Source organism: Paenibacillus sp. 7523-1, assembly GCF_002276415.1.
Taxonomy (GTDB): Bacteria; Bacillota; Bacilli; order Paenibacillales; family Paenibacillaceae; genus Paenibacillus; species Paenibacillus illinoisensis_A.
Genome location: NZ_NPBR01000010.1, coordinates 1 through 115,343 on the forward strand (window position 1 = coordinate 1; position 115,343 = coordinate 115,343).

Annotated in this window: 115 protein-coding genes, 4 tRNA genes and 1 other annotated feature (1 of these 120 running past the window's edge); of the genes, 16 read left to right on the forward strand and 103 right to left on the reverse strand. The window is 47.1% G+C overall.

Annotation, left to right across the window (positions count from 1 at the left end; genetic code table 11):
- From CHH60_RS12045 to CHH60_RS12055, 3 genes are all read right to left on the reverse strand, one after another.
- Nucleotides 1-619: NAD(P)-binding domain-containing protein (locus tag CHH60_RS12045; protein WP_176476044.1), on the reverse strand; the 619-nt coding region annotated here is incomplete at its 3' end.
- Nucleotides 620-790: 171 nt separating this feature from the next.
- On the reverse strand, nucleotides 791-1,390 hold the full coding sequence (locus tag CHH60_RS12050; protein WP_095359401.1) for a hypothetical protein: 600 nt from the start codon (nucleotides 1,388-1,390) through the stop codon (nucleotides 791-793).
- A gap of 396 nt (nucleotides 1,391-1,786) precedes the next feature.
- The gene (locus CHH60_RS12055; protein ID WP_095359402.1) at nucleotides 1,787-3,082 is read right to left on the reverse strand and encodes an MFS transporter; all 1,296 of its coding nucleotides are present in this window, start codon (nucleotides 3,080-3,082) and stop codon (nucleotides 1,787-1,789) included.
- 177 nt (nucleotides 3,083-3,259) lie between these two features.
- On the opposite strand from CHH60_RS12055, the gene CHH60_RS12060 reads away from it, so the two are divergent.
- Nucleotides 3,260-4,735 (forward strand): aminotransferase class I/II-fold pyridoxal phosphate-dependent enzyme, encoded by a 1,476-nt coding sequence (locus CHH60_RS12060; RefSeq protein ID WP_095290184.1) that lies wholly within the window; start codon nucleotides 3,260-3,262, stop codon nucleotides 4,733-4,735.
- 149 nt (nucleotides 4,736-4,884) lie between these two features.
- On the opposite strand, the gene CHH60_RS12065 is transcribed toward CHH60_RS12060, so the two are convergent.
- Both CHH60_RS12065 and CHH60_RS12070 read right to left on the reverse strand, forming a co-directional pair.
- A complete protein-coding gene (locus CHH60_RS12065; RefSeq protein WP_095290091.1) occupies nucleotides 4,885-5,202 on the reverse strand; it encodes a DUF1292 domain-containing protein in 318 nt (105 codons plus the stop codon).
- Nucleotides 5,203-5,300: 98 nt separating this feature from the next.
- On the reverse strand, nucleotides 5,301-5,855 hold the full coding sequence (locus CHH60_RS12070; protein WP_095359403.1) for a copper amine oxidase: 555 nt from the start codon (nucleotides 5,853-5,855) through the stop codon (nucleotides 5,301-5,303).
- Between the two features lie 252 nt (nucleotides 5,856-6,107).
- On the opposite strand from CHH60_RS12070, the gene CHH60_RS30515 reads away from it, so the two are divergent.
- A complete protein-coding gene (locus CHH60_RS30515; RefSeq protein ID WP_176476045.1) occupies nucleotides 6,108-6,380 on the forward strand; it encodes a hypothetical protein in 273 nt (90 codons plus the stop codon).
- Nucleotides 6,381-6,382: 2 nt separating this feature from the next.
- Here the strand turns inward: CHH60_RS30515 and CHH60_RS12080 are convergent, their stop codons facing one another.
- The 6 genes from CHH60_RS12080 to CHH60_RS12105 form a co-directional block, all read right to left on the reverse strand.
- Nucleotides 6,383-7,123 carry an SDR family oxidoreductase gene (locus tag CHH60_RS12080; protein WP_095359405.1) on the reverse strand — a complete coding sequence of 247 codons (741 nt, stop codon included), beginning with the start codon at nucleotides 7,121-7,123 and terminating at the stop codon, nucleotides 6,383-6,385.
- Between the two features lie 4 nt (nucleotides 7,124-7,127).
- The gene (locus CHH60_RS12085) at nucleotides 7,128-7,742 is read right to left on the reverse strand and encodes a TetR/AcrR family transcriptional regulator (protein WP_095359813.1); all 615 of its coding nucleotides are present in this window, start codon (nucleotides 7,740-7,742) and stop codon (nucleotides 7,128-7,130) included.
- 179 nt (nucleotides 7,743-7,921) lie between these two features.
- A complete protein-coding gene (locus tag CHH60_RS12090; RefSeq protein WP_141236703.1) occupies nucleotides 7,922-8,101 on the reverse strand; it encodes a hypothetical protein in 180 nt (59 codons plus the stop codon).
- Between the two features lie 104 nt (nucleotides 8,102-8,205).
- The gene (locus tag CHH60_RS12095) at nucleotides 8,206-8,781 is read right to left on the reverse strand and encodes a YdhK family protein (RefSeq protein ID WP_095359406.1); all 576 of its coding nucleotides are present in this window, start codon (nucleotides 8,779-8,781) and stop codon (nucleotides 8,206-8,208) included.
- 232 nt (nucleotides 8,782-9,013) lie between these two features.
- Nucleotides 9,014-9,433, reverse strand: coding sequence for an organic hydroperoxide resistance protein (locus CHH60_RS12100; protein ID WP_095290080.1), 420 nt, complete (start codon nucleotides 9,431-9,433; stop codon nucleotides 9,014-9,016).
- 250 nt (nucleotides 9,434-9,683) lie between these two features.
- Nucleotides 9,684-9,756: transfer RNA gene (locus CHH60_RS12105), tRNA-Val, on the reverse strand.
- 140 nt (nucleotides 9,757-9,896) lie between these two features.
- Here CHH60_RS12105 and CHH60_RS12110 point away from each other — a divergent pair.
- The 3 genes from CHH60_RS12110 to CHH60_RS12120 all read left to right on the forward strand — a co-directional run bounded on the left by CHH60_RS12110 (nucleotide 9,897) and on the right by CHH60_RS12120 (nucleotide 11,192).
- Complete coding sequence (locus tag CHH60_RS12110) at nucleotides 9,897-10,142, forward strand: hypothetical protein (RefSeq protein ID WP_095359407.1); 246 nt, start codon at nucleotides 9,897-9,899, stop codon at nucleotides 10,140-10,142.
- Between the two features lie 243 nt (nucleotides 10,143-10,385).
- On the forward strand, nucleotides 10,386-10,829 hold the full coding sequence (locus tag CHH60_RS12115; protein ID WP_095359814.1) for a GNAT family N-acetyltransferase: 444 nt from the start codon (nucleotides 10,386-10,388) through the stop codon (nucleotides 10,827-10,829).
- A 126-nt stretch (nucleotides 10,830-10,955) separates the two neighbouring features.
- Entirely contained in the window at nucleotides 10,956-11,192 is a 237-nt protein-coding gene (locus CHH60_RS12120; RefSeq protein WP_095359408.1) for a DUF3892 domain-containing protein, read from the forward strand.
- Nucleotides 11,193-11,273: 81 nt separating this feature from the next.
- Here CHH60_RS12120 and CHH60_RS12125 read toward each other — a convergent pair whose 3' ends face one another.
- The 4 genes from CHH60_RS12125 to CHH60_RS12140 all read right to left on the reverse strand — a co-directional run bounded on the left by CHH60_RS12125 (nucleotide 11,274) and on the right by CHH60_RS12140 (nucleotide 12,575).
- The gene (locus tag CHH60_RS12125) at nucleotides 11,274-11,555 is read right to left on the reverse strand and encodes a hypothetical protein (protein WP_176476046.1); all 282 of its coding nucleotides are present in this window, start codon (nucleotides 11,553-11,555) and stop codon (nucleotides 11,274-11,276) included.
- Entirely contained in the window at nucleotides 11,549-11,761 is a 213-nt protein-coding gene (locus CHH60_RS12130) for a hypothetical protein (protein WP_095290075.1), read from the reverse strand. Before CHH60_RS12130 ends, CHH60_RS12125 begins: the two co-directional genes overlap by 7 nt.
- Nucleotides 11,762-11,907: 146 nt before the next feature.
- Entirely contained in the window at nucleotides 11,908-12,228 is a 321-nt protein-coding gene (locus CHH60_RS12135; protein ID WP_095359409.1) for a DUF3889 domain-containing protein, read from the reverse strand.
- Nucleotides 12,229-12,281: 53 nt separating this feature from the next.
- Nucleotides 12,282-12,575, reverse strand: a complete 294-nt coding sequence (locus CHH60_RS12140; RefSeq protein WP_095359410.1) for a hypothetical protein — start codon at nucleotides 12,573-12,575, stop codon at nucleotides 12,282-12,284.
- Between the two features lie 220 nt (nucleotides 12,576-12,795).
- On the opposite strand from CHH60_RS12140, the gene CHH60_RS12145 reads away from it, so the two are divergent.
- A complete protein-coding gene (locus CHH60_RS12145; protein ID WP_095359411.1) occupies nucleotides 12,796-13,698 on the forward strand; it encodes a manganese catalase family protein in 903 nt (300 codons plus the stop codon).
- 89 nt (nucleotides 13,699-13,787) lie between these two features.
- Here the strand turns inward: CHH60_RS12145 and CHH60_RS12150 are convergent, their stop codons facing one another.
- The 5 genes from CHH60_RS12150 to CHH60_RS12170 form a co-directional block, all read right to left on the reverse strand.
- Nucleotides 13,788-14,372, reverse strand: a complete 585-nt coding sequence (locus tag CHH60_RS12150) for a DUF3221 domain-containing protein (RefSeq protein WP_095359412.1) — start codon at nucleotides 14,370-14,372, stop codon at nucleotides 13,788-13,790.
- 98 nt (nucleotides 14,373-14,470) lie between these two features.
- Nucleotides 14,471-14,785, reverse strand: coding sequence for a hypothetical protein (locus CHH60_RS12155; protein WP_095359413.1), 315 nt, complete (start codon nucleotides 14,783-14,785; stop codon nucleotides 14,471-14,473).
- A 181-nt stretch (nucleotides 14,786-14,966) separates the two neighbouring features.
- Nucleotides 14,967-15,998: a FecCD family ABC transporter permease gene (locus CHH60_RS12160; protein WP_095359414.1), complete on the reverse strand. Its 1,032-nt coding sequence runs from the start codon at nucleotides 15,996-15,998 to the stop codon at nucleotides 14,967-14,969.
- A 2-nt stretch (nucleotides 15,999-16,000) separates the two neighbouring features.
- Complete coding sequence (locus CHH60_RS12165) at nucleotides 16,001-17,056, reverse strand: FecCD family ABC transporter permease (RefSeq protein ID WP_095359415.1); 1,056 nt, start codon at nucleotides 17,054-17,056, stop codon at nucleotides 16,001-16,003.
- Between the two features lie 234 nt (nucleotides 17,057-17,290).
- The gene (locus CHH60_RS12170) at nucleotides 17,291-18,025 is read right to left on the reverse strand and encodes a glycerophosphodiester phosphodiesterase (protein WP_095359416.1); all 735 of its coding nucleotides are present in this window, start codon (nucleotides 18,023-18,025) and stop codon (nucleotides 17,291-17,293) included.
- Between the two features lie 238 nt (nucleotides 18,026-18,263).
- Between CHH60_RS12170 and CHH60_RS12175 the strand changes: the two genes are divergently transcribed.
- Nucleotides 18,264-18,536, forward strand: a complete 273-nt coding sequence (locus CHH60_RS12175) for a hypothetical protein (RefSeq protein WP_095359417.1) — start codon at nucleotides 18,264-18,266, stop codon at nucleotides 18,534-18,536.
- Nucleotides 18,537-18,769: 233 nt separating this feature from the next.
- On the opposite strand, the gene CHH60_RS30075 is transcribed toward CHH60_RS12175, so the two are convergent.
- The 7 genes from CHH60_RS30075 to CHH60_RS12205 form a co-directional block, all read right to left on the reverse strand.
- Nucleotides 18,770-18,901 (reverse strand): YjcZ family sporulation protein, encoded by a 132-nt coding sequence (locus CHH60_RS30075; protein WP_217506391.1) that lies wholly within the window; start codon nucleotides 18,899-18,901, stop codon nucleotides 18,770-18,772.
- A 113-nt stretch (nucleotides 18,902-19,014) separates the two neighbouring features.
- Entirely contained in the window at nucleotides 19,015-19,602 is a 588-nt protein-coding gene (locus CHH60_RS12180; RefSeq protein ID WP_095359418.1) for a TIGR00730 family Rossman fold protein, read from the reverse strand.
- Between the two features lie 228 nt (nucleotides 19,603-19,830).
- Nucleotides 19,831-20,250 carry a hypothetical protein gene (locus CHH60_RS12185; RefSeq protein ID WP_095290057.1) on the reverse strand — a complete coding sequence of 140 codons (420 nt, stop codon included), beginning with the start codon at nucleotides 20,248-20,250 and terminating at the stop codon, nucleotides 19,831-19,833.
- 19 nt (nucleotides 20,251-20,269) lie between these two features.
- The gene (gene ung / locus CHH60_RS12190; RefSeq protein WP_095359419.1) at nucleotides 20,270-20,938 is read right to left on the reverse strand and encodes a uracil-DNA glycosylase; all 669 of its coding nucleotides are present in this window, start codon (nucleotides 20,936-20,938) and stop codon (nucleotides 20,270-20,272) included.
- Nucleotides 20,939-21,245: 307 nt separating this feature from the next.
- A complete protein-coding gene (locus CHH60_RS12195; RefSeq protein ID WP_095359420.1) occupies nucleotides 21,246-24,167 on the reverse strand; it encodes an insulinase family protein in 2,922 nt (973 codons plus the stop codon).
- A 273-nt stretch (nucleotides 24,168-24,440) separates the two neighbouring features.
- Nucleotides 24,441-24,526 (reverse strand) — tRNA-Leu (locus CHH60_RS12200).
- 285 nt (nucleotides 24,527-24,811) lie between these two features.
- Nucleotides 24,812-25,270: a general stress protein gene (locus CHH60_RS12205; RefSeq protein ID WP_095359421.1), complete on the reverse strand. Its 459-nt coding sequence runs from the start codon at nucleotides 25,268-25,270 to the stop codon at nucleotides 24,812-24,814.
- A 229-nt stretch (nucleotides 25,271-25,499) separates the two neighbouring features.
- Between CHH60_RS12205 and CHH60_RS12210 the strand changes: the two genes are divergently transcribed.
- Complete coding sequence (locus CHH60_RS12210) at nucleotides 25,500-25,736, forward strand: hypothetical protein (RefSeq protein ID WP_095359422.1); 237 nt, start codon at nucleotides 25,500-25,502, stop codon at nucleotides 25,734-25,736.
- Between the two features lie 79 nt (nucleotides 25,737-25,815).
- Here the strand turns inward: CHH60_RS12210 and CHH60_RS12215 are convergent, their stop codons facing one another.
- Both CHH60_RS12215 and CHH60_RS12220 read right to left on the reverse strand, forming a co-directional pair.
- Nucleotides 25,816-26,301: a NucA/NucB deoxyribonuclease domain-containing protein gene (locus CHH60_RS12215; RefSeq protein ID WP_095359815.1), complete on the reverse strand. Its 486-nt coding sequence runs from the start codon at nucleotides 26,299-26,301 to the stop codon at nucleotides 25,816-25,818.
- A 119-nt stretch (nucleotides 26,302-26,420) separates the two neighbouring features.
- Entirely contained in the window at nucleotides 26,421-27,575 is a 1,155-nt protein-coding gene (locus tag CHH60_RS12220) for a sensor histidine kinase (protein ID WP_095359423.1), read from the reverse strand.
- Between the two features lie 291 nt (nucleotides 27,576-27,866).
- Between CHH60_RS12220 and CHH60_RS30520 the strand changes: the two genes are divergently transcribed.
- Together CHH60_RS30520 and CHH60_RS12230 are read left to right on the forward strand one after the other, a co-directional pair.
- The gene (locus tag CHH60_RS30520) at nucleotides 27,867-28,055 is read left to right on the forward strand and encodes a DUF6199 family natural product biosynthesis protein (RefSeq protein WP_095290179.1); all 189 of its coding nucleotides are present in this window, start codon (nucleotides 27,867-27,869) and stop codon (nucleotides 28,053-28,055) included.
- Between the two features lie 169 nt (nucleotides 28,056-28,224).
- Nucleotides 28,225-29,025, forward strand: coding sequence for a hypothetical protein (locus CHH60_RS12230; RefSeq protein ID WP_095359424.1), 801 nt, complete (start codon nucleotides 28,225-28,227; stop codon nucleotides 29,023-29,025).
- A gap of 111 nt (nucleotides 29,026-29,136) precedes the next feature.
- Here CHH60_RS12230 and CHH60_RS12235 read toward each other — a convergent pair whose 3' ends face one another.
- From CHH60_RS12235 to CHH60_RS12255, 5 genes are all read right to left on the reverse strand, one after another.
- Nucleotides 29,137-29,466 carry a DUF1904 family protein gene (locus tag CHH60_RS12235; RefSeq protein ID WP_095359425.1) on the reverse strand — a complete coding sequence of 110 codons (330 nt, stop codon included), beginning with the start codon at nucleotides 29,464-29,466 and terminating at the stop codon, nucleotides 29,137-29,139.
- Nucleotides 29,467-29,640: 174 nt separating this feature from the next.
- Nucleotides 29,641-29,766, reverse strand: coding sequence for a sporulation protein YjcZ (locus CHH60_RS12240; protein WP_095359426.1), 126 nt, complete (start codon nucleotides 29,764-29,766; stop codon nucleotides 29,641-29,643).
- A gap of 101 nt (nucleotides 29,767-29,867) precedes the next feature.
- Nucleotides 29,868-30,533: a hypothetical protein gene (locus CHH60_RS12245; RefSeq protein ID WP_176476047.1), complete on the reverse strand. Its 666-nt coding sequence runs from the start codon at nucleotides 30,531-30,533 to the stop codon at nucleotides 29,868-29,870.
- A gap of 37 nt (nucleotides 30,534-30,570) precedes the next feature.
- Nucleotides 30,571-32,124, reverse strand: coding sequence for a tetratricopeptide repeat protein (locus CHH60_RS12250; RefSeq protein WP_095359816.1), 1,554 nt, complete (start codon nucleotides 32,122-32,124; stop codon nucleotides 30,571-30,573).
- 198 nt (nucleotides 32,125-32,322) lie between these two features.
- A complete protein-coding gene (locus tag CHH60_RS12255; protein WP_095359427.1) occupies nucleotides 32,323-32,748 on the reverse strand; it encodes a hypothetical protein in 426 nt (141 codons plus the stop codon).
- Between the two features lie 268 nt (nucleotides 32,749-33,016).
- Between CHH60_RS12255 and CHH60_RS12260 the strand changes: the two genes are divergently transcribed.
- Complete coding sequence (locus CHH60_RS12260; protein ID WP_095359428.1) at nucleotides 33,017-33,688, forward strand: SOS response-associated peptidase; 672 nt, start codon at nucleotides 33,017-33,019, stop codon at nucleotides 33,686-33,688.
- Between the two features lie 99 nt (nucleotides 33,689-33,787).
- Here CHH60_RS12260 and CHH60_RS12265 read toward each other — a convergent pair.
- The 15 genes from CHH60_RS12265 to pyrR form a co-directional block, all read right to left on the reverse strand.
- Nucleotides 33,788-33,861, reverse strand: a tRNA-Ile gene (locus CHH60_RS12265).
- A gap of 56 nt (nucleotides 33,862-33,917) precedes the next feature.
- Nucleotides 33,918-33,991, reverse strand: a tRNA-Met gene (locus tag CHH60_RS12270).
- Between the two features lie 69 nt (nucleotides 33,992-34,060).
- Nucleotides 34,061-34,225 carry a hypothetical protein gene (locus tag CHH60_RS29780; RefSeq protein WP_164764226.1) on the reverse strand — a complete coding sequence of 55 codons (165 nt, stop codon included), beginning with the start codon at nucleotides 34,223-34,225 and terminating at the stop codon, nucleotides 34,061-34,063.
- 146 nt (nucleotides 34,226-34,371) lie between these two features.
- Nucleotides 34,372-35,820, reverse strand: coding sequence for an ABC transporter substrate-binding protein (locus tag CHH60_RS12275; RefSeq protein WP_095359429.1), 1,449 nt, complete (start codon nucleotides 35,818-35,820; stop codon nucleotides 34,372-34,374).
- A gap of 20 nt (nucleotides 35,821-35,840) precedes the next feature.
- Nucleotides 35,841-36,704, reverse strand: coding sequence for an ABC transporter ATP-binding protein (locus CHH60_RS12280; RefSeq protein WP_095359430.1), 864 nt, complete (start codon nucleotides 36,702-36,704; stop codon nucleotides 35,841-35,843).
- A gap of 2 nt (nucleotides 36,705-36,706) precedes the next feature.
- A complete protein-coding gene (locus CHH60_RS12285) occupies nucleotides 36,707-39,631 on the reverse strand; it encodes an ABC transporter permease (RefSeq protein ID WP_095359431.1) in 2,925 nt (974 codons plus the stop codon).
- Nucleotides 39,631-40,746: an efflux RND transporter periplasmic adaptor subunit gene (locus tag CHH60_RS12290; protein WP_095359432.1), complete on the reverse strand. Its 1,116-nt coding sequence runs from the start codon at nucleotides 40,744-40,746 to the stop codon at nucleotides 39,631-39,633. Before CHH60_RS12290 ends, CHH60_RS12285 begins: the two co-directional genes overlap by 1 nt.
- On the reverse strand, nucleotides 40,709-41,470 hold the full coding sequence (locus tag CHH60_RS12295) for an ABC transporter ATP-binding protein (RefSeq protein ID WP_095359817.1): 762 nt from the start codon (nucleotides 41,468-41,470) through the stop codon (nucleotides 40,709-40,711). Before CHH60_RS12295 ends, CHH60_RS12290 begins: the two co-directional genes overlap by 38 nt.
- A 452-nt stretch (nucleotides 41,471-41,922) precedes the next feature.
- Entirely contained in the window at nucleotides 41,923-42,564 is a 642-nt protein-coding gene (pyrE, locus tag CHH60_RS12300) for an orotate phosphoribosyltransferase (RefSeq protein WP_095359433.1), read from the reverse strand.
- Nucleotides 42,561-43,301 carry an orotidine-5'-phosphate decarboxylase gene (gene pyrF / locus CHH60_RS12305; protein ID WP_095359434.1) on the reverse strand — a complete coding sequence of 247 codons (741 nt, stop codon included), beginning with the start codon at nucleotides 43,299-43,301 and terminating at the stop codon, nucleotides 42,561-42,563. Before pyrF ends, pyrE begins: the two co-directional genes overlap by 4 nt.
- 102 nt (nucleotides 43,302-43,403) lie before the next feature.
- Entirely contained in the window at nucleotides 43,404-46,622 is a 3,219-nt protein-coding gene (carB, locus tag CHH60_RS12310; RefSeq protein ID WP_095359435.1) for a carbamoyl-phosphate synthase large subunit, read from the reverse strand.
- A 1-nt stretch (nucleotide 46,623) separates the two neighbouring features.
- A complete protein-coding gene (gene carA / locus CHH60_RS12315; protein ID WP_095359436.1) occupies nucleotides 46,624-47,766 on the reverse strand; it encodes a glutamine-hydrolyzing carbamoyl-phosphate synthase small subunit in 1,143 nt (380 codons plus the stop codon).
- A 335-nt stretch (nucleotides 47,767-48,101) separates the two neighbouring features.
- On the reverse strand, nucleotides 48,102-49,406 hold the full coding sequence (locus CHH60_RS12320; RefSeq protein WP_095359437.1) for a dihydroorotase: 1,305 nt from the start codon (nucleotides 49,404-49,406) through the stop codon (nucleotides 48,102-48,104).
- A gap of 124 nt (nucleotides 49,407-49,530) precedes the next feature.
- Nucleotides 49,531-50,442, reverse strand: coding sequence for an aspartate carbamoyltransferase catalytic subunit (locus tag CHH60_RS12325; protein WP_375335121.1), 912 nt, complete (start codon nucleotides 50,440-50,442; stop codon nucleotides 49,531-49,533).
- Nucleotides 50,442-51,005: a bifunctional pyr operon transcriptional regulator/uracil phosphoribosyltransferase PyrR gene (gene pyrR, locus CHH60_RS12330; protein ID WP_095290017.1), complete on the reverse strand. Its 564-nt coding sequence runs from the start codon at nucleotides 51,003-51,005 to the stop codon at nucleotides 50,442-50,444. Before pyrR ends, CHH60_RS12325 begins: the two co-directional genes overlap by 1 nt.
- A 663-nt stretch (nucleotides 51,006-51,668) precedes the next feature.
- Between pyrR and CHH60_RS12335 the strand changes: the two genes are divergently transcribed.
- Complete coding sequence (locus CHH60_RS12335) at nucleotides 51,669-54,344, forward strand: YhgE/Pip domain-containing protein (RefSeq protein WP_095359439.1); 2,676 nt, start codon at nucleotides 51,669-51,671, stop codon at nucleotides 54,342-54,344.
- A 150-nt stretch (nucleotides 54,345-54,494) separates the two neighbouring features.
- Here CHH60_RS12335 and CHH60_RS12340 read toward each other — a convergent pair whose 3' ends face one another.
- The 8 genes from CHH60_RS12340 to lspA form a co-directional block, all read right to left on the reverse strand.
- Complete coding sequence (locus CHH60_RS12340; protein ID WP_095359440.1) at nucleotides 54,495-55,796, reverse strand: DUF6080 domain-containing protein; 1,302 nt, start codon at nucleotides 55,794-55,796, stop codon at nucleotides 54,495-54,497.
- Nucleotides 55,797-55,851: 55 nt separating this feature from the next.
- Nucleotides 55,852-56,172 (reverse strand): permease, encoded by a 321-nt coding sequence (locus CHH60_RS12345; protein WP_255247905.1) that lies wholly within the window; start codon nucleotides 56,170-56,172, stop codon nucleotides 55,852-55,854.
- Nucleotides 56,159-56,479: an EamA family transporter gene (locus tag CHH60_RS12350; protein WP_095359818.1), complete on the reverse strand. Its 321-nt coding sequence runs from the start codon at nucleotides 56,477-56,479 to the stop codon at nucleotides 56,159-56,161. Before CHH60_RS12350 ends, CHH60_RS12345 begins: the two co-directional genes overlap by 14 nt.
- Nucleotides 56,476-57,108, reverse strand: a complete 633-nt coding sequence (locus CHH60_RS12355; protein WP_095359441.1) for an HAD family hydrolase — start codon at nucleotides 57,106-57,108, stop codon at nucleotides 56,476-56,478. Before CHH60_RS12355 ends, CHH60_RS12350 begins: the two co-directional genes overlap by 4 nt.
- A gap of 36 nt (nucleotides 57,109-57,144) precedes the next feature.
- A complete protein-coding gene (locus CHH60_RS12360) occupies nucleotides 57,145-58,056 on the reverse strand; it encodes a decaprenyl-phosphate phosphoribosyltransferase (RefSeq protein ID WP_441339391.1) in 912 nt (303 codons plus the stop codon).
- A gap of 185 nt (nucleotides 58,057-58,241) precedes the next feature.
- Nucleotides 58,242-59,495 carry an LL-diaminopimelate aminotransferase gene (locus CHH60_RS12365; RefSeq protein WP_095359443.1) on the reverse strand — a complete coding sequence of 418 codons (1,254 nt, stop codon included), beginning with the start codon at nucleotides 59,493-59,495 and terminating at the stop codon, nucleotides 58,242-58,244.
- 109 nt (nucleotides 59,496-59,604) lie between these two features.
- Complete coding sequence (locus CHH60_RS12370; protein ID WP_375335122.1) at nucleotides 59,605-60,525, reverse strand: RluA family pseudouridine synthase; 921 nt, start codon at nucleotides 60,523-60,525, stop codon at nucleotides 59,605-59,607.
- 55 nt (nucleotides 60,526-60,580) lie between these two features.
- Nucleotides 60,581-61,075, reverse strand: coding sequence for a signal peptidase II (gene lspA, locus CHH60_RS12375; protein ID WP_095359445.1), 495 nt, complete (start codon nucleotides 61,073-61,075; stop codon nucleotides 60,581-60,583).
- Between the two features lie 219 nt (nucleotides 61,076-61,294).
- Between lspA and CHH60_RS12380 the strand changes: the two genes are divergently transcribed.
- Nucleotides 61,295-62,038, forward strand: coding sequence for a TraR/DksA C4-type zinc finger protein (locus CHH60_RS12380; RefSeq protein WP_095359446.1), 744 nt, complete (start codon nucleotides 61,295-61,297; stop codon nucleotides 62,036-62,038).
- A 13-nt stretch (nucleotides 62,039-62,051) separates the two neighbouring features.
- Here CHH60_RS12380 and CHH60_RS12385 read toward each other — a convergent pair whose 3' ends face one another.
- The 38 genes from CHH60_RS12385 to CHH60_RS12565 all read right to left on the reverse strand — a co-directional run bounded on the left by CHH60_RS12385 (nucleotide 62,052) and on the right by CHH60_RS12565 (nucleotide 104,447).
- Nucleotides 62,052-62,429, reverse strand: coding sequence for a DUF5665 domain-containing protein (locus tag CHH60_RS12385; protein WP_375335115.1), 378 nt, complete (start codon nucleotides 62,427-62,429; stop codon nucleotides 62,052-62,054).
- Between the two features lie 200 nt (nucleotides 62,430-62,629).
- A complete protein-coding gene (ileS, locus tag CHH60_RS12390; RefSeq protein WP_095359448.1) occupies nucleotides 62,630-65,728 on the reverse strand; it encodes an isoleucine--tRNA ligase in 3,099 nt (1,032 codons plus the stop codon).
- 77 nt (nucleotides 65,729-65,805) lie between these two features.
- Nucleotides 65,806-66,095: a binding site (T-box leader), on the reverse strand.
- A gap of 58 nt (nucleotides 66,096-66,153) precedes the next feature.
- Nucleotides 66,154-66,663: a DivIVA domain-containing protein gene (locus tag CHH60_RS12395; protein ID WP_056696170.1), complete on the reverse strand. Its 510-nt coding sequence runs from the start codon at nucleotides 66,661-66,663 to the stop codon at nucleotides 66,154-66,156.
- Nucleotides 66,664-66,908: 245 nt separating this feature from the next.
- The gene (locus tag CHH60_RS12400; protein ID WP_095359449.1) at nucleotides 66,909-67,691 is read right to left on the reverse strand and encodes a YlmH family RNA-binding protein; all 783 of its coding nucleotides are present in this window, start codon (nucleotides 67,689-67,691) and stop codon (nucleotides 66,909-66,911) included.
- Nucleotides 67,692-67,710: 19 nt separating this feature from the next.
- On the reverse strand, nucleotides 67,711-67,974 hold the full coding sequence (locus CHH60_RS12405) for a YggT family protein (protein ID WP_227779725.1): 264 nt from the start codon (nucleotides 67,972-67,974) through the stop codon (nucleotides 67,711-67,713).
- 7 nt (nucleotides 67,975-67,981) lie between these two features.
- The gene (locus tag CHH60_RS12410) at nucleotides 67,982-68,449 is read right to left on the reverse strand and encodes a cell division protein SepF (RefSeq protein ID WP_095289991.1); all 468 of its coding nucleotides are present in this window, start codon (nucleotides 68,447-68,449) and stop codon (nucleotides 67,982-67,984) included.
- Nucleotides 68,440-69,141, reverse strand: a complete 702-nt coding sequence (locus CHH60_RS12415) for a YggS family pyridoxal phosphate-dependent enzyme (RefSeq protein WP_095359450.1) — start codon at nucleotides 69,139-69,141, stop codon at nucleotides 68,440-68,442. Before CHH60_RS12415 ends, CHH60_RS12410 begins: the two co-directional genes overlap by 10 nt.
- 6 nt (nucleotides 69,142-69,147) lie before the next feature.
- Entirely contained in the window at nucleotides 69,148-70,047 is a 900-nt protein-coding gene (pgeF, locus tag CHH60_RS12420) for a peptidoglycan editing factor PgeF (protein ID WP_095359451.1), read from the reverse strand.
- A 51-nt stretch (nucleotides 70,048-70,098) separates the two neighbouring features.
- The gene (locus CHH60_RS12425) at nucleotides 70,099-70,491 is read right to left on the reverse strand and encodes a YlmC/YmxH family sporulation protein (RefSeq protein ID WP_176476048.1); all 393 of its coding nucleotides are present in this window, start codon (nucleotides 70,489-70,491) and stop codon (nucleotides 70,099-70,101) included.
- Nucleotides 70,492-70,743: 252 nt separating this feature from the next.
- Nucleotides 70,744-71,526: an RNA polymerase sporulation sigma factor SigG gene (sigG, locus tag CHH60_RS12430; RefSeq protein ID WP_095289985.1), complete on the reverse strand. Its 783-nt coding sequence runs from the start codon at nucleotides 71,524-71,526 to the stop codon at nucleotides 70,744-70,746.
- Nucleotides 71,527-71,637: 111 nt separating this feature from the next.
- Nucleotides 71,638-72,360 (reverse strand): RNA polymerase sporulation sigma factor SigE, encoded by a 723-nt coding sequence (sigE, locus tag CHH60_RS12435; RefSeq protein ID WP_095289983.1) that lies wholly within the window; start codon nucleotides 72,358-72,360, stop codon nucleotides 71,638-71,640.
- 11 nt (nucleotides 72,361-72,371) lie between these two features.
- On the reverse strand, nucleotides 72,372-73,352 hold the full coding sequence (gene spoIIGA / locus CHH60_RS12440; protein WP_095359821.1) for a sigma-E processing peptidase SpoIIGA: 981 nt from the start codon (nucleotides 73,350-73,352) through the stop codon (nucleotides 72,372-72,374).
- A gap of 255 nt (nucleotides 73,353-73,607) precedes the next feature.
- On the reverse strand, nucleotides 73,608-74,720 hold the full coding sequence (gene ftsZ, locus CHH60_RS12445; protein ID WP_095359452.1) for a cell division protein FtsZ: 1,113 nt from the start codon (nucleotides 74,718-74,720) through the stop codon (nucleotides 73,608-73,610).
- A gap of 148 nt (nucleotides 74,721-74,868) precedes the next feature.
- Nucleotides 74,869-76,149 carry a cell division protein FtsA gene (gene ftsA, locus CHH60_RS12450; RefSeq protein ID WP_095359453.1) on the reverse strand — a complete coding sequence of 427 codons (1,281 nt, stop codon included), beginning with the start codon at nucleotides 76,147-76,149 and terminating at the stop codon, nucleotides 74,869-74,871.
- 295 nt (nucleotides 76,150-76,444) lie between these two features.
- Nucleotides 76,445-77,212, reverse strand: coding sequence for a cell division protein FtsQ/DivIB (locus CHH60_RS12455; RefSeq protein ID WP_095289978.1), 768 nt, complete (start codon nucleotides 77,210-77,212; stop codon nucleotides 76,445-76,447).
- A gap of 66 nt (nucleotides 77,213-77,278) precedes the next feature.
- Nucleotides 77,279-78,562, reverse strand: coding sequence for a UDP-N-acetylglucosamine 1-carboxyvinyltransferase (murA, locus tag CHH60_RS12460; protein WP_095359454.1), 1,284 nt, complete (start codon nucleotides 78,560-78,562; stop codon nucleotides 77,279-77,281).
- Nucleotides 78,563-78,579: 17 nt separating this feature from the next.
- Nucleotides 78,580-78,924 (reverse strand): hypothetical protein, encoded by a 345-nt coding sequence (locus CHH60_RS12465; protein WP_095359455.1) that lies wholly within the window; start codon nucleotides 78,922-78,924, stop codon nucleotides 78,580-78,582.
- 12 nt (nucleotides 78,925-78,936) lie between these two features.
- Nucleotides 78,937-79,122, reverse strand: a complete 186-nt coding sequence (locus CHH60_RS29785) for a hypothetical protein (protein ID WP_176476049.1) — start codon at nucleotides 79,120-79,122, stop codon at nucleotides 78,937-78,939.
- A 181-nt stretch (nucleotides 79,123-79,303) separates the two neighbouring features.
- Entirely contained in the window at nucleotides 79,304-80,413 is a 1,110-nt protein-coding gene (gene murG, locus CHH60_RS12470; RefSeq protein WP_095289972.1) for an undecaprenyldiphospho-muramoylpentapeptide beta-N-acetylglucosaminyltransferase, read from the reverse strand.
- 7 nt (nucleotides 80,414-80,420) lie between these two features.
- The gene (gene spoVE / locus CHH60_RS12475) at nucleotides 80,421-81,518 is read right to left on the reverse strand and encodes a stage V sporulation protein E (protein WP_095359456.1); all 1,098 of its coding nucleotides are present in this window, start codon (nucleotides 81,516-81,518) and stop codon (nucleotides 80,421-80,423) included.
- A 48-nt stretch (nucleotides 81,519-81,566) separates the two neighbouring features.
- The gene (murD, locus tag CHH60_RS12480; protein WP_095359457.1) at nucleotides 81,567-82,988 is read right to left on the reverse strand and encodes a UDP-N-acetylmuramoyl-L-alanine--D-glutamate ligase; all 1,422 of its coding nucleotides are present in this window, start codon (nucleotides 82,986-82,988) and stop codon (nucleotides 81,567-81,569) included.
- A gap of 2 nt (nucleotides 82,989-82,990) precedes the next feature.
- A complete protein-coding gene (gene mraY, locus CHH60_RS12485) occupies nucleotides 82,991-83,959 on the reverse strand; it encodes a phospho-N-acetylmuramoyl-pentapeptide-transferase (RefSeq protein WP_095289967.1) in 969 nt (322 codons plus the stop codon).
- 21 nt (nucleotides 83,960-83,980) lie between these two features.
- Nucleotides 83,981-85,387 (reverse strand): UDP-N-acetylmuramoyl-tripeptide--D-alanyl-D-alanine ligase, encoded by a 1,407-nt coding sequence (locus CHH60_RS12490; protein ID WP_095359822.1) that lies wholly within the window; start codon nucleotides 85,385-85,387, stop codon nucleotides 83,981-83,983.
- Entirely contained in the window at nucleotides 85,387-86,874 is a 1,488-nt protein-coding gene (locus CHH60_RS12495) for a UDP-N-acetylmuramoyl-L-alanyl-D-glutamate--2,6-diaminopimelate ligase (protein ID WP_095359458.1), read from the reverse strand. The genes CHH60_RS12490 and CHH60_RS12495 overlap by 1 nt, the downstream gene beginning before the upstream one ends.
- 124 nt (nucleotides 86,875-86,998) lie before the next feature.
- Nucleotides 86,999-88,963 carry a stage V sporulation protein D gene (locus CHH60_RS12500; protein WP_095359459.1) on the reverse strand — a complete coding sequence of 655 codons (1,965 nt, stop codon included), beginning with the start codon at nucleotides 88,961-88,963 and terminating at the stop codon, nucleotides 86,999-87,001.
- Between the two features lie 94 nt (nucleotides 88,964-89,057).
- Nucleotides 89,058-91,370 (reverse strand): penicillin-binding transpeptidase domain-containing protein, encoded by a 2,313-nt coding sequence (locus tag CHH60_RS12505; protein WP_095359460.1) that lies wholly within the window; start codon nucleotides 91,368-91,370, stop codon nucleotides 89,058-89,060.
- A 12-nt stretch (nucleotides 91,371-91,382) separates the two neighbouring features.
- Nucleotides 91,383-91,811: a hypothetical protein gene (locus CHH60_RS12510; protein ID WP_095359461.1), complete on the reverse strand. Its 429-nt coding sequence runs from the start codon at nucleotides 91,809-91,811 to the stop codon at nucleotides 91,383-91,385.
- 27 nt (nucleotides 91,812-91,838) lie between these two features.
- Nucleotides 91,839-92,789, reverse strand: a complete 951-nt coding sequence (gene rsmH, locus CHH60_RS12515) for a 16S rRNA (cytosine(1402)-N(4))-methyltransferase RsmH (RefSeq protein ID WP_095359462.1) — start codon at nucleotides 92,787-92,789, stop codon at nucleotides 91,839-91,841.
- A gap of 18 nt (nucleotides 92,790-92,807) precedes the next feature.
- Nucleotides 92,808-93,245 (reverse strand): division/cell wall cluster transcriptional repressor MraZ, encoded by a 438-nt coding sequence (gene mraZ, locus CHH60_RS12520; protein WP_017687291.1) that lies wholly within the window; start codon nucleotides 93,243-93,245, stop codon nucleotides 92,808-92,810.
- Between the two features lie 273 nt (nucleotides 93,246-93,518).
- Nucleotides 93,519-94,784, reverse strand: a complete 1,266-nt coding sequence (locus CHH60_RS12525; RefSeq protein WP_095289956.1) for an adenosylhomocysteinase — start codon at nucleotides 94,782-94,784, stop codon at nucleotides 93,519-93,521.
- 59 nt (nucleotides 94,785-94,843) lie between these two features.
- Nucleotides 94,844-96,475, reverse strand: a complete 1,632-nt coding sequence (gene bshC, locus CHH60_RS12530) for a bacillithiol biosynthesis cysteine-adding enzyme BshC (protein ID WP_095359463.1) — start codon at nucleotides 96,473-96,475, stop codon at nucleotides 94,844-94,846.
- 152 nt (nucleotides 96,476-96,627) lie between these two features.
- Nucleotides 96,628-98,397 carry an ABC transporter ATP-binding protein gene (locus CHH60_RS30475; RefSeq protein WP_095359464.1) on the reverse strand — a complete coding sequence of 590 codons (1,770 nt, stop codon included), beginning with the start codon at nucleotides 98,395-98,397 and terminating at the stop codon, nucleotides 96,628-96,630.
- Between the two features lie 17 nt (nucleotides 98,398-98,414).
- Nucleotides 98,415-99,296, reverse strand: coding sequence for an ABC transporter permease (locus tag CHH60_RS12540; protein ID WP_371859956.1), 882 nt, complete (start codon nucleotides 99,294-99,296; stop codon nucleotides 98,415-98,417).
- A 47-nt stretch (nucleotides 99,297-99,343) separates the two neighbouring features.
- Nucleotides 99,344-100,276: an ABC transporter permease gene (locus CHH60_RS12545; RefSeq protein ID WP_095289949.1), complete on the reverse strand. Its 933-nt coding sequence runs from the start codon at nucleotides 100,274-100,276 to the stop codon at nucleotides 99,344-99,346.
- 189 nt (nucleotides 100,277-100,465) lie between these two features.
- Nucleotides 100,466-102,166, reverse strand: coding sequence for a peptide ABC transporter substrate-binding protein (locus CHH60_RS12550; protein WP_095359466.1), 1,701 nt, complete (start codon nucleotides 102,164-102,166; stop codon nucleotides 100,466-100,468).
- A 151-nt stretch (nucleotides 102,167-102,317) separates the two neighbouring features.
- Nucleotides 102,318-102,692, reverse strand: a complete 375-nt coding sequence (locus CHH60_RS12555) for a DUF3397 domain-containing protein (protein ID WP_095359467.1) — start codon at nucleotides 102,690-102,692, stop codon at nucleotides 102,318-102,320.
- Nucleotides 102,692-103,654 carry a ketopantoate reductase family protein gene (locus tag CHH60_RS12560; protein ID WP_095359468.1) on the reverse strand — a complete coding sequence of 321 codons (963 nt, stop codon included), beginning with the start codon at nucleotides 103,652-103,654 and terminating at the stop codon, nucleotides 102,692-102,694. The genes CHH60_RS12555 and CHH60_RS12560 overlap by 1 nt, the downstream gene beginning before the upstream one ends.
- A gap of 142 nt (nucleotides 103,655-103,796) precedes the next feature.
- Nucleotides 103,797-104,447, reverse strand: coding sequence for an RsfA family transcriptional regulator (locus tag CHH60_RS12565; RefSeq protein ID WP_095359469.1), 651 nt, complete (start codon nucleotides 104,445-104,447; stop codon nucleotides 103,797-103,799).
- Nucleotides 104,448-104,761: 314 nt separating this feature from the next.
- Here CHH60_RS12565 and CHH60_RS12570 point away from each other — a divergent pair, with 314 nt between their 5' ends.
- Both CHH60_RS12570 and CHH60_RS12575 read left to right on the forward strand, forming a co-directional pair.
- On the forward strand, nucleotides 104,762-104,998 hold the full coding sequence (locus tag CHH60_RS12570) for a DUF2626 domain-containing protein (protein ID WP_095289941.1): 237 nt from the start codon (nucleotides 104,762-104,764) through the stop codon (nucleotides 104,996-104,998).
- Between the two features lie 196 nt (nucleotides 104,999-105,194).
- The gene (locus CHH60_RS12575; protein WP_255247906.1) at nucleotides 105,195-106,274 is read left to right on the forward strand and encodes a coiled-coil domain-containing protein; all 1,080 of its coding nucleotides are present in this window, start codon (nucleotides 105,195-105,197) and stop codon (nucleotides 106,272-106,274) included.
- Here the strand turns inward: CHH60_RS12575 and CHH60_RS12580 are convergent.
- Together CHH60_RS12580 and CHH60_RS12585 are read right to left on the reverse strand one after the other, a co-directional pair.
- Nucleotides 106,266-107,549, reverse strand: a complete 1,284-nt coding sequence (locus CHH60_RS12580; protein WP_095359471.1) for an extracellular solute-binding protein — start codon at nucleotides 107,547-107,549, stop codon at nucleotides 106,266-106,268. The genes CHH60_RS12575 and CHH60_RS12580 overlap by 9 nt on opposite strands.
- A gap of 223 nt (nucleotides 107,550-107,772) precedes the next feature.
- Nucleotides 107,773-109,107: a PhoH family protein gene (locus tag CHH60_RS12585; RefSeq protein WP_095289936.1), complete on the reverse strand. Its 1,335-nt coding sequence runs from the start codon at nucleotides 109,105-109,107 to the stop codon at nucleotides 107,773-107,775.
- Between the two features lie 239 nt (nucleotides 109,108-109,346).
- On the opposite strand from CHH60_RS12585, the gene CHH60_RS12590 reads away from it, so the two are divergent.
- On the forward strand, nucleotides 109,347-110,042 hold the full coding sequence (locus CHH60_RS12590) for a YhcN/YlaJ family sporulation lipoprotein (protein ID WP_095359472.1): 696 nt from the start codon (nucleotides 109,347-109,349) through the stop codon (nucleotides 110,040-110,042).
- A gap of 7 nt (nucleotides 110,043-110,049) precedes the next feature.
- Here CHH60_RS12590 and CHH60_RS12595 read toward each other — a convergent pair whose 3' ends face one another.
- The 6 genes from CHH60_RS12595 to CHH60_RS12620 form a co-directional block, all read right to left on the reverse strand.
- Complete coding sequence (locus CHH60_RS12595; RefSeq protein WP_095359473.1) at nucleotides 110,050-110,502, reverse strand: pyridoxamine 5'-phosphate oxidase family protein; 453 nt, start codon at nucleotides 110,500-110,502, stop codon at nucleotides 110,050-110,052.
- 92 nt (nucleotides 110,503-110,594) lie between these two features.
- Nucleotides 110,595-111,656 carry an LCP family protein gene (locus CHH60_RS12600; protein ID WP_095359474.1) on the reverse strand — a complete coding sequence of 354 codons (1,062 nt, stop codon included), beginning with the start codon at nucleotides 111,654-111,656 and terminating at the stop codon, nucleotides 110,595-110,597.
- A gap of 91 nt (nucleotides 111,657-111,747) precedes the next feature.
- Nucleotides 111,748-112,044, reverse strand: coding sequence for a YlaH-like family protein (locus tag CHH60_RS12605; protein ID WP_095359475.1), 297 nt, complete (start codon nucleotides 112,042-112,044; stop codon nucleotides 111,748-111,750).
- Between the two features lie 295 nt (nucleotides 112,045-112,339).
- Entirely contained in the window at nucleotides 112,340-114,187 is a 1,848-nt protein-coding gene (gene typA, locus CHH60_RS12610; RefSeq protein ID WP_095289927.1) for a translational GTPase TypA, read from the reverse strand.
- 178 nt (nucleotides 114,188-114,365) lie between these two features.
- Nucleotides 114,366-114,860 carry a LiaF transmembrane domain-containing protein gene (locus CHH60_RS12615; protein ID WP_095359476.1) on the reverse strand — a complete coding sequence of 165 codons (495 nt, stop codon included), beginning with the start codon at nucleotides 114,858-114,860 and terminating at the stop codon, nucleotides 114,366-114,368.
- Nucleotides 114,861-115,155: 295 nt separating this feature from the next.
- Nucleotides 115,156-115,343, reverse strand: partial view of a TerC family protein gene (locus tag CHH60_RS12620; RefSeq protein ID WP_095359477.1) — the final stretch only. 472 nt of this gene lie beyond the right edge of the window; only the last 188 of its 660 coding nucleotides appear in the window; its start codon lies off the right edge, out of view; it ends in the stop codon at nucleotides 115,156-115,158.

The following is a 115,343-nucleotide window of genomic DNA, read 5'->3' on the forward strand; positions in this document are numbered from 1 at the left end:
GAACGGATTTGAGCAGGTGGTATGCTTCACCAATCAGCTGCATATCTCCGTATTCAATACCGTTGTGTACCATTTTAACGTAGTGTCCGGCACCATCCGGTCCGATATATGTACAACAAGGATCGTCTCCAACCTTGGCGGAGATGGCTGTCAGAATCGGTTCAACCAGCTTGTACGCACTTTCCTGTCCGCCCGGCATAATGGAAGGGCCTTTCAACGCGCCTTCTTCACCGCCGGATACACCTGTACCGATGAAACGAATGCCTTTTTCCTCAAGCTCTTTGCTGCGGCGCTGGGTATCAGGGAAGTAGGCATTCCCTCCGTCAATAATGATGTCGCCCTCATCCAGGTGAGGCAGTAATTGTTCAATGGTTGCATCCGTCGCTTTACCGGCTTGTACCATGATCAAAATTTTGCGCGGGGATTCCAGGGATGCCACGAACTCTTCAATGGAGAACGTGCCTGTGAGGTTTTTGCCTTCAGCTTCTTTCAGAAGATCATTGGTTTTCTCCGGGGAACGGTTAAATACCGACACCGTGAAGCCTCTGCTTTCAATGTTAAGGGCCAAATTTTTGCCCATTACTGCAAGTCCAATGACACCGATCTGTTGTTTTGCCATCTGGGTCCTCATCCTTTGCTCCAATTAATTTTATTGAAATTGACTCTCAACAATACCCCCATTTTAACGGTTTTACGCATGGAAGTGAACCCCGTACCTCTGCTTCGCAACGAGAAAACACCCCAAATATCTGAGGTGTTCATCGTATTTTCATAAATACGGTCTTCGTGCTCAACCTTCGAGCATCAGCATGTGTCCGGATAGACGCTTTAATGTCTCTCGGCAGATGTCTGCTTTCTCTGTATTATCCATTTGAATGGCAGCGTACAGGCGCTCCAGTTCATCATCAATTTCCATCCGCAGGAGCATGAGCCGCTCCTCCCCTTCTCGCGATAGAAACATCTCTTCCATTTCCTCCGCCGTCGGCGCGGGTTCCTTTTGAAAAATGACACGCTGTTTGAATCCGGAAACTTCCACAAGACGTATAACCTCACCAAACAAAATGTTTTCCACCGTCATCTGCTGATCCTTGAAACGTTTAACGACAGCATGCCCGCGTGTATCCCCTATCAGCTTCTCGAGCCATTCTGCCAGCTTGGCGTCCTTAATGATGTAGTCACCAGTCATCTTGTAGTTCCCGCTGCGTGTCTGTTGAAAACGGAGCTTTACCAGCTTGCGCCCGGTGCGGACAGACAGAATAAAATAGGATTCATCCTCGCTCCAATATAGTGAATACCCTTCACGAATAAGGTCTTTGATCAAATTTTGGATATGCCGACGGTTGAACCGCAGCTCCAGATTGCAATATTCAACTTCATAACTCTTATTCACGGCACTCCCCTCCATTTGTACCGGATGTGTTTCCGGTCCTCTTCTTCCAGTGCTTTTTTCATTGCTTCTTCCGTAACGGCTTACCCTATTTTATACTTCATTTTATGTAAGGGTACTTGGTTATTTGACTATTTTTCATCGAATCCTACAGGGGAATCGATGTTTCCGCAGATGCACAGGGGCAAGCCCCCGATTTTCATGATTTAATGGACGCGAAATGGAGGAATACAGACGTATTTCTCGGGTTTTAACGCCAACGATTTTGATGTAATTCAAGTTCCCGCGTTGGAGCCGAACATTTATAAACAGTAACCATGTTCTGAATGTTGTGGCTTGCATAAAGCAAAAGGAGTTCCAACACCGGATTCAACCCGGTATAGGAACTCCTTTTTATGTTTATTTGGCAGGGGCTGTGCGATACGGTCTTCGCGATAACACAAAATGCACAACCGCAAGCCCGGCCATAACAACAGCACTTCCGATAAATGGAGCCGGGTGGCTGATGTGGTCCCATAACAACCCCGAAACGATGGGGCCCACAACCATGCCGGACCCCTGAAGAGTGAGGAAGAATCCCCAGATGGCCCCTCGCTCCCCCTTCGGTATGAGAGTAGCCACGAAGGTATTCCAGGCAGGTAAAATCATGGCATAACTAACCCCTACCATCATAACGATCCCGAAAACAATCGGAATGGACGTAATGGATGCAAAAGCAAACAGACTTGCAGAGGCGAGTAAAAAGCCCATATGCAGAAATATCGAAGTCCCGAATCGATCCACCATTTTACCCACAGGAAGCAGGGCAATCACTGTTATTCCGCCGCCTGCGATTAACAGCAGACTATACAGGTTTGGTGAAATATGAAGGTCTGTTCGGGTATACAACGTAATAACCGGACTGAGGAGGCCTATAACAAAGGACTGCATAAACAGGGCGGGATATACCAGCGGATTGACATTAAGCGTGCTGCGCACCCGCTTCAGGGTCCCCTGTACACTGTTTTTGAGCCTGATTAACGGTGTAAGCAGATGAGGTTTCGGCGGGTATTTGACCGCTTTTTCGGTCGTTTCCCCTCCTGTATGCTGTTGTTCTTCCAACACCACCCGTCCAGGTAGTATCATGGCGACCAAAATAACGAGAACGGCACAGCCAAGAAGGACAAGAAATACGGTACGATAATCATGGTCGGTACGCTCAAGCAGCCAGTTCATGCCGATCGGTCCAAGTCCCGTTCCACCCAGAGCGGCCATTTCCAGCGCCCCCATCGCTGTTCCGTTTTTGTTTTGAGGTCCTGACAGGGCAGTCACCCCCGTCATGGCACAAGGCCAGAGCGGTGATGTCCCCACACCAAGAATCAGACAGGCCAGAGCCAGTCCAAATGCACTTTTGAAAAAGATAATCATGAGTACCGCAATCAATGTACAGATCAGGGCCGTCACCATCGTTGCACGAAAACCGATGCGTTCTGCCGCCCAGCCCGATGGCGCCCTGAACAGATTGTCACCCAGGTATTGAAGGGCAAAGGCTACACCAATCACCCCTGCGGACAATCCTAAAATATTATCCATATACACTGGCAGGACAGCCACCAGCAATGCTCCTTTAATCACTTCAACCAAGAAAAGCGTTAACCACATCGCGATGAAAAATGGTGATCGCAAAATTTTGACTGGTTTGATGTCTGTCTGCATTTCTTATTCCCCTTTCGGTGTTCACCGGCCCATCTCCTATCCATACTGTAACCGTCAGGGATACGCCCAAATCTTAGCAATTTGAAAATTTGTCAAGCCTACCGCTTGCATTCGGTTCCTAATTTGCTATACTCATCTTTGTTTGACATTTTATCAGGAAAGGTTGTGACAGCACTGATGGATCACCGCCGTACGCCGCTGTTTACCGCTTTAAAAAACCACGCGGCACTCAATCCGGTGCAATTTCATATCCCGGGACATAAAAAAGGATTGGGAACGGATACCGAATTTCGTGAATTTATCGGCGATAACGCCCTCTCCATAGATTTGATCAACATCGCTCCGCTGGATGATCTTCATCAGCCAACCGGTGTCATTGAGGAAGCGCAGATTCTGGCAGCCGATGCATTCGGAGCCGATCATACCTATTTTAGTGTGCAAGGCACAAGCAGTGCAATCATGACGATGATTCTGTCGGTATGCGAACCGGGTGACAAAATTATTGTGCCCCGCAACGTTCATAAATCGGTCATGTCTGCCATTATTTTCTCAGGAGCGAAGCCTGTATTCGTATCTCCCGCACAGGATGCCAACCTCGGTATCGATCACGGCGTGACTACAGGTGCTGTACGACGCGCGCTTGAGCGTCATCCGGACGCCAAGGCATTGCTGGTCATTAATCCAACGTACTTCGGTGTATGTACAGACCTAAAAGAGATTGTCGAACTCGCACATAGCTATCAGGTGCCTGTACTTGTGGATGAAGCACATGGCGTACTCATTCATTTCCATGAGGAACTGCCGCTGTCTGCAATGGCTGCCGGAGCGGATATGGCTGCAACAAGTGTACACAAACTTGGCGGTTCCATGACACAGAGTTCCGTGCTGAATCTGAACACCAAAAACGGATTCGTGAATCCACAGCGTGTACAGACCATTCTCAGTATGCTGACTTCTACGTCTACTTCGTATATCTTGCTTGCTTCACTTGATACGTCAAGACGCAATCTGGCGCTGCACGGTCACGAAATGGCGCAAAAGGCCATTGATCTGGCCCAGTTCGCGAGACGTACCATCAACGATATTGACGGTTTGTACTGCTTCGGCAAAGAGCTGCTCGGTACGGAGGCAACCTTTAACTATGATCCAACCAAAGTAACCATTCATGTTCGTCATCTTGGCATCACAGGCTATGAGACCGAGAACTGGCTGCGTGAACATTACAATATTGAGGTCGAGCTCAGTGATATGTATAATATTCTGTGCCTGATCACTCCTGGCGATACGGATGAATCGGTGGACATCTTGCTGAACGCACTGCAGGATCTGTCCCGTACGTATTATCAGGTTAACCCTGCACATGAACTTGTGGTTAAGGTTCCTGACGTTCCACAATTGATGCTCACGCCGCGTGATGCATTCTACGGGGATACGGAGGTCATTCCTTTTAAAGAATCTGCAGGACGTATTATCTCTGAATTCATCTACGTATACCCGCCTGGAATTCCGATTCTGCTGCCGGGTGAGGTTATTACGCAAGAAAATATTGATTACATTATCGACCATGTAGAGGTTGGATTGCCTGTAAAAGGCCCCGAAGACCGCAGTGTCACCAATGTCAAAGTCATTGTGGAAGCAGATGCGATTTTCTAAGGGATTACTCTAATGATCCTACCCCATGGGTAATGATATCGAAGGACCAAGCTCCGGCTTGGCCCTTTTTTGTTGCTTTTTAGAGCGAGAAAACAAACAAAAGACCCCTTGAGATCAAGGAGCCCCGTTGTTCTAGTGCATAAGAAAAATTACTCTTGTCCTGCGACGAGCTCGTTGTATGCCGCTTCAACGCGGTTCCACTCGGCTTCGTCTTCAATATTGTAGAGCACCATTTCCTCGTCTTCTTCTTCCATACGCAGAATGATGCCGTCAGCTTCAGGATTGTTACGTTCCAGCAGGAGCGCATAAACATGGTTTTCCACGTCAAACGTCTCCACCAAAACCATCTCCACGTCATTTCCGTTCTCGTCTGTCAGAGTCAGAAGAACTTCTTCATGCTCGTGGTCGTGGTCATGGTCGTGACCGCAGCCGCAGGCATCGCCGTGTTCATGTGTGTGATCGCTCATTGATATACCTCGCTTTGTAAATAGAAATTGTGTAACCTTGCATATCGTAACATGTTCGCAAGGCTAGGTCAATTTACTCAGCAACGTTATTTTTCGCCTCATTCGTTTAGTGCGGTAATGATTTTCTCTGCCACCAGAACGTAGTTGCTGTTTGCATTTTCTTTAATATGAAAACCAACCTGGTATTTGCCAGCACGACTGAAATCATACGTAAAATCGTACGTCCGGAACCAGAAATTATCTTTCTGGGTTTTGAGCTCCTGGGATTGAATATCCTTCACCTGGCCACTCGGATTGGTAATTGTCACCTTCACTGCAGCCACATCCGTTGTTAAGCTGTCCACTTGAGAAAACACATTGAATTTCAATTTGCCAACATTCACGTTGCCAAATACCGTGTCTCCCTTAAACAGAAAAATATGTACATTCGGCTTAATCACCGTTACTCGCTTGTTGCTGTTATCCCATTTGGCGATCCCACCTGCTTCTCTCACAGGTACATAGGTCGTTCCATCGATCAGGTAACCTCCGTCAGCTGCTTCCTTGCCGTTAATGAGCACCCGAACCTTTTCGTTTACGGAATCCGCAAACAATAAAGACCCGCCGAGCAAGGAGAATACCGTGACACACAGCAATATTCTTTTCCATTTCATTCCGTCAATATTCCCTCCCCTGCTGCAAGCTGTTGTACATTTATACTGCAGGTTCAGCTACAAAGTTGCGCTGTTTTTCATCATTTTTCATTTTTTATCCAGAAAATTTCCCATCCCATGGAACAATCAAAAAGAGGCCCTTCTCCTTCGAGAACGCCTCTGTAGTATGGTTATTGTAAATGCGAGCTTATACGAATCATTCTGGGAAACTTCAGCCTGAAAAGAGACTATGAAGTCGTGTGCCGAGTCAGGATGCAAGGAACGCCTTTCCCTACAGCTCCTGCTGTCCGCATTCGTGCAGCGTATTCCATGCCTCGTGTACAGGGTGTCTTGCACCGCTCGCACACATCTGAAGTGACCAATTTCATGGACACACGGAGTTTGTCACTCTTCAACGCTGGTGCTTTTTTACCTTTTGCCTTTGCCATCCCGGATTCCCCATTTCCGCAAGTGCTTACTAATGTAGTGCATCATATGGGGATTCGCCCGGTTTGGTGTCAAAGCTGTACAACTATTCCTACATAAAGTTAGATAAAGCCACCATTTACGCGCAATGTCTGTCCGGTGACCCACTGCGACTCAGGGCTGACAAGAAAAGAGATGACACTTGCGATGTCCTCCGGTTCGCCCAAGCGACCGAATGCATTCATTTTACGCAATCCTTCCAGCTGCTGCTCCGTCTTACCAACGGCAAACAGTTCTGTATTGACAGGCCCAGGCGCCACTGCATTAATCGTTATCTGTTTGGAACCGAATTCCTTCGCGAGCTGACGGGTAAATTGCTCCACTGCCCCCTTGGTACCCGCGTATACGCTATATCCGGGAAACATCTGGCCAACTACAGAGGTGGAAAAGTTCACGATTCGTCCGGCGCTCTCCATGATTTTCAGGGCTTGCTGGCAGGCAAAGAATGTCCCCTTCACATTAATTGCAAATTGCTGGTCAAACTCCTCCTCGGTAACGTCCGCCAAAGGTGTTGTTTTCATCACTCCTGCGTTGTTGATCAGAATATCCACTTTGCCCAGCTGCTTCACCGTTTCTGCAAATAAGTGCTCCACGTGAACCTTCTGTGCCAAATCTGCCTGTATGGTGATGGCGCGAACACCTTTTTGCCGAACAAGCTCTGCCACTTCTTCTGCCTTGTCTGGACTGCTCGCATAGTTGATGACGACATCTGCGCCAAGATCGGCGAGCTGCAGTGCTATAGCCCGTCCAATTCCGCGTGATGAACCAGTAACGATGGCAACTTTACCTGATAAATTTGTCATGAGATTACTTCCTCCCTGAATTCAGATGAAATACACCTTGCTCAACCAGCAACCAAACCTGCTCGAATTCCTCATCAATGGTCTCACGATGCCATTCATACGCATGTGCGGGATGATGAAAGCGAGCTGTTGCGTGTAAAATTCCTGCAGCAACCTTGTTCGGTTTCGGGAAACGAAGCTGCTGGTCCTGCTGTATAATCTCGGCGAGATGCTGTGTTAACTGCTCCACATGTCTGTAAATGAGTTCTGCCGATTCCTGTGTAACCTTGGCATACATATCAAATAACTCTGTGTCTGATTCTGCATAGTGCCGTTTAAGGTGATTTAAGGTTTCGATATATTTTTTGAGATGTTGTATTCCTTCTCCAGATCCGGTCTGTACGCTTACGACTTTCGCGAGTGGAGCGATAATCTCATCTTCCAACCACTGTGCCGTTACACCTTCGAGTAATTCCTTCTTGCTGGTATAATGCCTGTAAATGGTTCCATGGCTGACTCCAAGCAATTTGGCTACATCTGTAACGGAGGTTTTGGCAGCACCAAACCGCCTGATGGTTTCCTGCGTGGCTGTAATAATCTGCTCTTTGGTTAGAAATTCAGAAATTTTATCTTTGGTCATATCTTTAAGATGGTTAAGACGAACCACCCAATGTTCACCTCCGTCGTAAAGTTAGAATAGCACAGACTATAACAAATGACAAATATTGATTTTTGTCATTTGTCACTCTAATGATATGTACTTTTTTCACACAGCAAAAAGAGCCCAGCAATGGACTCTTCATCTCATCCTCTATTTATTCAGAAAACATACTTGAACAGTAAGAATAGGACAACCAGAATTCCTCCAAGAATCAGCCAGTTGCTGATTTCCCACCAAATGCCTTTACCTCCACCAGATATAAGCTGTTGTTCGCGCTCTTGATGACGCTGGCTGTGTGTTTCTGTCTCTGAGGCATGCGGTGGTTTGCTAAAATCCATCATATACATTCCCCTTTCGAGCAGCTATTTTCCGCCTTCAAGTTCCATTATAACCCAGAATTGAGTTAAAGAATGAAAGATTCTCTCATCGTGGATAGTGTCATCTATTCAGCTGATAACTCATTCTCTGTAACCCACTTGTGATTTTTCACCGGATCTCCTCCGATTGTCGGCGTGTAATCCACCATATACACTGTTGTCTGTTCAGCGGAATCAATGGTAGCTGTTGCCCCTTTCATACCGGTCATGTGGTCGGCGTTCAATACAACTTCTTCACCAGCTTTATAGGGCTCTTTATTGTGCTCCTTTATTTCCTCGTGGATCACCCACTTGTGATTCTTCACTGGCTCTCCCCCCGTTGTCGGTGTATACGTAACAGCATAAACGGTCGTTTCATAGGCTCCAACAATCGTGGCGGTTGCCCCTTTCATACCGGACATATGGTCAGCACTCATGATAACCTGGCTGCCAATCGGATATGTAGGATCCACCTTTTCCATAAGCCCTTGTGGCAGCTCTCCTGAATCCGAATGGTGCATTTCTCCTGTAGTGGCTGTATGACTGTTATTGCTGTTATGGCTGTTATTGCTGCTATTCTGTTCCGTATTTTTACCGCAACCACTTACTACCAGACTTCCTGCGATCAGTAGAGATACCATCATCATTACGTACTTTTTCATGTTAACTCTCCTTTGAAATACGAATCTAGATACCTATAATATACCCCATGTGGGTATATTTCAACCTTCAACCTCCAAGGTTTACTCTCCGGCGCCCATAATAAAAAACACCTTCAACTCTGTCCTATCCCATTTACAATGGCAATGGGACAGACATTTGAAGGTGTTCTCAGTCTTTATCTTAATCAAGCCTATTTTAGAAACATCACAAATCCAAATTCGTTATTGATTGTTACGCCATCTCCAGAGTTACATTTACATTGCCTCTGATTCCTTTGGAGTATGGGCAATAGTCATGAGCAAGTTTGACAAATTTCTGTGCGGTCTCTTCATCCAAACCCTCGATTTTCACTTCCAGCTCGACTTCCAACTTCACTCCGTTGTCCGAAGGATCTGTAACAAGCATAACAGTTGCAGATACGGTGCTTCGCTCAATTTCCACATTGTGTTTCTTCAATTGAAACTCCAAAGCAGAGTTAAAACATGCACTGTATCCTGCTGCAAACAGCTGCTCCGGATTCGTAGCCGTAGTCACTTTACCACCAAGTTCCGGCGGTGCAGCTACATCCAGCATAAATACGTTATCTGGTGATTGCACGATCCCTTGACGTCCACCTGTATTGATTACTGTCGTTTCATATAGAGTTTTCATTGTAATTTCTCCTCTTCATCATTGAATTTTATTTGATAAGTTAAACTCGTTTAATTATTGTTTACAATTAGATTGTACACAACTTAATTGCGTTTGTAAACAATTATTTTGTTATAAAAAAAGAAGCCGCCATTTTGGCAACTTCTTAACTTTGTTTTCTGTTTTATTACATCGGAGTCTGATCCACGTTTTTAGCGAATCTTCAAAACAAACAAGAAAAAAGCCCTTGCTACGCAAGGACTTTTCGTTATGATCTGTAGTGGGCTCGAACCACTGACCCCTACCCTGTCAAGATAGTGCTCTCCCAGCTGAGCTAACAGATCATGATAACCTATTCTGTTCGAATGAAGTAACAGTATCATACCAAGTAAACGCGTACAATGTCAATGGTTTAATGGTTATATTTTGTTGAGAATGGAGCACACTAAGGAATGATTACCATTTCATTAAAGAGGTGACTTCGATGCCACACGCAAACTCCCATAAATCCCGGGCCTATAGCAAAAAATGGGGCTTCATTCTTCCCCTCACCATACTTATTCTCGTGATCTCCGGCTGCAGCCTGGAACGGGATGAGCATACCGTGCGGTTCCAACAACTACAGCAACCGAATGTAACGGATGATCTTCCTGTTTGGCTCGATGTCTACTCGAAATCTGTCCATGAAGAGGTCTATTCGCCTCAGGGAAACAGTGAACTTTTGCCCTGACACTGACACTCTTGCTTGTTATCACTCATCCTCATCCCACTTTCTGGAGTAGGCTTTCTTCGTTACGTAATATAATAAAGCGATCATTCCGGCAGACATCAAGAGTGTAATGGTCATAATTCCTGCCACGCCCATCCTCTTCACCCCTCTCCCAATATGTTCCAGACTCAACTATACAGGAAAAGCGATTTTTTGTATAATGCAGTCTGATATGTCGCTCAAGAGCAGAAAGAAGGAATGGAATTGGCAGCAGAAATTAGTTATGTAACGACAGATGAACAGCTCCAGCAAGCATTGGGCATCCGCCATGACGTTTTTGTCATCGAGCAGCAGGTGCCTGCCGAGATTGAAATCGATCAATTTGATGTCATCAGTCCTGATGTACATCATGTTTTATTAAGTACGGACGGACAGGCTGTAGCTACAGGACGACTTATCTATTACAGCAAGGATACAGCCAAAATGCAGCGAATTGCTGTGCTTCAATCCCATCGTTCATTCGGTTATGGACGTGTACTCCTGCTAGCCATGGAAGAGCGGGCACGAGAGCTTGGCTTGACTTATTCTTTACTGGATGCGCAATGTCAGGCCCAGAAATTTTATGAGAAGCTCGGATACGAAGTGATCTCGGAAGAACCTTTTTATGATGCCGACATTCTGCACGTACGCATGAGAAAGAGTCTGTAAAACCCTATCCTTCGGTGAATCAACGTGTCTACAAGTGTTCTAGGATGTCATGCATACTTTTCTTCGATTCGGACAGGCTAAAGGGGAACTCAAATTCTCATTTCCTCAGATAAGGAGTGTGACATTATGAATCAGACGACACGTGAGAGCTTCACAGCAGTACAAAAAAATGGTGACGGTGATCTGACTGGCTTTCAAACCTCTTCTGGACGCATACTGGATTATCAGCAAGCACTGGCAGAAGTACAGGCAGGAGCGATAGCGGGTGTGAATGTGTTTAAAGGCAAGGACGGGGAAATGTACATTCGCGGTGATGCGGACGGCGACCCGACCAACAATCTGGATCAACTCCCCACTTTCTAAATATATGAACGATGTGTAATAACGAAGCAAGCGCCAGTCCGGCATCCCGGATTGGCGTTTTTATTTCGCAATAAAGTTTCCCTAGTATTCCAAAAAATACTTAACAGCATCTCCGGCAGGCTGACTCTTACGAATCGGCTGCGGTTCCTGTTCCCATGCCTGCAAGATTTGTATTCCTTCCAGCGTGGACTTATTGGCCCAGTTAATATGCTGTCTGCGCTCCAGTTCAAGCAATGATTCGCGAATGAGATCCCGGCTTCGCCCTGTCTTGTTCTCCAGCTCATCCATTCGGGGCATACGTCGTCGCTGCCCAGCATAATTAACGATAATTCGTAAAATCTTCCGTTCAAAATCGTTTAACATATGCCCGCCTCCCCGTCCTTATGAAGGATAGGACGCCATGCCAGAATACCTTGCTCCAGAAATGTCCGGGGCGATCCATCTGCTCCTGCGGATGCTCGGATTCTCCCACCTCGCACACTGTTAATACGAATCTGACGCTGCGTAATATGTCCTGCACGATCCATGTACACGAGTTCCACCATCTGGCCAATATATTTTCCCAACATAACCATCCCTCCAATAAGAACGTTTGTTTGTATTACCTATTATATGAGAACATAAGTTCTTTATTCAATAACTAAAAAAAGGATTTTATATAGCAAAAAACCAGGCTTGTCCCTGTTATCAGAGATGCCTGGCTTTTTTTTATTTTTTAGTGTCGATCCGATTCACTGAACTGCACCTTTTTTAACTGCTGCGTAGACGGATTAAAATCTACATTGACATACACAGCAAACTCTTTGCCGTCCTTGCCCCGCACCCATAACTTAAACTGCTCCCGGGATTGGTTGGCTGTCAGCGATGTACGTCCAATATGCTTGTAATCCAGTATGTCCACATTATATTTGGTCTGCGTTTCTTTTACGGCGATGATTCCCCACTTCGCATAATCCGGAATGGGAGCCGCTGAACTGGTGGCTAGTCCCGACAAACTCAGCATAATCGTCATCAGTGTAACGATAAGTAATCTCATATCAATCACTCCTTGGGGCTTGTTTCCGTTAGCCTGCCCATGGGAGGATTATTTTACACGATCAGTCGAATGATTAATGTTACAGGTTGCTGAACCCAGCGAACAATCTGAAGAATCGTTTGATGCCGATCCAGTGGAGGATTGAAACTTATCCCCCAGTCACCTGACAATAAATGATTCGTGGGGTCCGGATTGGACGGTGCATCCAGCCCGTACTTTTTCTCCAAGGCTTCCCTCGTTTCTTGATCCACTTCGACTTGATGATGAACATAAGCAGAGACATGCTCTACATGAAGAAGTAAAAGTATACCTATAGTAAATACAGTGATAAGCCAACGTTTAAGCAAAACTTGTCCTCCTTTTCATTGCCCTTAGCCAAAATCCCCAATTACTCTAATTGTAACCCTAATACATCCCCATTGGAAAATTGATCCTGAATAGGATATATACGTCTTTAGCCCCAAATATGCTGACTGCGGTTTGATTCTCCCATTCTATGTGTAATAGGCCTTGATAGACTGAACTGAATTATGATCTGAACACCCATTTCGAGGAGGTTATATTTGAATGTTCAAACGAATGGATGAAATCTTGATTGAAATCCCCAATGTCGAGAAGCCCGATCCCAATGCAGCCGCATCCATACAGGAACTGCTAGGCGGCAAATTCGGAGAAATGTCAACGTTGAACAATTACCTCTACCAGTCGTTTAATTTTCGCTCCAAGGAAAAATTGAAGCCCTTCTACGACCTCGTCATGAGTATTACAGCCGAAGAATTGGGTCACGTGGAGCTGGTATCTCACGGGATAAACCAATGCCTCAGAGGTTCGACCGCTTACAAGGAACCCGATGATACACCACTTGGTTCCGTGAAGGATGCACGTCTATCCTATCATTACCTGGCGGGGGCCCAAGGTGCCATGCCTTTTGATTCTATGGGCAACCCGTGGACCGGTGCAAATGTGTTCAACAGTGGTAATCTTGTCGAGGATCTGCTGCATAACTTTTTCCTCGAATGCGGCGCACGTACACATAAAATGAAAGTATACGAAATGACAGACCACCCTGCTGCCCGGGAAGTGGTTGGGTTCCTGCTAGTACGCGGCGGTGTACACGTCGTTGCCTACGCCAAAGCGCTGGAAATTGCAACAGGCGTGAATGTGACCAAGCTGGTTCCTATTCCTTCATTGGAAAACAAGGCATTCACCGAGACCCGAAAATACGAAGAAAAAGGCGTACACACCAAGCTGTACACGTATAGCGATAAAGACTTTAATGCCATCGGCCAAATCTGGAAAGGAACACACCCTGAAGATGGACAACCACTTGAAGTCATTCAAGGTGTTCCAGAAGGCTTTCCGATTCCGGAAGCCCCTGCGGTGGAAGAAGAATTCGCCCCAGGCATTTCACATGAGGACTTCGCGGAAATTGCACGTCGTCTGAAAATGGCGGGGAATATTGCTGATTGATACAGCATGATCATGATGATGTCATAATATATAAAGCCCTCGTTTGCTAGATAAGCATATCTGAGGGCTTTTGTTTTTTTATGCTTCATTCACTTTTTTTGTTCTTGCACCGATTCCACTGGCTCCACATCCTGAACTTCGAGTTCAATCTGCGCCTGATTATCATCCGTTGACATGGCATCCTTCATGCGAACCGCCCAGATTCCTGTATCGGCATGAAACTCCACGTCTTCAATGACCGGCAAACTTATCTCCTCACCATCGGATAAATAAATTCCGCCGCGAATTGCGTCCGCCTCACTGATCTTCGCGCCATCGGGAGTTGCCGCAGCATACTCTGCAATGGACTCTGCTCTTGCACGACCTGGATAAGGCTCTTCCTCCGGACTTCCATCCGTCCAGACTTCAACATACGTACCAATCTGAGAATCAGGTACATTGGAGAACCATTTTGCCGGATAATACTTACTCGTTTCTCCATTCGTTCCGATTTCCTTATGTTCGGGATTCACAACAAGGATGGAATTCTCTTTGCGATCCACCACATAGCCGGTAAACCCTTTCTCTCTTGGAGCATCTGTTCGCGGCGGTTCTACTTCCTTCTGAACCTGTAACGAACAGCCTGTAAGAATTAAAATGATGAGCATCATAAGAACGATCATACGACTGGACACTTCCATTCCCCCTCTATAGGCAACATGTAGTGCAATCTATTTCTCTTATAGACGGCTTCCCACTACCCGATGTTACAAAAGAAGAGCATGATTATCGATCAATTTCTTTGGGATCTTTTGTACGCAACCCTTCCCCAAATGATCAAACCTGCGCAACACAGCAGAACACAGTATCCCCAAGCAAAAAGCATGGCGATTCCCAGGCCGATATTGGCATCCAGACGTTCATCGGTTAACTCGGTATAAAAAGCAAAGCCCAAGGGCACAGCCCCCACGATAAATAATACGGCCATCAAACCACCCCAGCGTCTGAACACCGGCGTTTGATTCGATTGCGACAGTTTTTTAATGCCCCGATACAGGATGAACAGAAGCAAAATGAATATCAGCCATGTGCCAAGAATTTGCGCCATCTTGTCCGCCTCCTTCGAATATAATCCCAACTTATCATTGTAGAAGAATCATTTCCTGCTTATCCATTATATTTCGCCCTTCTCCGGTACATTAATCACATCCATATCAATTAAAACAAACACGCCTTCACCCGGCCCTATGCGAGCCCAATGAAGACGTTCTGTTACCATGTGAATTGCTCTATCTGGTTCTGCTCAAGAGATAGAGGAAGTATGGCGCACCGAGGATCGCAACCAGAATTCCCGCGGGAATCTCGGAAGGCTGCAGAATGACACGGCCCAGCGTATCCGCAATGAGAACAAGAAGAGAACCGACCAAAGCGGATGCAGGCAAAAGAAACTGATGTTTCGGACCCACAAGGCGTCTGGCCAGATGCGGTCCGATCAAACCTACAAAACCAATTCCGCCACTGACTGATACACAGGACCCGGCAAGACCTACGGCAGCAGCAAGCAGGATGAGTCTCTCACGATTAACCGATGCACCAAGTCCACTGGCGGTCTGGTCCCCGAGGTTCAGGACATTCAGCACACGCGCCTTATATAGAACGACCGGAATAAGAATAATTAAAAATGGAAGCAATGCCGATACGAACTTCCAGTTTGATCCCCAGATGCTGCCTGCCATCCATGTCGCCACAAACTGGTACTTCTCCGGACTGAGCCGAAGTGTAAGTACAATCATAGCAGAGCTGATTCCGGCAGCTACCCCAATTCCTGTAAGAAGCATACGTGTAGGCATGATGCCCTCTCCCTTTTTATACGAAAGCACATAGATGAGAAAGGCGGCAAAACTGGATCCAATTAAAGCAAGAATCGGCAGCAGAAATACAGGGGCCGCCGTTGTTGTAGGAAAAAAGGATACAAATAGCATTACGACGAGCCCCGCACTTGCATTGATCCCAAGTATCCCCGGGTCTGCCAGCGCGTTACGGGACACGCCTTGCAAAATACATCCAGACAAGGCAAGCCCGGCACCAACCATGATTGAAATTACAATCCGGGGCAAACGGAACTCAAACAGGATTAGCTCCTGCTTCGGTGTTCCCCCACCGAATAACGTACGCAGCACTTCAAAAGGGCTCAGCTTCGTGAACCCCGTATTCATGCTGATCATAAATGCTGCAATAATTAATGCACCAAGAACAATCATAACAATGGTGCTTTTCGTTCTCTTTTTGCGCTCAGCACCAGTGAGAGTTGAGGATCCCATAATTACAGAGACCTCCTTTCTTTACGGGCCAGATAGAGGAAGAACGGTACCCCGATCAAGGCAACCAGAGCACCGATTGGTGTCTCGTATGGCGGATTAATCATGCGTGCTGCCAGATCGGCGAACACCAGCAGCAAGCTGCCCATGACAGCTGAACATGGAATGATCCAGCGATAATCAACCCCGACGATTTTACGTGTAAGGTGGGGGATGATTAGTCCAACGAAACCTACAGCACCAACCACGGATACGGCCGTACCCGCAAGAATAAGCACTACGATAAGACCAACTAGCTTAATCAAGCCGGTACGCTGTCCCAGTCCGACGGCAATCTCTTCACCGAGACTAAGGAGCGTGATAGAACGAGAAATAATCAAGCCTACAATGAGTGCAGCCAGGACCCAGGGGAACATGACCTCCAGTTGAGACCATTTTGTGCCGGCAACACCGCCCGCTGTCCAGAAGGCCAGATCCTGTCCAATTTTGAAATACAATGCGATCCCTTCACTCAGTGCGGACAACATGGCGGATACCGCTGCTCCCGCGAGCACCAGTCTAAGAGGCGTAAGGCCCGATCTGGACGCTGCTCCGAACCCGTATACAAGCAGTACGCCAAGCCCTGCCCCCATAAAGGAATACATTATGATATACATATACGGCATGCCAGGGAAAAAAGCGAAACACACAGCCAAGGCAAATCCCGCCCCGGAATTCAGCCCAAGCAAGCCCGAATCGGCGAGTGGATTGCGTGTCATACCCTGCATGATTGCACCAGCTACAGCGAAGCAGGCACCAACCATCGCCCCACCAAGAATGCGCGGCAATCGAATTTCCCAGATGATCTGATGCGGGGTAAGATCCGGGTTGAAGTTAAAGATGGCTTGCCAGACTACACCGAGTTTAATATCTGCGGCACCAAAAGAAATGGACAAAGCCATACCCAGGGCGAGAAGTACGAGACCACCAGTCAGGATCAAGGTAGCAGCCCAGGGACGAGTATGTATTTTGGCTGTCGGTGATTCCGTATTATGACTTGTCGATGAAGCCTTCGAACTCATATGTGCCCACCCTTGTTATGAGTGGAGTAGACCAATCCTATGTACATAACAATCACCTCTCTGTTATTGCCGTTCTTTTAATGATATTGATTCTCATTCCCATACATCATTGTATGTCAACAATCTCTTGCTGGCAATGGATAAATGGGACAAGTTTATTGCATTAAACATTTTTTTGATTCAAAAAAGGCTGCACCGAGCATAAGGGCTCAGGTGCAGCTTATTTTTTTGATGTTAACGGCTATGTAATCCAATCAATGCGGCCAGTACATCGGGAACATCCGTAATGATCGCTTCCACACCCATCTGGATCAATGCTTGCATCTCTGCAGGATCGTTTATGGTAAACGGATGTGTCGAAATTCCCTGAGCCTGCGCAGCAGCTACTTCCTCTTGTGTTACAGCCAGCTTATATGGATGCAGTGCCGAGGCCTCCAGTTTGGCTGCATAGTCGTAAGGACGATAGAGTTTTTCCATGTATAGAAGTGCCGTCCGAATCTCGGGAGCGATCCGTTTACACTTCACCAAAGATGCATGATTGAAACTCGAAAGGATCACTTGCTGTTCCAAATCCCAGTTTCGAATGGCTTGCACAATCTTTTCCTCCATGCCCTTGTAACCAACAATTCCATTTTTCAGTTCCAGATTAAGCAGAATCCTTTTTCCCTGTACGAGATCAAACAGCTCTTCCAGTGAAGGGATGCGCTCTTGGGTAAAGTCGGCATGGAACCAGCTACCTGCGTCAAGTGTGCGCAATTTTTCATATGTTGTATCCTTAACCCAGCCGGATGCACCTGCAGTCCGGTTCAATGTCTCATCATGAATCAATACCAATCTGCCATCACTGGACATCTGAACATCTGTCTCAATACCCGTGGCTCCGAGCTGCAGACAACGTTCGAACGCAACCATTGTATTCTCAGGGCAGACGGCGGAAGCTCCCCTATGCGCAATAATTTCAATCGCCATTCCTCAGCACCTCCTGTATTCGCACATCAACTCTAGCATTTCCACTATACGACCGGTTTGTCATAACCGTATTAACGGAACGTTTAATGCGTGTTCGATTCCATACTGGACGAAGATGGCTTGGGAAAATGTCCAGTCAGACTGGGGATTCACTCATTTTTGCGAACTCAATCTGCAAATCGACATAACATAGTATGAGCGATAGAAGTTCCGTACTCCGCCATAAGGAGGTTGACTATTGAAGCCCTTAAGGAACAAGACCCTTCCCCAGCGTTCTCGCATCTCCCAGTCACAGTCGGCTTCCAGGCATTCCAGTCCCTCTGTGCACATTAAAAACCAGTCTAGCAAAAAAACAGCGTCGAATCAGCGGAACACGAATTATATCTCTTCCAGAACCTTGGATCAGCTGGCTGTTGTCGCTGCCATTCTCTCCTTGATTGCAGCTGCCATTGGGCTATATATCGCCTGGAAATCACTGAGTATACCAGACGAGACCGCTGTTGTGGTATAGACCAGTGCAGCTTGTAGAACAGCTCTGCGTGCCAGACGGTTGACCCTGCACCTAATTGTCATGCGGGAGCAGGGTTTGTTTATTTTAAGTAAGTTCTAACCATTTCCTCGCAGGAAAAACAAAAAAACCGTTCCCCTGAAACGCCGACAGCTGCCGGCGTTTCTTCGGAAAGGCTTATTCCTCATTCGGTGCGCTTCAGATAGAGCCTTCCCATCCGGGAATGGCTGACCGAATTACAGAATGAAGGTGCGGGAGATGATAACCAGCAGAATGAACAGTACCAGAATCGCGCCTGTAGATGTCCATGCTCCGCCGCCGAAGCCTCCGTATCCATACCCGTAACCTGTGCCTTTGATTTCGCTCATGAGTGACACTCCCCTCTTAAGAAAGTACACTATAGACTATGTCTCGGGCCGCAATTTGCTTGGGCAGAACGGAAAGTTTTCCGCAGATGCCGATGGTTAACCCCTATCTTGATTTACTTTTGTTCATTAAGCTGAGTCCATTTCTGAGTCAACTGTGAGGGAACGTAAGCCGACATCTTCGCAAGCAGTTCGGCAGGTTCTGATTCAAGACTCCACAGACTGAGATGAGAAGTATTCGAAAATCCTTCATGGACACTATGCTCCACCAGTTTCATCAAGGGTTCGTAATAACCGTTCACATTCAATAAACCAACTGGTTTGCGATGAATACCGATTTGAGCCCAGCACAGCACTTCAAACAATTCCTCAAAGGTACCCATGCCACCAGGAAGGGCGATAAATGCATCCGACAGTTCCGCCATTGTTGCCTTCCGCTCGTGCATTGTCCCCACTTCAATCAGCTGTGTAAGGCCTCCATGCACAATTTCTCCACGAAACAATCCGGTTGGCATAACGCCAATGACTTCTCCGCCATTCTCCAGTGCTGCATCGGCCACCGCACCCATTAATCCCATGCACGACCCGCCATATACTAGGGAGAAACCGTTATCTGCAATTTGCTTGCCCAAGTTAATTGCCTGCTGTGTATAGTCCGGATGATTCCCGGGGTTGGAACCTGCAAAAACACATATACGTTTCAAAGGGCTTCACTCCTTCTTGTTGTCTATCTCATTAGTATATAACAAGAATGTCATTGCTATGTTACCCCTTTATATTGTCTGGAGACAAAAAAACCCGACCGTTTGCAGCCGGCCAGGTTCCCATGTTATTACACATCATTTAGAAGGGGTTGTTACATTTAATATAAAGGCCGAAGATTAAATCTATATGATCTTTACATGAAATGAATATTAAATATACAAGTCATATTAGCGTATGCCCCGTCTGGAACGCACCACAAACATATGCTTGTCCTTGCGAAGCAACCGCCCATCTGCAAGCTCGACCTGATCTTCATCATGACGAAGAATCGTGGTGGACAGGGCTACAATTTTGGCCCGCCGCCATATCATGACCTGTGACTTAAAATAGATGGCATTGTCAAACTGAATGGCCTTTTTCATCACATATCCGACCTTATGCACCTCAGAACGTGCTTTCTTCAGAGGAAGGCTCTCTTCAGGGAGAGGTCTAATCATTGCGATATTGTCGAACGACACCTTGATCCGTTTCGGTCCGATTCGTACACAATCTGCTTCTTCATCCCACTCTACCAGGGTCCCCTTCAGTGGCTCCCGTATTCCCGTTGCCCGATATACTGCTACTTTTCGTCCAACCCAATGCCGCAATGTCCTCACCTCCGCTTATCTAGTTTTCCGGTATAGTCCAATCAATCGGTTGAATACCTTTGGAGGTCAGGAAGTCGTTGGCTTTGGAGAATGGCCGACTGCCCAGAAAACCACGATGGGCGGCAAGTGGACTGGGATGTGTTGATTCCAGCACCAGATGTTTATCCCGGTTAATAAAGGCTCCTTTTTTCTGTGCATGACTGCCCCACAGCATGAACACCATCGGTTCCGAGCGTTCATTCAATGCACGAATCACCGCATCAGTGAACTTTTGCCAACCCAGCCCCTGATGAGAATTCGGCTGGCCCTCGCGTACCGTAAGTACATTGTTAAGCAGCAATACACCTTGTTCCGCCCAGTGAACCAAGTACCCGTGTCTCGGAATTGGCAATTCCAGATCTGCATGAAGTTCCTTATATATATTTAGCAGTGAAGGCGGAATGCGTACACCTGGCATGACCGAAAAACTTAATCCATGGGCCTGTCCAGCTCCGTGATATGGATCCTGACCCAGAATGACCGCTTTGACCTGATGATAGGGGGTCAGTTTGAGTGCGGAGAACAGATTTTCTTTGGATGGATATACCGTTTGTGTTTTGTATTCTCCCGCTAATGCATAACGTATATCGTTAAAATACTCCGATTCAATCTCTTCTCTAAGAACTGTGTCCCAATCGTTTTCAAACATATGTATGGGCTCCTTTCGCTGATGAAAACATACCCGTGCTGCCAGAAACCTCTGGCTGCCCCTGTGTTGAGCCTGATTCAAGGCTCTTAGACTATCCATCATTTTAACATACCTCCGGGCGGCAGGCCAGAAATGTGCTATAGGGTCATGTCTGCTCAGGCTCTGACTGGTATCCTCTGATTATTCTTTAAGCCATTTTCATGAGCTATAAACTAAAAAAAACGAGCCCCCAGATGGCTAAACCAACCGGGGACCCGTTTTATGTTCATGCATCCATTTTGCGAAAACCTATGCACTACTTCTGCATTTAGTACTTAATCAGATCCAGCGTTTCGTCGAACAGGAAGCCTTGCTCTTCGATCTTGCTTTCATTGCCGACAACGCAGCGATTTCCTTGTTCCAGGATTGCAGATACGAGGGCAGCCGAATCAACGATATGAGCTTCCGTTGTGCCCAGCACTTCATCACGCTCCTGTTGAAGATCTGCTTCGGTAACGTTGGACAAGTAGCACTCCAGTGAGAAGTTCCCTTCCGAATACGGTGTTCTCGGGGTATCCAGATCCTGGATGGCACCGATAATATACCGCGTCATTTCACGTTCATCCGCTCTGAAATTTCGCAAATACTGCGGAATGTCTTCATACACTTTGTACGTTTTCTCAAGGTTAGGGTCTCTGTACGAGGCCAGATAGCTGTCTCCATTCCGTCGGAAACCGCTCATGCAGCCGTAGGCACCACCCTTGGCCCGGATATTCGTCCACAGATAATCAAGAGACAGGATCCCCTGAAGAACCCGCAGCGAGCCTGTATACTGGAAGCCCTTGGTGAGGAAGTTGCCTGTCTGAACAACATATTGCACTTCCGAAGGTGACTTGAAGCCCTCATTATGATGAACCTCTTGGAATTCAGCATGCTCCTTCGCCACATCATGTGTATACAGCTTGGATTTCAGGTCAGACACCTGCTGCTCCAATCCTTCATACCCTTTCTCATCTGCGGTATAGCTGACAAGCAGCAGTTCAGGTCTGAAAATCATGCCTGTCAATTCTTGAAGACGAGTAGCAAGCTCTTCTTTTCTCTCATCATAGCTCGCCTGAAGCTCTTCAAGCCATTGGTAAAAGGCGATTCCGCTCACAGCTTCCCGGAAGGCAGCCACAGCTGAATGTTTGGCAGAGGATCTGCCCATCGCTGCCGAATGTCCACTGTTGATCAAGCTGCGCTGCAATTGTCCCTTCAGTTGGGAAATGATCTCATACAGGCGCTTCGAGTCGTCGAACCGGGAAGTCAGAATGATCTCTTGGATCATGTCAAACGCAAATCCCAGCTTGCTGTACAGAACTTTCGCTCCGAATTCGAAGTGAGCCCGGTACGCATTATACTGTTTTGCATCAGCACTCGCACCTACGCTTGCACTGATTCCGCCTGAGTGGATATGGATTTCATTGGATAACTCGTTGAACGAGAAATTCTTCGTATCCACATAACCGAGTACACTTTTCAGCAGACCGGCATAAGGCAGCAGATGCTGCGGTATCTCTTTGACATCAAATAATAGCTTCAGATAACCAATCCCGTTGGTGTATAGATTGTGATGCAGGATCGTTGTGCCTTCTACCGTCTTCAGGGTTTGGTACAGGGTGGATGCCTTGGGTTCGATATCTTCAATCGACAAGGTCGGAATAACCTGCTGTTGTTCTTTGGTCGAAGGCTCATTTTGATAATCCGCAAGCTCTTTCGTTTTTTGCACCAACTCTGCGATTTCGGTCTCATTCAGACTGGACTGATAGGATTTCAACCGGGTACGCAGCGCCTCTTCCTTCCGCTGATTCAGCCCTTTATCCGGAGTCACGGCAACAAATGAGGTATGTGTATTTTGCAGCAAATACTGCTCAATCAACTGCTCGAAGTATCCTTCATTCATTTTGGTTCGCAGCGTCGCAAATACGTCATTGGCCTCCAGGTGTGCAAATGGCGCCTGATCATCATAGAGCCAGCTCTGAAGGGTATAGAAGCCATAGATGAGCCCTTTCGGCATTCTTCCAAAATCGGCTTCACGATGGTTGAATTCATAGGAGTTAATTCCCGCAAGCAGCGCCTTGGGATCAATTCCTTCCTTCACCACACGCTGGAGCACTTCCTGCACTGTATCCAAAAATACCTGCTTGCTCTCCAGGTTACTCTTCTTCAAACCGATGGTCAGTACAGGCTGATACAAGCTGTCGTCATACGAGCCATAGACTTCTTTGGCAATCCCTTTATCCAGCAGCGCCTGCTTCAGAACAGCTCCCGGTGCACTCAAAAGTGCATACTGCAAAATCTGAAAAGCAATGTTCAGCTCCTGATCGTGTGTGGTTCCAATGACGGCATTATACGTCAGAAAGCTGTTATCCACTTCCGACTCGGTACTTCCCGCGGAATAGGTTTTGACCACATCAACCCGCTCGCTGAAGGCTTCCTGTACCCCAATCTCCGAGTCAGTCTCGATACGATCGTACTGGTTCAGATAGGTTTCATCCAGCCATTTCAACTTCTCTTCCATATCCATATCACCGTACAGGTATATGTAGCTGTTCGAAGGATGATAGTATTTCGTGTGGAAATCGAGCAAGCCCTGGTAGGTCAGATCTGTGATCTCATCCGGAATGCCCCCAGACTCGCAGGAATAGGTTGTATCCGGGAAAAGTGAATTCAGGACGGCTCTGCGTACAACTCGCTCCGGTGAGGAAAAGGCCCCCTTCATCTCGTTGTACACCACACCGTTATATGTCAATTCATCCTCGGGAGAGGCCAGATTGTAGTTCCAGCCCTCTTGCAGGAATATTTTCTCGTTCTCATAAATATTGGTGTTCAGTACCGCATCCAGATAAATATCCATCAAGTTGTGGAAGTCATGATCATTGCGGCTTGCGATCGGGTAGATTGTTTTGTCCGGGTACGTCATCGCATTCAGGAAGGTATTCAGTGAACCCTTCAACAGTTCCACAAAGGAATCCTTTGCAGGAAACTTTTTGGACCCGCACAGCACGGAATGCTCTAAAATATGAGGCACGCCCGTATTGTCACTTGGAGGTGTTCTGAAACCGATACTGAATACTTTATTGTCATCCTCGTTGGATAAAACGACGATTCGGGCACCTGATTTTTTGTGTTCAAGCAGGTAGCCATCTGATTTCAGTTCCTCCATCCTGCGTTCCTGTAAAACCTGGTAAGGCTGAAGTTGTTTCAACATATGCTGATCCTCCATCAAAAGAAATTTATTTTGCTTCCTTGAGTTCCGCAAGATAAAGGTAATTTATGCCTATGGATAGTATACACCATCGTTACATGTCTTCCTAACTTACAGGCTGAGGCAACTAGACGTCTTCTGATATGTATTATGTACAATTTCGGTTTATGAACCCGAAAGGCCCTGAAATTCAATTCCATGAGCTCAAAATGGGTATAAAAAAAGATCGCATCGACAGCTTGTTCAACAAGCGTCATGCGATCTTCTTCATAAGGATGCCGAGGACCGGGATCGAACCGGTACGGTAGTCACCTACCGCAGGATTTTAAGTCCTGTGCGTCTGCCAATTCCGCCACCCCGGCATATGTATGTATTACTTTATTACTTGAGGCGACAAGAAATATCTTACCATAGGATTGAACATTATGCAACATATAATTTATTTTTTTGTAAAAATACAACTACCATAAAAAAGTGAAAAGGCACTACCAGCATCAGCTGGCAGTGCCTAGAAAGTCCGAGTTGCGGTCCCGGACTTTCTATAAACCATCTATATTAAGGGAGGTGTGAGATCATAATACCGCCCCAACATTAAAGAAACCTAAAATCAGGCTTAAATTAAACTAAAAAGTTGCAAGAATCCTGTTCTATATATCTTCCCCCTTCACAATCGGTGCAATGTGGGCAGCATCTTCCTCACTGCATTCCACCACGATAAGAAAGTAATCCTGAAGAAGCCACTGCTCATAATACTGAGCATCCTCTTCAGCAATACCTGCTTCTGCCAGAGTAAGAACGAGATCATCCGTTTCTCCTCCAATTTCATTGCCAGCCAGTCGGCGAACCGCTTTGCCTGCAGAGATCGTCTGGTCCATACGTTTTCCCAATGCTGCGAGTACACCCTTGAAGACGCCGAATGCACCATCTGTACCAGCACCCTTCAACGGTTTGTCCAGACCTGCTTTTTCGCTGATCAAATCAAGATCCAAATGCTCCTTCGCCACAACTCCCATCGCTTCCGCTTCCAATCCTGCTTCCCTGAGCTTGTTAAGCATGATAATTGCTTCGTTCTCCGTTTGAACCAGTCCAACCAATAATTGTGTCATTCCGTTCCCTCCCTAATAGGACATGTTATAACCCAAAACGTTAATCCGTCCTGGCATCAAGGCTTTAAACAAAACTTATATTCCATAAGTCAATTCACCTAAACCTGAAGGATTTATTTCTTTTCTGGAAATCCATACCTAGTTCTGATAGACTAGATAAAGAAGCCAAATTAACCATTGAAATTATTGACATATTAAGCAACCATCTCATAACCAGGAGCAATGTCTTATGAAAAAAGAGGTAGAAATTGCCATTCGTCGTAATCAACAAATTGTAGTTCGCAACACCAGCGGTCAAACGGTGACCGGATTTCCCGAGCGTTCTGCTGACTCATCCATTCTTACCCTGCGTACGGTCCAGGGAAACCTTTGGATTCCTTTTGATGAGGTTGAGCAGATTACCCGCCTACTGAGTATCCGTTCCCATCATATGAAGGGCCTGCAGTTGAGTATTGCAGATCTATAGCTCTATAGCTGAATAAAACCAAAAACCAGACCCTCACGGGTCTGGTTTTTGGTTTGTTCTATGAGTTTGAATGTTCAAGCTACTTTACAACAAACTTCACCCTTGTTCCATCCGGATATGTACTCAGCTGATTACCAACCCATGAACCCGCTCCGCGGTTGTCCTTGGGCGTAATGTACTCGATATCTGCATTTAACCCGCCTTCAGCACACATGGCCATGGGCCACTCATCCCGATCCTTCCCTTTCTTCACGGGTACACCCTTGAGTGACAGGTCGCGATTGGCGTCTGCGCCCTCACGATCAATCGTGCATACATCCGAGTGCCCTGCCTTGATGGCGTCCTTGATATGCTTCGCCGTCTCCGGATACCGATCAGAGGGAAAGGTGATAGTGTGATCCACGCCCTGACTGCTCCCATTAAACGGGGATGGCAGATCCAGCGGCAATTCTCCCTCGAACCAGGCAAAGACAGCCAGAACCACCAGCGTTACCAGTGTAATAAACGATTTCTTAAGATTGCTCCAACCTTTGTTTTTCTTCTTCCTTGTGCGCTTCCTCTTCATGCTGTCTCCCCCGTTCCATCTTGCATTATACCAGAACGTTCGTTCGTGAAACAATACCAAAAAGACAGTCCGCATCACCCCGAACTGTCTTCTTCCCGTTTATTCTTATGAACCGCTTGTTATCCCACATGTGGGATAACAAGCTCCCGTAATAGTGGTAATGTCACATGGAAGTGCGTTCCCTGCCCTGGTACGCTCTCCACAGCAATGTCCCCGTGCATCAATTCAAGCAGTTCCTTACAGATGGTTAATCCCAGTCCACTGCCACCAAATCTGCGGGCATAAGATACATCTGTCTGGGTAAAAGCCTCAAATAACTGATGTAACTTCTCTTCAGGAATACCGATTCCCGTATCACTTACGGAGAACAACAAGGTAACGGAGTCCCCGTGTTGTTCCTTCACATCAAGCTGCAGTAACACTTCACCTTGCTCCGTGAACTTAATCGCATTGCTCAGCAGGTTATCCAGTACCTGACGTAGACGCAACGGATCTCCGACCAAAACGTCCGGTACCTGCATGTCGGCCTGGCAGCGCAATTGAACCTTCTTCTGTTCAGCCGCAGGCTCGTGCGTCCTAACGATCTGTTGAATGAGCTTAAGAGGCTGGAATTCAACCTGCTCCACTTGCATCTTACCGCGCCCCAGCTTCGCCATGTCGAGGCTGTTGTTCACAATATTCAGCAAAGCTTCACCAGACTGACGAGCAAGGTCCAAATATTCTTTTTGCTCCTCACTGATTTCACCCATGCTCGTTAACTCGATCATGCCCATAATTCCATTGAGCGGTGTGCGCAGTTCATGATTTAGTTTCCCGATAAACTCCAGGTGTCCCCTGCTGTTCATCTCCGCCATCCTGGCCGCCCTGCGAAGCTGTTCCTCGGCATATTTCCGTTCAGAAATGTCATATTGGATGCCAACAAAGAAGAGACACTGTCCTTCATCATCAAAAATGGGATCAATGTTCAATTCATTCCAGAATTGTTGACCACTTTTGGTGTAATTTAAAATATCAATTTTAATGGACTCCTGCCGATTAAGCGCCTTACGAATTTTGCTTATAGTTTCGGGATTCGTGTCCCTGCCCTGAAGGAATCGGCAGTTCTGTCCAACCACTTCTTCGGAGGTATATCCTGTTAGAGCAGTGAACTGTTCATTGACATATATCAATGGTTGCTCTGGTAAAGTTGCATCGACCACAGTTACGGAAGATTTAAGCTTGGATATTAAAAACTCCCACTGAATGGGTATGGAGTGCTTATTTTGGATGCTCATGCTTCCCCTCCTGTTTTCTTGTGATCCGTTGCATCAAATGAATATATAATTAAAATGATAACAATTGGGTCTTGGATCAACCGAAATCAATATATTTAATTGTAACACAGTTATTCAAATGATGTGGTTTGTGGGTAAAATACGCTTAACTCACACCAATCCGTCAGGAGGAAAACATCATGAAATTTCTGTTGATTGTTATTATTGTTATTCTGGTATTGTATTTCTTCACAAGACGCAGACGTCGTTAATTCCATTTCGGGTCATGCAAACAAGGAAGGAAGATTGGGCATGAGAACCCTCTTTTTTATTTTCATGACACTTTGCATTATCAATCTCTGTTTTCCCAAATTCGGATGGTATCTCCGTTATGGATGGATTTCCAGAGGAGAGTCCGAACCCAGTAAGCCTTATATGACGTTCACCCGCTTGACCAGTTTGGTGATGCTGATTATTGCTTTTACACTTGCATCAGCATGAAGAGCATATACTTATGAAGCAGTTGTCCATCTGGATCACTGCTTTTTGGGCTATCAATGAACAAAAAATGATAATTTTATTTGTGGTGCATTGCCCTCCGTCCCTTTACTATTAGTATTGTTATTCAGCGAGTACTGAATATATATGAACCTAGAAAGGGCATCTATGCATGAACATCATTTTCTACCCATACTGGGCTGCGAAGACACTCCTATCCTTTATTCATGTATTATATATCATGGTTATCACTTTACTGGTCTATGAACAGACCGGATCGGTGCTCTATGCCGCCCTATTTCCTTTCATTCAGATGACAGCACGAATTGCAGCCGCCTTAAGTTCTTCCTGGCTTGTGGGACGTTTCTCTGTGGCCAAACTGCTTATCGGCATTCCCGCAGCAAAGACGCTAACACTCACCGGCATTGCCATATCACTTACTTACCTGACTTTACATATCCCTGTCTTACTGGCCGTTATCACCGTTCTTTCCTTTCTGGAGGGCTGGGAGTCGCTGGTGCTTGACACCATCATCCCCCGCCTTGCTGTACAAGACGAAGAACTCGTAAAAACAAAACGCCTGCTATCCTTCTCCAGCCAGACCGCAACCATTGTTGGATATGCGATAGCCGGTTTGGTTGTCAGTCACTGGGGAGCTTCAACGACATTCTGGGCGGCTTCAGCCATGTTATGGGCCAGCTTGACGCTTATGATCGCCATCAGTTTACTCTTGGATGACACTGCCAAAAAAGATGACCTCAGACATCTTGAACGTCCTAATCGAAATGTCCTCCGGGAAGGTCTGCTATTGACTGGAGCCTTCGGTGTGTCTGCCCTCTTGTTTGGATGGGTTGCGGATGAGTCGGGAATCTGGCTGGTCTATCTCATCGGAGGAGCCGTGCTAATTCTTTCATCTATGTTTTCTTCCGGATTCATTCAAGCACGCCGGCAGCACAGCTCGATCCGAGCATAGGCATTTTTGAATAAAATAAAAGACGAGCAGATCCCTGCTCGTCCCAGGCTGTTCCGAACATTGGTGGAACAGCCTATTTTTAAAAAAACATATGCATGGTCGAATCATTATCTAATCTAATGGGTAATCGGTTAGCGGCTTGCCTTGCTTATAATATAAAGTCGGTGACAGGATGTTGAAGAAAATATGAGCATCAGAAAGGCCTTCGTCTGCCAGAATACCATGGATGGAAGATGCAATGCGATTGTGAATTTCCTGATCACGCTGGAACATCAGGATTTCAATCGAAGCGGGAGATGGGGTGAGAGCTTGTACATCATAACGCTCTGCCTTCAGTCTTTCTCGTGGAATATTACAAATGAGAGCCATCTGCTCCGTAATCCGGGGGACAGTTTCCTCCAATTGGTGACCTGTGAATCCTCTAAAGCGAATAAACGGCATTACGATCCCTTCAATCTTTAAATTTAGTCTCTTATGTGATTTTAAGCACATTGTTTTCGCTTGTCAAATGCAAGGCACGCTGATATTGCTAACTTCTCTTATCACAGAGGAAAGGCCCCGCTGAGATCTCAGCAGAGCCCTGAATGATCCTTCCGTTCCGTTAACAGGTACGAATTAACACCAGAACGATTTCGTGATGATAACGAGCAGAATGAAGAGTACCAGAATCGCCGCAGTAGAAGTACACATTCCGTATCCTACTCCACCAACATTGTTACAACCGTATCCAACTTGACTCATTTGATTGGCCTCCTTTGAATTTCAAGGTATGCCATAACATATGCCATATCAGCTCGATTGACCGGGCATATCCCCAATCTGCTACGCCCAATCCAAATTAACTATTCCAGGCAAAATACACTGATATTCAAGTCAGCTGCCATCCAGTCCTGCCCTGTCCCCACTGACTTCAGGTCAATGATTCGGGTCCGGGTATCGTTTCTCGATTCGAGCAAAATATCGCCACTTGGAGCGATGCAGTAGGCAATTGGAATACTGATGTCTGAGTCCCTATAAGCTCCATCAGCATGGCTTGTCCCCATGATCACACACTTCTCCGCAATCGCAATCAGCCTTGCCTCCTCGAGCCATTCCGCATATTGCTCCTCACTGAACATCCCAACACCGATAGAATGCATGACCAGATGAATCTGCCCATCAAATTCCTTACAAAAACCCTGCCGTACCAATTCGTCACACAACAAAGTACTGATTAACCAGCCAGCTTCCTCAACCGTAGTGGCAGGTGTATATTTAGCCTTTTCTAGCACGATGTCTCCAGCCTTATTCATGATGATGGCTCGATCCTTGGGTTTCTCATCCAATCTGCGGTGCCCGGACACAATCATCGTTTCATACTTCGCAGCCAACCTTCGTGCCTCTTCTACATTCTGATTCAGATAACCCTCTGGATACAGCACAATATCCACATCAGGGTTGGATCTAAGTTCCCTTTCCAATTGGTTAAGGGATGGCTCCAGTTTCGGTTGTCCAATCAGGATTTTCATTTCATGTGTCCCCCATTCATGAATAAGAGAATAACGATCAACCTTCCAAACTTTGAAGCAGCGAACGTGCTTCTTCATGATCAGGTTCCATCACAAGTACTTCTCGGGTGTAACTCAAGGCTTCGTTTTCGAGCTCCAGCTCATAACAGCACACGGCCAAATCGTATAATACTGCCGAACTGCGCTTCACTCCATCTGCTTCCAGAGCAAGTTCAAGAAAATGTTTGGCGTCCTCATACAACCCCATTTCATTCAATAATTGCCCTGCTAGAAATGCAATATCCCCCATCTGGTCCATTGTGTAATAGGAGGACCACATGCTCTGAATTCCATGCTGGATATCCAACATCTCTTCGTCACTTGCTTCAGGAAGGAGATCAGATATTCTCTGGGCACTATGTATCAAAAATTCGGCATCATACCTGCCCAAACGCCAAAAGGGCAACAGCTGCTTAAGTTCCATTCTGCTTAGCTGATGGTCGAACCATTCTTTTATACTGAAGAAGTCGTCTGGTCCAAAACGCTCAATCTCTCGCAGATAGGCCAGTCTTATATTTACGTAGCTTATTGGCTCTTCTACCATCAGCATACATCCGATATTCAGATCTTTGTAATGATGTGATGTAAAACGAACATAAGCTCCGCGCTGCTCAAAAACATGTTGAATTGCATGATAGTTCGCAGTTAATGAAAAGCTGCCATGAAGAACAAACTCTGGCGGCTCTGCAAACTTCCAATGATCCAGTCGATGATCCCCTTTATCAGCTGTAATAAGCACAAACCCGGATTGAGATAAAGTCTCCAGCCGTTCCAGGCAAGCGAGTCCAGCGGCCGGGAACAAAATATGGGAGTCTTCCAGTTCTTCCTGGTATAGTGATATGAGATCGCGATACGGAAAGTCCGGTTTACTGTACTCCGGTGCCGGACGATACGCATAACTCAGCTCCATGTTTTTCAACATTTCATTAGGCTGAAGGTTCGTGGAAACGTCGGCATTCGATATCGTAACATCACATTCAAAGATCTGCCCTTCACCAACATATATCAATTCTTGGGGAATACTATCAAAGAAGTAGTTGGCAATAATCAGTATTGGCTGACCCAGCTCACCCGGGCGAATAACCGTACCCGCTTCCGTCAAATTTAATTCCGTGTCCTGCATGGCATCAAATTGCGCAAAATCAAGCAAACCCTGTTGGATCAGTGGTTGCATGGACGGATGATTCCTCCACCCCGTAACATTGTCAGCAGCAAGATCAGTCATTACATAACGAAAGGATGGCAGCGTTATTGCAGCATAGTCCCTGAGCTCGCATAGTTTGGTCACAATTTGAAAAGCCAAGCGTCCTACGCCAGCACCTAACTCCAGAATGGTTACCGTCTCTGATGTCTGTCCCTTGGCAGCCAAGTCTTGAAGGAAGCCAAAGATCATTTCCGCGTATGCAGTCGCAATCATGGGATTGCTTGTAATGTATTGCGGAACCTGATTATCCGTCCAGGCCTGCAGCCCTTGCTGCTCATAATACGCTCGCTGCCATTCCCATACCGGAGCCTCACTGAAACGGAAGCGCTGTCCATCATTTTCAATCATGTCATCTAAAACCCGCTTTCTGTCCATAAATTCATTGATTTTCATTATATCATAAGCCTGACACAACCCAAGAATTTCAGTACTCCCCCAATGATAAAAAAAGCCTACCTTATTAGGCAGGCAGTGATGACCCCAAGCTTCTTCAGTCTCAGTCATCGTATAAAAGCTCTATTGAACTTCAAGCAAGCAGGTACGCGATTAGTCGGAGTACAACGCTCCATCAAAGTTCTCAGGACCTACACGAATGGTACCCAGCAAGTTCGAGCTGATAAAAGCGGTGTACGTCAGTTGCGGAAGAACTGGCGGGTTGTAATCATCCGCGGAGAACGTAATAACCTGAGGTGCCAAAACGCTCAAGTTGAACGTGGACGTTGCGGAGTAAACAATCGGATCCGTTGGAGCGGTACCGCGTACAACCGTAATCGTGATTCCGACGAGTGCCAATGGAAGCTGTATGGATACCGTCCCTTTCATCTGCACACGCGGATTCGCTCCCATGCCAGCCGTCGTTATCAAACCAATCTGTCCAAACAATTGCGGCGTATTTACCACAAGAATAGGAACAGCAATGGAGTTAGCCAAGCTGGCATTCTGCGAGGTTCTCGCATCAATAAATTGACTCATGAAATCTACCTCCTATGGTTGGAATAGGATAGTATATGCGAGATGCTAGAGATGGCATGGACAGACAAGGATACCCGAAAAAAAAGGCACCTCATCATGTACTGCTTCCAACTGGATTAGACCCGCATTTGAAACTGTTCAGGAGGATCTTCCATGATCGTTTTGAGCGAGGATCAGACAGCCGTCCGGCTCATCTAATTTTTACCGTGTTTAATCCCTCAATAGTATGATTAAATATGGTAATGACAGTTTAGGAGGTGACTCGAGTATGTGCGGCAGATTTACCATAACGGACCCTTTAGAGGAATTAATGGACAGGTACATGGCTTCCATAAGTGATGACTACGAATATCAACCCAATTATAATGCTGCACCCATGCAGCATATCCCAGCCATCATTGGAAGCACCCAAGGAAACCGTTTGGGTTCCCTCCGCTGGGGCCTTGTACCTACGTGGGCCAAAGATGACAAGATTGGAAATAAGATGATCAACGCACGGGCAGAGACATTGGACACGAAGCCCTCATTTAAACGCCTCATCAGCTCCAAACGCTGTATTATTCCTACGAATGGCTTTTATGAGTGGAAGAAGGAAGGGACCCATAATCAGCCTCTCCGTATTCTGCTGAAGGACGAACAGATCTTCTCGCTCGCTGGATTATACGACACTTGGGCAGATTCCGAAGGAAACAAATTGAGTACATGCACCATTATTACTACTGAACCAAACGAACTGATGGCAGACATACACAATCGGATGCCGGTTATTTTGCGTCCACAGGATGAAGAAGAATGGCTGGATCGAAACCTTAACGACGTTCCTTCCCTGCTCGCGCTTCTGAAACCGTATAAGGCTTCTGAAATGAGGGCCTATAAGGTGTCCAGAGATGTGGGGAATGTCAAAAACAATTCGGAAGAACTGTTGAAGGAAGTTGACTAGCAATAGCCACCCTTTTCTATAAGTTAATCGCCACATGAAAAACAATACTTGCAAAACAGGACAGAAAAAAACCCTTGCTGCGCAAGGGTTTTAAGAGAATGGGCCCTGAGGGACTCGAACCCCCGACCAATCGGTTATGAGCCGACCGCTCTAACCAACTGAGCTAAGGGCCCTAGACATAATGTATAACGTGCAGATGATGGCTGTGAATCATCCAAGCGAAACTAAATTGCGGGGGCAGGATTTGAACCTGCGGCCTTCGGGTTATGAGCCCGACGAGCTACCGGGCTGCTCCACCCCGCGTCAGTAAAATATTAAAACAGCGACTTAATTAATATACACTATCCCACCCTAATAAGTCAAGGGGTAATGTCAGGGAATAAACCGAACGCCATATCTTCCTCTTTTTGAACGATATACTTCCACTTCTGCTGGCTCATTATGACCGTAAATCCACCCGTCCTGCTCCATGCGTTTGGCAAGACACCCTGCCTGAAATTTAGTTGCATATAGCTTGCTGAAATATACCCAGCGCATCCTTCTCTTCCTTTCCGGAGTTATAATTCATCTCTGCTGGTTGTAGAATACCCCATTTCCCAAAAAAATAGCCGCCAGAGGTTAAAAACTCCAGCGACTATTTTGTACTATGCCAGTATTAAACCCCTCTACTTCCTTGTAAAGGCTTAAAACGTGGCCTTGGGATCCTTTTTTAATTTCTCTAACATTTCATTACCTTTGGCTGCCCACTCACCAAGTGCTTCTTTTGGTGTCTTCTTGTTCTCAAGCACCTGAGTGAAGTATTCCATGCCTTTCTCGCTCACTTGCCAGAGGCTCGGCATTTTTTGGTACAGATTATCCAAATTGGTATTGGTAGGAGGCACAGGCTTCAACGTATAGAACGCCTGGATATTGTAATCCAAACCGTCCTTCGGTTTAATGAAGCTTTTGCGGGATACCATCTCGTAGCTGCTGCGTGCCTTAATCTTAGCCCAATCTTCACTGTTCATATATTTGATCAGTTCCCAGGCATCATCCGGATTTTGAGCTGAACTATTAATTGCCATCAGGCTGCTGAGATAGATATTACCTCCAATTTCAGGTGCTTCCGGATGCACCGGAGGTGTTACCACGTCCCAGTCCACCTTGGTGAAGCCTTCCATTTTATCTGCATTTTTGTTTGCGTCAATTAATTGGTTGATGTAGCTGTAATCCCCAATAACCATAGCAGCCTTGCTGCTCAGGAACAGATCACCTTGAAGCGGGTTATAACGTCCGTTCGGATCCTGATCCTGAGGTTCGTCTCCTTTAGGGATCACTTTATCGATAGCAAGCTTGCTGATCGTACTCCATACTTTCTCCCATTGCGGCGAATCTACGGTCATTTTCTCTGCTTTGTCATCAAAGATCTTCAATTGCAGAGCATTGTAATATTGCTGCATGGTGTAGTACGGCGAACCACCTTGGTACGTAGAGAATGAAAACCCGAATTCGTGATCTTTTCCTTCACCTTTGGTCAGACGTGTTGCCAGGTTGAAAATATCATCCCACGTCATGTTATCAGTAGGTGGCTCTACGCCTGCTTTTTGGAACATTGCCTTGTTATAAAACAGCGCGGAGGAGGAGAAGGTCGGTGTCAGCGCATAGATGCTCTGATCTCCCAGATCCTTGATGCCTTCAATAACACTTGGTACAATATCGCTGGTATCGAATTTATCCTCCTGGATCAGTGGGTCCAGCTGTTTCACCATATTCTCCTGGATGAGTGATTTAATCGTAGCCGTGTCAGCCACAACGACATCCACTGGATTATCGCCAGTCATGATTTTCTTCATGTTTTCCAGGCTATCCGGCATTTCCTGCTGTTCTTCCTGAGTACCATAGCCATACATGCTGCCCTGATCTACTGCAGCCACCACTTCAATCGTTACATTCGGATGTGTCAGTTCAAATGCATCTGTAAACTGCTGACGGAAATAGCTGTCATCCTGGCTCCCCCATAATGTAGCAACACGCAATACACGCTGCTCTGTATCCTTGGCCTCACTAGCTGTACAACCCGCAATCAGCGGCAATGCCAGACTGGCTGTAGCCAGCACAGCAAGCACTCGTTTTCCCCAAAACCTGTTCTTCATCTCCCAATTCCCCCTCAATTTTATCTTGGTGGTGTAATCACAATACGCTCACCGTCAAATTCCAATGTTGCCCTGTTGTCAATGGCCAAGGCCTCCAAATACTCTTTGGGTACCTGAAGGCGTCCCGCCCGGTCAATGATGACAAAGGCTTCATGAATATCCGGTGCTCCCGATTCCGATAATCCATGTTCATCATCCAGGTTCGGATTCCGTTTCACAAACTCGGTGCTCGTCAAGCCATCACGTATCGCTACAATACGGTCCACCTTGCCGGCAAGCGTCAGATCATGGGTAACAATAACGATCGTGACGCCCAGTTCCTTGTTCATTTTGCGAAAAATGTTCATGATCGTATCACAAGTCTCGGAATCGACCGAGCCTGTTGGTTCATCGGCAAGCAGAATCTTGGGACGATTGGAGAGCGAGATGGCTATAGCCACCCGCTGCTGCTCCCCTCCGGATAATTGATGCAGCTTGTTGTGCATCCGATCCTTCAGACCAACCCATTCCAGCAGCTGCATCGCGTATGCGCGATCCCGCTTGCCGCCAAGAATCATGGGTGTTTCCACATTCTCCAGTGCCGTTAGGTAAGGCAGCAGGTTACGTCCATTGTTTTGCCAGATGAAACCTACGGTATGTCGTTTGTATTCTACTAGCTGGGCGTCTGTCATTTTCAGCAAATCCCAGTCTCCAACAACCGCAGTACCAGCCGTTGGACGGTCCAATCCACCCAGAATGTTGAGTAATGTGGATTTACCGCTGCCGCTGTTGCCGATGATCGCCATCATTTCACCTTGATTGACAGTCAGGTTGAGACCTTGAAGGGCAACGACTTCCACATCGCTGGATTTAAAAATTTTCACGAGTCCTTCGCATTGGATCACGTTTACCTCTCCTCTCCCATTTTGACCGCTTGGTGAACCCGCAATCTGCGAATCTGCCACAGCAGCATCGTTGCTCCCACAATCAGCATGACCACAGTTACGCCGTACAGCTGCAGCATATCTTGTTGTTCAAATACAATGCGGAACGGGGGTACCTGTGCAGATACATTATCTGTCGTTTGCAAGAATGGCAGGAACAGACGACTGGATACCTGACCGATTCCGATGCCGAGCAGAATGGAAAGACCTGCCGTGAAAACTTGTTCCAGGAGCAGCATTCCGCTCAGCTGTGCACGTGATAATCCCATGGCTCTTAATACACCGAACTGGACAACACGGCCTGACAGGTTAAAGAACCAATACAGGATGTACCCAATCAGGGATATGATGACCGAGACCAGGAAGCCCAGACTCAGGATCCCGAACACACCGCCACGTGACGGATGTTTGCCCTGGGATACTAATTCTGTACGTACATCGCGTACGGAGGACAGCTCAATACCCTCTGCTGCCAGCTTCTCCATTAATGGAGCCACCTTGGCATCAGGTTCCATTTTCAGCCAGACCTCGTACGGAATCAGCGGCACCTGATCATAGATATAGTCCAGATTGGCCACGAAGAATGGCGTCTGGTCCGGATACTGTGCAGGCCAGTATGGGATAATGCCGAAAACCACGAATTCAATGGCCTGGCCCTGAACGCCAATAGAGAGCAGATCTCCAGTTTTGAGCTTGAACTTATCCGCAAATTTGGATGAGATCAACACAGCCCCTTCATACTTGCCTAACAGATCAAGATACTTATATGGATGTGCCGGGAACAGGTCGTTACGGAACCAAGCCACCTGAGCAAAGTCCACATTATCAATCCCGACCAGCATGCCCTGGCCGCCGGATTTGCCGGATACAATGATATTCCCTTTCGTCTGCAGCACTCTCGCTGCATGTTCCACACCGTCCAGTCTGCGGAATACTTCAAATGGAGGTTCGGAGTAAATGACTTTGGATGGTTGTGAGTTTCCACCGCCCCCACCTGGAGCACCTCCACCGCCATTGCCGCCTCCGGCAGCACCACCGCCGCCAGAACCTCCGCCACCGTTTCCACCACCTTGCTGACCTCCGCCTGAACCACCGTTCTGACCGGAACCGCCAGGCTTAACCTCAGGTGTTCCTTCCCATACCGTTTGCATAATGACGTCAGAACCGTATCGGTATAATGTACGCTCAGTGGAGTTCAGATCAATGGTCCGAGCTGCAGCCGAGTTGTACACACCAAGCCCGAGTGTCAAAACCAGCAGGATCATCAACGGGTAATAAGACGATGATGACCGCGATAGCTGTGTCAGGGTCAAGTAAAGTGGAACCGGCAGGAACTTGCGCCCAATCCACTGAATGAGCTTCAGAATCCATGGGAACAACCTCAGGAAGAACAGACCCAAGGCAAAGATCGCAAGCGCAGGTACAAAGAATAGAAACGGCTGTACCTGCAGCTGATCTGTCGTCATCCCTGTCTGGAACGTCAGCATCTGACGTTCATAGAACAGGTAGTATCCATATCCCGCAAGACCCAGCAGCAGGATATCGAGGAACCAACGCTGCCATATGGGAGCACGATCTGTACGTGCCTGGCGTCGCTTGGCCGAAACAATCGTCGCTCGTGCATAGGTTATTGCCGGAATAAGTGAAGCAATAATGGCTACGAGTACGGCGACAAGGCCCAGCAGGATAGCTTCCTTGGACACACCGATTGGAATCGACTTGCGATCCACGAACGACAGGAACCCACTGGCTGATCCGATGCTTTTTGCCATAAACCAGCCAAGCATTGGACCAATCACGAGCGCGATTGCCCCCAGAAAGATACCCTCCAGCAGGTATAGGGAGAAAATCTGCCGTGCTGAAGCGCCGCGGCTTCGCAGTACCGCAATGTCACTTTCCTGCTTCTGCAGGGACTGTCTGGCATTCATTGCAATAAAATAAAAAACCATCGCAATCATCGGTGCTGCCAGTGTAAACAGCATTGTCTGCAGCTGCAGACTCTGACTGCGGAATTGCTTCAACAGATCACCAAAGGTGATATCCACCTTCGTATCCTTGAGCCGCTGGTACAGATCAATATCCAAACGTTCCAGCATGGATGTCAGACCCGGCAGCTGACTGGTTTGGATTTCCTTCAGATCAAACGCATAATACCAGCGCGAATTCTGAAGAGGAATTCCTTTTTCCTTCAGCAGTACATCATTGAGCACGGACTCATCCACATACAGTCCATTCATCATGCCATCGAATCCCTGAACCCAATACGGACTATTCAGATCATCCGCCTTGAAGGAACCTGTGATTTTGACACGCAAGGTGATATCAAGCCCGCTGTACACGGGGTATTCCAGAATATCACCGACGTGCAGATCGTTCCGGTACATGCCTTCCTCCAGCATAACCGCTTCAACAATGTCGTCCTTCACTTGATTGCCTGGCTTCACGCCGGCAGTATAATTCACCTCTGCATCCAGCCCGCTCATCGTTCCGAGCGTCATGCTCCGTACCCGGCTGGCATCCACCTTGGTGGGATCCTCCGGATTCACCTCGGTGCTCCGAATGGATCTGGAATTTACATACGTATGAAATGGAAAACCAATATCGCGAGGCACATCCTCCCGAATATAGCGATCCACTTCTTCTAATCCGCGCGTGTCTGTCTTAACCCCGCCTGGAGCCTGATAACTCATAAGCAACGAACCTGCAGGCAGCCCCTCACTGTTATCCTGCAGGGTCTGTGCCACCACCCGTTTCAGTGCACCGTCGGCATACATCGGTATACTGACAGTGAATGCTACCGCCACAATCAGTCCGATCAGTGTACTGAATGTCATCCAGCGGGTGTTCCACATTTTCCGGAACAACAGTCTGAGCAATGGCAGCCCCATTAGCGGCCCACCACTTTCTGTCCAACCGTCAGACCCTTCAGAATTTCAACATCCGTGGATGTCTGCTGCCCCACTTCAACGTCCACTTCGCGCTTGCTGCCATCACTTTCAACGACCTGCACGTATGTTCTTGAACCGATGGAGCGCAGCGCCGATACAGGAATGACTATGGCATCCTCCGTACGCTGGGTCACAATGGATACTGTCAGAGGGGTTCCGCGTTCCACACCCTTGGGCATTTTCGTCAGGGAGACGATAACATACTGGTCGAGGGTTTCTTTGACTGGCGGGGTGCCACCTTCGCCTGAACCTCCACCGTTTCCACTTCCACTTCCAGCAGCCTCAGCAACAGGCATCACTTTAACTCTGCCGGCTACCTTACCCGCTCCATTGATGTCGACATCCGCCTTCATGCCAGCCGAGAATTTCTCCAGATCTTCCTTGGCAAATGTAGCTGCGACAACCAGATTTGACGTATCCGCAATCGTTGCAATCGGATCATAGGCTTTGACTGCTGCACCTTTCTCCACCTGAACCGCAATAATCGTTCCTCCGAACGGAGCGGTCAGCGTTGCTTTACCTAACTGCTCCTCCAGATCAGCCAGCTCCTGGCGCAGTTCTTCAAATGCAATGGTTGCCTCTTCGAACTCCACCGGATCCATCTCATCTCGTTTACGAAGCGTTTCCTTCATTTGTACTTCCGATTTGCGAATCTGCAGCTTTTTGGCCCGAATTTCCTTCTCAACACTCTCCACGTCGAGCTCTGCGAGGAGCTGGCCTTTCTTCACTTTATCCCCCGGTTTCACGTTCAGTTCCTTGATGTGCATACCGTCCAGCGTGAAATACACCTTCTCTTCCCGCTGACTCATCATTTTACCGCTGCCGCTAACCTTTTTTTCCAACGTTTCTGTCCGGACTTCATATTCCGGCTTTTTGGAAATCGTAGGCGGCGTGATTGGTGGAAGCACTTCTTCCTCTGTTTCTGCCGGCAGCAAAGAGCAGCCTGACATCGTTGCAGCTATGATTGCACCAATTACAATCAGCGCTGCACGTTTCCCCCTTTTCGGAGCGGCCTCTTTACTTGATAAATCTGCCGTCCGCCATTTCATAAACATGGTCCGCAACCTCCAAAATCGTAGGATCGTGTGTAGTCATACATATGGTTACTTGTTCTACTTCAATAATATTGCGAAATACGGACATAACCTGTGCTCCCATCTTGGAATCCAGCTCAGCTGTCGGCTCATCCGCAAGCAGCAATCTGGGTCTATGCGCAATGGCCTTGGCGATCGCGACCCGCTGCTGCTCCCCCCCGGACATTTCGAACGGTCGGTGCTTCACCCGTTTGGACAGTCCGACCAGATCCAGACAATGGCCAACCCGGTCCTTCCATTCCGAGCGAGGTATATCTGCCATCCGCAATGACAGCTCTACATTTTCCCATGCCGACAGCAAGGGCATCAGTGCATAAGCCTGAAAAATAAAACCGATTTCCTTACGCCGCAGAGAGGTCCGCTTCCGGTCACCCCAATCCTGCAAAGGCTGTCCGGAAAATAAAATGTCCCCACTGGAAGGCTGATCCAGTCCGCCCAGCATATTGAGCAGTGTCGTTTTGCCCGAGCCTGATCGTCCTTTCAGCATAACCAGCTGCTGCGGGTTGACTTCCATGTCGATGCCCTTGAGTACATGGATAATCCGGCTGCCTGTCTGAAAGCTCCGATGTACATTACGAACTTCCAGCACAGGTCCGTCGTACGGAGGCAGCAAACTGGCTTTTGCCTTGGGCTGGGACTTCGCTTCAGGTTCGGCAGCGGCAACGGCTACCTCATCCTGGTTCATTCCATCACTTATGGATTGCGAGTCGATGGAAGGACTATCGGGGTCACTTATGTATGCCGAGGCTTCCTGCACGGCGGTGTTCTGCTGCTCCGTGTGCCCTTTTGCATGCTTCTCGCCTGACTGGCTTTTGGCAGATTTCATCCTGGAAAATAATTTCTTCATGCCAGCAATCACGCTCATCCTTTCTTAACATCCCAATCATTTCATTAAGGGTACTAAAATTAGAAATCTATTCCATACTACACTGCATTATAAACGACCGATCCCAACTAAAAGTTACAAGCTTTTTACAACGTAGCCGGGAAAAAGTTAATATTTTGATGAACAAACGAAAAAAGCACCCCTGAGTGCGGGATGCTTCTTGCCAAATCTATGAATTTGCCTCTATAGCGCCAATCATTACAATTTTGATACTGTTCGTAAGTCAAACAGCACAAGATGCACAGATGATATTATTTACCAAATGAAGAAGGATCTTCACGCCAGGATTTGAGCAGCTCGAAATCACTCTCCTGGATGGTTCCCTGAGCCAAAGCCACGTCCATTAGGGCCGTATAGTTGGAGAGGGTTTGCAGCTGAATGCCGGCTTCTTCAAATGCTTTTACCCCTTTATCCAGCTGATAGCTGAAAATCGCCAGCACGGCGAGAGGTGTTGCCCCTGCTGCACGCACTGCTTCTGCTGCTTTGATTGAACTACCTCCGGTAGAAATCAGGTCCTCGATTACAACTACCTTTTGGCCTTCGGTAATGATGCCTTCAATCAGGTTTTCCTTACCATGTCCTTTCGCTTTGTCACGAATGTAGGCCATTGGCAGATTCAGCTTCTGAGCTACCCATGCTGCATGCGGAATACCTGCGGTTGCTGTACCTGCAATGACTTCTGCATCCGGGTACTGTTCATGAATAATGGCAGCGAAGGCTTCGGCAATGTCATTGCGGATCTCTGGATAGGACATCGTCAGACGGTTGTCACAATAGATCGGGGACTTGATCCCCGACGTCCAGGTAAAAGGCTGCTGCGGGCGCAGTGCCACGGCGTTAATCTTCAGAAGTTGGGAAGCAATATGGTTAGGAATCTCATTCAGTGCGATCATGCGTTCAACATCTCCTTCAAAATGGTTTCTGCTGCTTCACGTGGATTGGGCGCGCCTGTAATCGGTCTACCTACAACAATGTAATGGCTGCCTCTAGCGATGGCTTCCCCTGGCGTGAGGACACGTGTCTGGTCACCAAGACCACTGCCTGCCGGCCGAATTCCCGGGGTAACGGTGTGAAAATCACTGCCGCATGCTGCCCGGATTGCCGGCACCTCAAGTGGAGAAGCCACAACGCCATCCAGGCCTGCTTCATGAGCCAGTCCAGCATAACGAACCACTGCCGCTTCCACACTTCCCTCAATGCCAATTTCGCTGTTCATTGTTTCCTGACTTGTACTGGTAAGCTGGGTAACTGCGATGATTTCCGGCCTTCTCAGAGAAGAATCTGCAGCCAGCGCTGCTTCCGCTCCTTCGCGTGCAGCACGCATCATGCTTGTACCGCCTGCTGCATGTACGTTGAACATGTCTACACCAAGGCGGGTGATACTCTCGGCACCACCACGAACGGTATTGGGGATATCGTGCATCTTCACATCGAGAAACACCGAGTACCCTTTCGCTTTCAGCTCCCGGATAAAGTCCGGACCTGCTGCGTAGAACAGCTGCATTCCTACCTTCAAATAACATGGAATGCCTTCAAGTGCCTGTACCAGTGCTTGCGCTTGTTCCGCATCAGGATAATCGAGTGCGACCATTAAACGGCCAGCCATTTCGTTGAAATTAGGGTGATTCATCCAGTCCGCTCCTTCCACATGCTTGTTTTTTCCGTTTTTTGCCCGATATAAAGGACATCCCGTCAGCCCAAGGGCTGACTGATGTCCTTCATCAGAGATTACTTATTCAACAAAGGCCGGCATGGCTTCGGAGGAGAAATTGATCGTTTCCAGCATTCTCAGCAGGGCACGAATCGTATCCAGTGAAGTCATACATACAATGCCATTCTCTACCGCTTCACGACGAATCCGGAACCCGTCACGCTGCGGCGTTTTACCTTTGGTCAGTGTGTTGAAAACGAAGTTCGCTTCCCCGCTGCGGATCATATCAAGGATATTTGGCGAACCTTCGCTCAGTTTTTTCACCGTCGTTACCGGAATGTTTGCCGCCTCAAGCGCAGCTGCCGTACCTCCGGTAGCCATGATTTTGTAACCAAGTCGGTAGAATCCTTCAAGCAATGGTACCGCTTCGTCCTTGTCTTTATCGGCAACAGTAACCACGATCGCTCCGGTAGCCGGAATTTTCATGCCTGCTCCGATGAGACCTTTGAACAATGCTTTGGCGTAATTCGGGTCACGTCCCATAACTTCGCCTGTGGATTTCATCTCTGGTCCAAGGGTCGGCTCTACACGGCGCAGCTTCGCGAAGGAGAATACCGGTACCTTAACCGAAACATGATCCGACTCAGGCCACAGACCGTCCACATAACCCAGGTCTTTCAGCTTCACACCCAATATGGCCTGTGTTGCCAGATTTGCCATTGGAATGTTCGTTACTTTGCTCAGGAAAGGTACTGTACGGGATGAACGCGGGTTCACCTCGATGACATACACTTGGCCATCATGGATAACGAACTGGATGTTGACGAGACCAATCGTTTTGAGTTCTTTTGCAATTTTGATTGTGATTTCGACGATTTTTTCTTTCAAATCCTGGGACAGGTGCTGTGGCGGATATACCGCGATGGAATCACCAGAGTGGACCCCTGCGCGTTCGATATGCTCCATGATGCCAGGAACCAGTACCGTTTCACCATCACAGATGGCGTCTACCTCAACCTCTTTACCCAGCATGTAACGGTCGATCAGTACCGGGTGCTCCGGATTGATTTTAACCGCCTGTTCCATATATGTCAGCAATTCCGCATCGGAGTAGACAATCTCCATGGCGCGACCGCCGAGTACATAGGAAGGACGAACCAGTACAGGGTAACCCAGGCTTTGTGCCGTCTCTACCGCATCATCTACGGATATGACTGTTTTGCCTTTCGGCTGTGCTATTTCCAAACGAGACAGAAGGCGTTCGAATTTCTTCCGATCCTCTGCCTCATCGATGCTCTCCAGATCCGTTCCGAGTATCGTTACACCTGCATTACGCAGCGGTGCTGCCAAGTTGATGGCTGTTTGACCACCGAACTGTACGATAACCCCTACCGGCTGCTCCTGCTCAATCACGTTCATGACATCTTCGAAGAACAGAGGCTCGAAGTACAGACGATCAGATGTATTGAAGTCCGTGGATACTGTTTCAGGGTTATTGTTAATAATAACCGCTTCGTAGCCTGCCTTTTGCAAGGCCCATACCGCGTGTACTGTTGAGTAGTCGAACTCAATCCCTTGACCGATCCGGATTGGACCCGAACCCAGCACTACGACTTTTTTCTTGTCCGAAGGGATAACTTCATTCTCCGTTTCGTACGTCGAGTAGTAGTATGGTGTTGTCGCTTCAAACTCTGCTGCACATGTATCAACCATTTTGTATACCGGACGAAGGTTTTCCTGCTCACGACGAGCTCTAACCTCTGCTTCCGTTGTCAGCGTGCTTCCAGGTTGACCTTGAGCGCGCAGCTCAGCAATCGCACGGTCCGTGAATCCAAGGCGCTTCGCTTGATACAGCGTTTCGGATGACAGCTCGGATTCCTCACGGATACGATCTTCGAAGCCGACCAGACCTTCAATTTTGTCCAGGAACCACCAGTCAATCTTCGTCAGATCCTGCAGTTGTTGTAATGTATAGCCTCTGCGGAATGCTTCAGCCACCAGGAACATGCGCTCATCATCGGCTTTGATTAGACGTTCGTTGAGCGTAGCTTCGTCCAATGTTTCTGCCTCTTTCAAGTATAGACGGTGAACACCGATCTCCAGAGAGCGAACTGCTTTGTGAATCGACTCTTCAAAGGTACGGCCGATAGCCATAACCTCGCCTGTTGCTTTCATCTGTGTACCCAGCTTGCGGTTCGCGGAAGTAAACTTGTCGAACGGCCAGCGAGGGATTTTGCTCACGATATAATCCAGTGTTGGCTCAAAGCAAGCATAGGTTTGGCCTGTTACCGGGTTGACAATCTCATCAAGCGTATAACCCATGGCGATTTTGGCAGCCATTTTTGCAATCGGATAACCGGTTGCTTTGGAAGCCAGTGCCGAGGAGCGGCTTACCCGCGGATTCACTTCGATAACATAGTACTGGAAGCTGTGTGGATCCAGGGCGAACTGTACGTTACATCCACCTTCAATGTTAAGGGCACGAATGATTTTCAGGGATGCTGAACGCAGCATTTGATATTCACGATCAGATAGCGTCTGGCTCGGTGCCACAACGATACTGTCACCAGTGTGAACGCCGACCGGATCGAAGTTTTCCATGTTGCAGACTACGATACAGTTATCGTTCTTGTCACGCATGACTTCGTATTCAACTTCTTTCATACCTGCAATACTCTTCTCGACCAGACATTGCCCAATCGGGCTGTAACGAAGTCCTGCTGCGACGGTCTCGCGCAGCTCTTCTTCGTTTGCACAGATCCCGCCGCCTGTTCCGCCAAGCGTATAAGCTGGACGTACGATAATCGGATACCCAATCTCTCCTGCAAACTCAAGGGATTCCTCAAGTGTCGTTACGATAACACTTTCTGGTACAGGCTGTTCCAGTTCACGCATCAGATCACGGAACAAGTCACGGTCTTCCGCTTTCTCAATGGATGTCAGCTGTGTTCCGAGCAATTTCACATTTTCACGTTCCAGGACACCGGCACGAGCCAGTTCCACAGCCATGTTCAAACCCGTTTGACCGCCAAGCGTAGGCAGCAATCCGTCTGGGCGTTCCTGACGAATAATCTGAGTTACAAAGTCCAATGTAATCGGCTCGATGTAGACTTTGTCCGCCATATTGGTATCAGTCATGATCGTTGCCGGGTTGCTGTTAATGAGTACAACTTCCACGCCTTCTTCTTTCAGTGCCTGGCAAGCCTGTGTACCGGCATAGTCGAACTCGGCCGCTTGACCGATGACGATTGGACCGGAACCAATCACCAGGATTTTTTTGAGGTCTTTGTTAATCGGCATGTTATTGCGCTCCTTTCACTGCGGCTGCCAATACGGCTTGACGCGGCTTTTGCGGGTTAGTGATTTTGTGCTCACGAATCATTTCGATGAAACGGTCGAACAGATAGCTGTTATCATAAGGACCTGGCGCTGCTTCCGGGTGATATTGTACCGAAAACGCAGGGAATGTTTTATGTTTCAGACCTTCAATGGTCTTGTCATTGTTATTGATGTGTGTAACTTCCAATTCAGTGTTTTTCACTGACTCTTCGTTAACCGTGTAACCGTGATTCTGGGATGTGATGAAGCAGCGTCCGCTCTCCAGTTCTTTGACTGGGTGATTACCACCGCGGTGTCCGAACTTGAGCTTCTCCGTATCCGCGCCTGCTGCCAGTGCAAAGAGTTGATGCCCGAGGCAGATACCAAAGATCGGATACTCGCCAAGCAGTTCACTGATCATTTTAACGGCATGTGGTACATCTTTTGGATCCCCAGGACCGTTGGACAGCTGAATACCATCCGGGTTAAGACGACGAATCTCTTCTGCAGTTACATCATGCGGCACGACAACAACGTCGCAGTTGCGCTTGCTCAGTTCACGCAGAATTCCTGTTTTTGCACCATAGTCTACAAGGACGATACGCTCAGCCGTGCCCGGGCTGTTGTACACATGCTGCGTGGACGTCAGAGGCACCTGGTTGCGCAGCTCGGCGATGCTCGTGTCTCCCATCATCTCCAGCAGCTCTTCCACAGGCTTCGATCCTGTTGTGAGAATTCCCTTCATGGTGCCGTGATGACGAATCCGGCGAGTCAACATGCGTGTATCAATTTCGCTGATGCCGACGATGCCATACTCTTTCAGCAGATCATCCAGGCTGTATTCAGCGCGCCAGTTGCTCGGTACTGTCTCATGACGGCGAACTACGAAACCATGCACGAATGGACGGATGGACTCGAAGTCGTCACGCGTAATGCCGTAGTTACCGATCAGCGGATACGTCATGGTTACGATTTGACCGCAATAAGAAGGATCCGAAAGCACCTCTTGGTAGCCTGTAATTCCCGTATTAAAAACGACTTCACCCGTTGTTTCACCTTCAGCACCGAACGCTTTTCCGGTGAACAGTGTGCCGTCTTCCAACAATAATCTTGCCTGTGCCTGCATCCCATTTCACTCCTCTGTGTTTATCAACGTTGAATGCCTCCTGAGTTGAACATGGAGTTACGTTCGTGCGGCTCCGCGGACAGAAAACCTTTCGATCGCTGTTACCCCCGGATTACTTTTTGATCCATTTTCAAATGGGGTAATCCGGGGATAAAGGCGAACACTTCGTTTCTTCAGGTCTTTTCTGTCCACTCCGCAGTTACGCTGGCCTCCAAATTCAAAAGCATGACATCAACTTTGCTTGTTTCGTATGTTTACACTCTCGGCATGATCGGCCTCGAGTTAGTTGTAAGAATTATTGAAGTAAAGAGCTAATGATTCATCTGTTTACCGATTTACTGTTGTACCGTGTTATTCCACACGCTTTTGCCATCCACCCAAGTCTGTACCGGCCAGCCTTTCAGCTTCCATCCTGTAAATGGTGTGTTTCTTCCTTTGGTAGCAAACGTCGCAGGGTCAACTGCCTGTTCCTGATTCAAATCAATCATGGTCAAGTCCGCAGGTGCTCCCTCTTCCATCCTGCCTGTATCCAGTCGGAATACCCGTGCCGGATCGGCAGTCATGCGTTTAACCAGGAAGTCCAGGCTCCAAAGTCCTGTTTCTACAAACTTGGTGTACAGCAGCGGGAAAGCAGTTTCGAATCCAACGATTCCGAATGGCGCCAGTTCCATGCCTTTGGCTTTCTCCTCTTCACTATGCGGCGCATGATCAGTTACGATCATGTCCAGCGTTCCGTCCAGCAAGCCTTCAATGCAAGCCTGCACATCACGCGGTGAGCGAAGTGGCGGGTTCATTTTCCAGTTGGCATCCATGCCCGGGATGTCCTCATCGGACAGAACCAGATGATGCGGACACACCTCAGCCGTAACCTTGATGCCGATCGATTTGGCCAGACGAATCAGGCGAACCGATTGTTCCGTGCTTACGTGGCAGACATGGTAGTGCACCCCTGTTGCTTCGGCAAGAAGGATATCACGACCAACGTGAATCGCTTCGGATTCATTCGGAATGCCTTTGATACCATGGCGCTTGGAGAATTCTCCTTCAGTCACGTATCCACCTACAACCAGTGAGTCGTCTTCACAGTGAGCAATGACTGGCATATCCATGCTTGCCGCAAGGCTCATGGCGTCTTTCATCATCTGCGCATTCTGCACGCCTACGCCGTCATCCGTGAATCCGATGGCGCCTGCTTCTTTCAAAGCGGCAAAATCGGTCAGTTCGCGACCAAGCTCGTTTTTGGTAATGGCCGCATACGGCAGAACTTTTACCAAATCAGCTTCCTTGGCTTTATTCAGAACCAAACTTACTACATCCGGACTATCTGTTACGGGTCTTGTGTTTGGCATGCAGGCGATTGTTGTAAAACCACCTTGGGCCGCTGACCTGGCACCTGTCTCGATGGTCTCTTTGTGTTCGAAACCAGGTTCACGCAAATGCACGTGCATGTCGATCAAGCCCGGAATTACCAATTTGCCTGAAGCATCCGTAACGCTGTGCGCAGATTGTTCTGCTTGCAGGACCGCTTCGTCTTCCACACCGACGATCTTTTGGATCTTGCCTCCATTTATAATGATCGTTTTCCGTTCGAGTTCCCCTTGAGCATTCAAAACATTCGCATTTTTAATAATCTGTAGCATAATTGCCCTCCGCTTCGGTTCTCACCCGGATTCCCAGAGGAACCGAATGATTTGGATTTATCGTATACTTTACCGTTCTAAAGAAGATCCGCCCTGTCAGCCTATGACCCATAGCCAGACCCTGTTACAGCTTTAATGCGCGTTCCATGACCGCCATGCGAATCGGAACACCGTTCGCCATCTGCGGGAAAATCCGCGATGCTGTACTCTCTACAACCGCGTCGTCAATTTCAACGTTCCGGTTAACAGGAGCAGGGTGCATGATAATGGTGTTTGGATTCAGGCGTGCCGCCCGTTCTTCCGTCAATCCGTAGTGTTCGCGATAATCCTCTGCCGAGGTAATGAGACCATGCTTATGGCGTTCCAGCTGAACCCGCAGCATCATGACGACATCCGCATTCAGTGCTTCATCCAGACCTACATAAGGAGCGTGCTCTGCCAGTTCCGGTGCTTGCATCGTTTGCGGAGCACAGAAGCGTACATCTGCTCCGAACTTTTGCAGCGCCCACAGGTTCGAGCGTGCAACCCGGCTGTGCATGATGTCTCCAATGATCGATACACGCAAACCTTTTAGCTCACCGAAGGCTTTTCGCATGGTGTACAGGTCCAGCAATGCCTGAGTTGGATGTTCGTTATTTCCGTCTCCCGCATTTACCAGTGGAACATTCACCTTCTGTGCCAGCTGCTGCAGAACACCTGCTGGTTTCAGCCGAATGACTCCTGCATCAATGCCCATGGATTCAAGTGTTCGTACCGTATCATAAATAGATTCGCCCTTCTCTACACTTGAAGCTGCAGCCGTGAAGTTCAGCACTTGTGCACCCAATCGTTTCTCAGCCATTTCGAATGAGAAGCGAGTACGCGTACTGTTCTCGAAGAACATGTTGGCAACAAAGCGTGATTCAAGTACAGGTACCAATTTATCCTTCTGAGCTTCCCAGTAGGCTGCTCTGTTCAGAATCGCTTCAATCTCACTGCGACTAAGTTCTTTCAGTCCGAGCAAGCTCCGGTCCTTCAATGCTGTCTGTGTAATCATCATGCTTGCTCCCCCCGGTTCTGAATGATTTTGACTTCGTCCTGTCCGTCCGTTTCCATTAGTGCCACTTCAATTTCCTCTGATTTGGAAGTCGGCACGTTTTTGCCTATAAAATCAGGTCGGATCGGAAGTTCCCGGTGTCCGCGATCCGCGAGTACGGCCAGCTGAATGTTCTGCGGTCTTCCACAGTCCATCAGGGCATCCATCGCTGCACGAATGGTACGACCGGTGTAGAGCACATCATCGAACAAAATCACTTTTTTGTCATGAATCGAAAGTGATTCAGGTGTCATCGTCAACAGTTCCTTGCGATTCGCTTTGTTCTCGTCCAAGCGGTCATCGCGATAAGGAGTTACATCCAGTTCTCCCCAGGGGACTTTGGCGCCTTCGATTTCTTCAATCTTCGCGGCGATCCGTTCTGCGAGATAAACGCCCCGCGTACGGATACCGACCAGCACACAACCGTCGATCCCTTTGTTTTTTTCCAAAATCTCATGGGCAATCCGTGTTAATGCGCGGCGGATCGCCGTTTCATCCATAATGACATGTGTTTCTGTGCTCATGCGTTCAGCCTCCTCAGGATTTCCCTCCAGATCATGGCCCCGTGACAGGAGAACAAAAAAGACTCCTTGCCGTGTTTATTGGCAAGGAGTCTCCGAACTTCAGACCGCTCTGAAGAAAGTTTACTCTCGGGATGCACCGTTATATTGCCGCAGCAAAAAACGATGTATCGTTCACGTTACCTTGCCAGTCTCACGGGACTGATTTAAAGGTGCTATTCATGTCGAACATACTGAAGTGCCTCACAGGGCGCTATTGATCAATATGTTCGTTTATCTTCATGAATTATGACAGAAAGACAACCCCCTGTCAACACCTCACCTTAGCAGGCGAACTCCCCTGCTGTTTCCCTTTAGAATCAACAGGTCGGCTGAAAAACATCCATGCACATCACATTTCATTTATTGCTCATAATTATACAATAATTCTGTATATTTATCCATAGGTATTTGCAAACTTGAATCGATCCAATATAACCCTTCTGTTTATAGCTGCTTATATTACTTACAGGAAAGATCGATTAATCACACAAGAACGGGGTAAAACAACTTTAATGCAAGCCCGTTCACATTCCGTACATAGGAACCGATATACATAAAGATTTGTATCTTCCTGAGATGGGAATGATATAAAACCTGGAATTTGATTTGAATTAGGAGGACATCATGCGTAATATATGGCAAATTTACAAAACGGACTGGCTTCACATTTTAAAAGTACCCACCGGCATATTCTTGATTGTAGCCATTATTTTACTGCCCGGGGTGTATGACTGGGTCAACGTAAAATCGGTGTGGGACCCGTACAGCAACACTCAAGGAATCAAAATCGCGGTAACCACGGAAGATCAGGGAGCCACCGTCGCTGGAACGACGGTTAATATAGGAGACGAATTAGTGACCAGCCTGAAGCAGAATCATAAGCTGGGTTGGACATTTGTGGATCAGGCGGAGGCCAGCCGTGGTGTGCAGACGGGTGAGTATTATGCAAGTCTGCTTATCCCAGGTGACTTTTCATCCAAAATCACCGGTATTGTCGATGGGAAACTGGAACGTCCCGAAGTCGTCTATACCGTGAACGAGAAAGTCAATGCCATTGCTCCCAAAATCACGGGATCAGGTATCTCTTCTATTACAACGCAAATAAACGAAAGTTTTACCGAAGCAGTTAGTCAGGCAGTATTAACCAAATTAAAGGAAGCTGGTGTGGAAATCGATGCACAGCTACCTACCCTGCGCAAGATGGAAAATGGAATCTTTACACTGGAAAAGAATCTTCCTGCCATACAGTCTGCGGGACAAAAAGTGTTGGAAGTGGAAAAAGCGATGCCGGAAATCGTCAAAGAAGCGCAAAAAATTGTTGAAGTCGAGAAACGATTGCCCGAAATGAACGAAGCGGCACAGTATATACTTAAGGTGCAGGAATATTGGCCACAGATCATGAATGCCTCTGCCGAGGTACTAGCCATACAGGAGCGAATTCCGGATATTCGAAAAGCAGTCGAACGTATCCAAGAAGTGGATGAACATTTCGGTGAAGTATCCGGTGTCATTGATACGGCTTTAACCAAAACGGACAAGGCTCTAACTATCGTAACCGCTGCTCAAGATAAACTTGTCACTGTCTCAGGCATTACCGAAAACGGAGTAGAACTCGCTGAAGGCATGAATCGTTTCGTGGATGCCAGTGAAGAAGCATTTCAGACCATCGGACCGGTGATCCGGCAAAATCTATTGCTGGTGCAGCAGATTGCAAGTGCTGGCGGAGATCTGTTTAAACGACTTCAGAGTACGGATCTTAGCGCACTCCCTACAGCGGACGAACTGGACAGCATAGCTGTTCGGCTTGCCGTTGCCGTAAAATTGGTTGACAGTATGGCCGACCTATTGGGCAAGATGGACAATCTCCTTCCAAACCATCCGTTAGCCGATAAAATCACCAGATTGAATACCCTATCGGACAAGTTACAGCTGCAAATGAAGCTTGCCGGTATCATCAGCGATGCATTACGTCGCAATACCACTCCACCAGCTGATATCATTGCTCAGCTGAGCACGTTATCAGAGGAAATCAACAGCGGCGTGAACCGAATCCTTGGAGCGTATGATGCTGAAATTGAGCCTGCTCTTACTACCGGAGCAGATAAACTAAGATCTATTCTCTCTGCATCAGCAGATACTTTACAAGGTGCCCAAGACAAATTACCGGATGTAGCGGACATCCTGTCAGCTACCAAGGAAGGTATTACTTTTGGACAGACGGAATTAAGAAAAATCCAAAGTGATCTGCCCCAAATACAGAACAAGATTCATGAAATCTCTCAGACATTACAAAGTAAAAGTGAAGCTTTCATCCAGGCACTGAATACAGTAGCGCCTTTAATTCAGAATGACCTGCCCAAAGTCGGGGCCAAGCTGAACGAAGCAGCCGATTTTGTCCGCAACGATCTGCCTCAGGCGGAGAAGCAGATTGGCAGAGCATCCGACTTTGTACAACATCAATTGCCAGAGGTTGAAAAAGGCGTGCACCGCGTTGCCACACTTGTGCGAGAGGACCTGCCGGATCTGGAAAGTGCCATCAGCAAGGCGGCAGATAAACTCAGAGAGGTCGAAGGCAATAATCAATTTGCCGAACTTGCCAAACTGCTGCGCGGGGATATTGAGGAAGAGAGCGCCTTTCTTGCGAGTCCCGTTCAGATCAAGGAAAATCAATTGTATCCGATTCCCAACTACGGATCGGCCATGTCGCCATTTTACGGCGTACTGTCCCTGTGGGTCGGCTCAACACTCCTGATTTCCCTGCTTCGGGCTGAGGCAGAAAATCCGGACGGTAAGTTTCGAGGGTACCAATTGTACCTTGGACGCTTGGGTACGTTCCTGACTATAGGGTTGCTTCAGGCTGTGTGCGTAACGGTCGGAGATATGCTGATTCTCGGAACATATGTAGCAGATAAAATATGGTTTGTCCTGTTTGCCATGTTGGTAAGCGCCGTGTTCGTCACGATCACATACACCTTATTGTCCGTGTTCGGAAACATTGGAAAAGGAATTGCGATTATATTCATGGTGTTTCAGTTCTCAAGCTCAGGAGGAACATTCCCGATCAGCATGACTTCTCCCTTCTTCCAGGCATTGAATCCGTTTATGCCCTTCACGTATGCGATCAGCCTTCTTCGTGAATCAGTCGGTGGCATTCTGTGGTCGACTGCTCTCAAGGATATTCTATGGCTGTGTATATTTATAGCACTTAGTCTGATCCTAGCACTGGTGCTGAAACGTCCCCTTAGCAGTCTCACCAAGCGTTCAGCCGAGAATGCAAAGAAGACCAAAATCATAGCCTGATTTCAATGAAACAACCCTCTGGACGATGCTTCTGAGGGTTGTCGCTTAGTATTCACCCATTGAATCGAATTACACATTGAATTCAAAGAAAGAGAGACAAGCCGAGTGGATATCATATCCATATGACTTGTCTCTCTTTTACTATTCACATTAATTCGCAGTCTGAGCCTCCTGCAATTGTTCGTATGACTGTTTGATCGTGGTCAGTGTTTCTACATGACGGTAGATATTATTCGATGCCATCACCAGTAAGCTAATTAAAAGTAAACCGAGCACTATTTTTTTGCCGATCCCTGGACGAAGACCAATCACCCACCCTCCACCAAGCAGGAAGAAAGCAAACAGATAGTGACCGGCATACAGGTACATGTCGTATTGGAACACAGCCAGCCCGAAGCCAACTACGATATGCAGCAGAAATGCAAACAAAATATAAGGTGCAAGAGTCCATACTTCCCGTTCACGGATCCCCTTGATGAACCCGATCAGCGCCAGCAGCAAGATAAAGATACCGACAAGCTGAACATGAATCGGGTTGGAGCGTGACAGATCCGTTACAAAAGCAACCAGCCCCGGATCCAGCAAATGAACTTTGGGAGAGAGCATCGGATTAATCGTCAGCAGAGTCAGTGCCTTCCAATGAGCCGTAAATTGGAAAGGTGTAGCATAGCTCGTCCCTCCGTTCTGGATTCCGAGCAACCAATTGCTAACCCAACTTCTTCCCCCGAAAGCGACATACTGAATGCCTGTTAATACGATTATGAAGGCAACCGCCAGTGCCATGATTCCAATATACTTTTTCCATGTGGAAGCCTTGCGCCAGGTACGCCAGTTGAAAAACATAGCAGCAGCCAAAGGAACAATGTTCGTTGAGGTCAGTCCAAAGTTGATCGTTGCAATCAGGGCATTTGGCACATAGCGAACGTCATCCCGTTCACGTGTATATTGCATATAAAGAATGGACCATAGGATAAAGAATTGCACATACGGATAGGAATCCGGAATAAGTGCCGTAAACATCAAATATGAACTGAATCCGAATAGGACCGCGAAGAGCAGTGGGGCTGCGATCTGTCTATCCTTATGGTTAAGAAAAATAAAGACAAGCACTACGGATCCGGCATTGATCAGGGATTGCAGAATCAGGAAGAACCAGTTCCCTCCCAGCAATTGCGATACTGCACCAAGCGTGACGACAAGAAATGATATTAACGGATGAATAACCGAAGAACTGTTTGCCCCATAGTACATGGACGGATCAAAATTAAATAAATTCAGTGGAAATTGTTGTGTATTAAACGGGGTATATGCTCCAAGAACCTGTGACTGATCCGCCATGTACAGAACATAGGGCACGTTCATCAGAGCATAAAAAAGGGCAAATCCAGCGAACAGGCATAGTGCCGTCCAATTCGTTTTGCGATCATACCATATGTAGTCCAGAAATTTCATGCATTCACATCCAATATGTCATTTTTCAAAATACTCTGTGCACTTCCTATCTGCATTACCAAACCAAGAAACACAAACCGCCCATAATGCAAACCACACCCAGCCAGCGAAGCGGGCCCACCTTCTCCCTGAATGCAAACTTTGCAATGAAAAGTGTCCAGACATACGTCAGCGCATTGGCAGGCAGGACCACTGTTAAGGGAAGGAACTTCAGCAGCACAATGTTCAGAAGCGCACCCATACCATAAAAACCGAGGCCCATGAGGACATGCTGCTTTTTGCGACTTGTGGCGTAGGCTTTCAAACCAGCACCACCCATAGCACCGCATAATGTCATTACAATCAGTACAACTACCATCCAGCTATCGATCAACACTGGTTAACGTCACCCCGATTCCGAGCAGTACAACGGCTGCAAACTTCTGTATCGTGAGCTCTTCTCCCAGCAGAAAGTGACCGTAAATGAGCGCAAAAACATAGCTTGCACACATCAACGGATAAGCCACAGACAACTTTTCTAGAGCAAAAGCCTTAATCATCAAGATGGCTCCAAGCCCATAGCACACAAATCCGATGCCCAGATAGATCCACTCCGTCAGCCCCCATTTCCAGAACAACTGTCCGGTGGCCGTGAGGAAAGCGGAGACAAGCATTAACCCCTTGCCTGTATGACGTCCCTTCATTTCCCCCACGATAATGCCTCCATATCCGGAACTCTTCTGTTAATAAAATAGCGCTGTGCCACAAGCTGCATCACCGGCAGATCGGACAGCGAATCAGAGTAAGAGCAGGACTGTTCGTAATCAATAACCATGTTTTTCTCACGCAGGTAAGCTTGTATCCGACGTACCTTCTCTTCTCCTTTGCAATTAACGCCCTCGATCGTACAGGTATACCCATTCTGGTGGCGTACGAGTTCGGTTCCAATGACGTGGTCTACCCAAGGAAAATTTTTAAAATATTTCATATAAGCATGCGGAGACGCAGTCACGAGCAACACATGATAACCCGCTTCCTTGCGATGCTGCATTTCCACACTCGCCTCTGCAAAAATGGCAGTCCGCAATCGGGTATCAAAAAAATGCTCCAGATCCTGTTCGGTCATGCGCTCAATACTCTTAAAGTATGAACGCTTGACTTGTTCCACACTCATTAGCCCCGTCTTGAACATCGCGGTGTGAAAGGCAATAAGCGGAAGTCTCCATACCTGCCCAGGGTAACGGCGAACGCCGTAATGCACGAACTGAAACATCGAATCCGAGCGTATAATCGTTTTATCGATATCAAAAATGGCAATTTTACTGCTTCTCACCCTGATCCCCCTCAAACTTTATAATCGATAAGTTCCTTATTCAAAAATCGCAAAGATGACCACAACACTAACCACGTACAGAATGACAGTAACCAAAATGGGCTTGTCCTCAAACAAAACACGATCCGGTGAGCCCCCCTGGTTTTTCATATGAATGAGATACAGATATCGGAACATGCCGTAGATCACCAGCGGAATGGTCCACATCAGGTGAATTGTACGGTCAGAGGTGAAGGTGAACAAAGAGTAGCTAATAATCGTTGCTGTCGTCACGATGGTATTAAACTGATCCAGCAGTGTTACGGAGTAGTTATCCAACACCTTACGATGTGAACCGGTATTTCCCTCAAGCAGAGTAAGCTCATTTCTCCGTTTGCCAATCGCCAGAAACAGGGACAGCAGCATGGTGCAGATCAGGAACCAGGGTGTAAAAGGTACATGAATCAATACACCTCCTGCTATGGCACGAAGAACGAATCCTGCTGCAATGGTCATCATGTCCACAATAACGAGATGTTTGAGCACAAAAGAGTAAGATACGTTCAACAGGAAATAAACAATGCATAGTCCACCAAAGAGCGGGTTCATCACAAAAGCAATGCCTACAGTAAGAATCAACAGGATTATGCCAAACAGCAGAGCATAGGCAGGTTGGACCTGTCCAGAGGCAATCGGCCGGAACTGCTTCACCGGATGCTGTCGATCCCTGTCCCGATCCACGTAATCATTTAAAATATACACACAGCCTGCAACGAGGCTAAACAAAATAAAACCAAGCAAGGTTGATAAAATGGTCTCTGTGCGAATTTCCTCAAAGGAAAACAATAACGCAGCAAATAACAGCAAATTTTTGGTCCACTGTTTCGGTCTCAGCAGCTTGAACAACCCTGTCATGGTATTACCCGATGCTGCTGTATGTGAGGACACCGTATTTGTTCTTGAAGTCAACAATTTCCATAACTCCCTTCCAAACCTACTTCTGTATATAAAAATAACGTAAAGACTTAATCATAAGTTGGTTGGGTAATTTTGTAAAGGGATAAAACGGAATTTATTATAAAATTACGGACATAAAAAAAGAGACCGTCTCCGGTCTCTCGATTTATTTCATTCACTTGTATTGGTGAATTCCATTAGAATTCGAATTGTACGTCACTCAAACGACGTTTGATTTCAGCGATAACGCGTTTCTCTTCTTCTTCCCCTTTGGCTTCAAAGGTAACGGAGAAACGAACAAAGTTACCTGCATCATCCCAAGGTACAGAAGAAATCAATTTTTCACGAATCAAGAATTGGGAGAAGTCTTCCCCGGACTCGAAACGACGTCCTCCTACTACACCTTTTGGAGCTTCAACATACAGGAAGAATGAACCTTTCGGTTTCTCCGCCTGGAAGCCAAGTTCGTTCAGCGCAGCAACCAGCAGGTCATGACGACGGGAATATTTCTCTGCGATTTTCTCCGTAATTTCCGGATGGTTCAGACCGTAGGCAGCAGCCTTCTGAATCGCGATGAATTGACCCGAATCGTTGTTGTCCTTCACATCACTGAAAGCTTTAACAACGAGCGGATTCCCTGCAACAAATCCAATTCTCCATCCTGTCATGTTGTAAGACTTTGACAAGGAGTGCAGCTCAACGCCAACATCCTTCGCTCCAGGTACGGACAGGAAGCTGAATGGTTTATTGCCGTCATACGTCAGTGCAGCATACGGAGCATCGTGAACAACAACTACGCTGTACTTTTTCGCCCATTCAATCACTTTAGTGAAGAATTCAACCGTAGCGCCAGCACCTGTCGGGTTGTTTGGATAGTTCAAATACAGCAATTTTGCACGTTTTGCAATATTCTCAGGGATGGTTGTCAGATCAGGCAGGAAATTGTTTTCCTTCGTCAGCTGGATGTTGTAGACTTCTCCGCCCAGGTATTTGGTATGTGTACCCATAACCGGATAACCAGGAACCGTCATGATCGTTACATCACCTGGATTAATGAAACACGAAGGCATCATTGCCAGAGCTGGCTTGGACCCAATGGAGTGCACAATTTCCGTTGCCGGGTCAATGCCTTCAACATTGAATACATTTTTCAGGTAAGCGGCTGCCGCTTCCTTGAATTCAGGGATTCCGTTATCAGCATAACCACGGTTCTCCGGTTTGGAAGCTTCTTGCGCGAGTGCAGCTACGATGCCTGCATCAGCCATCTCATCCGGTTCACCTACGCCAAGGTCGATCAGTTCAACATTGGGAAAATCTTTCTTTGCCGAAGCTTTGGCGCGTTTGATTTTCTCGAATTTATAAATGTTGGTGTCTTTACCATAGTTGGAGCCGCCAATACGGTCGGCAAAATTGGTTTGAATGTATGTTTCTTGATATTTATCGATACTCATACTCATGTTCATCTCCTCATTTGACGCAAATTTCTACAATCTAATATGAAGCATTTGCCCATGTTTAGCCATGGACAAAGTATCCGAACATTTGTACTTTCCCGAGGGGTCAGCGGCTGCGCAGTGAAGCAAGAACATCTTCCATGTCCTGTGGAAGCGGAGCAGAGAATTCCATGTATTCGCCTGTTGCCGGATGAACAAAACCAAGAACCGCGGCATGCAATGCCTGTCCGTTCATTTTGATACCCTTGTTGCGTCCATAGATTGGATCTCCCACAAGCGGGTGACCAATAAACTTCATATGCACACGTATCTGATGCGTTCGACCTGTTTCCAGTTTCAGTTCAAGCAGTGTATAATCGTTAATTCGCTCCATAACATTAAAATGTGTGACAGCATGCTTGCTGTTCCGCTCGGTCACGGTATACATTTTACGATCATTAGTATCACGTCCAATAGGCGCATCGATCGTTCCCTGATCATGACTCAAATGACCATGAACAAGTGCAATATACCGGCGATTTACACTGTGATCCTTCAACTGGGCAGCCAGTGAGGCGTGAGCCCGATCGTTTTTGGCAGCCATCAGCAGGCCTGACGTATCCTTGTCGATCCGGTGCACAATTCCAGGACGCAGCTCTCCGTTAATGCCGGAAAGATCTTTACAGTGATACATGAGAGCATTAACAAGTGTACCTGATGTATGTCCAGGTGCCGGATGTACCACAAGACCACGTGGTTTGTTAATGACGATGACATCGCTGTCCTCATATACCACTTCAAGCGGGATATCTTCGGCAATGATCTCTACTGCCGTTGGTTCAGGAACCTGAAGTTCAATCAGATCCCCCTCAGCCAATTTGGCATTAGCCTTTACAACAGCTCCGTTTACGGTAACCAGACCATCTCCGATCCATATTTGGACCTGAGAACGGGAGACATCATCCATTGCTTCAGTAATATATTTGTCAATGCGTTCCTTCTTATGTTCAGCCGAAACGGTCCATTCCAATCGTTCATTGTCATTCATCAGGTCATCGTCTTGTGCAGACGTATCCCCAGTAGTTTGTTCTTCATTATGCATTTTACTCATGATGTTCATTCCCTTCAATCTTCGCGGCTGCCTTCTCGCGCGGTCCCTCAAGAAACGTCTCCACAATAATCAGTGCAACCCCGATACAGATGGCCGAATCGGCGATATTGAAAATCGGAAACGTATAACTGCCAAAATTAAGCTGAACAAAATCCACGACTTCACCCGTCAAAGCGCGATCCAGGAAATTCCCGATGGCCCCACCAAGCACCAGACTGAGTGCTACTGGCAGCAATTTATGCGGGGAGTTTTTCACTTTTTGCAAGTACCAGATCAAAGCAATCACCACGATCACAGTAACGACGATAAAGAACCAGCGTTGGTCCTGCAAAATACCGAAAGCTGCGCCTGAGTTGCGATGTGAGGTGATTACAAAGAAATTGCCTATAACCGGAATTTCTTCCCGAAGTTCCATTTGGGTCGCAATTAAATACTTTGTTCCCTGATCCACCAAAAATACGATAAAAGCGAGGATATAATACACCACGTTTGTTCGTCACTCCGTTCTTGTCTTTTCCAAACCATACCAGGCTTTACGCCAGACTTGTTCATTGTAGCACAGCTGTTTGGAAGTCGTCCACGACAGGCGTTTTCCCTTTCTTAATGGCAAAATCGATAACATTTCCCTCCTGTAATCAAGGGCTGATTGGCACATCCTAGACCAGAGACCAAATTCGGATTCCAGACGGACAGAAAGGGGAAAACGATGGCACATCTTACTTCAGAACAAATCCAATCCTTGCGTTCCCAATTGATGGCTGAAAAACGTGGTATTGAACATCGGCTTGAGCAAAATGACCATTACGGCCTCAGCGGGTCCATGAGATTTCAAACGGGTGAATTATCTTCTATCGATAATCATCCCGGTGATGTAGCTACCGAAATGTATGACCGGGAGAAAGATATTTCCCTTTTGGAGCATGATGAATTCCAATTGGAGCGTATCGACTCTGCCCTGCATTCCATCGAAGAAGGCCATTACGGAACTTGCGCAGTTTGTCAGCAGCCCATTCCTTACGAGCGTATGCAAGCCGTTCCTTACACCAAGTACTGCAAAAAACATCAGCCTGAAACGGTTGTATCCGATAACCGCCCAGTGGAAGAAGAGTTCCTCGCTCCGGCCTTTGGACGCACGAGCCTCGATGAGCGTGATGATCAGAACGGCTTCGATGGTGAAGATGCGTGGCAGATCGTTGAAAGTTGGGGCACATCGAACACACCAGCCATGGCTGAAGGTCGCGACATTGACAGTTACGATGTCATGGCCATTGAAGCTACAGATGAGGTTGAAGGCTGCGTCGAAGCCTATGAGAGCTTCGTAGCAACCGATATTTATGGTCATGACGTATCCATCGTTCGCAACAGACAGTACCGGCAGTATTTGGAGAATCGTGAGGGTGAAGGCTTGCTCGAGATTGACAACGATTCTGATCCATATGACATGTACTAGACATGCTGCACCTCTAATATGTGTTCAATTCAAGCTGACGCTGTACGATACGGACGATATCTGCAATATAATCTCCTACGATTGGCAGATTGAGGGCTCCCAGCACCTGTAACACATAAATGATGGTGGCCGCAAAAAAAGTAAAACCAATGGCGATCCCTACACCTCGTGCTGCGCCTGATAACAGGTTGAGCCCAATCAGTTTCCACGGTCGATTCAACAATTCCGTATATTGTGCGATACGTGAACGCTCAAGCTCGTTAGCGAGTCGGTTCGTCAGGGTATGAAGTTCCTCAATTTTGTCATTATCGCTGCGTGGTGGATTGGATTGTGAAGCGGACGATGCCTGCTTGTCTTCATTCATGTGTTCGCTCAGTTCCTTTGGTATCATAGAGTAACTGCACAATAGAAATCATTGCCCATTTGCATAAAAACCAAACGAGCCAAGATACAGGGATTGTTCCCTGAGTCTAAGGCTCGTTTGTCTATACTCTATATCCTTTCCTAAATGGAATAGAGATACTCTACTTCATTTAGGATCCATTTGTAACTTGAGTTCAATCGATTCATCTGTATCGAAAGAGAATGTGGTTACACCTCGATATAAACGCCCATTGCTTTACCGCCAGCTTCAATTCGTTCCATAGCTTCATGGGTACCAAATGTGACTTCAGTAACGAGTACATTCTCACGCAGGACCTCATCAAATGCCTCGATTGCAGCCTGGAGCTCAGGATCAACATCTAGTGTCAGGCGTACTCTCTTCTCAATCGGCAGGTCCAATTTCTTACGTGTGTCTTGTACGGAACGTACAACTTCACGTACCCAGCCTTCCTGTTCCAATGCAGTTGTGATTTCGGTGTTGAGTGCTACCGTCAGACCGTACCCGGATGCCGAAGCAAAACCGGACTTGGCTTGTTTCTCCACCAGCAGCTCCTCACTTGTCACTTGCAGTTCTTCTCCTTCCGGAGAAACCACATTCAGCACACCTTCTGTCACTACTTTGCGTGTCTCCTCTGCTGACATGCCTTTGAAGAAGTTCTGCAGGAAGCCTACGTTCTTGCCGTATTTTTTCCCCGCTACTTTCAGATTGAGTTTCAATGTGAAATCAACGAATTCGGCATCGTTATGCTCCGTACGGATACCTTTCACATTGATCTCATCCTTGATGATCTCTTCATAGCTCGCCAGATCAAATCCTTTATCAAGCGAAACGATTAACTCGGACAGTGGCTGGCGATTCTTGATACCTGTTTCGTTACGCACGTTACGAGCAAGTTCGACCACTCGGCGAGCTGTCTCCATATCCTGTTCCAGATCCAGATCAATCAACGCTTCATTTGCCGCCGGGTAATCTTCCATATGAACACTTTCACCTGTAGTCAAGTTCAGATAGATATCCTCCGCAAGCATCGGTGTGAATGGCGCAACCAGTTTGGCTGTAGTCACAAGCACCTCTGTAAGTGTGCGATAAGCATCCAGTTTATCTTCGGTCAATCCACTTCCCCAGAAACGGTCACGGGAACGACGGATATACCAGTTGCTCAGCTCATCGACGAAGGCTTCAATCGCTTTGGATGAATTCAGATAGTCATTCACGGACAGCGCCTTCTCCACAACGATGATTAGACTGTTCAGTCTTGACAGAATCCAGCGATCCAGCTTATGCGCGGAAGGCTTAAACGGATGTTCCTGTGGATCAAAACCATCAATGGTCGCATACAACGTCAGGAACGCGTGCGTATTAACCAATGTATCCACCATTTTGGATTTCGCTTCACCCACAATGCCTTTGGAGAAACGTTTGCTGTTCCACGGTGCACTGTCAGACAACAGAGCCCAACGGAACGCATCTGTACCATATTCTTCAATGACTTCCCATGGATCAATAACATTGCCTTTGGATTTGGACATCTTCTGTCCGTTCTCATCCAATACGTGGCCTGTGGCCATAACCGCCTTGTAAGGTGCTTTGCCTGTCAAAAGAGTAGATACAGCCAGCAAGCTGTAGAACCAGCCACGTGTTTGGTCAATTCCTTCGCAGATCATATCCGCAGGGTATTGCTGTTCAAACGTTTCTTTATTTTCAAACGGATAGTGCTGCTGGGCAAATGGCATGGAACCACTGTCAAACCAGACATCAATCACTTCCGGAGTACGTTTCATTTCATATTTGCCACAGGAGCTGAGTACTTTGACTTCGTCTACGTATGGTTTGTGCAGTTCCAGGTTCTCTGGTACATCTCCAACGGCACGTGCACGCAGCTCAGCGATGCTGTGCGGAGCGAACTGTTCGCCAGTCTCCTCACATACCCAGATGTTCAGCGGTGTTCCCCAGTAGCGATCACGGCTGATGTTCCAATCCACCAGATCCTCCAGGAATTTTCCGAAACGTCCTTCACGAACGTGGCCTGGGTACCATTCCACTTCACTGTTGTTGGCAATCAGTTGATCCTTGATCGCTGTGGTTTGGATAAACCAGCTGTCCATTGCATAGTAGAGAAGCGGTGTATCACAACGCCAGCAGAATGGGTAGCTGTGCTCATATTTCTCTTTGCTGAACAGGCGGCCTTTCTCGGACAGACTTCTCACGATATCAATATCGCAATCCTTAACGAAGCGTCCCGCGAAATCCGTAACCTCTGCCACAAATTTACCTTCAAGGTCTACCATGTTGACAAAACTGATGCCATTCTCGCGACATACGCGGTAATCGTCCTCACCATGTGCCGGTGCCATGTGTACAATCCCTGTACCACTTGCATCCGTTACAAAGCTTGCACCAAGAATCACGTTTGTTTTTTCAGCCTGCACGTAGTTGAATGGAGGATCATACGTTTTACCAACTAAATCAGAGCCTTTCAGTGCACCGATAACTTCATACTCGCCTTTCGAGTCCTTCATGACTTTTTCCACGAGATTGGTTGCCATGATGTACACTTCTTCACCTTGACGTACACGGGAATATTCCATGTCTGGATTAACTGCGAGTGCAACGTGTGAAGGCAGTGTCCACGGCGTAGTTGTCCAGGCAAGCACAAATTCGCCGCTGTCATCCAGCTTAAATTTGGCTGTGGCACTAAGGTCTTTGACATCCTTGTACCCTTGGGCAACTTCATGGGAACTCAGGGTGGTCTGACAAGATGGACAGTACGGACTCACACGATGTCCGCGGTAGAGAAGTCCTTTTTCATGAATCGTAGCAAGGATATTCCATACACTCTCAATGTAATTGTTGTCCAGCGTGATGTACGGGTTATCCATATCTGTCCAGTAAGCAATACCTTCTGTCAGATCACGCCATTGCTGTTCATATTCGAATACGCTCGCTTTACATTCGTTGATGAATTTTTCCACGCCGTAATCTTCGATCTCCCACTTATGGGAAATGCCGAGCTTCTTCTGTACACCAAGCTCAACAGGCAATCCATGTGTGTCCCAGCCAGCTTTACGAACCACACGGTAACCTTTCATCGTATTGTAACGTCCTACAAAGTCCTTAATAACGCGTCCCAGCACGTGACCGATATGCGGCTTGCCGTTTGCAGTCGGCGGTCCTTCGTAAAACACGAAATTCGGTTTGCCTTCACGATTCTCGATTGATTTTTTAAACGTATTTTCCGTTTTCCACTTGTTTAGCATGCGTAGCTCTCTAGCGCGTGCTTTTTCTTTGACATCCACTCTTTGCATCATGATCTTCCTTTCAATAATTGGTTTGTGGACCGTCCACAATTCACATTTTTGGACACAAAAAAACCCCATCCCTGGAAAGGGACGAGGTTGTGCTCGCGTTACCACCCTAATTCTGTTCATCACAAACCATATCCAATCACATGGGTATGCTTTGTCATTAACAGCACTTGTGCCCCGCTTAACTACAGCAGGGTGCCGATATAACGTTCGGCTTACGGTTTCGCTTACGCACGGCCATTCATCACCGCTTCAGCGTCACTTCTCCGGGGAGATATTCGGCTATAACTCATCCATTGGCTTGCACCAACCGCCAACTCTCTGAGGGATGAGATCATAACGTACTTGAACCCGTCATGGAATCATTATTCATTATGAATATAGTTATAGCCTCTTTAGAGTCAAAAGTCAACCGGGCAGGCAGACTAATAAATTTCCTTCATTTCCCGTTCACGATCACGGACTTCCTGTTCGCGACTCTCCAGTGCTTCCCATCCATCCTGAGACAGCAGTTCGAGCTGAGCTTCAACAAGCGTACGGAAACGGGCCCGGTAGATCGAAGCCTGCTTTTTCAGTTCTTCCACTTCCAAAGCAATCTTGCGGGATTTCGCCAAGGACTCGTTCACGATCCGGTCAGCATTTTTCTCTGCTTCCTTCACAATGAGCTGTGCTTCCTTCTTCGCATTGTTCTTCACATCGTCGGCTGCTTCCTGCGCTATGATAATCGTTTTGCTGAGCGTCTCTTCAATTGTAGCAAAATGATCCAGTTTCTCCTGAACGGACAGCAACTGATTACTCAGCTCTTTGTTCTCGCGAATGACGCCTTCGTAATCTTTGATGACTTGATCCAGGAATTCATTGACTTCATCCTCGTCATACCCGCGCAAGCGTCGGGAAAATTCCTTGTTATGTATGTCCAGCGGCGTTAATGGCATGCTGTCCACCTCCTGTTAAAGTTCCTTCCCGTTCCGAGAAGGTTTGCAGCACATGGGTATCACCCAAAGGGTCGTATGCAAGATGTCATATAACAGCTTGAACGACTTGCACTTGCAGAATCGACGTTCTGATTCCAATACGGTTATATCGACTTTGCACTTCAATGTATATCGGAAACAGCGAATGTTTTTTACACCTTTATCTTAAACATTTCGACAAGAAAACGGGTTTTCCTGCAATGCCGCTAAGCAAATTTGCCGATTTTTACACGACAACGTCCCTTTTTGGTCATCCCATCCTGTTCCAGCACCTTGAAACGGCCAAAACCTTGAATGGAGACCACGTCCCCGGCTTTCAGAGCTTTGGACGGATCTTCCTCGACTTTCCAATTTACCCGGCATCGGCCCGCTTTGATGGGAACGAGAACTTTACTGCGACTCAGTCGGTACACATCCGCACAAATTCCGTCCAGACGCAAGGATGCAACAGTGATATCCATCGTCTCCAGTTTGCTCTCCGACCACTTCATCTGATGCAGAGGAAGCAGCTCTGTAAACACATGAACCCGATGTACCTGGTTCAATTGAAGCGATAAAAAAGCGCCGGTCTCCGCTGCCACCACGGTGTGGCATCCGTCATCCAGCACTTGGATATCTCCGATCTTGCCGCGTTTCAGTCCAAGCCCGAGCAAGGCTCCCATGTAGTCCCCGTGCTCCAGCTCTGTAATTTTCTGATCATCTGACGTGATGCTAAGCACCTGCATACCCATATCCTCATCATCGAGATACCGATAATCTGGTGCAATCAGCGCACGTTTGCGTTCAGCTGCCTCGTAGCCTCCGTCCAGACGAATCTGGACGTCATTGCGACGATTGACTAGCGTTTGCAATATAAAGGCCTGTCTTGGGTCAAGAAAGTCTGTTAGCTTCATATCATGAAGCTTGCCTGCGCGTTCCACCCAATCCGAGGCTTTATCCACGAAGTCACGCTCATCATGGCTAAAATGTTCGTAAATTTCACCACTCATCTATGTTCACCCTACCCTATCAGAAGTAGCTGATGATCGAGAGCAAACCTGATCTCGCCAGTTGAAGAGTAATTAACGCAACGATTGGTGAGATGTCCAGCATACCGAACAAAGGTGGAATGAAACGTCTGAAAGGACTCAGATAGGGTTCCACCAATTTGGCAAGCCACTCACCAATGACGCTCTCCCGCGCGTTCGGAAGCCACGACATCAATACATATCCAATAATCATGTAGAAATAAATCTCAAACAGGTAAAACACGACGACTTGAAGTTGATACAAAAGCGGCTCACCTCATTCTGTTGTAATCTTGCTCGCTGTCAGCCAGTATTTCCGTAATTGCTCCTTGAATTTCAACGGTATCCGGCGTACAGAGAAAAATGTTGCCGCCAATTTTAGAAATTCCCCCGCCCAGTGCGTAGACTGTCCCACTCAAAAAATCAATGACACGCAGTGCCTGATCTTGGCGCACCCGCTGCAGGTTCACAACAACAGTACGATGTGAACGAAGGTGGTCGGCAATTTCTTGAGCTTCGTCATAGGAACGCGGTTCATAAAGGACAACTTTAACATTTTTCTGGGAATGAATGCTCACAACATTATTCCCCCTTTGGTTTCTACGTTTATCTAGACTGGAGGTTTCAGCTTCCTGTTGTTCAGATTCAGCCTCCTCTTGTGCAGCCAAACGTTCGCGTTCCACAATCTCTTCCTCTTCTTGAAGACCAAGGAAATTCATGAATTTATTCATTACGCCCATCGTGAACCCTCCTCTTTTCCTACGAGAATTGATCCCAGCCGTACCCATGTTGCCCCTTCTTCAATCGCCACTTCAAAATCATTGGACATTCCCATCGATAGCTGAGTCAATGGTTCCGATGTCAGGGCTTGTCCATTCAAATGGTCTCTCAGCTCACGCAGTCCACGAAATACGGGACGCGTAAGCTCCGGATCCTCTTCATGGGGAGCCATGGTCATCAGACCGACGACCTTCAGGTTGCTGAAGCTGCTGATCTCACGCAAAAATGAACTAGCCTGTTCAGGCTGCAATCCATATTTGCTCTCTTCACCCGAAATATTCACCTGCAAAAATGTTTCCACTTGTGTCCCCAAAGCAGCTGCCTTTTTGTCCAGCTCCTTGGCCAGAGACAAACGATCCAGTGAATGTATGTAGCGGAATTTGCCTATGACGTCTTTCACTTTGTTGGTCTGCAAGTGACCGATAAAATGCCATGTTCCTTGCTGACCAAATGCTTCCCACTTGGCTTGTGCATCCTGCCAGCGGTTCTCTCCAATATGCTCAAGGCCACTTTCCAGCACAGCGCCTGTCGTTTCAAGGGAGACGTACTTCGTGACCGCAATCACATTTACGTCTTCGCGCTGACGGCCACTGCGCTGGCATGCAGCTTCGATCTTCTGATTTACCTGTTGAATTCGCTCCTCCAATGACACAGAGGGTCACCTCTCTTCCAGCCCAATCCAGCTCGCCATTCTTCCGGTCGTTCCATTTTCCTTGCGATACGAGAAAAACAGTTCCGGGTGGCAGCTTGTACACCACGTTGTACATTCGATATGATCCGGCAATATTCCTGCTTTCATCATAATGTGTCGATTACATTCTTTCAAGTTTAACATCGTCTTTCCATTTCCAGACGAATGATACGCTCGGCCCTGCACAGAGTTGTTGTATTCATCATTACCCGGAGCAGATTCAAACCAAACCCGTACATGCTGCATAACTGCCTCATCCACTTCATAACAGCAATCCCCAATGGAAGGGCCTATAGCGGTCCGGATATTCTGTGCCAGGCTTCCATATTCCCGTTCCATCGTTTCAACCATTGACTGGGCAATGCCGGCAACGGTCCCTTTCCACCCCGCATGAGCAAGCCCCACGGCTTGTTGCACCGGGTCGTAGAAATATAGCGGAACACAATCCGCATAAAAGGATGTAAGCAACACACCCGGTACATTGGTGACCAAACCATCCGTGTCCTGCAGCGCTGACTGTCGATCCATCAGACCTTTGCCTCGATCATCAGCTTGTATAACGGCCACATGTTTGCCATGGACCTGTTCACCACACGTCCAGGCGCTCACCGAGAAACCAAGCTTTTCGGCCACCAGACGACGATTCTCCAAAACATCTGAAGGATCATCGCCAACATGATAAGCGCAGTTTAGAGTGGCATAAGGTTTACTGCCCACCCCGCCTTGTCTTGTGGTAAATCCTGCCGTCATTCGGCTGAACTGTTCTCTCCACGGCTCCACATATAATAACAACGGATCTGGGCTTCCATTCACCAATTGATCTTCAGTCCGTTCGAAAAGTTGTTTATTCAGAACAAAGGGTTCCATCTTATCACCTCACAGCTTCCAGTGTACCAAATGAGCCACGTTCTGTCTTGATTATATCGTTCGACGCTGACTTCGGTCCAATCGTTCCAGGCGTTCAACCCGCTCCACACGGCTGCTTTGCTGTTCATCATACATCTTTGCTTCGCGATCTCGCTCATCGTAGCTCGTTTCCCTGACTTCATCCAGTTTAACCAAAATAACATCCGAACCAATCTTAACAATGTTCCTCCAGGGAATAACCAGATCCGTTCCACCCCCGAACAACCCCATGAATTTGCTGTAACCGGGTACCACGATGGCTTCGATTCGTCCCTGCTTGAGATCCAGTTCCAGATCACTAATCTGCCCCAGACGTTTGCCATCCGTGATGTTAATGACATCCTTTGTCTGAAAATCCGAGATCTTCATCCCTCTTTGTGCCGACTCACTTGCGTTTACTTTCATCTGCCGCTCGCCCCCCGCCTAGTCCGCTTATACCGTTCAACGCTTCTATACAATATATGTTTTATAGGCGAAAAATGTCCTGTTTTTCGGGGAATCCCTGAAATTAGTACAGCTTAATCCGAAACTGGGCGTTCTCTTTAAAGCCGCTCATTCAATCGCAGTTCACTCCAAACCTAATCGTATGTCTTATAAAATAGAAAAAGACGACCAACGGATTTCAACCGTTAGATCGTCCTTGTGATTGAAGTGAAGTTACGTCTTCACGTGTTTCTGCATCTGCTGTATTGCCGATTTTTCCAGACGGGATACCTGAGCTTGGGAAATTCCAATCTCATCGGCAACTTCCATCTGTGTTTTGCCTTCAAAAAACCGCATGGACAGAATCATTTTCTCCCGCTGTCCGAGACGATGCATGGCCTCGCGCAGTGCAATTTCCTCAATCCACGACACATCCTTGTTTTTGTCATCACTGATCTGATCCATCACATAGATTGGATCTCCACCGTCATGATAGATGGGTTCGAATAGTGATACCGGATCTTGAATGGCATCCAGTGCAAAAACGACATCTTCCTTGGGCACGTTCAATGCTTCGGAAATTTCGAATATGGTCGGTTCACGAGAATTTTTGTTGGTCAGGCTGTCACGAACCTGAAGCGCCTTATATGCGATGTCCCGTAATGAGCGGGATACCCGGATCGGGTTATTGTCACGCAGATAACGACGGATCTCACCGATAATCATCGGTACTGCGTACGTTGAAAATTTGACATTCTGGGATAAATCAAAATTATCAATGGCTTTCATCAGGCCGATACAACCAACCTGGAACAGATCATCGACAAACTCCCCCCGATTGTTAAAGCGCTGAATGACACTGAGTACAAGCCGCAGGTTGCCATTCACTAATTTCTCTCTTGCTGAGCGATCATGGTGCTGCTGTAGGGAATGAAACAATTCCCGCATTTCTGTGTTGGTGAGGACAGGCAATTTTGCGGTGTCCACGCCACAAATCTCGACTTTGTTTCGGGTCATCGTGATTTACCTCCCAAGGAGAAACATTAATGTACATTATCTCCGGGGCAGGCTTTTTTATTCGTCCCTGGCATCCTTGCCATTAATACCCATTATATTAAAAGCACAAGATTAGACCATCTTATTAAACTCCTTGCGGAGTCTTTTAATGATTCTTTTTTCCAGACGAGAGATGTAGGATTGGGAGATTCCAAGCAAATCTGCGACATCTTTTTGTGTCTTCTCCTCCCCGTCCGTTAAGCCAAAGCGAAGCTCCATAATCATCCGCTCACGTTCGGTCAATTTTTCCAAGGCCTTGTGCAGAAGCTTCCGATCTACCTGCTCTTCAATATTTCGATAGATTGTATCGTTCTCGGTACCCAGAACATCCGATAATAATAGCTCATTTCCATCCCAGTCAATGTTGAGTGGTTCATCAAAAGAAACTTCTGTCCGAATTTTGCTGTTACGACGCAGGTACATCAATATTTCATTTTCAATGCATCGCGAGGCATAGGTTGCCAGCTTGATTTTCTTTTCCGGATCAAACGTATTGACAGCTTTGATGAGCCCGATGGCTCCAATGGAAACCAAATCCTCAATGTTAATACCTGTGTTTTCGAACTTGCGAGCGATGTATACCACCAGGCGAAGGTTTCGTTCAATCAGCATGGCGCGAATTGCAGCATCCCCGGAAGAGAGCTTTTGCAGCAAAAATTCCTCTTCTTCCCGCGTCAGCGGAGGCGGCAGGGCTTCACTGCCTCCAATATAATAGATCTCCTCACTCTTCAAACCAAGCAAAAATAACAGACGGTAATACTGCAGCTGCGCCACCAGTTTCCATTTCACAAGCATGTACGTTCCTCCTATACCACATTCAGCGGCTTTTCTGTTGCTCCCGCAGAGAGAGCCGTAGACTGCGCAGAGGCAGCGTCTTGCACAAGCTCAGGGTGAATGACCGCGCGGTACTTTCCTTCTGACGACAACACTCCGCCATCCAGCCCGATTAGTACTTTGGTTGTCTCGTAACTCATTTGATCCAATGTCACTCTCACCAGATCAGGCTTGATTGCCAGCATAAATGCCGTCCCCTTGTTGATACCACGATAGGGTACCAGTCTTAGTCGACCCTGCCAGCGAAAATCCTCCTGGTCCAGCTCCATAATGAGGTTGTCCGGTGCTTCTTCCTTCAACCGGCCTTTCCAGGAAGCTGGCAGCATGTCTTGCCACAGTGAAACCTCCATCACCATAACCGGCAGACGGGAAAGAGGGTCCGTGAGTTGATTACCGGTATCGACAAGGCCTGTACAAGAAATAGTTACATCATCGATATAAACCTGCACTTCTCCCAGATAGGTTGTCATACGGTCTGATTTTCGCTTGGAACTTTGCACGGCTTTGAATAAAAACAGCACTGCAAAGAATACGATAAAAGTAAACCAGAAGGCGATCTTCAGATCAAAAGACATTCCGCCCGAGGCTGTATACCAAATTCCGTTAAACAGCTCGCCCGAACTCTGAAGCATGTAGTGTATACCTAAAATGCCTCCGGCAGCGACGAAGTTAATGACATAGAAGGTACCCAAATTCCTCATAAACACCTGGAGGCCCTTAAAACCAAAAGCGATAAACAACATCACGAGTGACAAACCAAACTTGATCAAAAAGGTAAACATAAAATCAAACTCCGGTACAAACATCATGACGACATAGAGGGCGCCCACAATGGAAGACAGCAGCCATCTCCACCAAACCAGCTTCGTTTTACGCATCCAGGCTGTGAGTCCGATGAGTGCACCGTCAATACACAGGTTTGTCAAAAAAATAAGATCAACATAAACGACCAACTCTTCACCTGCCTCGTACCAAATATCGGTATAGCGTTGTTCCGATATTCTATGAGCATACACACAAGTATAAGGAGCTTCCTGTTCAAAGTCTGTCTAATCATGGGGGTGTCGTCTCAACTTTTTTTGTCGTAATTCCTCGTGCCCATTGTTCAGAATTTGTTCATTTCTGTTTGATATGCTGTAGATAAAAAAACAGAAAAACCCGGTTTCTCCATAAGGAGGACCGGGTTTGAAATTAAATATGATTGCTGCTTAGTCGTTATTGTTATTGCGTGAGCGATTGCGCAAAAATGTCGGAATATCCAGCTGATCACTGCTCGGCTGGTTCCCGAACGGGCGAAGATTAGGCGAGCGATTCTCAGCAGGCTCACTCGTTGGTGTCGGTTTGCGTCCTGGTGGTGGTGAGACAGGCTTGTCTTCAAAACCAGTAGCAATAACCGTAACCTTGATTTCTTCTTTCAGATTTTCATCAATGATGGCACCGAAAATCATGTTAACTTCCGGATCGGATGCCGATGTAACGATCTCGGCTGCTTCATTCACTTCATAAAGTGACAGGTTGATGCCACCTGTGATGTTCATGATAACCCCGCGCGCACCTTCAATGGACGTTTCCAGCAATGGGCTCATAATCGCTTTGCGAGCTGCTTCAGCCGCACGATTTTCACCTGTTGCTTCTCCGATCCCCATCAAAGCAGATCCGCGTTCAGTCATAATGGTTTTTACGTCTGCAAAGTCAAGGTTGATCAGACCCGGTACAGCGATCAGATCAGAGATGCCTTGTACCGCTTGACGCAGTACGTTATCTGCTTGACGGAATGCTTCAAGCATCGGTGTCTTTTTATCTACGATTTCAAGCAAGCGGTCATTTGGAATGACAATCAGCGTATCCACTTTTTCCTTGAGAGCTTCAATCCCTTGCTCTGCATGGCTGGAACGTTTGCGTCCTTCGAAAGTGAATGGACGTGTAACCACACCTACGGTAAGAGCTCCGCACTCTTTGGCAATCTCAGCAATGACTGGAGCTGCACCAGTACCTGTACCACCGCCCATACCGGCTGTGACAAATACCATGTCCGCACCTTTCAATGTATTCATGATCAAATCGCGGGATTCTTCCGCTGCTTTTTTACCTACATCCGGGTTGGCACCTGCGCCAAGACCACGGGTCAGTTTATCACCGATTTGCAATTTATGTTCGGATTTCGCCAGATGCAATGCTTGAGCATCCGTGTTCACCGTTATAAATTCTACACCTTGTACACCATTTTCGATCATACGGTTGACTGCATTGCTTCCGCCGCCGCCTACACCGATGACTTTTATTTGAGCCAAGCTCTCCATCTCGAAATCAAATTCCAACATATTATTCCATCTCCCCCTCAATGTGCATGGATGGCCCGTCCAATTTTTGATTGAACCGAATCAATTTCATATATCGACGATCGAAAGCGTATATATTAATACCAGCGCATTCAGACGGCTTCTAGAAGTATGAAATAGATTCAACCTGTTATATAAATTCGCTGAACATATTTTTCAGCCGTTCGAACAAACCCGGTTTTTGCTCCGATTCCGGAGACGCACTCGGCTTAACACGGTTGGTCGGTTTCTTGTTGTTGTTATTATTATTGTTGCCACCGCCGCTGCTGACCGATGGACGAATGCGCAAACTGCGAATTACACTGTGCAAAATGCCGACCCCGCTTGTGTAGCCCGGGTCGCGAACACCGATGTAATCCGGAACCGCAATTCGTACCGATGCAGCAAGCTCATGCTGAGCTACTTGCAGAACCCCTGGCATCGAGACAGTCCCTCCCGTTAGTATATAACCTCCGGGAAGCTCCGTGTAACCGAGGCGCTTCACTTCTTGGGAAATCATCTGGAATATTTCCTGAACACGCGGTTCGATAATAGCAGCAAGGTCCTCCTGAGAGAATTCCTTGTCCACATTGCTGCCGATTCGCGTGACTTTGAACATAACGTCAGCCGCAGCATCATCGAGCCATGCGCAGCCATATTTCAGCTTCACCTTTTCGGCTTGATCTGTTAAGGTACGCAATCCATACGCAATATCGTTGGTAACAAATTCTCCACCGATCGGCAGGGTTGACGTTGCAACAAGACTGTCTTCTTCAAAGACAGCGATGGTTGTTGCACCTGCTCCAATATCAACAAGAACAGACCCCATCGTTTTTTCGTCCTTAGATAAAGCAAGCTGACCTGCTCCAAGTGACATGAGCACCAGATCGCTTACCTTCAGACCCGCTTTTTCCACGCAGCGCAAAAGATTATGTATCGCGGTTTTTGCACCCGTTATGATTGTTGCCTCAACTTCCAGTCGAACTCCAATCATACCCCGGGGATCCTGTATGCCCTCCAAGCCGTCTACAACGTACTGCTTGGCGACAACATCAATAATTTCCCGTTCCGGCGGAACCGCAATCACCTCGGCTGCTTTCAACACCCGTTCCATGTCTTCTTCTCCGATTTCACGATCCTCGTTAGACACTGCCACGACGCCGTGACTGCTCATCAGTCCGATATGATTTCCTGAGATTCCAACATATACTTCGGATATTTGAATACCTACCATACGTTCAGCATGATCCACTGCATTCCGGATCGACTGCACCGTCTGATCGATATCTACGATTACACCTTTGCGAATTCCCTCCGAGTCGGCAGATCCAACTCCAATAATATTAAAGGTTCCATTATTAATTTCCCCAATAATAGCGCGAATTTTGGATGTACCGATGTCCAAACTAACAATGATGTCATTGTTGCTCAAGTCTGTGGCACCTCCTGACTCCAATAGTAAAATACGTTCGGGTTTAAACACTCTTAAAACATATTCAACACACGTTAGGCTTTCCCTCTTTTTTCTACAATTTTTTTGGGTGCCAAGATCTGGTTGCGAGACATAAAACCTTGAAGAAAAAAGAAGGAGACAACTTATGTGCCATAAGTTCAAGTGTATCATTTTTTCTCCGTCTCAGAAAGAACAACTTTCACGGATGAAACAGGGTCAAACCCCGACCCTGCTTGGACTTTTCATTAACTGCCATACATGATTAGCAAGAGGATCAGGGCGTTGCACCCGGCTCTTCACCATCTTCAGGGTCATCTGCGATAAAAGGCACGTACGTGTCTGCCTCAAGCATCGTGATTTTTCCTGGCCGCTCCGTCTCAATAACCTGATTCAGGTACTCCACCTTATCCGGCAGCTTGGAGATCGTGGTAATCACTTCAAACTGTGATTTGGTATACAACCGAATCTGATCCGGGAACGAAGGCGTAGGGTTAGGAATAATCTCCGATATATCCGTTGTCAATTCGTTTGGAATTTTGGCAAGCGTCTCACTCAATTGTTCTTTGAGTGGATCGTCTGCTTTCCACTGTGTCAGTATGGGCTTCTCCACAGCAATTCCGATATTGGCCGGAACATTCAAGCTTGTCCCACTGGCCAGGATAGCCTGGAGTGTACCATCCGCACCTAGTTCGTAAGCAACAGTCGGATACTCCTGAACCTTGATATGAACGATCCCCGGAAACTGTTTATCCACTGTCACATTCGCTACCGCTTTGAACGTCTTCAAACGCTCAATGACCTCAGCGGAGCTTGTCCCAAAGAACTGATCGCCTTCCTTCAAACCACTTTTCTCCAGCAGTTCCGAAGTTGTCGTGTATACATTACCCGTAATCTCAATACTCGAAATCCGGCTCATGGAAGAGCGGAAGAACAGCACGGCAAGCAATACAATAAAAAGAAGTAACAGAATAAGAACAAGTTTACGGCTTGTGTTTCCTTTAGGTCGATTCTTCTTCAGAACCGGAATTTGACTTTTAGGCATAGGTCGCGCTCCACAAAGCCTTCGGTCCCCTCCCACAGCATTCTGAAGAAGGGGACTCAAAGGACGTTAATTGGCAAAATCCAGCTGTTTCGAAACGGGGGACTGTCGCTCAACCGAAGCTCCAAGGCTCTGGAACAACTTCTCGATGCGGTCGTACCCTCTGTCAATATGATGCACTTGCTCAACAACCGTTTTCCCCTGGGCAGCAAGGCCAGCAATAACCAGAGCTGCACCTGCACGCAGGTCGGTTGCTTCAACTGTAGCTCCGTACAAACGCGGGACTCCCCGGATAAAGGCTGCATTCAGATCGACCGAAATATCTGCACCCATGACGTTAAGTTCATCCACGTGCTTGAAGCGTCCCTCAAATACCGTCTCCTTCATTACACTGAACCCATCGGCCAAACTGAGCAGGACCATGATTTGCGACTGCAGGTCAGTCGGAAACGAAGGGTACGGTGATGTTACAATACGATCCACGGATTTGGGACGGCTCATACAGCTCACCGTCATTATATCATTGCAGACCGTGATTTGAACACCAGTGCGCTTCAACACATGTATAAGGGAAGTAAGGTGTGCCGGGTTGCAGTGTGTCAGGGTAACATTACCTCTTGTCGCTGCTGCTGCAATCATGACGGTTCCGGCCACAATCCGATCAGGTATGATCTCGTAGGAACAAGGCTTCAGTTTCTCTACACCGTTAATCGTAATTGTATCGGTGCCGGCTCCAATTATACTTGCACCCATCGCGTTGAGAAAATGCTGCAAGTCCTGAATCTCAGGTTCTCTGGCTGCATTGAATATCGTTGTTGTGCCCTCAGCCGTAACGGCTGCCATCATGATATTTTCCGTGGCACCCACACTTGGGAAGTCCAGATGAATATCCGTGCCCACCAGCTTACGGCCCCGGCAGATAATCTGTTGATCAAGCTCTTCAATTGATGCTCCGAGCGCTTCCAGGCCCCGGAGGTGAAGATCAATCTTGCGTTCTCCGATGGCACAACCACCTGGCTGGTATACGGATACTTGCCCAAACTTAGCCAGCAATGGCCCCATCAAGAAAATGGAAGAGCGCATCTGTTTCATCAGATCCTCAGGCACATCATATGACCGGATGGACGATGTATCAATCGTCACTGTTCCCTGTTCATGCCGACACGTGCATCCAAGCCGTTCCAGGATATACAGCATTACTTCAATGTCCAGCAAGTGTGGAACGTTGTGCAGCGTGACTTCTCCATCTGCCAACAAACTTGCAGCCATGATTGGTAAAGCGGCATTTTTTGCTCCATGGATGCGTATGGATCCTGAGAGGGGTTTCCCGCCTTCAATCACCAATTTGTCCAATGTATCACCTCCGGGGTTTACCGCTCACCCACTGGAAAGACTTCCGGTACCAGGTTATACCGTTTTGAGATGATATAGTTGCTATGAATTTGCTGCATAAGGGTGATAACGTCCTCTGCTGTAGCTTGACTGGACTGACAATCAAATTGGCATGCAAGATGGATACCTGTAGGCCTCCCGTGTTTACCCTTTGACGCCGCTGTTTGAAACAGCCGGCCCGCTCGGTCACTGGGCGGATTTCGGAGTACGCTGCCTGCGCACGCATATGCAGTGGCAAAAGGTTTATAATTTTTGGCAAGCCCCATCACTTCCGAAACGACTTTGCGTTCATTATGCCAAACTGAATATACAGCTTCTGGCACAACGCCTCTCCGTTAATGCAGCACAGAGTGGTAATACGCAAATTCCCTGTCCTCCTTGCTGTAACGTACCCATTCGCCTGTCTCCAGCACAATCTCAGCGGATTGAAATATGCGTGACACATCCGATCCATAAGCACCAGCGTTAAATGTACACCACTTCTGCCCGCAGGGCCCAACTTCTTTTAGTACTAACCACAATCACTTTGGATAGCATGGAATGCTTCTGCCGTTACGCATAAATCATGCTGCTCAACATCCATAGAAGTATCCCCTGCTAAACGACAAAAACCGTGATGCGGCGCCTTGGAACGATTGTCACAATTTATACGGTATCTTATGTCAGTCCTGCCTTGTGTGTGACAATCGCCCAGAACACACTTTACCTGCGTACAGCAAGCCTTTGAATCTCCTTCACCAGCACCTCGGCTGCATCCGGCTTGCCAAGCTCCCGAGACGCTGCGGCCATGCGTTTGCGGGCCGCTTCATCATTCATGATGCGGGCAATGGCCTCATATAACGCTTTTCCCGACAGATCCTTCTCCAGCATCGTGACAGAGGCTCCGCCACCTTCCAGTGTACGCGCATTCGCTTCCTGATGATTATTCGTCACGTTAGGTGACGGTATCAGAATGGAAGGAATGCCAAGCGATGTAATTTCGGCGAGGAATGACGCTCCTGCACGATTCACAATCAATGAGGTACAAGCGAGAACTTCCGGCATATTATGCACATAAGGAAGCACATGCAAGTGGTTTGGCATCGTTCCAAGTGAACTGCGTATCGCTTCTCGTGTTTCGTCAAAATAGGATTCACCCGTAACATAAACGACGTGTACATCGTCCAGCTTCTCCAGCATGGGAGCCATGTCCACCATCGCTTTATTGATGGCCTTTGCCCCGCGGCTGCCACCAACAACCAGCACAACCCGGCTGTCCATTGGCACACCCAGTGTGGCAAATCCCCGATCACGGCTGGCCTTGGCAACCGTGGTTGCCCTCGGATTACCCGTGTACACTACTCTTTTCGCTCCCGAGAAAGCCTTCTCTGAACCTTCGAAGCTAACTGCAACGGTATCCACATAACGAGTAAGGAACTTGTTGGTTAAGCCAGGGATCGCATTTTGTTCATGAATGACACTTGGAATCCCTAGTTTGGCAGCTGCATAAACCACAGGTCCACATACATAGCCGCCTGTCCCGATCACTACATCAGGTTTGAATTCCTTCAGCATTTTCTTCGATTTTCGCACGCCTTGAATAAAGCGCATAACCGTCTTCAGATTGTCCACAGACAACTTCCGTCGGAATCCTGTGATATCAATGGATTGAAAAGGAATGTTCTCCTGTGGCACTAACTTGCTCTCCAGTCCACGGGTTCCTCCAATATATAAAAATGTCGAGTCGGGATTCTCCGCCTCACATTGTCTTGCTATGGCAACGGCCGGATAGATATGTCCACCGGTACCGCCGCCGCTTAGTACGACTCGCATCGCATAGTCACCTCGCATAACGTGATAAGTTTAACAGTATCCCTAGTGCTGTCAGCATCAAGGTCAGAGATGATCCGCCATAACTGATCAGCGGAAGGGTTATTCCAGTAACGGGCATGAGCCCGATGACGACGCCGATATTGATAATGACTTGTACAGCCACCATGCCGATAATGCCTACACCCAGCAAACTGCCAAAAGCATCCGGTACTGTCATCGCTACTCGCATACCTCTCCAGACCAGCACCAGGAACAAAAGAAGTACAATTAGTCCGCCAATAAAACCGAGCTCTTCAGCCAATATGGAAAAAATGAAATCCGTTTGCGGTTCGGGCACATAACTGTATTTTTGCCGGCTCATCCCAAGGCCCAGACCTGCCAGGCCACCCGGTCCGATTGCATATAATGATTGTATGATTTGATAGCCCGCACCCAGCGGATCGGACCATGGGTCGAGAAAAGCTGTTATTCGTTTCAGTCGGTAAGGAGCCGCTGCAATCAGCGCGGCAAATCCCATAGCTCCGCCAAGAGCAAGCAGCAACAAATGTTTCATTCTCGCGCCTGCCGTAAAAATAATCAGCATGGATGCACCCATCATGACAGTGCCTGTCCCCAAATCGGGCTGCAGCATAATAATACCGAAGGCGAGACCTATCAATCCAAGTGGGGGCAACAATCCGGTTGTGAATGTTTTAATTTTCCCCGGTTCCTTGCTCAGCCAGTGTGCCAAAAACAAAATCATGCCCAACTTCATGAATTCAGAGGGCTGAATGCCAAACGATCCAATGCCCAGCCAGCTTCGTGCTCCGCCGCGGACCACGCCGATCCCGGGAATTAACACCGCAATCAGCATAATAAAACAGGCGATCAATATCGGTTTAGCATATTTCCGCCAGACCCGGTAGTCCACATTGGCTGTGACAAACATGGCAGCCAGTCCGAGTCCAGCAAATAACAACTGTCTTTTGACAAAATAAAATGAATCGCCATAGTCATGAAAAGCAAGCACCGAGCCCGCACTATAGACCATAATAATGCCGATGGCAAGCAATGCCACAATACAAATCAGGAGCCAGATATCCGGCGCCGGTCGCGTCTGTTTCATCAGGAGGCCACCCCTTGCATGGAAGTAGGGGCTTTTCCACCCCCCTACTTACAAGTTATGCGCCGCCTCTTTAAAAATGCGTCCCCGCTCCTCATAAGAAGCAAACATGTCCCAACTTGCACACGCCGGTGAGAGCAAGACTATGTCACCAGGCGCTGCAAGCCGCGACGCTTCCTGTACTGCAGCGGTTAACGTCTGGGCAGCATCATCCTCATTATCGACGACCTTAATTTGCTTTAATCCCGCCAGTTCCGCGACCTTAGCGATTTTCTCCCGTGTTTCGCCGAGAGTCACAACCCCTTTTACCCGTTCCTGGAACAAGGGGAGCAGCTCCATCATGTCTGAACCCCGATCCAGTCCTCCGGCGATCAGCACGACCGGATCCTTGAAGGAGTTCAATGCCATCACGGTTGCCTTCGAATTGGTAGCCTTGGAATTGTTGTAGTACTTGGCGCCATTGTGCTCCAGCACATACTCCAAACGGTGCTCAACCCCTTTGAATTCGGACAGGGGTACCTCAAGCACAGCCGGATCGGCACCTGCCGCTGCTGCAATGGCTACCGCAGCCAGCGCATTCCCAACATTAAATTGTCCTGGTATTCCAATGTTTTCAACGTCTATAACGATGTGATGGTTTCCTTGACCGTCGGCATATACCACCTGGCGTTTCACATCATCCTCTTCTCCATCCACGTAAGGAGGATCGGCGTACACGCCCGCTTCCAGCTTCTCGGTCATGGAGAACGGAAGCAGCCTGCTTTTAATATAAGGAACGAGTTCCCGGCATACGGGATCATCCCAGTTCAGCACGGCTACGTCATCCGGAAGCTGATTGGCAAAGATTTTAGCTTTGGAAGCGATATAGTCATCCATATCTCCGTGATAATCCAGATGCGTTTCTGTAACATTAAGCAGACTTGCAATCCGTGGACGGAAATGAACAGTTCCCTTAAGCTGGAAACTACTGAGTTCAACGACCATCCAGTTATCGGCCGTAGCTTGTTCTGCCGCCTCGCTGAGTGGTGTACCGATATTGCCGGCCACAATCGGGTTCAAGCCTGCATACTCCAGCATGTTGCCAACCCATGTGGTTGTCGTTGTTTTCCCGTTGGAACCTGTAATCCCGATCATCGGTGCTGCACAGAGGTGGTAAGCCACTTCCACTTCCGTTACAACCTCAATTCCGAGGGAAAGAGCCTGCTGTACTGGTGGCGCCTGATAAGGGATGCCCGGGTTTTTGACCACAAGCTTCACACCCTCATGAATCAGATCATCGGGATGGCCCCCGCATACAACAGAAATTCCCAAAGCCTCCAATTCGGATGCTTCGGGACACTGTTCCCTCTCTTTTTTATCATTCACTGTGACTTTCGCTCCCGCACGGTCCAGCACCTTGGCAACTTGCACGCCACTCTTTGCCAGTCCGAGCACAACAACCTGTTGACCGCGATATGATTCAGGATGGTTCATGTTTACAACCCCTTGTTGAGATAAAGTCCGAGCGCAGCCAAAATAGCACCGACTGCCCAAAAAGTAATAACAACCCGCCATTCCGACCATCCGCTTAATTCAAAGTGGTGGTGAATAGGACTCATTTTGAATACACGCTTGCCCCGGGTCTTGAACGATACCACTTGAATAATAACGGATAGAATCTCGATGACGAACACACCACCAATGATTACAAAAAGAAGCTCCGTCTTCGTAACAATGGCAACGGCACCAATGGCACCACCGATACCTAGTGAGCCCGTGTCTCCCATAAACACTTTGGCCGGATGCGCATTGTATACAAGAAAACCAAGCACAGCGCCAATCATGGCTGCTGCACATACCGCTGCCGGCATAGACGTCGCCTGCATCGCTACGATGGCAAATGCCCCAAACGCAATAGCACTGATACCAGACAGCAGACCATCCAGTCCATCCGTAAAGTTAACGGCATTGGTGATCGCGAGCATCATGAACACGACAAACGGATAATAGAACCACCCCGTCCAGTCGAAGGAGACGGATGTTCCGGGAATCGAGATGGCTGTGCTGTGCCCATTCTGAATGAGCAAGAAACACATCACCGCACTGAAAAACAGCTGCCCCAGCATTTTTTGTCTGGCGGTCAATCCCAAAGAACGTTTGAATACAATCTTGATATAGTCATCCAGGAAGCCGATCAGGCCAAAACCGAGTGTAGCCACGAGCAGGACATAGAAATCCGTATTTTTGACTGCTGAAAACTTCAAAAAGGCTAATGTAAATGCAAGCAGGATCACAACCCCGCCCATCGTCGGCGTCCCGCTCTTTTTCAGATGGCTCTGCGGCCCGTCTTCCCGAACCTGCTGTCCGAATTTCATTCGGCGAAGTAATGGAATCAATAGCGGTGCGGCAATCACCGCCAAAATAAATGAAACGCCGATTGTTAACAGTAATACCTGAAAATCCATGGGTTCACCCCTCTAGTCTACTCAATTCTGTAATGATGCTATTTTTAGTGATTCGACCACGTCCTCCAGCTTCATGCCCCGGGAGGCCTTGAACAAAACGACGTCTCTGGGATGCAATTTTTCCAGCATGTAACGGGTCATCTCTTCCTTGTTCTCAAATGCATGCACAGCTTCTGCCGGCATGTGCAGTTTTGCACCCTCAGCTATATTCACCGATAACGGTCCATAGGTTAGCACCATGTCCATTTTCCCTGGCGTAATATACTCTCCAATGGCACGGTGAAGCTCCTGTTCCTGAGGCCCAAGTTCCAACATGTCTCCAAGTACGGCTACTCGAGAACGATAACCTTTGAGCCCATCCATCACATCAATAGCTGCTTTCATCGAAGTTGGACTTGCATTGTAGGCATCATTAAGCATCGTTAGTCCGCTGACGCCTTGAATAACCTCTATACGCATGCCCGTCAGTTTCAAGCCGGATAACCCAGAGGCAATCTGTTCGGCTGTTACACCAAAGTGACGTGCAACTGCAAGTGCTGCGAGACAGTTAACTACATTGTGTGTACCAAGCAGAGGAAGCGTAAGTGCTTGTTCCCCCAACTGTTTTGTCGTGAAAACAACACCGTTCTGCGCATTCATGAGTCCTGTCGGGTAATCATCATTGTCTGTCTGAAGTCCAAAGGTAAATCGTTTCATTCCCTCGGGCTGCTTCGTTTCCGCTTCAGCCAGAACCTGCTTGATCAACGGCTCGTCTCCGTTATAAATCAACAGGCCGCCTGGTTTCATACCTGCAGCAATTTCGGCCTTTGCTCTGGCAATCTCCAGCCTGGAGCCAAGCTGCAGCAGATGGGATTCACCAATGTTCGTAATGATGGCGATATCCGGCTGAGCAATCAAAGACAATGCCTCGATTTCTCTGCGACCGCTCATGCCCATTTCCAGAATCACAATCTCGGTATCTTGTTCCATACTTAGCACCGTAAGCGGGAGTCCGATATGATTGTTGAAGTTGCCCTGTGTCTTATGCACCTTGAATTTGGTAGAAAGAATGGCATCCACAATGTCCTTGGTTGTTGTTTTGCCATTGCTGCCGGTAATGCCCACCACGGAAGTTTGGCTCTCGGCCAGATAAGCAGATGCAAGCCCCTGCAGGGCAGCCAGCGTGTCTTCAACGACGATGACTGCTCCTCCCTGCGGGGGAACACCATGGTCATTCTGCCATAACGCCCCTGCGGCTCCTTTTTCTAAACAGGCTTGCACAAATTCGTGTCCGTCAAACCTCTCGCCGACAAGCGGGATAAACAAACTGCCTTCTACTGGCTTGCGTGAATCCGTAAATACACCTTCAACGTTGATGTCACCGCAAGCAGTATAGTCGTTTAGTGTTCCTCCGCACATTTCGGCCAATTGCGCTAATGTTCTTTTTATCAATTGGATTTGCCCCTTATCGCCTCTTTGGCTATGATCCGATCATCGAAATCCGTTTTGGTTGTTCCGATAATTTGATAGGTCTCATGACCCTTGCCCGCAATCAATACTACATCGGCTGGGCTTGCCATTTCAATAGCTTCATGTATTGCCTGACGACGATCTACGACCATAAGATAACGATCAGATGGTACGCCTTCTTCTACCAGACCTACTTCAATATCTTTGAGAATCAGATCCGGATCCTCCGTGCGTGGATTGTCAGAAGTTACAAATACAATGTCACTATACTTCGCTGCAATTTTCCCCATTAATGGACGTTTGGTCCGATCCCGGTCTCCCCCACATCCGAATACACAGATGACTCGCCCTTCGGCAAACTCTTTTACCGTTCGCAATACGTTTTCCAAGCCGTCGGGTGTATGAGCGTAGTCCACAATAACAGCAAATGACTGACCTTCGTCTACAGCTTCAACACGTCCATCCACACCAGGAACCGTCTCAAGACTGCGTTTAATCTCTTCCAAGGGTACTCCTTCAACAAGTGCAGCAGAGATAGCTGCCATGGCGTTATATACGTTGAATTTCCCTACCATGCGCAAGTTAATGTCTGTACTGCCTGCGAATGTATCCACATGGAAAGACGTGCCCTGCGATGTAATCGAGATGTTGGATGCCCGTACATCAGCATTATCTTCCATGCCATATGTAATGACTTCAGCTGCAGTCACGGATTTGAAATAATTGGCCGATGGATCGTCTGCATTAATGACTGCAAATTTGCGACCGGAGGCATCCTCTGCAAACTCGTTGCCAAGTCTTGCAAAGAACAGGCCTTTTGCTGCGCGGTACTCTTCCATGGAATTATGATAGTCCAAATGATCTTGGGTCAAGTTGGTGAATACAGCAGTACGGAAATTGGTTCCTTTTACACGTCCCTGCTCCAGCGCATGTGATGAGACCTCCATTACGCAGCAGTCCGTACCCGCTTGAACCATATCATACAGACTGCGCTGCAGATCGAGTGCTTCTGGTGTAGTTCCCGACATTGGATAGGTCCGGCCGTCGTAACGCATTTGAATGGTACCAATCAAACCTGTCTTCTGACCATGATCACTCATGATCTTTTCAATCAGATAGGTGGTGGTTGTCTTGCCGTTCGTTCCCGTTACACCAATCATATTCATCTTATGGCTTGGTGAGTCAAAGAAAGAGTCTGCAAGGACTGCCATTGCAAAACGACTGTCTTTGACCAGCAGCTGCGGTACAGGTAGTTCGAGTTGTCGTTCCACGACCAGTGCTACTGCTCCAGCATTCACAGCTTTTTCCGCATAATCATGTCCATCCACCGTATGTCCCGGAAGACAGATAAACAGATCTCCCGGTTGAACCTGGCGGGAATCTGTCTGTAAGTTTTGGCATTCTGTATTAGGCTCGCCAATCAGGCGGGCAGTTGTCAGCTTCGATGCAAATTGTTTTAAAAGCACATGAATAACCTCACTTCTTCAAGTTTACTTCTGCTCAAGGCATTTCTTTTTATTAATATCGTCCATATGGCCATTTAATGAAACGCAACTTTTTGAATTTTGTTGCGCTAGGACCTGGAGCCGGTTAAGGCTCCTGTCCTGCTTCCCCTGTATGATCGTGTGCTTCTTTCAGCACATCACTCATATAGATTCGTATGGTAGAGCCCTGCTCCACCCTTGCTCCTGGCTTCGGAGCCTGGTTAATGACGTACTTCCCGCTACCGGACTTAGCAAGCATAAAGTTCATGTTGAGATCTTCATACAGATCTTCTACCGTTGCACCTGTGAGATCGGGAACCGTAACAATTTTGGTTTCGCCATACTTGTATTCTTTTGCAACCTGATCCTTGCGCACAGGAACATTCATATAGTGCAGCGAGTCTTCAAGAATATTCTGTACAATCGGAGCTGCAACGACACCCCCGAACTGAATCCCTTTTGGATTATCGACAGCCGTGTATACTACGATCTGTGGATCATCTGCGGGAGCAAAGCCAATAAAGGATACAATATGCTCGGAAGAGGAATAACGTCCGTTAATAACCTTCTGGGCTGTACCTGTTTTACCGCCTACCCGATATCCGTCGATAAAGGCCGGTCTTCCTGTGCCTTTTGCAACAACACTTTCCAAAGCCTCACGAACCTGCTTGGATGTGTCTTCCGAAATGACCTGCCGTACAAGTTCCGGCTTGACTTCTTCCATCACTTCACCCGTTTCGGGATGAACCCACGCTTTGGTTACATAAGGTTTGTAGAGCTTGCCTCCATTGATGGCAGCCGATACGGCAGCCACTTGCTGAATGGGTGTAACGGAAACGCCTTGCCCAAAGGCTGTTGTCGCAAGCTCCACAGGACCCACTCGGGACAGTTTGAACAAAATACCACTTGCCTCACCGCTAAGATCAATACCTGTTTTGGTTCCGAATCCAAAGTCTTTGATGTAAGAAAACAAGGACTCTTTACCAAGCTTTTGACCTAGAGCCACGAACCCGGGATTGCACGAGTTTTCCACGACTTGCAGGAAGGTTTGACTCCCATGGCCGCCTTTTTTCCAGCAGCGCAGTCGGGCACCTCCAACTTCAACATATCCTGGGTCAAAGAATTGATCCTGCTGCAGATTCACCTTCTTCTCTTCCAAAGCTGCCGCCAAAGTAATGATTTTAAAAGTTGAACCCGGTTCGTATGTCATCCATATCGGTAAATTCCGGTTATAGATTTCAGACGGATACTGCTGGTAATCCGCTGGTTCATACCCTGGTCTGCTGGCCATGCCGAGGACTTCACCCGTTTTCGGGTTCATGGCGATAGCCAGAGCGGAGTTCGCCTGGAATTTGACCATGGCCTGATCCAGTTCCCTTTCCATAATGGATTGGATCGATTTGTCGATCGTCAGCTCCAGGTTAAGACCATCTCTTGGTTCCACATACTTCTCAGATGAGCCCGGCATAAGCCTTCCGGCCGCATCGGACAAGTAGGACACACTGCCATTTAAACCGGTCAACTTCTCATCATACCTTTTTTCGACCCCGGTCAATCCCTGGTTATCAATCCCCGTAAAACCAAGAATGTGAGCAGCCAGATCATCATAAGGATAGAATCGTTTATTATCCTCTGCAACAACGATACCCGGAAGCTTCAAATCACGAATGCGCTGAGCTTTCTCCATCGTAATTTTGCGGCCGCCGGGTTGTAGTCGTACAATCAGTTCTCTTTTCTTGATGGTTGCCAGCACTTTCTCTTCAGTCATTCCAAGTAAAGGGGCTAGTGCCTTCGCTGTAGTCTCCGCTTCCTTCACTTGAGCCGGAATCGCCATAATCGTCGGTGTAGTTACATTATAGGCAAGAGAGGTACCATTGCGATCCAGGATCTCTCCCCGTTTGGCTGAATATGGAATGTTCCGCCGCCAGGACTCCTCCGCTTTCGCAGACAATTCCGGGCCTTTCCCGAGTTGTACATAAGCAAGCCTGATCACCAAGGCCGAAAATAACAATACCAAAATGAGCAAACTCCATAACAGCCTGCGCCGTAGATTTACACTTGAACCCTTCACGAAAAGATCCCCCCACTCGTCCCAAAATCATGACCTCGTTCATTCATGAATATTCGGGACAACCGGGGGTTAGAACAAGCTATAAATTCAATGGCTATGGGAGGACCGGATCAATTGCTGCACCAGAAGACGAGTCCGTCTCATTGGTTGAAGCCTCTGTTCCATCCGAGCTCCCCGTTTCTTCTGTCTTGCTGGACGCTTCTGCTGTCCCCTCTTCTTCTAATGCAGCATCAGAAGACTCAGGATCTTCATCCGCTATTCCGGTTACTGCGGCCTTGGCCGTCTGCAATGTGAGCTGTATGGTTCGCTGTTCCCCGGAGACCTGCTCCTTTTGACTCACAACATAACCCTCACCCTTGACGATCACTCCTACTTTCATGAGTGAAAGAACTTCCATGGCATCACGTAGCGATTCCCCTGTCAGATCAGGCACTTTCATACTGCTGCTGTCTTCCGTAAGTAGATAGATTCGCTGACCTGCGTTCATAAATTCGCCCGCAGCAGGGTACTGGCGAATAACACTCTCGCCCTTCCCTAGGGTCTCGTAAGCAATTCCTGCGTTCAGCAGCTGGCTTCTAGCCTGTTTGGCTGTTTTCCCAGCGAGGTCGGGTGCCTTGGTCTGAACGACGGTAGCTGCCTTTTTGTCCGTGGTCTTTGTTGTATCTTTCGGAACACCCATGTATTGAAGGGTCTGACTTACAATTTTTTTGAATACAGGAGCTGCAGCAGCACCACCACCAATGTTGGTTCCACTCGGTTGGTCAATGACGACCAGCATCGCAATTTTGGGATTGTTTACAGGGGCAAATCCGATAAACGAAACGACGTCTTTGGTTTTACTATATTCCCCGTTTACCCATTTTCTTGCTGTTCCCGTTTTACCAGCAACCCGGTATCCTTCGATATAGGCGTTGCGCCCAGTACCGATCTGCTGGTCTGCTACAACCTGTTCCAAATAGCCACTTACCAGTTTTGCAGATTCCTTGGAAATGACTTGGCGGACCTCTTTTGGCTTGGTCACTTCAGTTGTTCCGTCATTTGGATTGATGATTTCCTTCACCAGATGTGGAACCATCAGTTTCCCGCCATTAGCAATGGCCGAGATGGCAGCCACCTGCTGAATCGGGGTTACTTGAACCAAACCGTGACCATAGGCTGCTGTTGCAATCTCGGACTTATAAACCAATGGTTTGATCGGTGAAGCGGACTCGCTCGGCAGATCAATTCCCGTTTTTTGGCCAAATCCGAATTCGTCTATGTAATGACGCAGACGTTCGCCGCCAAGCATGTTGTAACCGAGATTAACAAAGGCAACGTTACTTGAACGTTTGACGCCTTCGAGATAGGAAATCGTACCATAAGCATGACCATTATCACTAATCGAAAATCCCCCAATGTTGATCCGTTTGGACTCAAACGTCGCGTTTGGATCAAACAGCTTCTCTTCTACAGCGCCAGCCAATGTAACAATCTTAAATGTTGAGCCTGGTTCGTAGATAGACTGTGTTGCATGGTTGATGAAATCTTTTTGATCCGGAGTTTCCCAGTACGTATTTGGATTAAAATTCGGCCAGTTCGCCATGCCCAAGATTTCCATCGTGTTTGGATCTGCTGCAATGACGGTCATACTGAGCGGATTATACTGAGCAACTGCTTCCTTAATGGCATCTTCAATGTAAAATTGAATGGTATCATCAATCGTCAGCTTCAGGTTATTTCCGTTTTGAGGTGGAAGATAGTTATCCTGAGAATCAGGAAGCTTGATGCCTTTGGCATCCTTTTGATAGTTCAGGTAACCATCAGTACCCGTCAGTTCTTCATCATACGAAACTTCAAGCCCGTTTACAGCTTTACCGTCACGACTCATGTAACCCAGAAGATGCGATGCAAGCGTCTCTTCGGGGTAAAACCGCTTCGATTCCTGGGCCATTACGATGGCGTTCTGAGCCTTGTACTCTTCCTTCAGTTCTTCCCTAAGCGCGGTTACTTTCGCTGCCAGTTCCGGGCTGATTTTGTACCCCTCACTACGTACTTCACGTTGTTGATAAAAACTTCCATCTTTTTTCTTAGCTGTCACCAAAGCACGCATTTCACTTTCATTCTTGCCAAGTATTGCTGCGAGCTTGGTCGTAACGACATCTTCAATCCCAAGTTCATGGATCATCTCGGGATTGACTGATACCGTATACGCGGGCGCATCCGTTGCCAGAATATTGCCGTTCCGATCCGTAATAGACCCCCGGCTTGCCTTAATCGTCTGCTCACGTTCAACCAGCTCGGAGGCATATCCTTGCCAGGTACTGCCGTTTACAACTTGAATAAAAAAGATTCGGGTTATCAGTACAAGAAAAAAGAGGGTAATACATCCCCCTATAAGCAGCGTGCGCATCTTTATTCTTTTTAACATCGGTACACCTCTTTACTTACTTGCTGTATCCGAAGACGACTCTGTGTCCTGTGAGTTCGTTACACCAGTTGAACGAGGCACGATTATAACGTCCTTGCCGGACGCTTCTACATAGCCAAGTTTGCGTGCATTTTCAATAACCAAATTGTTCAGTCTTTCCTTTTCAACCTGCAGGTCAGCAATGGTTTTCTCCGCTTTTCTCGTCTCGGACAGCGTTGATTGAGCCTGCTTGTTCAGATCATAGATATGAGCATAACGCCACATCAGTGCACCACCGATAACGATACAGACGATCAATGTCATCAGGTACAAAAATTTCTCTCGTGCAGGAAGACCCGTACGACGAGTCACCACTTTGGTGGTTTCCTTGTACCGCTGCTGCGTCACACGTTCTTGGGTTGCTTTTTCTTTCACTGCAAGGTTACCACGTGTATATGCCATACAAAGACTCTCTCCTTCGCTCTTGGTTTACAGTTTCTCTGCTACGCGCAGTTTAGCTGAACGTGCACGGGAGTTCTCGGCCAGTTCCGTATCCGTCGGAATCAGCGGTTTTCTGTTGACTAAACGCAGTACACCTTTACCGCCGCACACGCATAACGGAAAGTCAGGCGGGCACGTACACTTCTCCAGATAACTGCTGAATATTTGCTTGCAAATCCGATCCTCAAGCGAGTGAAAGGTAATAACAGATACACGTCCACCTGGTGCAAGACACCGAACCGCCTGATGCAATGCTTCCTCAAACGCACCCAGCTCATCATTCACTGCAATCCGCAAAGCCTGAAAACTGCGCTTCGCCGGATGTCCACCTGTACGGCGAGCAGCAGCCGGGATGCCTTCCTTGATCAATTCCACTAGCTCTCCTGTGGTCTCGATAACAGCCTGGCTTCGTTTTTCCACAATGACGCGGGCAATTCTTCTTGAAAACTTTTCTTCACCATAACGATATAAAATTCGGGCAATCTCTTCTTCAGGCCATTCGTTGACAATCTCTTTGGCTGTCAGAAATGCATCCTGATCCATCCTCATGTCCAGCGGAGCATCGTGATTGTAACTAAATCCACGTTCTCCTTCATCGAATTGAGGTGATGACACACCCAAATCGTACAAAATGCCATCCACCTGCGGCACGCCGTCCTTCATTGGGACATTCAGTTCTTTCAGAACCTGTTCCAGATCACGGAAATTTGTTTTCACAAGCGTGATGCGATCTCCATACGGAGCAAGCTTCTCACGTGCATTATCCAATGCCCAATCATCCTGATCCAGTGCGATAAGCCTTCCCCCTGGACCGAGCTTGGAAGCAATGACGGAACTATGTCCTCCTCCGCCTAAAGTGCAGTCCACGTATATACCGTCCTGCTTGATGTTTAATCCCTCTGTTGCCTCTTCTTTGAGTACGGTTATGTGGTGAAACAACCTGCACCCCTCCTGACTTTATAGATCAAAATTAAAATCGACTAGCTTTTCGGCAATGTCGTTGAATGCTTCCTCGGATTGATTGAAATAACTCTCCCATATGCCTTTGCTCCAGATCTCCACCCGGTTCGACACGCCAAGAACAACACAATCCTTGTCCAATTTGGCATATTCCCGTAAATTGCCCGGTAAATTTACCCTACCCTGTTTGTCCAATTCACATTCGGTAGCACCCGAGAAAAAAAAGCGGGTAAACGCACGTGCATCCGACTTCATCAAAGGCAGTGCTTTGAGCTTCTGTTCCATGACCCCCCACTCCTCCATAGGGTACACGAAAAGACACTGGTCCAAACCCCGTGTGACAACGAAAGACGGCCCCAGAGATTCGCGGAATTTGGCCGGAATAATAACCCGACCCTTGTCATCAATGCTATGTTGGAACTCCCCCATAAACATTGGCCCACTCACTCCTCACCCGTTTCTCCCACTTTGCCCCACTTTCCACCACCTAAGCATAATAGATTCGCACTAAAAAATCAAAACCCTTCTTGCTTGCTTGATTTTTTTCAATTTGCTTCATAAGAAAAACGCCTTTGATCCTCTTGCTCAGGATCAAAGGCGTTTCCCCGATAACGGTTATTCTACTTGCAATCGCTAATGAGCCATATCATCAATACACTATTCTAAACCCTTTGAAGCAGTTCATCAGCTTGTAATTATTGGGTTCCCCTAAAACTTCCAGCTATCCAGATATTTTTCCTGTTCAGCTGACAATGAATCAATAGAGATATTCAGGCTTTCCAGTTTGTAGCTGGCAACTTGCTGGTCAATTTCATAAGGTACGTTAACAACGGTTTTACCCAATGCAGCGTAATTCTCGCTAACGTAACGCAAGCCCAAAGCCTGCAATGCAAATGTCGTGTCCATAATCTCAGCAGGGTGGCCATCAGCTGCACCCAGATTCACGAGACGTCCTTCTGCAAGAAGGTACATTTTACGTCCATCTTTGAAACGATACTCTTCAATATTGCGACGCACAGTGCGGATGGACTCTGAACGTTTGGCAAGCTCAGGTTTATTCACTTCCACATCGAAATGCCCTGCATTGCTCAAAATTGCTCCGTCTTTCATCACGTCATAATGTTCACCTGTGATCACGTCTTTGTTGCCGGTAACAGCGATGAAGAAATCGCCCAATTTGGCCGCTTCCACCATCGTCATGACACGGAAACCGTCCATATGCGCTTCAACCGCTTTGATTGGATCAATTTCAGTTACAATGACATTGGCGCCCAGACCTTTGGCACGCATCGCGACACCTTTACCACACCAGCCGTATCCTGCTACAACAACATTTTTACCAGCTACCACCAGGTTGGTTGTACGGATAATGCCATCAAAGGCAGATTGGCCTGTGCCATAACGGTTGTCGAACAGGTATTTGCAATAAGCGTCATTAACCGCAACCATCGGAAACTGCAGTTGTCCTTCTTTCGCCAAAGCTTTCAGGCGGATAATACCTGTTGTCGTTTCCTCTGCGCCTCCACGAATCGTAGCCGCAAGGTCAGGACGTTCGGAAGCAATAATCGTTGCAAAGTCGCCGCCGTCATCAATAATCAGGTCGGGTTTAACTTCCAATGCACGAAGCTGGAGCTGTTTGAACTCTTCTGGCCCCGGATTGTATTTGGCATACACTGTAACACCATCTTCTACAAGAGCCGCACATACATCATCCTGAGTTGACAGCGGGTTACTGTGTGTAATGGTCACTTCTGCGCCACCAGCCTGAATGACTTTTGCCAGGTAAGCTGTTTTGGCTTCAAGGTGAAGGCATATGGCAACCTTTAACCCTTTGAAAGGAAGATCCTGCTCAAATTGGCGACGAATGCGGTTCAATACAGGCATATGTGCTTCAACCCAGTCAATTTTCAGGTGTCCTTCTGAAGCGAGTCCCATATCTTTAACAATACTATTTTGCAGTGCAGGTGTAGTCATGCCCATCCTCCTCGTTTATCTGTGTTTCTTCTATTATAAAGGTCTGCTGAACCACACAGTTACAGTTCAATCACTTGATGTTGACCGCGGAATTCACGTCCGCTCTCAATGAGTTCCTGAATCCACTTGGTTCCATAACGGTTCAAGTAGTAGAGCGCATTGTGCACTCGTTCCTGTGGTTTGTTCATAGGAAAGAGCGAGTTCTGTATGCCGTTCCAATGTCTGAGTCCAACCTCATGTTTATCCGCGATCGCCTTCTGTGTTTGCTTTTGCAGATATTGCATCTGTTCGTTGATCTTTTTCAGATTCGTTTCACCGATCCGATCCAGTCCAGCGTGAATTTGCGCAAGTTGATCAAGCAATGGACGATAAAGCTCAGCAAAAGATTGCTGGACTTGCTCAAATTGCTCCTCGACCTGGAACGTTTCCTGTCCTGCGAGCCACTTCTCTCTTTTTTCTTCCATATGATATTGCACATCTTGGAAAGAGAGCTGGTACTGATTCATGTGCTTGTGATGGACATCCTCCAAAATGGTGAAGGACAACCTCGGCAGCAAGATGGGCATTTGCAGACCAAACTGACGGAAAGCGGTTCTCGTCAGTCCCCAGTATGCAATCTCACCTTGCCCCAATATCACCGCAGCTACAGGCAGAACGGAATCCTGCATTAACGGCCGGGTGAGTACATTATTACTGAATCGCTCGGGATATTCCCCCAGCTCCTGCAGCAATCGTTCTTCCGTAAACGACACCAGCCCTTTTCGATCCGTGTACAAACCATCCTTCAGGAACAGGAGCAACCGGGTTTCATCATGGATATAAAACAAATTTGCTCCGTCTTCAGCGACTTCTGCCGGCATTGGATAGCCCGCTTCCTGTACCTTCGAAGCACCTTGCAAATAAGCTTCACGCAATGAACCATTCTCGCGAATCAATCGTTCGAATACAGGGCGCTCCAGTTCTCTTAATCCGGAATCGGCAGCATCCATTAGGACAAGTCCAGTACTGCCAAACAATGCCGACACCATTCTCGCAAAAGCATCACTAAGATTCGAGCTGGACTGATGGATCGAGATGAGCATCTGCATTAATTCTGGTTTATGTACAGTATCCGGCAGAAGATGCTCCACCTGCTCGATTACGTTCATCCATTGTTCCGTTTCAACCGTGACTCCACTCACCGAATTTCGGCCTTCGAACCGTCCATGCAGCTTAACCTTGGTCATTTCACCGTTGTGACCGGGCAGATATGTGTGATTCACTTCATCCCAGTCATGATCTTCACCAGCAATCCAAAATACGGGAACTACCGGGCGCTGGAGCTTGGCTTCAGCTTCACGGGCAGCTGCAACGACACTCGCAGCTTTGTAGATGACAAATAACGGCCCTGTCAACAAGCCGCTCTGCTGCCCACCAGTAACTACAAACGTTCCTTTCTCGGCCAAACGTGCGATAGAATGATGTACAGCTTCGTGATCATTCAAACGTTTGTTATATATACGTAAATACTCTACCAGGTTCTCGCGATCCACACGTGTGTTCTCCGATTGATCCAGCCACTCGGCACGCGCATGAAGTCCGGACTCCCAGTGAATGTCATACTCGTAAAGGCCCCGCGCAGCATCACGTGAGCAGATATAATCTTCTGCAAGTTGTGTTCCGCTGCGGAGTGCCTCGGTAATACCTTTCATGAGGTCTGCCTCCTATTCTGCTTCAAAGAGCCTTTCTTGATTGTACCGAACTACAGGCCACTTCGTCAAAAGAAAGTCACCTAAAAATCAAAAAACCGCCGAACAAGCCGGCGGTTTAATAACATCAATAAGTCCAAACGGAATATAATTCCTTAAACGTATGGTTCGGAAACCCAGTGACCTTTGGAAATCTCAATTAATTGAGCATTCTCCAGGTTATATGGATCGTTTACAGGACCAGTTGCTCCATTTTGGATTGGTCCAGACTGTTCGTCCGGCAGCAAAATGCGGCGTTTGTTTGCTTCCACTTCCGGATCAGGTACAGGAATAGCAGATAGCAATGTTTTAGTGTAAGGGTGAACAGGGTTAGCGTAAAGTTCTTCACTCTCTGCCAGCTCGACCACTTTACCCATGTACATAACAGCAACACGGTCACTGATATGCTTAACCATCGACAAGTCATGCGCAATGAAGAGGTAAGTCAAACCAAGACGTTGTTGAAGCTCTTCGAGCAACTTAACCACTTGAGCTTGGATAGATACATCAAGTGCTGACAAAGGCTCGTCACAGATGATGAATTTAGGATCCACAGCAAGCGCACGGGCAATACCGATCCGTTGTCTTTGACCACCGGAAAATTCATGCGGGTAACGAAGCGCGTGGCTTGGATTCAAGCCTACGAGATCCAGCAACTCCTCTACACGTTTCTTCCGCTCTTTACCGCTGGAAGCCAGTCCATGGATATCCAGTGATTCTCCGATAATATCCATAACGTTGAAACGTGGATTCAGTGATGCATATGGATCTTGGAAAATCATCTGCATGTCTTTACGCATTTCTTTCATTTTGCGTGGAGACAGCTTATAGATATCCGTTCCGTTAAAGTTTACATTTCCGCCCGTTGGCTCATAAAGGCGAAGAATCGTGCGTCCTGTTGTGGATTTACCACATCCGGATTCACCTACAACCCCAAGGGTTTCGCCTTCAAAAATATCAAAGCTGACATCATTAACCGCTTTGAGAATGTTTCCTTTACCCAAATTGAAGTATTGTTTCAGGTTCTTTACCTCAACTAGCGGCTTGTTGGCACCTTTGATAATACCAACCGGAGTCGGTTTTTCTTTCTTAGGCTCGTCCAAACGAGGCAAGGCGTTCAACAATTTGATCGTATATGGATGCTTAGGATTGCTGAAAATTTCAGCTGTCGTTCCCGTTTCCACAACTTCGCCTTCCTTCATAACGACAACCCGATCACACATACCGGCTACTACACCAAGGTCATGGGTAATGAGCATGATGGAAGTTCCGAGCTTTTGCTGCATATCCTTCATGACGTCCAGAATTTGCGCCTGAATCGTTACGTCGAGTGCAGTTGTCGGCTCGTCCGCAATCAGAAGGGATGGACGGCATGCCAGGGCAATGGCGATCATTGCACGCTGACGCATACCACCGGAAAATTGGTGCGGATAGTGATTCATGCGGATTGCCGCATTTTTGATACCCACGAGCTCCAACATTTCCAGAGCGCGTTTTTCCGCTTCTTTTTTGGACATGTTTTGGTGTTTGCGAAGCACTTCGGTAATTTGTTTACCGACTTTGATTGTAGGATTCAATGAAGTCATTGGATCCTGGAAGATCATCCCGATATCTTTACCGCGGATAGCTTCCATTTGTTTATCTGTTTTTCCAAGCAGGCTCTGCCCGTGAAAAGTTATCTCTCCACTTTTGACCTTCGAAGGCGGGGAGGGAATCAACTTCATGATGGTTTGGGCGGTAACACTTTTACCACTACCGGATTCACCAACAATCCCCAGCGTCTCTCCTTTGCCAAGTTCAAAACTCACATTTTTAACGGCATCAAATTCACCAGAACGTGTTGTAAATGACACGCTTAGGTCTTTGACTGTTAAGATTGGCTCCATAATCCCACCTCCTATTTCTATTTACGCAATTTCGGATCGAGTGCGTCACGCAGACCGTCTCCGAGCAAGTTAAATGCAAGCATTGTAAGTACCATCAGACCTGCAGGGAACCACATCCGCCAAGGATACAGCGTCCAGCCTGTCAATGCGTCATTGATCATCGAACCCAGGGAAGATTTCGGTGCAGATACACCCAATCCGAGGAAGCTCAAGAACGCTTCAGCAAAGATGGCATTTGGAATAGATAGAGTCAGCGTTACGAGAATTGGTCCTACTGCATTTGGCAGCAAGTGACGGAACAATTGACGTCCTGTGCTTGCGCCCATGGACCGCGCTGCAAGAATAAAGTCTCTGTTTTTCAATTGCATAATCTCACCACGTACAATCCAGGACATGCTGATCCAGCCAGTGATCGTAAGGGCAATGATGATCGTCGTAAGGCTTGGTTCCAAAACAACGAGCAACAAGATTACAACGAGCATGTAAGGCAGGGAATAGAGAATCTCGGAGAACTTGTTCATGATACCATCAACACGTCCACCGTAGAAGCCCATAATCGCTCCGTAGATTACCCCGATGACAAGGTCAATCAAGGCAGCAGCCAGACCTACAGTAAGGGATACACGTGCACCTACCCATGTTCTTACCCATACGTCACGACCGAGCTCGTCCGTTCCGAACCAGTGCTCCGCACTTGGCGCTGCATTGGCGTTAAGCAAATCATTAGAATAATAATTATAACTTGTGAATAACGAAGTTGGACCAATCAAAGAGAAAATGACAACAAGAACCAGAATGCCCAAACTGATCATCGCGGCCTTGTTGGTTGCAAGTCTGTACATGGCGTCTTTCCATAACGATACACTTTCTTGCGATTTCACCGCTGCCTGACTATCCAGGGCAGTGTTCGCCGTTTCTTTATTGTTATTGTTCGTGCCAGACAACGTTATGCCCCCTTCCGGCTTTCCAGCTTAATTCTAGGATCAATCAGCACATATGCGATATCTGTAAGGAAACGTGCCAACATCAGGAGGATACCATAGAAAATCGTAATCCCCATGATCATTGTATAATCCCGGTTCGTGATACTCTCTACGAATACTTTACCAATTCCCCCGATGTTAAAGATTTGCTCAATAACGACGGAACCCGTGATGATGTTTGCTGTCATCGGACCCACATAAGTTACAACGGGAAGAATACCGTTACGAATAACGTGTTTAAACATGATTGCAGGCCATTTCAGACCTTTGGCTTTTGCTGTCTTGATGTAATCCGCGTGCAGCACTTCGAGCATGCTGGAACGCGTCAAACGCGCGATAAAGGCAATCGGGGATGCAGACAATGCCGCAACCGGTAGTACATAGTCAAGCGGTCCGTCGAATCCCATAACGTTAAACCAGCCCAGTTTGAAGGCGAAAACGTATTGAAGCAGGGATGCGAGCAAGAAGCTCGGTACCGCGATACCAATTACCGCGAGGATCATCGTGACATCATCTATCAGCTTACGATGGTAAACCGCAGCGATAAGTCCCAGCAAAACCCCAACGACGACAGAGATCACAATAGCGAAGATCCCCAGTTTCAGAGATGCTGTAAACGTTTGAGTGATCATGTCGGTTACTTCTTGATTCAGATATTTCATCGAAACACCAAAATCACCTTTGAGAATTCCACCCATATACTTCAGGTATTGTTCATACATCGGTTTGTCCAGCCCATACTTCTCTTCCAGTAGTGCCCGAATCTCAGGCGATACTTTTTTCTCGGATGTAAAAGGGTCACCCGGAATGGCCTTCATCAGGAAGAAGGTTGCTGATGCGAGTATGAAAAGCGATAGCAGCATAAATAGCAATTTTTTCAGCACGTACTTAACCAACCCTTGCACACCTCCAAAAACAATATTTTGTATACAAATCGATTGTAGAATTAGACATGAATAAAGTCCAATCCATTTATCGGAAATTTCAAGAATTATAAGGAAAATCGGTGCACATACAAAAAAATCGGGATATATATGGAATTCCACATATATATCCCGAAGTAATCATATAGACTTCAGAACAACTTATTTCTCTTCCAGATATGCACGAGTGAAGTCAATTGCTCCACTGAAATCAAGTTGTACGCCTTTCAGGTAAGGCTTAGTCAAAGATACGTTAGTGTAGTAGTAGATTGGCATTACAGCCATTTCGTCTTGAATCAGGACTTTCTCAGCATCAGCAAATGCAGCCATACGTGCAGCTGGATCAGCAGATTTCACAGTGTCTTTAACATCTTTGTCGTACTGTTCGTTGCTGAACTTGGAATCATTGTTTGTGTTACCAGTAGTCCACATTTCCAAGAAGTTGTACGGATCGTTGTAGTCTGCAGACCAGCCTGCACGAGCTACTTGGAAGTTTTGGTTTTGACGGTTCTCAAGGAATACGCCCCACTCTTGGTTTTCGGTTTTCACGTCAACACCAAGGTTTTTCTTCCACATGTCAGCAACAGCAAGCGCGATTTTCGCGTGAGCATCACTAGTGTTATAGATCAATGTAACAGCTGGCAAAGTTGTGTAGCCTTCTTCTTTCATACCTTCAGCAAGCAATGCTTTTGCTTCTTCAACATTTTCAGTGAAGTAATCGTCTTTGTGCTCATCACGGAATTCGCCGTTTTCACCGCGGATACCTGGAGGTACAAATCCAAATGCAGGAACTTGTCCACCTTGTGTAACTTTGTCAACGATCAATTGACGCTCGATTGACATTGCGAAAGCTTTACGGATTTTAGCATTGTTGAATGGAGCTTCATTAACGTTGAACTGGTAGTAGTAAGTACTTGCAATACCAGTTGCTTTGAACTCCTCCGGCAATTCCGCTTTTACAGAAGGAATTTGGTCGGTTGGAATTTCACCGTTAGGTGCACCAGTGTAATCCAGTTGTCCAGACTTGTAAGCTTGCAGTTCGGAAGCACTGCTGCTTGTCAGGGACATGTTGATTTCAGACAATTTGATATCGGAAGCTGCATGGTAGCCTTCGTTTTTCTTAACTACGATTTTTTGACCTTTAGCGTATTGATCCATTACAAATGGTCCGTTAACGATCATGTTTTTGTAGTCTGTGAAGAATTTATCGTTTGTGTCAGCAGATTGGTGTACTGGGTAGTACGTGTAGAATGCTGTCAGACCCAAGAAATAAGGTGTTGGGTTTTCCAACGTTACTTCGAGTGTGTGCTCATCAGTAGCTTTTACACCCACTTGGGAGAAATCTGTGATTTTAGTACCTTTGTATGTTTCGTCTTTGCTGAGGTTGTAACCTTCAGCGCCTTTGATGTAGTACAATTGGTACGCGTACGGGGAAGCCGTTTCCGGTTTCAATGCACGTTCCCAAGAGCGAACGAAGTCTTCTGCAGTGATTGCATCACCGTTGCTCCATTTAGCATCCGGGTTCAGGTTGAACACATATTTCAAACCATCTTCGGAAATTGTCCAGTCTTTTGCAACGCCTGGTGCTTCTTTACCATCAGCATCGATGCGTACAAGACCTTCATACAAGAATTTCAGAACAGTGTTGGTTTGGCTGTCTTTTGCCTGAGCCGGGTCCAACGTAGGAGGTTCAGCTGTCAGGTTAATTTTCAGCACTTGATCTTTTGCGAGCCCACTTCCCTCGCCTGCAGAGCCAGTTCCCGTGTTACTTGTTGTGCCTTCATTTTTCGATCCGCACGCTGCAAGTACGGTACCGAACGCCAGAATCAGCGTCAAAAGGACTAATAGACTTTTCCTTTTCATCTAACACTTTCCCCCTAAATTGATGTGGTTTATGTTTATAGATTATACAACCACCGGTCAAAAAAATCTACATTACTTTTTCAGAAAGTAATGTTTTTTTCAGTTTTCGACAAAATCGACACATTTTTTAGCCGTTTTGCGTTATGTAACCTTACATCTGTTTCATTAAGTATCTAAATAAGCCAAATATAGTAAATGAGACATACCCAAAACTCATCATAACAAAGGCCATGCGCCAAACGGCCCGGAACATTCGACCCCCATCGACCTTTCCTTTCAGCCTATTTTGAGCCCCTCCAATCAATCCAAGTGCAATTAGTATGAGTATCATGGTTAAATAAAATCCAAAATTCGAATCAAATGTTAAGTTGAATAACGCCGAAACAGAGAAAATCAGAAAAACCGTAGTGACATCCATCGCGGTGCGAAGTGAAGCTCGTTTATCCTTTTTCCACCCATACATGGCCCAGTACACAATAAGAAACGGAAAAAACGGTAGTATGCTCAGCACGATAAAAAAACCCATTAACTCACTCCTTCCGGCCTAATTCCTTCGATCAGATGAAGCATTAATTCATGTTGCGGAGCAGTCAACCCACACCGATGCGCCAGTTGTACCATTTGCCCACTAATTGATTCCACTTCGGTACGCCGTCCTTGCATTACATCTGCGAGCATCGAGGATGTGTTCGAAGCGGTCGATCGACAAACGGATAGAATTTCCTCCCACATGTCGGTACCCACCATAATATCGCTCGCCTTGTAAATAGCTGAAGCTTCATCATATAAAGAGCGCATGACCTTTAAGCGATAATCATTCTGAAGCAATTCTCCGTTGGGTATTCTCCATATCGCAGTGAGTGGATTAATGACAGCATTGATCAGAAGTTTCCTGTATATCAGCTTATCGATTTGATTCGACGCTGTACAGTTAAATCCTGCCTGCTGCAATAGTGCCTCCAACCGAACTTCTTCCAGATTCCCTGAGGTGTCTTTTTCTATTTCTTTCGTATGTACATCTCTACCAAACCAGGTTTCCCCCTCACCAGCCCGTATAACCCCGTACTCCACTCTCTTGGCACCTTCAGTAGTTACCGCCCGGTATATACTGGACAATGGCAAGGCAGCTTGTATTTTCTCTATATGGCCCATCCCGTTCTGGAAGCAGACAATATTAAGGCTATACTCTTTCACCGACTCCATGATATGAATAACATCATCTATACTTGTCTGCTTAACCATGAGGAGAAGCCAGTCACCTGGTTGATCATGCCACTGAGCAGACAATTCGGTTATTGGATAGGCCTGAATATGTTGAGGAAGCAATTTAGTCTTCTTCCCTTGCTCTGTAATCGTTAGTTCGTGCACACGCAGTTCTTCCGCTTGTTCAGGCGTCCTTGTCCAAAAACGCACTGCATGACCTGCAGCCTGAAGCTTCCCTCCAAATAAAAGACCAAGTGAACCAGCTCCTACAATGTCGATCACCATGAGACATCCCTCTTCCACTCTCAATAATTACATCTATATATAATAGAACAAATATTTCAAACAAAAAACCCGTCTTACCTGCCGTTTGTAACGGAGATGTGACGGGCCTGATCAAATATCGTCATTCTTACAACTTGATCCGTTATTCAATTCGTTCCAGATTGCCGTTGGCATCCATTTTGAAACGAGTTTTTAGTTCCTCATCTTCTTCAGCCAGAAAAGCAAGCCTGCGTGCACGATCCATGATCTGAATCAATGCCTTGTAATCATCATTTACGACACGGTAATCGGTTTGCACTTCATTCACTTGTTTGGATAAACGGTCATTCTCACAACGAAGCTCATGGAGTTCATCTTCTTTTTCACGAAGTTCCTTTTCGAGCATTTTGAGTTGACGCCCATTTTCCTGAACATTACCTTTCCACTGGCGCAAAAAGCGAATTACTGCATCAATGGATAAGGAGTCTTCTGAAACTCCATCGGCCTTGTATAGGTTTTCTTCCGTATCAAGCGTAGATAGAGCTGCGACCTGTGGTCCAAGCAAAGCTGGCTGTTTTCGGAGATAACTTCTCTTTTGACGCTGTGCCTTCGCATTGCTAATGGCAGACTCATACTTTTTACGCACACAGCTGTTCCAGCGAAAACCGCAAGCGGCAGATGTTCTACCTATTTTTTCGCCAACTTCCTCGAATGCCGCGAGTTGTGTGCTGCCTTCCCGAATATGCCGCAAAGTCACCTCAGCCAAGATCAAATCGTCCTCTGTACTCCAAGCATCCTGTCTCACTGCAGTCATGCTATAATACCCTCCTAACAACATCCTAAAATAACCGTCCTCATTACCGGTTTCCCGGTTTGTGAATTAGGTATAAAAGCTGCTTCATTCATTCTTATGCCTCTCATAGAGTTCATAGAATTGATTTCATACTAAAATGTATGTCCATATTTGCAAGCACTCATACCTTACATATGGAAAAGGTGACCTATTTACTCACGGATTCAATAAAAAAAGAATTCGCTTTCATATCCAATTCTGTTTACACCTTTTTCCTTTCCCGGTATAATGTTGTGTAGACAATCTATGATCGTACATAGAGAGGAGGACTAACCGTGGCACGCATGTTTCGGGTACTCGGGTTCTTCACGCTAACGATTGGCCTGATGGCTTTTGCGGGAGATTTGGTCGAGATGGCTTTGCTTTTTTTCCTGCAGACTGCGTTTTTCGTCATTTTGGGGTATCTAAAATTCACCGAAAGAACGTACATATTGCTCTTCTGGGGTTATATGATCGTTACTTTCACAGGGTTCAGCTACTGGACTGTGTTCCAAATGGGGTTGCCGCTTTAATCCGCCAACAGCATCAAAGCGATTCGGCCATAAGCCGTTTCGCTTTTTTGTTTTTCCTTTATGGCTGTCTGATTAATGGGTTGTTTTCAGCGTTATGTATCCACTAAGGATATTTCAAGATTTCATTTCATATATTGTCTGGAAGACAGAAGCCTGTACAATGAATATTGTACTTGAAGGAAAGGAGAATGATACGGTGAACCGTCGATATAGCATTTGTGCCCTGATCCTATGCACACTACTATTTGGTCAATCTACATTGGCATATGCCTATGGAGAACCTTCACCTGAGGAAACACGTGAAATTTTGCAGAAGAGTCTGTCCATCGTGGAAATCGATCATGAAATTGAACGTATTGCCGTAAGGCAGAAGGAACTCAATCAACAGCAGGAAGAATTGAATGTTCAGCTCCAGGAACAGGAAGATCAAATACATATTCAGCAAGATCGGGCAGGTGCTGTGGTTAGGTCGTATTACACCGGAGAACGAGACAGCCTCCTCATGACGGTCCTGGGAGCCAGATCGTTCAAAGACTTGTTTATCTTATTTGATTACTACCAAATTATTATTGGCAGAGATCAGGCAGTGCTAAGCAAATATCAGGACCGTTATCGCAGCATGCAGGAAACTTCAACGAAAATAAGTCAGACCACGATAGAGCTGGAAGAACTAAAGACCAATCTGGTAAGTCAGCGAGAGCGTGTGGTTGCATTGCAGAAGGAAGTAGACGGACAAGTTTCGGCAAGCGGAAACCCGGCAGCCATTCAGAAGTTAATGGAGGAATTGACCATTTATTGGGAGAATGTTGGCATTTATGAAGTCAAACGGTATTTCAGAGCACTAGCAACGGCCATGCAAAATCTCCCTCAGTTTATACAAGAACAGAATGGCGGAATTTCCACAACCGGAACAGCTTATACCATTCGCATTGGACAAGACGATCTGAATCAATTCCTGCGTGAACAGAACCCGATTTTCGAAGATTTTGCCTTTCAGTTTGACGAGGACCGAATTACAGCCTCCGGACAGCGTGATCAGTTACAGCTCAGTATTGAGGGTCATTATACGGTAGAAAATGAACCTCAGAATTCTATCCGTTTTCATGTAGATAAACTTGTTTTCAACCAATTGGAACTACCTGATACGACAAGACGTATGCTTGAAAAGGAATTTGATCTTGGATTCTACCCGCAGAAGATTCTGTCCTTCGTGAAAGCTACAGATGTATCGACAAGCAAAGGGGTACTTGAAGTTAAGCTCGCCATATCATTTTGATGATTGCTGTATTTTTAACATGTCATTCACATACTGATTCGCAGAAATCTCTCCATGAAGAAACTGTTGAACTTTCTTATTATATTGTAATACCAGCTCCGGGTTATCCATCACAGGGGTTTCAGATGTTTTGGACACAAACCATTCCTTACCATTACCACTCATTATTTGCCCTTCGACAGAGAGCTGTTGGGACTCTGTGTTCAATTGCTGCTGTTGACCAGGCAAATGATGAGCTTGCTGATACCAGTCTGATTGCACGGAATTGGAGGTCATGCCCTCAATCCATCGACTGGCCTGCTCTGCTTCATGTGAACCCGACGTAATCACGAAACTTCTGGATGCTACAGGTGCAAGGGGTTTAAACATGATCCGATTCGTTAGACGATCTTCAGTTATTGCCGGATCATTGTTCACCAGTTGGGAAAAAGGGGTCACAACCATTAACGTTTCTTCCTGCATATCTTTATCAACAAAATCCGGGTCGGTATTTTGGACCTGAATATAAGGCTGAACCCGGTTCAGCACCTGCAGCGCCTGTTCATATCCCCCAGCTGTATGCGACCCCGTTGCCGTTTTTAACGTACTCGGAGCGACTCCAGACCCAAACTCATTTAACCAAGCATCTGCTGCATAAGCATCATCGATGTTGATCGCAAGTAACTTCTGACTCTTATTCTCCATTTGATTAATAACCCTGGTCCACTCCTCCAGGTTTTGTGGTAACCGTTCCAACCCTGCATCAGCAAGAGATTTGGACCGTGAGGCAAGAACGTAAGGGTCGAAATCAAATGGCATTCCCCATTGATAACCATTCCACTCTGTCTTTTCCCGTAATGGAGTTACCGAGTCACCTAGCGCCTTCGACAACGTTGTTGCATTTAAAGGGTACAGATGCCCTCTTTTGGCATAACCCTGAATTTCCTCACTATCAAGCAGGATTATATCCCCGCTGTCCCCTACAGCAAGCTCTTTATCCAGTATCTTCTTATATGTATCCGAGGCCAGATTCCGTAGATTGATTTTCACCACCCGCGCGGCAGCCACTTGTTTTGCGATTGCCGAGAACACCTGAAACTCACTTTCAGACATCGAAACGACAATATCAACCGGCGCCTGTTGATTCTCACTACGGGTTACTGCATTGGGAAAGGCATCATTCTCCTGATCTTGATCTTGGTTCTGTGGTACTCCTCTAAAATCAAAGCTTGGAGACAGGATCGTCAATGAAAGCAGCAGCACTGCAAATAAAACAACCTGATGTCTACGCTTCATCAACTCTCCTCCTCGCTCCCTATATTTTTCCTGTAAAGTTTATTGTAACAAAAAAGTAGTACTCCTGTCCTATCCTGCCAAAAAACATATTTTTGAGATTTTGCATACTATGAGAATACATAGGTCTGTGCAATAACTCTTTTTAAATATTTCAGCAAAAAAAGACCGGCTCCAGCGAGCCAATCTTTTTGTATATTTTCCCGGGAAATATATCCGCTTAAACTTATAACAAATCCGCCGCCAATTGAGCCAGTTTGGAACGCTCTCCTTTTTCAAGCATAATATGACCACTAATGCCCTCTTGTTTGAATCGTTCCACAACATAGGTCAGACCATTGCTCGCGGAATCCAAATACGGATGATCGATTTGTTCAGGGTCACCCATCAGTATGATTTTACTGCCTTCACCTACACGCGAAACGATGGTTTTTACTTCATGACGTGATAGGTTCTGGGCTTCATCCACAATAATAAATTGACCAGGTATGGAACGTCCGCGAATATACGTTAATGCTTCCACCTGTATACTGCCTAACCCCATCAAAATTTTATCGATATCTCCAGCCTTTTTTGTATCAAACAAAAACTCTAGATTATCATATATAGGCTGCATCCACGGTCTCAGCTTCTCTTCCTTTTCCCCTGGCAGATAACCGATATCCTTCCCCATGGGAACCACTGGCCTCGCAATCAATAACTTTTTATATTTATGATCATCCTCCACCTTAAGAAGGCCTGCAGCGAGAGCCAGCAAGGTTTTACCTGTGCCTGCTTTGCCCGTAATGGTCACGAGTGGTATATCATCATTCAGTAGTAATTCCAGCGCCATACGCTGCTGTGCATTTCGAGCACTAATCCCCCATACGTTATCATTGCTTAGGAACAGCGGCTCAAGTTTGGTTCCCTCCGTGTTGACCTTCAGCAGCGCTGATTTGTTGGTACCCATTTCATCCTTAAGAATCACAAATTCATTAGGATACAGCTTATAGGACAACTGCAATGGTTTAATTGGCAGAAAACGATATGTGTAAAACTCATCGATTACCGACGGGTGAACCTTCAAAGCTGTATAGCCTGGATATAGTTCACTGAGCCCTGCAGTCCGATCGGACAAGTAATCTTGAGTGAACAGACCGAGTACATCTGCTTTGATACGCACAAGTACATCTTTGCTAACCAACACAACCTGCCGTTCCACAACCTCTTTCTCATTTTCTTCAATTTGATAATTCAGCGCAACCGCCAGAATTCGGTTATCATTGGTAATTTCACCAAACATTTCTTGTACCCTTACAAAGCTTCGATGATTCAATTCGACCTTCAGGTTACCCCCATTGGCGAGAGGAACTCCACTGTGCAGGTGACCCAGTTCACGCAGACCATCAAGCAATCTCGAAACATTTCGGGCATTGCGGCCAATCTCATCAGCATTTCTTTTTTTAGAGTCAATTTCCTCCAGTACAACCGCGGGAATGATTACCTCATGTTCCTCGAAGGCAAAAATGGCATTGGGGTCATGCAGAAGCACGTTGGTATCCAATACAAAAATCTTTTTCATTCAATCCCCTCCAAAGCGGCGTCGTTAAAGGCATGGTTTGGAACGTGAACTCGGGAATGGCGGATTAGATCATAGGTTTTCCATGCACAAGCAGTCCTTTTTTTCCATTCCCGAGTTCATCTGTGATCGTGTGATCTTTCAGCAGCGGCATGGACAATCATGCTCCCATACATAAATGTATTCGTCTCGGACAAAATAATTGCAACATTCTGAAAAACTCCAAGAAAGGATGAACATTTATGAGATATTGGGTTTGTACGCTGCTTCTGATCTTTATACTTACAGGCTGCAACAACACTACACGTAATGCCTCTCAAGAGCAGCAAGGAACTCATGCGAGGGGGTACGGAGGGAATGTTACAACACGGCAAGATCAACAAAACGGATCCCACATGCTCTATACAGAGGATGACCGAATGAATCCTTCACGGCTTGACCGTTTCAATGAGAATACGGGTGAAGTTCATGATCTAAACGTTGCCGATGATAACCAGACAGGTCGAATGACCAATGAAAATCGAATTAATCATCTCAAGGCACTTGCCAAGCAAGTGGAAGGTGTCAAAGAAGCCAGCTGCGTCATCTTAGGGAACACAGCTGTAGTTGGCATTGATGTGGATGGCGAACTGGAACGTGCCCGTGTAGGAACTATAAAGTACTCGGTTGCTGAAGCACTTCGCAAAGATCCAGAGGGTATTGATTCAATCGTTACCGCTGATGCGGATGTTACCGAACGAATCAAGGAGATTGGAGAGCATATCCGCCAAGGACACCCCATATCCGGGTTTGCTTCTGAACTAGCTGATATGGTAGGACGAATTATTCCACAGCTCCCGAAAGACGTCAAGGTCCGTCAAAACCCAGATGAGCAGGCTCCTGAAGAGCAGCAAATGCAGCAGCACACCACCGACAAAAAGCAACAAAAAGCCCAGTGATCTCTCACTAGGCTTTTTTCATGGCAGCAAAAACCTGCTCATCTAATTTCTCAGCAGCACGCTGATCGTATATTTTGACATATTGAGGCATAGAAGATAGCTGGGCTCCATAAAACAGGGCATTTCTGACCGCTTCAATGGAGATGTCGAAACAGCACATATTAAAGGGTACATCCTGCAATGGATCCTGTCGAACAGAAGCACGTCCATTGATCGCATAAACCGTTTCTTCTCCAAATACCGTAACGGTAATCAACGGATTTTGTTTCATATTGTTCACAAGACGTGAACGATGATCCACAGCAACCCGAAGCGTGGACGCATTCTCCGCATAGATCCAGGAGATTGCGGTGGATGTCGGGCCTCCAGATTCAATGTCTACCGTATTCAGGAGTACAAACGTTTCGTTCTTGAATTGCTGCAAAAGAGATTCAGTCAATTGTGTGACGGCTTCGGACATTAAACCAGCCCTCCCTAACCTTCTTTATGCAATTCTTGATACTATGAATGATGTTATTATAACATACCCGGAAACTTGCTTCCAATCCCCAGCTACTCCGTCGCCGGAGTAGCTGTTACTTTGCCTGAGAGCGTGTCCTGCAAGGCTTGCTTCGCATTGGCCAGCTCTGTCTCATTCACATAAACATAAGGGCTTCTCCAGTCCCCAGTCACAGGCGTATAATGCACATCCGATTTGGAAATGTTCCAATACGTAGCAATAAAGTTTTTCATTTGTTCGGATTCCACGTCGGTTGTCATATTGTCATCAATCGCACCAATGACTTTGCTAATCTTCGTCACACCACCAAGCGACTTCATCTGATCCAGCATGGAGTTCAGTACCTGGTTTTGACGCTTATTACGGTCAAAGTCATTGGACTCAGCCGTTTTGGGATCACAGTTGGATTTGCGGTAGCGCACAAAATCGAGTGCTTGCTTGCCGTCCAGATGCTGATCACCTGCAACCAGATTAATATCTGTATTGTCGGCCGTATCCCGGTAACACATATTTTTGTCGACCGTCACATCCACACCACCCACGGCATCAACGGCATCGCGGAATGCCTGGAAGTTAAGCACTGTTGTGTAATTGATATCGACGTCAAAATATTTGCCCATCATTTCTTTCATCTGGTCCTCAGCATTCTTACCTGAGGTCTTCTCCTGGGCTTTAAACTTAGGATAGTATGAATTCAGCTTGTTTGCCTTATACCCTTCAAGTTCAATCCGTGTATCACGCGGCAAGGAAACAATTGTGGCGGTTTTGGTATCCGGGTTCATTGCTGCTACCATGACAACATCGGACAGATACGTTCCGGTTTCAGGACGGTTATCTGTACCCAACAGCAGCATGGTAATGGGCTTGGTCTTGGCCGACATCCCTGGAGGCACTGGTTTATCAATGCCGGTATCCGCCACCTGATTGTATACCCAGTAGAGATATCCTCCACCTACAATGATAGCAATCACCAAAAGGCTCAAAACGAATTTGGCAAATGTGCGCATCCGCTTTTTCTTTTTCGGTGGCTTGCCCTTACTGTTGTTAGACCCTGAAGCTCCGGATTGGGTTGGTGCCTGTCTACGCGGAGGCAATCCGTTCGAATTCGAGTTCATATCTTCAACACCTTTATCACATCTGTTTAGGTCCAAATAAAAGACAACCGCTTTCCCGAAGGAAAACGGATGGTCTATACAGAGACAGATTTTATGAATTTCTGGCGGCAGCTTCCGCCTTTTTCTTTTGACGACCTTCAATGAAATAGCGCACTCGCACTAACAGCATCAAACCGACGGCTACCAGCAAACATTGAATAATCGGGAGCTTGTCGATCTGAAAAACAAGAAGCATGAATGTGCCCATCGCCATCAATAGATAAAGAAAGATTTCCTTAACGAGCGGCAATTTCTGACGTACCCGAAACACCTTATTATATACGTAAGTAATCAGCACAAAGATGACGATGTAGGCTACGATCGGGTGTGATGCGAACCATGCTTGCATGCACAGTCAGCTCCTTTCGTTGTTCATGCTTGTATAAGTAAACTGGTTGATGGAACAACACGTAATTGGAATTCAAGCGAGCATTAGTGACCGTTTCAGGTTCGGATCGTTCTTTCGATCGCTGTTATCTCCAGATTTTTTGAACCATTATTCAAATGGGAAAATCCGGAGATAAAGGCGAACGCTTTGCTTCTTCAGAATCGATTCCGTTCCCTCCACTACTCTAGCTCCACAAGCTCTCATTACTTTCGGGGCCCATCAAACGTTAACTTATACTACTATTTTTTGTTAGTTATTAAGCGTTATTTTGAGCCATTTTGCGTTGTTTCTCTGCACGCTCACGCTCGGATTTGTTCAGGATCTTCTTACGAAGACGAATAGATTTCGGTGTAATCTCACAATATTCATCTTCATTCAGATATTCAAGCGCCTGTTCCAACGAGAAGATAATCGGAGTTTTAATTTTAACCGTATCATCTTTACCAGAAGAACGAACGTTAGTCAGTTGTTTTTCTTTGCAGATGTTAACAACGATATCATTGTCACGTGTATGCTCACCAACGATCATACCTTCGTAAATTTCTGTTCCTGGCTCAAGGAAGAGTGTACCACGATCCTCAACACCCATCATTCCATAGAACGTAGATGTACCCGTTTCAGTTGAGATCAGCACACCTTGGTGACGTCCACCCACTTGACCGGATACGACTGGAGCGTAGCTGTCAAATGCATGGTTCATTACACCATAACCACGAGTCAATGTCAGGAAGTTGGTGCTGTATCCGATCAGACCACGTGCAGGAATCAGGAACTCCAGACGTACTTGACCGCTACCCGTGTTGACCATGTTAACCATCTCTGCTTTACGTGCACCCAGGCTCTCCATGACGGAACCCATGCTTTCTTCAGGGATATCAATCAACAAGCGCTCAAGAGGTTCCATTTTCTTACCGTCAATTTCTTTGACGATAACTTCCGGTTTGGATACTTGAAGCTCATATCCTTCACGACGCATATTTTCAATCAGGATACCGAGGTGAAGCTCACCACGTCCGGATACGATAAATGCATCTGGGCTCTCTGTTTCTTCAACACGAAGGGATACGTCCGTTTCCAATTCCTTCAACAAACGCTCACGCAGTTTACGGGAAGTTACCCATTTACCTTCACGGCCTGCGAATGGACTGTTGTTTACGAGGAATGTCATTTGCAGTGTTGGCTCGTCAATTTTCAGAACCGGCAAAGCTTCAGGGTTGTTCGGGTCAGCAATCGTTTCACCGATGTTGATATCCTTAATACCCGCGATCGCAACGATGTCACCTGCGCCAGCTTCCTCTGTCTCAACACGTTTCAGACCTTGGAAACCAAACAGTTTCTCGATACGAGCTGTTTTGCTTTTGCCATCACGCATAATAACAGTAACGGATTGGCCTTGACGAATCACACCGCGGTTTACACGACCGATAGCGATACGTCCGAGGTATTCATTATAGTCCATCAGCGTAACGAGGAATTGCAGTGGCTCTTCAACGTTCTCTGTTGGATGAGGGATATGACTTACGATGGTATCGTAGATCGCCATCATGTTGTCATCTTGTTTGGCAGGGTCGTCTTCCATGCTGGATGTTCCGTTCAATGCGGAAGCATATACGACAGGGAATTCAAGTTGCTCATCGCTGGCACCCAGTTCGATAAACAGGTCAAGTACTTCATCAATAACCTCAGCCGGACGAGCCGCTGGACGGTCAATTTTGTTTACAATAACGATTGGAGTCAGATTGTGCTCCAGTGCTTTACGAAGTACGAACTTCGTTTGTGGCATACAGCCCTCATAAGCATCGACAACGAGCAATACGCCGTCAACCATTTTCATGATACGTTCTACTTCCCCACCGAAGTCGGCGTGTCCTGGTGTATCTACAATGTTGATCAGGTAATCTTTATAAGTTATAGCCGTGTTTTTGGCCAAAATCGTAATACCGCGTTCACGCTCCAAATCGTTGGAGTCCATTGCGCGCTCCTGTACCGTTTCGTGATCACGGAAAGTACCGGATTGCTGGAGCAACTTGTCGACTAGCGTTGTTTTCCCGTGGTCGACGTGGGCAATAATCGCAATATTGCGAATGTGTTCTCTTGAATGCATGGTTTGTATCCATATCCTTTCCAATTTCAATTCTTATCTACTAAACTTCCCGCATTTCTGCAGGTTACTCACCCAAAATAAGCGTCGGTGATATCCCGACGCATGTCTTTATCCCTTATATTATAGTTGATCATAGCTAAAAATCAAGATATTTCGCTTGGAGCAAGGTCGGACAATGTTACCAGCCCTTCCTCCCGCGCCCGCGTCCAAGCAGCAACCAGACTCCGCCCAAAATCAAAAGGATCGCCAGCACATAAATAATTCCGGTATGAAGCAGGGTGAATCCGAATAATACAATGGACAATGCCCCTATGCCCCATGCTGCAGGCAGAACAAACTCGGGTTTATAGCGTTCAGCAAGCCCATACTCGAGTAAGCCAACGGCAATGCCCAGCAAGAATGCCGGCCAGAGGTTGCCCATCAGCCCTCGGCCCCATGTATTCGTAATTCCGAACAAAATACCATACACCGTTAATATCCCTGCGGGAACAAGTGACCACGTAGGAGTAACTCTTGCATAGTACAGGGCGTGTAGCGCAATTCCCGGCAGCAATAGAAGCAATGGCCAGAAATGGCGTCCAATAAAGCCAAATACCCCAAGCTTGCCAAGCAAAATAATGATACCTGCTGCCACGATAAATATGCCGATCGCTTTTTCATTTCTCATCTTCATCTGCAATCACCTCTTATATCAATTAGGCTATGTAGGTTATAAGCTTCAACGAATTCGCCGTTTCATGATGACCAGCTTTTGTAGACCTGCCTCTAGTGTAGCCCATGTTTTTGCAAAAAACTATACTTGATGTCGCATTTCGTCGCTGTTCTTTTTATGTATTACCCTAAAGGTATTGGTCCGTCGCTTGTTCCTCAATATTCACTACATGAGATGTTTCAATTCAACAAAAAAAACCGCCTTCGGCAGACGGTTGTCTCTCCACTCTATTTTCTGCTGCATATCCAGAACGAAATTACGCATTTCGTCTGACAAACTTGTGTGCTCCCCCAACTGCTATGACCAGACCAGCCATCGCCACGGGTAGCAGTGTGTGAGCTTCCGCTGTCAAGCTACCAAGCCACTGGCCCAGCTTCGGGTCACTCATCACCATTTCACCTGCCGTGAATGCCAGGATCCCTGAGCCCGCGAATACCAGAATCG

Coding starts and splice junctions, on each gene's coding strand:
- CHH60_RS12055 (WP_095359402.1), bottom strand. CDS start 3,082: ATGCAGACAGACATCAAACCAGTCAAAATTTTGCGATCACCATTTTTC.
- CHH60_RS12060 (WP_095290184.1), top strand. CDS start 3,260: ATGGATCACCGCCGTACGCCGCTGTTTACCGCTTTAAAAAACCACGCG.
- CHH60_RS12065 (WP_095290091.1), bottom strand. CDS start 5,202: ATGAGCGATCACACACATGAACACGGCGATGCCTGCGGCTGCGGTCAC.
- CHH60_RS12070 (WP_095359403.1), bottom strand. CDS start 5,855: ATGAAATGGAAAAGAATATTGCTGTGTGTCACGGTATTCTCCTTGCTC.
- CHH60_RS30515 (WP_176476045.1), top strand. CDS start 6,108: ATGCAAGGAACGCCTTTCCCTACAGCTCCTGCTGTCCGCATTCGTGCA.
- CHH60_RS12080 (WP_095359405.1), bottom strand. CDS start 7,123: ATGACAAATTTATCAGGTAAAGTTGCCATCGTTACTGGTTCATCACGC.
- CHH60_RS12085 (WP_095359813.1), bottom strand. CDS start 7,742: ATGACCAAAGATAAAATTTCTGAATTTCTAACCAAAGAGCAGATTATT.
- CHH60_RS12090 (WP_141236703.1), bottom strand. CDS start 8,101: ATGGATTTTAGCAAACCACCGCATGCCTCAGAGACAGAAACACACAGC.
- CHH60_RS12095 (WP_095359406.1), bottom strand. CDS start 8,781: ATGAAAAAGTACGTAATGATGATGGTATCTCTACTGATCGCAGGAAGT.
- CHH60_RS12100 (WP_095290080.1), bottom strand. CDS start 9,433: ATGAAAACTCTATATGAAACGACAGTAATCAATACAGGTGGACGTCAA.
- CHH60_RS12110 (WP_095359407.1), top strand. CDS start 9,897: ATGCCACACGCAAACTCCCATAAATCCCGGGCCTATAGCAAAAAATGG.
- CHH60_RS12120 (WP_095359408.1), top strand. CDS start 10,956: ATGAATCAGACGACACGTGAGAGCTTCACAGCAGTACAAAAAAATGGT.
- CHH60_RS12125 (WP_176476046.1), bottom strand. CDS start 11,555: ATGTTAAACGATTTTGAACGGAAGATTTTACGAATTATCGTTAATTAT.
- CHH60_RS12130 (WP_095290075.1), bottom strand. CDS start 11,761: ATGTTGGGAAAATATATTGGCCAGATGGTGGAACTCGTGTACATGGAT.
- CHH60_RS12135 (WP_095359409.1), bottom strand. CDS start 12,228: ATGAGATTACTTATCGTTACACTGATGACGATTATGCTGAGTTTGTCG.
- CHH60_RS12145 (WP_095359411.1), top strand. CDS start 12,796: ATGTTCAAACGAATGGATGAAATCTTGATTGAAATCCCCAATGTCGAG.
- CHH60_RS12155 (WP_095359413.1), bottom strand. CDS start 14,785: ATGGCGCAAATTCTTGGCACATGGCTGATATTCATTTTGCTTCTGTTC.
- CHH60_RS12160 (WP_095359414.1), bottom strand. CDS start 15,998: ATGGGATCCTCAACTCTCACTGGTGCTGAGCGCAAAAAGAGAACGAAA.
- CHH60_RS12165 (WP_095359415.1), bottom strand. CDS start 17,056: ATGAGTTCGAAGGCTTCATCGACAAGTCATAATACGGAATCACCGACA.
- CHH60_RS12170 (WP_095359416.1), bottom strand. CDS start 18,025: ATGGCGATTGAAATTATTGCGCATAGGGGAGCTTCCGCCGTCTGCCCT.
- CHH60_RS30075 (WP_217506391.1), bottom strand. CDS start 18,901: ATGAGCGAAATCAAAGGCACAGGTTACGGGTATGGATACGGAGGCTTC.
- ung (WP_095359419.1), bottom strand. CDS start 20,938: ATGTTTGAAAACGATTGGGACACAGTTCTTAGAGAAGAGATTGAATCG.
- CHH60_RS12195 (WP_095359420.1), bottom strand. CDS start 24,167: ATGTTGAAACAACTTCAGCCTTACCAGGTTTTACAGGAACGCAGGATG.
- CHH60_RS12205 (WP_095359421.1), bottom strand. CDS start 25,270: ATGACACAATTATTGGTTGGACTGGTTCAAACGGAGAACGAAGCAATT.
- CHH60_RS12210 (WP_095359422.1), top strand. CDS start 25,500: ATGAAAAAAGAGGTAGAAATTGCCATTCGTCGTAATCAACAAATTGTA.
- CHH60_RS12215 (WP_095359815.1), bottom strand. CDS start 26,301: ATGAAGAGGAAGCGCACAAGGAAGAAGAAAAACAAAGGTTGGAGCAAT.
- CHH60_RS12220 (WP_095359423.1), bottom strand. CDS start 27,575: ATGAGCATCCAAAATAAGCACTCCATACCCATTCAGTGGGAGTTTTTA.
- CHH60_RS30520 (WP_095290179.1), top strand. CDS start 27,867: ATGAGAACCCTCTTTTTTATTTTCATGACACTTTGCATTATCAATCTC.
- CHH60_RS12230 (WP_095359424.1), top strand. CDS start 28,225: ATGAACATCATTTTCTACCCATACTGGGCTGCGAAGACACTCCTATCC.
- CHH60_RS12235 (WP_095359425.1), bottom strand. CDS start 29,466: ATGCCGTTTATTCGCTTTAGAGGATTCACAGGTCACCAATTGGAGGAA.
- CHH60_RS12240 (WP_095359426.1), bottom strand. CDS start 29,766: ATGAGTCAAGTTGGATACGGTTGTAACAATGTTGGTGGAGTAGGATAC.
- CHH60_RS12245 (WP_176476047.1), bottom strand. CDS start 30,533: ATGAAAATCCTGATTGGACAACCGAAACTGGAGCCATCCCTTAACCAA.
- CHH60_RS12250 (WP_095359816.1), bottom strand. CDS start 32,124: ATGATTGAAAATGATGGACAGCGCTTCCGTTTCAGTGAGGCTCCGGTA.
- CHH60_RS12255 (WP_095359427.1), bottom strand. CDS start 32,748: ATGAGTCAATTTATTGATGCGAGAACCTCGCAGAATGCCAGCTTGGCT.
- CHH60_RS12260 (WP_095359428.1), top strand. CDS start 33,017: ATGTGCGGCAGATTTACCATAACGGACCCTTTAGAGGAATTAATGGAC.
- CHH60_RS29780 (WP_164764226.1), bottom strand. CDS start 34,225: ATGCGCTGGGTATATTTCAGCAAGCTATATGCAACTAAATTTCAGGCA.
- CHH60_RS12275 (WP_095359429.1), bottom strand. CDS start 35,820: ATGAAGAACAGGTTTTGGGGAAAACGAGTGCTTGCTGTGCTGGCTACA.
- CHH60_RS12285 (WP_095359431.1), bottom strand. CDS start 39,631: ATGGGGCTGCCATTGCTCAGACTGTTGTTCCGGAAAATGTGGAACACC.
- CHH60_RS12290 (WP_095359432.1), bottom strand. CDS start 40,746: ATGTTTATGAAATGGCGGACGGCAGATTTATCAAGTAAAGAGGCCGCT.
- CHH60_RS12295 (WP_095359817.1), bottom strand. CDS start 41,470: ATGAACCAGGATGAGGTAGCCGTTGCCGCTGCCGAACCTGAAGCGAAG.
- pyrE (WP_095359433.1), bottom strand. CDS start 42,564: ATGATCGCACTGAATGAGATTCCTAACCATATTGCTTCCCAACTTCTG.
- pyrF (WP_095359434.1), bottom strand. CDS start 43,301: ATGAATCACCCTAATTTCAACGAAATGGCTGGCCGTTTAATGGTCGCA.
- carB (WP_095359435.1), bottom strand. CDS start 46,622: ATGCCGATTAACAAAGACCTCAAAAAAATCCTGGTGATTGGTTCCGGT.
- carA (WP_095359436.1), bottom strand. CDS start 47,766: ATGCAGGCACAGGCAAGATTATTGTTGGAAGACGGCACACTGTTCACC.
- CHH60_RS12320 (WP_095359437.1), bottom strand. CDS start 49,406: ATGCTACAGATTATTAAAAATGCGAATGTTTTGAATGCTCAAGGGGAA.
- CHH60_RS12325 (WP_375335121.1), bottom strand. CDS start 50,442: ATGATTACACAGACAGCATTGAAGGACCGGAGCTTGCTCGGACTGAAA.
- pyrR (WP_095290017.1), bottom strand. CDS start 51,005: ATGAGCACAGAAACACATGTCATTATGGATGAAACGGCGATCCGCCGC.
- CHH60_RS12335 (WP_095359439.1), top strand. CDS start 51,669: ATGCGTAATATATGGCAAATTTACAAAACGGACTGGCTTCACATTTTA.
- CHH60_RS12340 (WP_095359440.1), bottom strand. CDS start 55,796: ATGAAATTTCTGGACTACATATGGTATGATCGCAAAACGAATTGGACG.
- CHH60_RS12350 (WP_095359818.1), bottom strand. CDS start 56,479: ATGAAGGGACGTCATACAGGCAAGGGGTTAATGCTTGTCTCCGCTTTC.
- CHH60_RS12365 (WP_095359443.1), bottom strand. CDS start 59,495: ATGAGTATCGATAAATATCAAGAAACATACATTCAAACCAATTTTGCC.
- CHH60_RS12370 (WP_375335122.1), bottom strand. CDS start 60,525: ATGAATGACAATGAACGATTGGAATGGACCGTTTCGGCTGAACATAAG.
- CHH60_RS12380 (WP_095359446.1), top strand. CDS start 61,295: ATGGCACATCTTACTTCAGAACAAATCCAATCCTTGCGTTCCCAATTG.
- CHH60_RS12385 (WP_375335115.1), bottom strand. CDS start 62,429: ATGATACCAAAGGAACTGAGCGAACACATGAATGAAGACAAGCAGGCA.
- ileS (WP_095359448.1), bottom strand. CDS start 65,728: ATGCAAAGAGTGGATGTCAAAGAAAAAGCACGCGCTAGAGAGCTACGC.
- CHH60_RS12395 (WP_056696170.1), bottom strand. CDS start 66,663: ATGCCATTAACGCCGCTGGACATACATAACAAGGAATTTTCCCGACGC.
- CHH60_RS12400 (WP_095359449.1), bottom strand. CDS start 67,691: ATGAGTGGTGAAATTTACGAACATTTTAGCCATGATGAGCGTGACTTC.
- CHH60_RS12410 (WP_095289991.1), bottom strand. CDS start 68,449: ATGGGCGTAATGAATAAATTCATGAATTTCCTTGGTCTTCAAGAAGAG.
- pgeF (WP_095359451.1), bottom strand. CDS start 70,047: ATGGAACCCTTTGTTCTGAATAAACAACTTTTCGAACGGACTGAAGAT.
- CHH60_RS12425 (WP_176476048.1), bottom strand. CDS start 70,491: ATGAAAGTAAACGCAAGTGAGTCGGCACAAAGAGGGATGAAGATCTCG.
- sigG (WP_095289985.1), bottom strand. CDS start 71,526: ATGACCCGAAACAAAGTCGAGATTTGTGGCGTGGACACCGCAAAATTG.
- sigE (WP_095289983.1), bottom strand. CDS start 72,360: ATGCTTGTGAAATGGAAACTGGTGGCGCAGCTGCAGTATTACCGTCTG.
- ftsZ (WP_095359452.1), bottom strand. CDS start 74,720: ATGTTGGAATTTGATTTCGAGATGGAGAGCTTGGCTCAAATAAAAGTC.
- CHH60_RS12455 (WP_095289978.1), bottom strand. CDS start 77,212: ATGCCTAAAAGTCAAATTCCGGTTCTGAAGAAGAATCGACCTAAAGGA.
- murG (WP_095289972.1), bottom strand. CDS start 80,413: ATGCGAGTCGTACTAAGCGGCGGCGGTACCGGTGGACATATCTATCCG.
- spoVE (WP_095359456.1), bottom strand. CDS start 81,518: ATGAAACAGACGCGACCGGCGCCGGATATCTGGCTCCTGATTTGTATT.
- murD (WP_095359457.1), bottom strand. CDS start 82,988: ATGAACCATCCTGAATCATATCGCGGTCAACAGGTTGTTGTGCTCGGA.
- mraY (WP_095289967.1), bottom strand. CDS start 83,959: ATGGATTTTCAGGTATTACTGTTAACAATCGGCGTTTCATTTATTTTG.
- CHH60_RS12505 (WP_095359460.1), bottom strand. CDS start 91,370: ATGTTAAAAAGAATAAAGATGCGCACGCTGCTTATAGGGGGATGTATT.
- CHH60_RS12510 (WP_095359461.1), bottom strand. CDS start 91,811: ATGGCATATACACGTGGTAACCTTGCAGTGAAAGAAAAAGCAACCCAA.
- mraZ (WP_017687291.1), bottom strand. CDS start 93,245: ATGTTTATGGGGGAGTTCCAACATAGCATTGATGACAAGGGTCGGGTT.
- CHH60_RS12525 (WP_095289956.1), bottom strand. CDS start 94,784: ATGACTACACCTGCACTGCAAAATAGTATTGTTAAAGATATGGGACTC.
- bshC (WP_095359463.1), bottom strand. CDS start 96,475: ATGAAAGGTATTACCGAGGCACTCCGCAGCGGAACACAACTTGCAGAA.
- CHH60_RS30475 (WP_095359464.1), bottom strand. CDS start 98,397: ATGGAGCCAATCTTAACAGTCAAAGACCTAAGCGTGTCATTTACAACA.
- CHH60_RS12550 (WP_095359466.1), bottom strand. CDS start 102,166: ATGAAAAGGAAAAGTCTATTAGTCCTTTTGACGCTGATTCTGGCGTTC.
- CHH60_RS12555 (WP_095359467.1), bottom strand. CDS start 102,692: ATGGGTTTTTTTATCGTGCTGAGCATACTACCGTTTTTTCCGTTTCTT.
- CHH60_RS12560 (WP_095359468.1), bottom strand. CDS start 103,654: ATGGTGATCGACATTGTAGGAGCTGGTTCACTTGGTCTTTTATTTGGA.
- CHH60_RS12565 (WP_095359469.1), bottom strand. CDS start 104,447: ATGACTGCAGTGAGACAGGATGCTTGGAGTACAGAGGACGATTTGATC.
- CHH60_RS12580 (WP_095359471.1), bottom strand. CDS start 107,549: ATGAAGCGTAGACATCAGGTTGTTTTATTTGCAGTGCTGCTGCTTTCA.
- CHH60_RS12585 (WP_095289936.1), bottom strand. CDS start 109,107: ATGAAAAAGATTTTTGTATTGGATACCAACGTGCTTCTGCATGACCCC.
- CHH60_RS12590 (WP_095359472.1), top strand. CDS start 109,347: ATGAGATATTGGGTTTGTACGCTGCTTCTGATCTTTATACTTACAGGC.
- CHH60_RS12595 (WP_095359473.1), bottom strand. CDS start 110,502: ATGTCCGAAGCCGTCACACAATTGACTGAATCTCTTTTGCAGCAATTC.
- CHH60_RS12600 (WP_095359474.1), bottom strand. CDS start 111,656: ATGAACTCGAATTCGAACGGATTGCCTCCGCGTAGACAGGCACCAACC.
- CHH60_RS12605 (WP_095359475.1), bottom strand. CDS start 112,044: ATGCAAGCATGGTTCGCATCACACCCGATCGTAGCCTACATCGTCATC.
- typA (WP_095289927.1), bottom strand. CDS start 114,187: ATGCATTCAAGAGAACACATTCGCAATATTGCGATTATTGCCCACGTC.
- CHH60_RS12615 (WP_095359476.1), bottom strand. CDS start 114,860: ATGAAGATGAGAAATGAAAAAGCGATCGGCATATTTATCGTGGCAGCA.